Origin of the sequence: Kitasatospora sp. NPDC088548 (genome assembly GCF_044753005.1) — a bacterium.
Taxonomy (GTDB): Bacteria; Actinomycetota; Actinomycetes; order Streptomycetales; family Streptomycetaceae; genus Kitasatospora.
On sequence record NZ_JBIVMI010000006.1, the window covers coordinates 1 to 99,139 of the forward strand.

Consider the following 99,139-nt stretch of genomic DNA (forward strand, 5'->3'; position numbering starts at 1 on the left):
GTCGAGGGCGACGACGCGGGTCTCCCCCTCCCCGTAGACCTTGTTCAGACCGGTGGCGCGGGCGGCCGCCCGGCCGGTACGGACGGCGGTTGCGGGCATCGTCACGGGGGGACTCCTGGGGACGGGAACGGATGATCTTCTTCCGTTCAATCCTCCCAATCGGTTCGGGCGCGATGTGTCGGTCGCGGGGACGGTGACCCCCCGCCGTCCCGGCGGGTCGGCGGGGGTCCTTCTCATCCTCAGGTATGACATCCGCCCCTGAGAGGGGTCGCGGCGTCCGCCCCGGCCGCTACTCGACCGCGACGCCCCAGTGCACCGCCAGCCCGGCCAGGCCGCCGGTCACCGCGGTGCCGGACGGCGTGAACTGCCAGGACCCGCCGGTCCGCCGGAACGAGCCCAGCAGCATCGCGCTGTCCGGCATTCCGCCGGTGGCGGCCGTCCAGCTCTCCGGCCCGGCGGCGCCCGGCCCGTACGCCGCCGTCAGGGCGAGGCCGTGCACATAGCCGAGCGGCACCGCGGGCGGCTCCTCCTCCTCGGTGGAGGCGGCGAGCACCACCTCGTCCACCCCCGGCGCCAGCCGGCCCAGCTCCAGGGTGACGCGGGCGGCCCGGGCCGGCTCGCCGGGCACCGACCGGGTGGGGTGCAGCCGGACGGCACCGTCCGGATCCTGCGGGTTGTTGAAGAAGACGAAGTGCTCGTCGCTGACCACCCGTCCGGAGGTGCAGAGGAACGCCGAGACGTCCAGCTCCACCGCGTCCCCGCCGGCGGTGCGGCTGCGCCAGGTCAGCTCCACGCTGGTCCGGTGGTCCGCCGCCACGCCGTCGGCCGGCTCGGCGGGGGCCGCCGCCCCGGCCGCGGCCGGCCCGCCGCCGTTGGTGCGGTCCCCGCCCAGCCGGCCGCGCAGCCCCTGCTCGGCCAGCAGCTCGACCAGCTCCGGCCCGCTCACCAGCGTCAGCGGCTTGTTGCGGATGTAGTCGTACGAGCCCGGCCCGAATCCGGCCGTGGTCACCAGGATGCCCTTGATCGCACCGTGGTGGCGCACGGTGGAATCGAGGTCCCGGACGGCGGTGGGGGAGACCGTCGACCGGTAGCGCTTGGCCTGGATGACGATCCGTCCGCCGGTCACCGGGTCGAGGTCCTCGGCGACCACGTCCACCCCGGCGTCCCCGCTGCGGGCCGTGGTCATCACCCGGAAGCCGCGCAGCCGGAACAGTTCGGCGATCAGCTCCTCGAACTCGATCGGGTCCATCTCGAAGAGGTCCGGCTCGTCCTCGCCGCCCTGCCCGGCCAGACTGCCGCCGACCGTCTCCGGCAGGCGGTCCGGCCGCACCTCGTCCAGCCGCTCCGGGCGCGCCGACAGGGTGCCGCCGAGCCCCTGGAAGCACTCCACGGCCGCCACCCGGTCCAGCGCCAGCGCCGCGAACTCCGCCCGGGACACCGTCACCGTCGACAGGAACCGCTCCGCCTCCCGGCCGGTGGCCGGGTCGATGCCCCGGACGAAGCCGTTCAGCACCACCGAGTCCAGCAGCCCGTCCCGGTCCGCCCGGAACAGCTCCGCCACCACCCGCAGCGCGCTCTGTGCCAGCACCTCCCGGTACAGCGCCTTGCGCTCGGTGGCCGGCCGGGCCACCTCCGCCTCCCGGTCGTCCGTCTTGACGTAGCGCACCCGCGAACTCGCCGGGACGATGTCCGGGCCCGGCAGCTCCCAGTTCACCACCAGCTGGCGGGTCGACACCTCCCAGGCCGCCACGAGACGGTGCGGGAACCCCTCCGGCCAGGCCGCCGAGGCGTACAGCCCGGCGGTGAAGTACTCCTGCACGGCCTCCGCCTCGCCGGAGCGCAGCCGCCGCAGCAGCTCCTCCGTCCGGGCGGCGCGGTCCTCGTCCTGCCGGCGGTGCTGGGCGACCCAGTCCAGGTACTGCTGGTGGTAGTCGGCCAGCCTCCGCTGCCGGTCCGCCTCGGCCGCCTGCGCCGCGTACCAGTCCTGCTCGAACCGGGCCCGGGCCTGCGCCACGTACTGCTCGTACTGCCGCCAGACCCCGGGGTTGCGGGCCTGGACCTGGTCCGGCGGCGGCACCTGGTAGTGCGCCTGGTCCGGCATCGGCACCGGCTCGCCGAGCCGGCCCGGCTCGAACGGCGGCTGCGCCTGCGGCGCCAGCAGCGCCTGCGGGCTGAACGCGGGCTGCCGCAGACCGGCGGGCAGCAGCCCGCGCAACTCCTCGACCCGGGCGTCCAGTTCGGCCGTCCGCCGGGCCACCTCCGCCTCCCGCGTCTGCTGGTACGCCCGCAGCGCCTCACGCTCGCCCCGGGTCGCCGCCCGCTGGGCCTCGCGCGACTCGCGCTCGCGCCGCCGCTGCTCGGCCGTCTGGGCGCGCCACTGGGCCTCCTCCCGGCGCTGCTGCTGCCGCTGCGCCTCCGCCCAGACCGCCAGCACCCCGTTGTTCCGCCGCCCCGCCACCGTCCACCCCTTCGTTCCGCACCCGGCCCCGGCGCGCCGCCTCCCGGCCGCGCCACCACCGCGCCCGCCACAATAGAACGTGGACGGGCGAACCGCCCAAGCGCCCACGGCCTGCGGCGGCCTCCGCGGGCGGGGGCGCCGTCACCGACCTCCGTGGTCAGTGCACCTACCGCCCCGCGGACGGTACTTCCGCGTACCAGCGCCAGTCGGTGCGACGCGGGCGCCCGGGCGTCCCGGCCCGGCCGGTGGCCCAGAGCAGCGTCTGCCAGGGGTCGGCGCCCTGGCCGAGGGGGACGTCCGGGAAGAGCCGGGCCAGGGTGCGCCGGCAGGGGCCGGCCGGGGGCTGCCAGGGCAGACCGAGGCCCTGGGTGACGTCGTGCACGTGGACCAGCGTCTCCACCAGGCTCATCGCCGTGAACCCGGCCGGGTCCGAGACGCCCCACGGGTGGTACGCGCGGGTCCCGGGCGCGGCGGTGCGGGCCATCGCGACCATCAGCGCACCGCTCGCCTCCAGCACCTGGAGCAGTCCGGCCGGGCCCGCGTCGCGCTCGGCGTGGACGAAGCCGTTCGGCGCGCCGGGGGCGTGGCGCACCGTCAGGAACGGCACGTAGCGGTCGAGCGGCGGGGCCCCCGGCCCGAGCTGGGCCGCGTAGGAGAGCAGATCGTCGGCCAGGTGCTCGACGGTGGCCCAGCAGTCCCACGCCAGCGCTCCGGCGGGCCGGGACCAGTCGGCGTCCTCGGGAGCGCCGCGCAGCGCGGCCGTGGCGAGGCGCAGGGTGAGCGCCAGGTCGTCGGCGGTGACGGGCCCGGGGGCCTCCGGGGCGGTTTCTTCGATCATGGCGGGACGGTACCAACGGCCGGCCGGGCCGCCGAGCGGATTTCCGGGGTGCGTGAACGGCCTGCTCACCGGCCCCGACGGCGGGGCGTCGCCCCGGTGGCGCCCGCTGTCCCGACGGCCGCCCGGCGGGACTGTCCGGGGCAGCGGGTAACCTCGCTGTTTCGTACGGGAGGACGAGCGTGAACCCACAGCAGCGGCCGGAGCGGCCCACCGGCTGGATCTCCACCGGCCTGCACTGGAAGGACGGCCGGCCGGTGCTCAGCGCCGTCAACGGCGGCCGGGTGCACGAACGCGCCGCCGCGCCCGGCACCGAGGTCGGCTGGCTGCTCACCGGGCCGCGCCGCTGCACCGGCGCGTGGATCGCCGGCATGCCCGAGCGCACCCCCTGCCCCCACCGGGCCACCATCGACCCGGACGGCGGCGCCGTCCAGTGCGCCGCCTGCCAGAGCGTCGACCGCGGCCTCGCCCTCGCCCGGGACCAGATCCTCGACGACGGCCGCACCTACCTGCTCTACCTCGCCTGGTTCGGCGACGGCCTGCTGAAGGTCGGTCTCACGGCCGAGCAGCGCGGCACCAGCCGGCTGCTCGAACAGGGCGCCCTGGCCTACATCTTCGCCGCCCGGGGCGGCCTGCCCGCCGTCCGGCGTGCCGAACTGACCGTGGCCGCCGCGGGCCTGGCCCGGGAGCGCTTCACCAGCCGGGTCAAGCTCGACCACTGGTGGCGGCACGGCGACGCGGACGGGCGCCGGGCGATCCTGGCCGACGCCCGGGGCCAGGCCCACCGGCTGCTCCACGGCCACGCGGTGGAGCTCCTGCCCGCCCGCCCGGTCACCGACCACATCGACCTGTTCGGCCTGGCCGAAGGCGCCCCCGCCGCCTACCGGCAGGTCACCGGGCTCGCCTCCGGCGCCGTCGTCGCGGGCACGCTGCGGCCGCCCATCGGCCGTCACCTCTTCCTCGACCCGCCGGAGGCCCAGGAGATCCAGGGGACCCAGGGGCGCCCGGAGACCCCGGGGGGAGCGGTGGACGCCGCCGACAGTACGCCGTTGCTGCTGGACACCCGGCTGCTCACCGGGTGGACCCTCACCCCGGTGACCGGGCGCCGGCCCGAGGGCCTGGCCCTGCGTACCCGGGTGCGGCCGAGGGAGGAGGACGCCCAGGAGGCGCTCTTCTGACCCGCCCCGGCCCCCGCGCGGAGAGCCCCCACGCCGAGGGCGAGGGCCCCGCTCAGAGCAGCTTGCTGCGTACCCCGCCCGGGCCGGACCGCGCCCGGCGGGAAAGCGGCGGCCGCGAGGGCCGGACATCCGGCCGGGCGGGCTCGGCGCTCTCCGGGGGGCACACCGCGCGGGTGGCGACCGAGGCCCGCGCGGCGGCGAGCGCCAGCCGCGCCAGCAGCCGGTCCTCGCCGACCCCCGCCGCCCGCTTCGCCTCCTGGCAGCGCGAGCACCAGAGCGGGGACGCGGGCCCGTCCGGATACGTCATGCTCTCGGGCGGCAGGTAATGGCCGCCGCACTCGACGCACTCGAAGACCAGCCTCATCCGACGATCACCGTTCCGGATCCGTGGCACCGGCCGCACGGCGACCAGAAGGTGTGGATCTCCGGCACCATGTTCCTCTCCTCGTCCAGCCCGACCGTGGCCTCGGTCTTCTCGGTCCCTCCGGACCCGCCACACCCGGAACAGGACTGAACCTCGGGCATATGCAACCCTCCGTAGCGCGGGAACCACCGTAGCGCGAATTCCGGGTGTGCAGCACCGGCGCTGACGAAGCACCACTCCTGCGGGGCGCGTGCGACCGTCCGGCGTGCGCCCCCATATCTACTGCGCACTCCGTGCACGTCCCGCGCGCGCCCCGGTGCCCCGCGCGCCTCAGCGGGTCGGGACGCCGTCGGCCACCGTCCGGAAGCCGCAGTTGCCGCTGGTGGAGTCCGGGGTGTTGCCGGTCCGCGCGGCCACCCGGTAGCGGTTGCAGTACGAGTCGTGGCACAGGTAGGAGCCGCCGCGCAGCACCCGCCGCCCCCGCCCGTCCCGGTCCTCCCGCGGTCCGCGCGGGTCGTACCGGGGCGAACGGGTGTACCAGTCGGGGTCGAAGCGGTCGGCGCACCACTCCCAGACGTTCCCGGCCACGTCGTACAGACCGAAGTCGTTGGGCGGGTAGTCGCCCACCGGCGAGGTGGCGTACCAGCCGTCCTCGCCGCTGGGGAGATCCGGGAACCGGCCCTGCCAGATCCGGCAGCGGTGCGCGCCGTCCGGGCGCAGTTCGTCGCCCCACGGGTAGCGCAGCCCGGGGTGCGGGCCGCGGGCGGCGTACTCCCACTCGGCCTCGGTGGGCAGCCGGCGCCCGGCCCAGCGGCAGTACGCCAGCGCGTCGTGGTGGCTGATGTGCACCACCGGGTGGTCGGCCAGGTCGGCGGTGTCGCTGAGCGGGCCGTACGGGTGCCGCCAGTCGGCGCCGCGCACCTCGGTCCACCAGGGCGCGGCGGGGGAGCGGCCGAGGACGTCGGCCGGTTCGGCGACGACGAACAGGTGGAAGACGGCCGAGGAGCCGGCCCGTTCGGCGTCGGTGCGGTGGCCGGTGGCCTCGGCGAAGGCGGCGAACATCGCCGTGGTGACGGGCGTCGCGTCGATCGCGAACGGCGGCAGCTCCACGGTGTGCACCGGCGTCTCGCCGTCCGCCGGGTAGCCCTCGCCGAACGCGTCGCCCATCGCGAAGGCGCCGCCGGGCAGTTCGATCTGCCGGTGCCCGGGCCGCAGTGCGGCGGGTGACGGCGGGGGCTCCGGCGGCCGGACGGGGCCGGCCGGCCGGTCCGGCAGACAGCACGCCTTCCTCGGCGGGGGTTGACTCATGGCCTCAAGCTATAGCATTTTTCACCTAGGTGACTATTCATCTAGGTGGGCGGAGCCGTCCGTCCGCCGGACGACGGAAGAGAGCGACCCGCCCGTGAAGTTCGACCATGTCCTGCTGGGCCTGCTGGCCCTCCATCCGCGCAGCGGCTGGGACCTGCGCCACTGGCTGGCGAGCGAGGGCCGCTTCGTCCGCTCCAACGTCCACCAGAGCCAGATCTACCGGCTGCTCAACCGGATGAACGAGAAGGGCTGGGTCGAGTTCGAGGTCGACCCGCGCGACGGCCGCCCGGACGCCAAGGTCTACCGCCTCACCGAGGCCGGCCGGGCCGAGCTGCTGGCCGAGGCCCGCTCGCCCTACCGGCCGACCAGCCGGTTCCAGGACCCGGACTTCATGACCCGGTTCTTCTTCGCCGGGATGCTCGCCCCCGACGTCCTGCCCGGCCTGATCGACACCGAACTCGCCTACCGCCGCCACCAGGTCGCCACCTCGCGCGGCCGCGACCGCGGCATCGCCTTCCCCGAGGGCACCCCGGAGGCCGACGCCTACCGGATCCGCCTGATCCGCGAGCTCTCCCACCAGTACGGCACCTCCGCCGTCGACGCCTGGATCGACTGGCTGGAGCGCACCCGAAGGCTGCTCCAGGACGCCCAGAACGCCCAGGGCGCCGCCGGCACCCCGCTGAACCCCGTCCGCACGTCCGCGGCCCCGCCGCCCACCGAAGGAGACGACACCCGGTGAAAGCCGTCATGGTCATGTTCGACAGCCTCAACCGGCGGTTCCTGCCGCCCTACGGCTGCGACTGGACCCTCGCCCCGAACTTCAGCCGGCTCGCCGAGCGCGCCGCCACCTTCGACAACTGCTACGGCGGCAGCATGCCCTGCATGCCCGCCCGCCGCGAGATGCACACCGGGCGCTACAACTTCCTGCACCGCTCCTGGGGCCCGCTGGAGCCCTTCGACGACTCCGTCCCCGACCTGCTCGGCCGCTCCGGCGTCTACACCCACCTGGTCACCGACCACCAGCACTACTGGGAGGACGGCGGCGCCACCTACCACAACCGCTACGACAGCTACGAGTTCTTCCGCGGCCAGGAGGGCGACAAGTGGAAGGGCCACGTCGCCGACCCGGACATCCCCGAGACGCTGTCCTGGCGCGACGGCCCGATGTGGCGCCAGGACTGGGTCAACCGCCAGTACCTGGCCGACCTCGCCGACCACCCCCAGACCCGCACCTTCGACGCCGGGCTGGAGTTCATCGCCACCAACCGCGACGCCGACCGCTGGTTCCTGCAGATCGAGTGCTTCGACCCGCACGAGCCGTTCTACTCCTACGAGCAGCACAAGAAGCACTACCCGCACGACTGGGACGGCCCGCACTTCGACTGGCCGGACTACAAGCGCGTCACCGAGACCCCCGAGGCGGTCGAGCACGCCCGCAACGAGTACGCCGCGCTGCTCACCATGTGCGACGACTCCCTCGGCCGGGTCCTCGACGCCTTCGACGAGCACGGTCTCTGGGACGACACCCTGCTGATCGTCTGCACCGACCACGGGCTGCTGCTCGGCGAGCGCGGCTGGTGGGGCAAGAACATCCAGCCCTGGTACGACGAGAACATCCACACCCCGCTGTTCATCTGGGACCCGCGCACCCGCGCCACCGGCCGCCGGGCCGCCCTCGTCCAGACCATCGACCTCGGCCCCACCCTGCTGGAGTTCTTCGGCGTCCACCGCACCCCCGACATGCAGGGCCGGCCGCTCGCCGACACCGTCGCCCACGACACCCCCGTCCGGCCGCACGGCCTGTTCGGCGTCTTCGGGGGCCACGTCAGCGTCACCGACGGCCGCTACGTCTACATGCGGGCCTGCAAGGACCCGTCGAACCGGCCGCTCCACGAGCACACCCTGATGCCCACCCACATGCGCGGCCACTTCAGCCCGCAGGAGCTGGCCGCCGCCACCCTCGAACCGCCGCTGCCCTTCACCAAGGGCGTCCCCGTGCTCCGGCTGCCCGCCCAGTCCTTCGGCAACCCGTACGCCTTCGGCACCCTGCTGTTCGACCTCGACACCGACCCCGGGCAGGAGAACCCGCTGGTCGACGACGAACTCGAACTCCGGCTGGCAGCCCTGCTCACCCAGGCCCTGCGGGACAGCGACGCCCCGGCGGACCAGTTCGAACGCCTCGGGCTGCCCGCCGAGGGGCCGGTCACCGCAGAGCACCTGCTCGCCCGCGCCCAGCAGCCGCAGGCCCGCGCCGCCGCCGAACCCCTGCCCGACCCGGCCGAGTTCCCCGAGACCCCGCTCTCCGTCCACACCCCGCTGCGCGTCCTGCTCCAGGACGACCGGGCGCGCGCCGCCGTCCTCGACCAGCTGCCGATGCTCGCCGCCCCCGGCCTCCGGGCGATGCTCGGCGCGCTGAGCCCGCTGCGCCTGGCGGCCATGGGCCCCTCCGTCCGCCCCGCCCAGCTGCGCCTCCTCGCGGACGCCCTCGCCGTCCTGCCCGCCGTCCCGCCCGCCGACGGGAGCGCTGACGGGGCCGCTGACGGGACCGCCGACGGGGCCGCCCGGGGCTGAGCACGCCGAGGGCCCCCGCCACCCGGTGGCGAGGGCCCTCGGCCGGCCGGTCAGCCCGTCGCGCTGCGGAGGAACTCGCGGTTCATCGCCGCGATGCTGGGCAGCGGGATGCCCTTCGGGCAGGCGGTGGCGCACTCGCCGGTGTTGGTGCAGCCGCCGAAGCCCTCGGCGTCCATCGCGGCGACCATGGACCGCACCCGGGACTTCCGCTCGGGCGCGCCCTGCGGCAGGACGTTGAGGTGGACGACCTTGGCGGAGGTGAAGAGCATCGCCGAGCCGTTGGGGCAGGCGGCGACACAGGCGCCGCAGCCGATGCACTCGGCGTGTTCGAAGGCCGTGTCGGCGGCCGCCTTGGGCACGGGGGTGGCGTGGGCGTCGGGGGCGCTGCCGGTGGGGGCGGTGATGTAGCCGCCGGAGCCGATGATGCGGTCGAACGCCGAGCGGTCCACCACGAGGTCCCTGACCACCGGGAAGGCGGAGGCCCGCCACGGCTCGATGTCGATGGTGTCGCCGTCGGTGAAGTGCCGCATGTGGAGCTGGCAGGTGGTGGTCCGCTCGGGGCCGTGGGCCTGGCCGTTGATGACCATGCCGCAGGCGCCGCAGATGCCCTCGCGGCAGTCGTGGTCGAAGGCCACCGGGGTGTCGCCCCGGGTGATCAGCTCCTCGTTGAGGGTGTCGAGCATCTCCAGGAAGGACATGTCGGGACTGATCCCGCTGACCTGGTAGGTGGTCATCGAGCCCGGTGCCTCCGGGCCCGCCTGGCGCCAGATGCGCAGGGTGAGGTTCACGCGTAGCTCCGCTGGGTGGGGTGGACGTGCTCGAAGTCGAGGTGTTCGCGGTGCAGGACGGGGGCCGTGCCGGTGCCGGTGAACTCCCAGGCGGCGGCGTAGGAGAACTCCTCGTCGCGGCGGGCCGCCTCGCCGTCCTCGGTCTGGCTCTCGACCCGGAAGTGACCGCCGCAGGACTCCGCGCGGTGCAGGGCGTCCAGGCACATCAGCTCGGCCAGCTCGAAGTAGTCGACCAGGCGGTTGGCCTTCTCCAGCGACTGGTTGAGCTCCTGCCCGGTGCCGGGGACCTTGATCCGACGCCAGAACTCCTCGCGCAGCAGCGGGATCCGGGCGAGGGCGCGGCGCAGGCCGGCCTCGTCGCGGGCCATCCCGCACTCGTCCCAGAGGAGTTCGCCCAGTTCGCGGTGGAAGGAGTCGGGCGTCCGGTCGCCGTCCACCGCCAGGATCAGGTTCAGGCGGTCCGTCACATCGGCCTCGGCCGCGGCGATTTCCGGGTGGTCGTCCGGAACGGCCGGCAGCGGGTTGCGGGCGAGGTAGTCGTTGACGGTCGGCGGGAGGACGAAGTAGCCGTCCGCGAGCCCCTGCATCAGCGCGCTGGCGCCGAGCCGGTTGGCGCCGTGGTCGGAGAAGTTGGCCTCGCCGACCGCGAACAGGCCGGGGACGGTGGTCTGCAGGTCGTAGTCGACCCAGAGCCCGCCCATGGTGTAGTGGATCGCGGGGTAGATCCGCATCGGCACCCGGTACGGGTCCTCGGCGGTGATCCGCTCGTACATCTCGAACAGGTTGCCGTACTTGGCGGCCACGGCGTCCCGGCCCAGCCGGCGGATGGCGTCACCGAAGTCCAGGTAGACGCCCTGCCCGCCGGGGCCGACACCGCGGCCCTCGTCGCAGACGTTCTTGGCGGCCCGGGAGGCGATGTCGCGCGGGACGAGGTTGCCGAACGACGGGTAGATCCGCTCCAGGTAGTAGTCGCGCTCGGCCTCGGGGATCTCGGCCGGCGGCCGGGTGTCGCCCTTGGCCGAGGGCACCCAGATCCGGCCGTCGTTGCGCAGCGACTCGCTCATCAGGGTCAGCTTCGACTGGTGCTCGCCGGAGCGCGGGATGCAGGTGGGGTGGATTTGGGTGAAGCACGGGTTGGCGAAGTAGGCGCCGCGCCGGTGGGCCCGCCAGACGGCCGTGGCGTTGGAGTTCTTGGCGTTGGTGGAGAGGTAGAAGACGTTGCCGTAGCCGCCGCTGGCCAGCACCACCGCGTCGGCGGTGTAGGTCGAGACCGCGCCGGTCACCAGGTCCCGGGCGACGATGCCGCGCGCCCGTCCGTCGATCACCAGCAGGTCGAGCATCTCGGTGCGCGGGTGCATCTCGACGTTCCCGGCCGCGATCTGGCGCGACAGCGCCTGGTAGGCGCCGAGCAGCAGCTGCTGGCCGGTCTGGCCGCGGGCGTAGAAGGTGCGGGACACCTGGACGCCGCCGAAGGAGCGGGTGTCCAGCAGGCCGCCGTACTCGCGGGCGAACGGGACGCCCTGGGCCACGCACTGGTCGATGATCTCCACCGACACCTGGGCGAGCCGGTGCACGTTGGACTCGCGGGCGCGGAAGTCGCCGCCCTTGACGGTGTCGTAGAAGAGCCGGCGGATCGAGTCGCCGTCGTTGCGGTAGTTCTTGGCGGCGTTGATGCCGCCCTGGGCGGCGATCGAGTGGGCCCGTCGGGGGGAGTCCTGGAAGCAGAACTGCACCACGTGGTAGCCCTGTTCGGCGAGGGTGGCACCGGCCGCGCCGCCGGCCAGGCCGGTGCCGACCACGATCACGGTGTGCTTGCGCCGGTTGGCCGGGTTGACCAGCTTGGCGTCGAACCGCCGCTGGTCCCAGCGCTGTTCGATCGGCCCGGCGGGGGCCCTGGTGTCGGCGATCGGCTCGCCGACGCGGTAGTCGCTGTAGGCGCTCAACTCACCACTCCGGTCATCACGGCCACGGGGACGGACAGGAAGCCGACGGTCAGCACCAGGGCCAGGCCGTTGGCGGTCAGCTTCAACGCCCGGTCCCGGCGGGCGTTGTTGGCACCGAGGCTCTGCGCGGCGCTCCAGAAGCCGTGCCGGATGTGCAGACCGACGGCCAGCATCGCGACGACGTAGATCACGCAGCTGTACCAGTTCGAGAAGGAGGCCACGATGTTCTGGTACGGGTGGCCGTGCTCGGCGGCCGGGTTCACGGTGAGCGTGGTGAGGTCCAGGATGTGCCAGACGATGAACAGCGCCAGGATCACCCCGCCCCAGCGCATCGTGCGGGTCGCGTAACTGGCCCGCCGCCGCTGGTGCACGTACTTGCTCGGCCGGGCCGCGAGGTCGCGCCGGCTGAGCTGGTACGCGGCCACGCCGTGCAGCAGGACGGCGGCGAGCAGGCCGGCCCGGGCGATCCAGAGGAACCACTCGTGGCCGAGGAAGGGCTGGCCGAGGGTGCGCAGCCACGCCGCGTAGCCGTTGATGTCGTCCGGGCCGAAGAAGACCTTGAGGTTGCCCAGCATGTGTGCGACCAGGTACAGCAGCATGACCAGTCCGCTGACGGCCATGACCGCCTTCTTGCCGACGGTCGACCGCCAGAGGGTCGCCAGGGTGGACGGATGCCGGCCCGTCCGAGTCGCGGTTGTCATGGCGACAACGGTAGGGACGGCCGGGTGGGTGCGTCCAAGACATGATGCGGCTCGCGACGATAGCCGGTGCCTATCGAGTGTGCCTATCCTGGCCGGGTGCAGCTCCAGCAACTCCGCTACTTCCTCGCCGTCGCCGAGACCCGCCACTTCACCCGGGCGGCCGAGGCGGCCCATGTCGCCCAGCCCTCGCTCTCGCAGCAGATCCGCGCACTGGAGCGGGAGCTGGGTGCCGAACTGTTCCATCGCACCCGCGGCAACATCGCCCTCACCGACGCCGGCGACGCGCTGCTGCCACTCGCCCGGCGCATCCTCGCGGACACCGAGAGCGCCCGGCTGGCCGTCCAGGAGACGGTGCAGCTGCGCCGCGGCCGGGTCCGGCTGGGGGCGCCGCCGAGCCTCTGCACCAGCCTGGTGCCGGATGTCCTGCGGCTCTTCCGGGACCGCTACCCGGGGGTGGCACTGGTGGTCCGGGAGGGCGGCTCGCGGGACCTGGTCCGGACCCTGGCGGCGGGGGAACTGGACGTCGCGTTGATCATCACACCGCCGAGCGGTGAGGCGGCGCCCGCGCTGGCGGTCACCGAGCTGCTGCACGAGGAGCTGGTGCTGGTCTCCGCCGAAGCCGAAGCCGAAGCCGAAGCCGAAGCCGGGCCGCGCCGCCGGGCGCGGGTGGCGGAGCTGCGCGGGCGGCCGCTGGTGATGTTCCGCGAGGGCTACGACCTCCGGGAGGCGACGCTGGCGGCCTGCCGGGAGGCCGGGTTCGAGCCGGAGTTCGCGGTGGAGGGCGGCGAGATGGACGCGGTGCTCGGCTTCGTCCGGGCGGGGCTGGGGCCCGCCGTGCTGCCGGGCATGGTCGCGGCCCGCTCGGGGCTCGTCGTCACCCCGTTCGCCGGCCCGGGCCTCGGGCGGACCATCGCCGTCGCGCACGGCCACGAGGTCCCGCTGACCAGGGCGGCGGCCGCCCTGCGCGAGACACTGCTCTCCCATCTGCGCGGCGCGGCCCGCGACGGTGAGCTGCCGCCGGGGACTCGGCTGCTGCTGGGGCCGTGACAGGCGAGGGGCCCGGGACCACCGCGTGGTCCCGGGCCCCTCGCCCCGCCGTCGGACGGGCCGTTCGACGGGCCGTCAGGCCGGCAGCACGGCCTCGATCGCGGCGGTCACCTCGTCCGACTCCGGCTCGGTGCGCGGCCGGATCCGGGCGGCGACGGTGCCGTCCGGCGCGATGACGAACTTCTCGAAGTTCCAGGTGATGTCCCCGGCCTGGCCCTCGGCGTCGGCGCTCCGGGTCAGCTCGGCGTAGAGCGGGTGGCGGTCCTCACCGTTGACGTCGGTCTTCTCGAACAGCGGGAAGGTGACGCCGTAGGTGGTGGAGCAGAAGGTCCGGATCTCCCCGGCGCTGCCCGGCTCCTGACCGGCGAACTGGTTGGACGGGAAGCCCAGCACGGTGAAACCGCGCCCGGCGTACCGCTCCTGGAGCCGCTCCAGGCCCGCGTACTGCGGCGTCAGACCGCACTTGGAGGCGACGTTGACGATCAGCAGGGCCTTGCCCCGGTAGTCGCCCAGCGAGGCGGCCTCGCCGGACAGCGTGCGCAGCGGGATGTCGTACAGGCTCACGTAGGTCCCCTTCGGGATGGTCGGGTGTCGGGACGGGACTCGTCTCGGTACGGTAGCCGCCCCCGAGGCCGTCGCCCACGACCGGGTGGGCCCGGTCCGGGCGGTGTCCTGCCCGGTGGCCCGGTGACCACGGGCCACCGGGCAGGGCGCCCGGCGGTCCCGGCGCCGCCGTCAGCGGTGCCGCAGGTAGGCGGTGGCCGTCGCGCGCAGCCGCTCGTGCAGGCCGTCGTACGCGTGGGCGCGGCCCAGCAGGGACTTGGGCAGCTTGGCGGCCATCGTGTAGTTGGTGTCGCAGACGTTGGCCGCCGGGGCCAGCCCGGCCTGGCTGACCAGCTGGTAGGCGTCCAGCTCGTCCAGGCCCAGCAGGGCGCGCGTCCAGCCGACCAGGTCGTGCTGGCTGATCCGGAAGGCGTCCTCCAGCGGCCGCGCCGAGCCGGTGGAGATCAGGTACCGGTCGTTCTCCAGCCGGGGCCAGGCCGGTCCGCCGCCCTTGACCAGGTCGATCACCACCGTGGTGCGCATCGCCGTCTCCACCGCCGTCCCGCACACCTCGCCCTCGCCCTGGCGGGCGTGGCCGTCGCCGAGGGCCAGCAGTCCGCCGGGCACGTTGACGCCGAAGTAGGCGGTGGTGCCGGCCCGCATCTCCGGGGTGTCGAGGTTGCCGCCGTGCGCGCCCGGGGTGATCGACATCAGGGTCTCGCCGGCCGCCGGGGCGACGCCCACCGTGCCGTGCATCGGGTCCAGCGGCAGCTCGGCGGTGAAGTCGCTGTTCCGGGCCCGGAACCGGCAGACCCCGGCCGCCGTGTCCAGCTCGTAGATCCAGACCCGTTCCTCCAGCGGCGGGTGCAGCAGCGCGGTGGTGTGGGTGCCGGTCAGCGCGCCGAAGTGCGGGAAGGTGCTGGAGACGCCCCAGTCCCGGGCGGGGGTGATCTCCACGAAGTGCACCGCGAGGGTGTCGCCCGGTTCGGCGCCGGCCACCGCGATCGGGCCGGTCACGGGGTTCAGGTAGGGGAAGTCGCAGACCTGGCTGGGCAGGTCGCCGAAGCCGCGTACCCGCCCGCCGAAGCAGTCCTCGGTGGTGAGTTCGACGACGGTGCCGGGCTGGACGGTCACCAGCGGCGCACGGCCGCCGAAGGTGTACGCGTACTCCTCCGGGCCGGGCGTGAGGGAGACGATGTCGGGCAGGTTCACTGGTTCTCCTTCGGGAGGGGGCCGGCGGCGGTCCTGGGAGTGGTATCGGCATCGGCGCCGGTGCCCGGGTCGGCGACCGCCAGACGCGGGCGGCGTCCGGTGGCGACCAGCCCGGTCAGCACCAGCAGGCCGAGCGCCAGCCAGACGAAGCCCAGCCGCTGGGCGGCGATGTCGGCGTTGACGACCACGTACGCCAGGATCACGAAGCCGATGGCCGGGGCGACGAGGTGGCGCCAGTAGTCGCGGCTGCGCGAGCGGATCAGGTAGTGCACCACCACCGACACGTGCAGCACCAGGAAGGTGGTCAGCGCCCCGAAGTTCACCAGGGTGCTGAGCAGTGTGATGCCGTCCTCGCGGGAGGCCGTGTAGAGGCCGAGCAGCAGCGAGACCCCGGCGGTCAGCAGGGTGGCGTTGACCGGGACGCGGTGGCGCGGGTGGACCTTGGCGAGGAAGGCGGGCAACTGCCGGTCGCGGGCCATCGCGTACAGCAGCCGCGAGGTGGCCGCCTGGGCCACCAGGGAGTTGGCGAAGCCCCAGGCGACGGCGGTGGCGGCGGCCGTCAGGGTGGCGAGCCAGCCGCCGGCGGCGGTGCGGGCCGCGTCGTAGAAGGCGGTGCCGTTCGGGTCGCCCTGGCCGATCAGTGCCTCCGGGTCTGGCACCAGGAGGGAGGCGATCCAGGTCTGGGCGATGAACAGCGACCCGGCCAGCAGCAGTGCGGCGATCATCGAGCGGCCGATCGCGCGGGCGGAGTCCCGGTTCTCCTCCGAGAGGGTGGAGATCCCGTCGAAGCCGAGGAAGCTCAGCACCGCGATCGACACCGCCCCGAACACCAGGCTCCAGGAGAAGGTGTGCGGGTTGTACAGCGGGGTGAGGTCGAAGCCCCGGCCCTTGCCGGAGGCGAGGGCGGCCAGGCCGACGGCGATGAAGACGGCCAGCACCACCAGTTCGCCGATCAGCATCGCCTTGTTGACCCGGGCGGTCATCTCGACGCCCAGGTAGTTGACGGCGGTGTTGAGCAGCACGAAGCCGACCAGCCAGAGCCAGACCGGCACCGCGGGCACCAGCGAGTTCATCGCCACGCCGGCGATCAGGTAGAGCAGGCCGGGCACCAGCACGTAGTCCAGCAGGATCATCCACCCGGACAGGAACCCGATCGGCGCCGCGATGCCCCGGCCCGCGTAGGTGTACACCGAGCCTGCCATCGGGAAGGCCCGCGACATCTGCGCGTACGAGAGGGCGGTGAACATCATCGCCACCATCCCGAGCACGTAGGCCAGGGCGACCATGCCGCCCGAGCCCTGGAAGACGCTGCCGAAGATGCCGAACGGGGCGATCGGCACCATGAACACCAGACCGTAGACCAGCAGGTCGGTGAAGCGGAGTGAGCGGCGCAGCTCCTGTCGGTAGCCGTAGTTCTCGATGTTCTGGGGCGCGGGTGCTTCGGACATGGGGGCTCTCTCCCGTGACGACCCTGGGGTGGTGGGGGAGAGAGTAGAGGCAGTTATTTCCAAATGGAAGAGTTTCGGCCCGGGTGAGGTGCCGGGCGTGGCGCCGGGCGGGCGGGCGCCCCCCGGGCCGCCGGACCCGCCGGGGCCTCCGCGGACGCCCGTCAGGACAGCACGGTGAAGCCCAGCCCCTCCGCCCGCGCCAGGTGCACCCGCTCCCGCGTCGGGCCCAGCGGTGCCCGTGCCCAGGCCCGCCGGGTCGCCGCGTCCTCCCCGTGCAGCAGCCGCAGCGCCGCCCCCGCGAGCCCGTCCGGCACCAGCTCGCCGCGCGCCGCGAGCGCCGCCAGCAGGTGCAGTCCGTCGTAGAGGCCCACCGCGTACGCGTCCAGCACCGGCGCGTACGGTCCGAACACCGCCCGGTGCTGCTCCGCCAGCCGCAGCCGCCGCTCCTCCGTGAGGTTCGCGAACGACGGCATCGACGCGTACAGCGTCCCGGTGTCGTCGCCGCCGTACGCCAGCAGGCTGTTCTCCTCCAGCGCGCCGGAGAGCCGCACCAGCCGGCGGTCCAGGCCGCTGCGGCGCAGCGCCCGGTTGAACCGCACCAGGTCCCGGCCGATCAGGCTCAGCAGCAGCGCGTCGGCCCGGGTGGCGCGGACCGCGTCGAGCAGTGGCTCCAGCGCCCGTTCCGTCGCCCCGAACGGCAGGTGACGCGCCAGCACCACCCGGGCCGGGGTGCGGGCGATCGCCGCCCCGGCCGCCCGGTGCACCGCGCGCGGCCAGATGTAGTCGTTGCCGACCAGCGCCCAGCGGCGAATCTGGTGACTGGTAGTCAACTGCTCGATGGTGGCGTGCAGTTGATGGTCCGGGGTGGCGCCGGTGCAGACCACCCCGGCCAGCCGGGTGCCGCCCTCGTGCGGCGGGGTGAACACGTACGCGGTCCGCCCGGCCGTCACCGTCTCCACAGCCCGGTGCACGTCGCTGGAGTGGCAGCCGGCCACCGCGTCCACCGCGCCCGCGGCCAGCAGCAGCGCCACTTCGCCCGCCACCGCGGCCGGCTCCGCCCCGCCGTCCACCAGCACCAGCTCCAGTGGCACCCCGCGTACCCCGCCGCCCGCGTTCACCTCGTGCGCGGCCAGCAGGGCACCGTCCAGCGCGGACGGGCCGGTCAGCCCGAGCGGCCCGGACTGCGGCACGACCAGGCCCACCCGAAGCGCCGGTGCCTCCCGGGGGGAGTGCAGCGCGTCGAGCGATTCGAACAACTTCACGTCGGCGCTCATCGCTTGCGAGTATGGTCATGGCAGCGATTCCGGCAAGCGGTGGGGAAAGAGGCAAGGCGATGACGACAGACACCTCCGCCGCCGCCGAGACCCTTTCCGCCGCTCCGGCCGGTCCTGCCGCCGGTGAGCCGCTGCTGATCGAACTCCTCACCGTCGCCCAGCGCCGTCTCGCCCGCGGCCTCGCCGCCCAGCTGGAGGCGGAGGGCTGCACCCTCGACCAGTGGCGGGTCATGCGCGCCCTCGCCGACGGCGACGGCCACTCCATGGGCGACCTCGCCCACGCCCTGCTCATCCCGCAGGCCAGCCTCAGCCGCGTGGTCGACGCCCTCGCCGACGCCGGCTGGGTCTACCGCCGCCAGGACGACCGCGACCGCCGCCGCATCACCGCCCACCTCTCCCGCCGCGGCCACACCCGGCTCACCCGCCTCGACGCGCTCGCCGCCGCCCACGACGCCGCCGTCCGCACCGCCTGCGGCTCCGCCGACCCGGGGCCCCTGCTGCGCCACCTCACCGGCGCCTGAGCGGTCACGGCCGCCCCGGGACCGACCCGGGCGCCCTCTCCGGGAGTCCTCGTGCGGACAAGCCCTACCGGTGTTCCACCGGTGGCGTGCCACTCCCGTCCAGGCGCGCGGCGACGGCGGCGAAGTCGGCGCTGTACCAGTGCTCGGGGCGCATCCGGATGGCTATGTCGGCGGTCAGCTGCTCGGTGGTGGCGGCCAGGTAGGCGCGGGCGGTGGCGGGCGGCATGTAGCGGTGGGCCAGGGCGGCGCGCTCGGCGGGATCGAGCCGGTCCTCGATCTCCACCACCGGGCCCTCCACGCTGACGTAGCGGCACGGCGGCTCCTCCTGCTGGGCACAGAGCGCGAACCGGCCGGCGGCCCTGATCCGGCGGGCCTTGGCGGAGTGGCGGCCGGTGAGGATGGTGAGTACGCCACCGGGTCGGTAGGAGTACCAGATCGGGACGGCGAGGACGCCCCGGTCCGGTTCGATGCCCTCGTCGGCGATGGCGAGGACGCCCACGTGGACGGCGGCCAGAAAGCTCTCGCGCTCGGTGGCGCTCATGCTGAAGGACATGGCGTGGGCCTCCCGGGGTGCGGAAGCCCCGCGCGCAGCGGGCGCGCGCGGGCGGCTCCTGCTACGTACCCGCACAGTCGCCGCCCCGAACGCGTACCCCGAACTCCGGCCTGACCCGGAAGCCGATGCCGAAGTTCCGCCGCGCCCGGTGGGTCGGGCCCAGGCGCGGTGTGTCGACCGGCACGTGCACAGGCGGGATCCGGTGCCGCGCGCCGGCGATCCGGGTGGGGCCGGTGCGGGGCGGCTCGGTGCGGGCTCTGTTCGTGCACCTGTCCGGCCGCCGAACTGGCGTGCCCAGCCGGAGGTCCGATCCGGGCCGGAAAGCGCGTCCGGTGTGTGGCGGGCGTGAAGGGACGGTGTGCGAGGTTGGCCCGCTCCGGCTTCCTGGGTACCGTCGGTGGCACGCCGGGCCTGTCATGGTTGCCATGTTCAACTTGGGCTTCTCCCAAGGGTGTTGCCGCATGCGAGGCAGGAGCCTCACACGCGGCGGGACCGGGGGAACCGCCCCGGGGTTGCGGCAGGGGGGATGGGGGTCGGCCCGGGGGCGGGGGAAGCCCCGGCCGTCGTGTCCCGTTCAGGACCAGCGCGCCCGGTACGCCCTTACCCGATCGAGGGACGCCCTCCCCTGACCGCAGCCGACCCGACTCGACCCGACACGACGCCCACCGCCGCCACCCGGCCCGCCCGGTCGGCCGCCGCACCGATGTCGTCTCCGCCGTCCGGTCCACCACCGCGCCCCCTGGTCCGCCACGCCGCGACCAGCAGCAGCGCGCCCGCAGCGGCGGGCGCGCGGAAGGAACGTACCCATGACCCGCCACGCCTGCTGTCTCCCTGCCCGCCCCACCCCCGGCCTCGCCCGCACCGCCCGCCTTCGGGCGGTGGCCCGGTGAGCGCGCTGCCCCGCCGGCCCAAGAGCCCGCCGGGCCGCCCCCGCAAGAACGCCCCGCCGGGCAGCGCCCGCCCCCGCCGCTCGCTGCGCCACCGCACCCCCGTCCGCGCGCTGCGGGCCGTCCCCTGGCGGTACGACCTGCCTGCCTCGCTGGTGGTCTTCCTGGTCGCCCTGCCGCTCTGCGTCGGCGTCGCGGTGGCCTCCGGCGTCCCGGCCGAACTCGGGCTGGTCACCGGGATCGTCGGCGGCCTGGTGGTCGGCGCGCTGCCCGGCAGCAGCCTCCAGGTCAGCGGACCGGCCGCCGGGCTGACCGTCCTGGTCTACGAGGCGGTCAGGGAGTACGGCGCCGGTGCGCTCGGTGTGCTGGTGCTCGCCACCGGGCTGCTCCAACTGGCCATGGGCGCCTTACGCCTGGGCCGCTGGTTCCGCGCCATGTCCGCCTCCGTGGTGCACGGCATGCTGGCCGGCATCGGCCTGACCCTGCTCTTCGGCCAGCTGTACGCGCTCGCCGACCGCAGGGCGCCCGCGACCGGGCCCGAGAAGATCGCCGGCCTGCCCGCGCTGCTGCGCGACGCCGTCACCGGCGCGGCCACCCCGAGCGCGGTCGCCCTCGGCGTGGCGACCCTGCTGGTCCTGTCCTTCTGGAAGTACCTGCCGGCCCGGGTGGCCCAGGCCGTGCCGGCGCCGCTGGCCGCCGTCGGCCTCGCCGCCGCCGTCACGGCCGCCGCCGACCTGCCGGTGGCCCGGGTCCGGGTCTCCGGCCTGCTCGACGTGGTCCATCTGCCGGAGCGCGGGGCGCTCGGCGCACTGGCCGGCACGGCGGGCCTCGGCACCGTCCTCGCCTTCACCCTGATCGCCTCCGCCGAGACCCTGTTCAGCGCGGCCGCCGTCGACCGGATGCACCACGGCCCGCGCACCGACTACGACCGGGAGCTGACCGCCCAGGGCGTCGGCAACACGCTCTGCGGGCTGCTCGGCGCGCTCCCGATGACGGCGGTGATCGTGCGCAGCGCGGCCAACGTCCAGGCGGGCGCCCGGACCAAGGTCTCGCGCACCCTGCACGGGCTCTGGCTGCTGCTGTTCACCGCGTTCCTGCCCGGCGTGCTCGGCCTCGTCCCGCTGACGGCGCTGGCCGCCGTGCTGGTACACGCGGGTGCCAAGCTCGTCCCGGTCCGCCGGATCGTCGGGCTCTGCCGGGAGCACCGGGGGGAGGCGGTGGTCCTGGGGGTGACGGCGGTGGCGATCATCACCACGGATCTGTTCGAGGGGGTGCTGATCGGGATCGGCCTGGCGGTGGTCAAGTCGGCCTGGCAGACCTCCCACCTGCAGATCGGCGTCGAGGACCTGCCCGGGGGGCCCGGGGAGGAACCGGGGGAGCGCCCGTTGCGGGTGCGGCTGAGCGGCAATGCCACCTTCCTGCGGCTGCCCCGGCTGCTGGACACGCTGGAGAAGCTGCCGGCGGACCGCCCGGTCGAACTCGACTGGTCGGGGCTGCGCCATCTCGACCACGCCTGTGCGGTGGCGCTCGCCGCCTGGGCCGCGCAGCACCGGGCGCGCAGCTCCGCGCCGCTGGCGGTGGAGCCGCCGTTGCCCACCGTGGTCTGACGGGCGGCGACGGAGCCGAGCCGGCCGCCCTTCGGAAGATCCGTCGGGCGGCCGGGGCGGTTGGGCGTTCGTCGGTCCGGTTCGGTTCCGCCCGGTTCGGTTTCGACCGGGCGGGTTTCAGCCTGGCCGGCCGGTCAGCCGGTCAGCCGGTCAGCCGGTCGGCGTCGGCTGCGAGCCGTGCCGGGTGCGATCGGTCCCTTCCCCGGCTCGGGCTCCCCGGCCGCCGACCCGTCGGGGCAGCAGGCGGTCCAGCGCGAACGGACCCGGGCCGAGCACGGCGATCGCGAGGAACGCCCAGCAGAACATCACCGAGGCCTCGCCGCCGTTCTGGATCGGGAGCAGGGCGTGCTCCTGGTGGACGGTGAAGTAGGCGTAGGCCATGGAGCCGGAGCAGAGCAGCGCGGCGGCCCTGGTGCCGAGACCGGCCAGGACCAGTCCGCCACCGACGAGTTGGATCAGCGCGGCCCACCAGCCGGGCCACTGGCCGGCCGGGACGGAGCCGCCGCCCTTGACACCGCCGAGCACGCCGAACAGCGAGGCGGCTCCGTGGCAGGCGAAGAGCAGTCCGACGACGATCCGGAAGGCCGTCAGAACGAGGGGTCGGGCGGTGTCCACCGCGTGTCGGGGGTGTACTGACATGGGGAAGCGCCTCCTGTGGGGGGAGGAGGAATGGTGGAGCAAAGCTAGCGGTGGTCTAGTCCATTTGACAATGTGTCGTCAATTAACTGTTGCTTATGCCGGGTTGTCGCGAGCCCGGGGCGGATCGGGGTCCGAAGCGGTGCGCCGGGGCGCGCCGGTGGGTGCCGGGGAGCGTCGGATCGCGCGGGGCGCGAAGAGCGGTGAGTGGCTGCGGCCTTTCTTGACCGATCGATCTAGATAGGGATAGCGTTCAGGCATGGCGCGTACCAAGGAATTCGACCCCGACGCGGTGCTCCAGTCGGCTCTTGAGCTGTTCTGGCGGCGCGGCTACGAGGCCACCTCGATGGCCGACCTGGTCGAGGAGCTCGGGATCGCCCGTGCCAGCATCTACGCCACCTTCGGCAGCAAGTGCGAGCTCTATCTGCGCGCGCTGGAGCGCTACGGCGAGCAGAACGAGCCGGTGCTGCTGGCCGAGCTGTCCCAGCCCGGGCCGGTGCTGCCGGCCGTCCGCGCGCTGGTCCGCCGCTATGCGCGGGAGGCCGCCGAGGACGATCTCAGGCGCGGCTGTTTCGTCACCAACACGGCGGTCGAACTCGCCCCGCACGAACCGGCCGCGGCTCGCCGGGTGGAGGCGAGCCTCGGCCACCTGGAGACGGTGCTCGCCGCCGCCCTGGTTCGCGCGCAGGCGCAGGGGGAGCTGCCCGGCGGCCGTGATCCGCGGGCGCTGGCGCGGATGCTGCTGGTGCTGATGCAGGGCATGCGCGTGATCGGCAAGGTCGGCGACGGCGCGGCCCGGCTGCACGACGCGGCCGAGCTGGCGCTGGCGCTGCTGGACTGAGGGTTTCGCGGTGCCGGCCGGGGTGTGCCCGGTCGGCGTCCCGTCGCCGGTCCTCTTCGTGGACCGGCCATTTTTCTGGCTCAATACTGGACCGAACGATCAATATATCTGGGGTCTGTGCGACCTCCTGGGCGGGCGTCGCCGCCGTTCCCGGATCCGCATCCGCCCCTTCCCCAGGGTTGCCAAGGAGCACTTCTCATGACCACGCGATTCGCCGACCAGTCCGTCCTCGTCACCGGTGGCGGCAGCGGCATCGGCCGCGCCATCGCCCTCGCCTTCGCCCGGGAGGGCGCCCGGGTCGCCGTCGCGGGCCGCACCGGGAGCTCGCTCGTTGAGACGGTCGGCCTGGTCGAGCGGGAGGGCGGCAAGGCCGTCGCCCTGGTCGCCGATGTGACGAACAGTCAGGACGCCGCCCGTCTGGTCCGGGAGACCGTCGAGCACTTCGGCGGTCTGGACGTCGCCGTCAACAACGCCGGGATCCTCGGTACCCCCGCACCCGTCGCGGACCTGGAGGAGGACGAATGGCGGCGCGTCCTGGACACCAACCTGACCGGCACCTGGCTCGCCATGAAGTACGAGATAGCCCACATGCGGGCCAACGGTGGCGGCGCCATCGTCAACATCGCCTCCAACCTCGGAGTTCACCTGCGGCTGCCCGGCCTCGGTGCCTACGCCGTCTCCAAGGCGGCCATCAGCACCCTCACCCGCAGTGCGGCCCGTGACCACATCGGCGACGGCGTGCGGATCAACTCGGTCAGCCCCGGCCCGGTCGAGACCGCCATGTCCACCCGCCCCGGCGAGGGCGCCGCCGAGAAGGCCGACCGGATGAAGGTCCAGGTCCCCGTCGGCCGCTCCGGCGCCGTCGAGGAGATCGCCGCCGCCGTCCTCCATCTCGCCTCCCCCGAGGCGGGCTTCACCGTCGGCGCCGACCTCGTCCTGGACGGCGGCATCACGGCCTGAGCCCTGAGCCCTGAGCCCTGAGCCCTGAGCCCTGAGCCCTGAGCCCCGGCCCCGAACGGCCCCGGACGGTCGAGTGGCGGCATCCGCCGCCGTCCGGCCGTCCGGCCGTGCTCTACGCGGACAGCGCCTGCGCGTCGTCGGTGAGGGCACAGGCGGCGGCGAGTTCGTCGAGGGAGAGGTCGAGGGCGAAGGCCAGGGCGGCGATGGTGAAGAAGGCGGGAGTGGGCGCGCGGCCCGTCTCGATCTTGCGCAGGGTCTCCGCGGAGACGCCGGCGGCCGCCGCGACCTCGACCATGCTGCGCTCGCCGCGCGCCTCGCGCAGCAGCGCGCCGAAGCGCTCGCCGCGCTCGCGCTCCCAGGGTGTCAGTGGAGTCCTCACCATGGCTTCGATAGTAGGGGGTGCGGCGGGGGAGGCGGAGCGAGGTGCTGGCGGGCCGGAGTGGGGAGGGCCGGGGAGCGTGATACAAATACCGGTATAAGAATTGGGTTGATGAGGGGAGTCGAAACCATGGTGGAGCTCAAGTCGGATCCGGCGCTCGCCGCGATGCGCGAGGCCGGGCGGGTGGTGGCCGACGCCCTGGCCGCCGTGGAGGGCGCGGCGGCGGTGGGCGTCAGCCTGCTGGAGCTGGACGAGGTGGCGCGCGGGGTGCTGCGCGACGCCGGGGCGACCTCGCCCTTCCTCGGGTACCGGCCGTCGTTCGCGCCGGTGCCGTTCCCCGCGGTGATCTGCGCCTCCGTCAACGACGCCGTGGTGCACGGAATCCCGGACGGCTACCGGTTGCGCGACGGCGACCTGGTCAGCATCGACTGCGGCGCGGTGCTGGACGGCTGGGCGGGCGACTCCGCCGTCAGCTTCAGCGTCGGCCTCCCGAGGCCGGGCGACCGGGAGCTGATCGACGCCACCCGGCGGGCACTGGAGGCCGGGATCGCCGCGGCCGTCGTCGGCAACCGGACCGGCGACATCGCGCACGCGATCGCCGGCGTCGCGCGCGGCGCCCGTTACGGCCTGCCGGAGGGCTTCGGCGGCCACGGGATCGGGCGGCGGATGCACGAGGACCCGCACGTGCCCAACGAGGGCCGCCCGGGCCGGGGTTACCCGCTCAGGCCCGGGCTGGTGCTCGCCATCGAGCCGATGCTCACGGCCGGCGGCCGGGACGACTACTGCACCGACCCGGACGGCTGGACGCTGCGCACCACCGACGGCAGCCGGGCCGCGCACATCGAGCACACCGTGGCGATCACCGAGGACGGCCCGCGCGTCCTGACCCTGCCGTAGGGCCGCCCCGGCGCCGGGAGCCCCGGTGCCGAGCGGCCGCAGCCGACGCCGTCACACCAGCAGCCGCAGCCGGGACGCGGCGACGCCCACCCGGATGCTCTGGCCCCAGGTCAGCTCCAGCGCGTCCGCCTCGATGCCGTCCCCGAAGGCGACCAGCCGCTCGGACTCGACCGTCAGCACCAGCTCCCGGCCGCCGTCGAGCACCCCGTGCACCCGGCTGGTGCCGGTCGCGGGGGAGGGCCACGCCTCGCGGACGAACCAGGCGAGCGCCGGCGCGACCGCCTCCGGCAGCTGGACCGGGCCGCCGCGCTCCAGCCAGGCCGAGCGGCACCAGCCGGTGGCGCCGGTCCCGGTGCCGACCAACACGCCCGACGAGGCCTGCGGCTCCGCCTCGCCGCCGCTCACCGCCAGGCGGTAGCGCGCCGTCTGGTGGCCCGGCTGCCCGAGGTACACCTCGTTCAGGGCCAGCAGCCGCTGGGTGTCGTCCGCGACCGCCTCGACCATGGTGCGCTCCTCCAGGTGCCGGGCGCCGGTGCGGCTGACGGCGGCCGGGAGCAGGGCGGAGAGCGCGGAGGCGCGGTGCCGGACCAGCACGCCGGGGTTGCGGCCGGGGTCGCCGTCCACCCCGATCACCGGCTGCCCGTCCAGGTACTTGGCGACGTTGGCGACCAGTCCGTCCTGGCCGACCACGACCACCACGTCCTCCGGCTCGAACAGGAAGCGCGGCAGGTCGGTCCGCTCCACCCGGGTGCGCCGCCAGTCCAGCGGCACGGCGGCCGCGGCCCTGCCCAGCGCCTCGGTCTGCCGGCGGTGGCGCTGTTCCACCTCCTCGACGGACCGGCCCCGGGAGGAGAGGAAGAACGCGGCCTGGCCGGGCGTGCCGTGGTGGGCGAGCAGTTCGTCGTACTCGGTGCGGCGGTGCACCAGGACCGCCCTCGGTGCGAGGCTCACCGTCCGGCCCCGCCGCCGTTGCCCCCGCTGGGACCGCCGCCCTGGGCGCCCGCCGGTGCGCCGAGCCTGGCCAGCAGCCCGGTGAGCACGTCCGGGGTGAGGGTGACGCTGTCGATCCGGGGCAGGTGCTCCGCCAGCCGCATCAGGGCGAGCGCCCGCAGGACGCCCGGGTCGGCCTGCTGGTGGGCGGTCAGCCAGGCCGCCTCGGCGGCGGCGCGGGCGTCGCCGAGGGCGCGGGCGGCGTCGGCCTCGGCGGTGGCGAGCCGGGTGCGGCGCTCGGCCTCGGCCTCGGTGCGGACCTTGTCGGCGACCGCCTCCTCCTCCGCCTGGAGCCGGCTGTTGGCGCCCTGCTGGGCGAGCAACTGTTCCTCCCGGCGGGCCAGTTCGATCCGGTTGGCGAGTTCGTTCTCGGCGATGCCGCGCTCGTGCTCCACGGCGACGGCCCGCCGCTCGAAGGTGGCCCGGTCGGCCTCCTGCTGGACCAGTTCGCGGGCGGGGGTGCGCAGCGCGCGCTCCACCTCCGGCTCGGGGCGCAGCGCGACCACCCGGACGGCGATCACGGCGAGCCCGGTCTCGGTGATCCGGGGCTCGGCGGCGAGTCCGGCGGCCATCCGCTCGCGGACCGCGCTGACACCGTCGACCAGCGCGGTGGCGAGCGGGGTGCGGGCGAGCAGGCCGAGGGCGTGCTGCTGGGCGGTCTCGGTGAGCAGGGTGGCGAGCTGGTCGAGCGGGGCGGCGCGCCAGGCGCCGGTGTCCGGGTCGATGCCGAAGTCCACGCGGGTGGCCGCGGTGGCCGGTTCGGTGATCCGGTAGGTGAGCGTGGCCTGGACGGTGACGTCCTGGAAGTCGGAGGTGCGGGCGTGGAAGAGCATGGCGAGTTCGCGGTCGTCCACCGGCACCTCGGAGAGGGCGGCGGTGAGCGGGCGGAACCAGAAGGCCAGCCCGGTGCCCTCGTGGGCGATCTCCCCTCGGTTCAGGTGGCGGATGTGGGCGGTGGGGACGGCGCGCAGATGGCGCAGTCCGAAGCGCTTGCTGATGTCGGCCATGAGTTACTCCCTCTTTTCGTCACTAGGACGATATTGCGGAGTCCGCAATCTCGTCAAGGTGACGAAAAGGGGTGGGCGGAGCCCGAGCCCCCCGGCGCGGGCCCTCGTGGGAGGATCGCCGGGTGCTGAGGATGCGAACGGACACGGCGCGGGAGCGGTACCGGGGGGCGGTGCGCGCCTCGGCGGTGCTGCTCGCGGCCGCCTGCGCGGTCGGGGCGGGTGGCGGGCCCGCCCGCGCGGCCGACGGCGCCGGCGAGCTGTTCACCCTCACCGACCCGCGCATCACCGAGTCCAGCGGCCTCGCCGCCAGCCAGGCCCACCCGGGCGTCTACTGGACGCACAACGACAGCGACGACGGCCCCTACGTCTACGCCGTCGACAGCGAGGGCCGCACCGTCGCCACCGTCACCCTGCGCGGCGTCAAGCCGCGCGACGTCGAGGCGATCTCGCTCGGCCCCGACGGGCGGCTCTACCTCGGCGACATCGGGGACAACCTCGGCGGCACCTGGCCCGAGGTCTGGATCTACGCCTTCGCCGAACCCGCCGAGCTGCGCGACCAGACCGTGGACGCCGTCCGCTACCGGGTGCGCTACGAGGACGGGCCGCGCGACGCCGAGGCACTGATGGTCCACCCGGTGACCGGCCGGGCCTACATCGCCAGCAAGAAGCAGGGCGGCGGCGGCCTCTACCAGGGCCCCGAGAAGCTGTCGGCCACCGGCGTCAACACCTTCCGCCGGATCGGCGACGCCCCCTGGACCACGGACGGCGCCTTCTCGCCGGACGGCACCCGGCTCGTCCTGCGCGGCTACTTCTCCGCCACCCTCTACCGCTGGCAGGACGGTGCACCCGGTCAGCCCACGCCGCTCAGCGCGCCGTTGCAGCGCCAGGGCGAGTCGGTCACCTTCACCGCGGACGGCCGGGCGCTGCTCTACGGCAGCGAGGGAAAGGGCAGCCCGGTCTGGCGCTCACCGCTCGACGACGGCCAACTCCCGGACACCGTCCAGCCGGTACCGTCCACCTCGCCGTCCTCGCCCCCTGCGGCCGCACCCGCCCCGCCGCCCTCCGGGGCGCCCGCCGCCTCCGCCGGCGACTCGTCCGGCGGGCCGTCGAGCGGTGCTCTCGGCCTGCTGGTGGTGATCGCCGCCGTGGCCGCCGCGGCCGGCCTGCGCAGGAAACGCCGCTCCGGCTGAGGCGGTGTCGGGGCAGGGAACTCCCCGCCCCGCACAGGCCGGTTGACCGGATGGGGCGGGTGGCCCGCCGGCATCATGCCCTGTGCCTTCCGGCCGTACGCGTCCGCCGAGCCGCCGGTGCGGGGCACCGACAGAGGCCTGTCCGCCATCCTGCTCGCCCGGAACCTGCGGGATCCGGCCACGCCCTACCAGGGCGCCCTCCGCCTCCGCGAGGCGCTCGGCACACGGGCCCGGATGGTGGTCGTCGGCTCGGGCGGCCACGATGCCCACGTCGCCAACGGGAGCGCCTGCGGGGCCGCGGTGGTGACGGACTTCCTGGTCACCGGCCACCGCACCGCCGGGGACACCCGCCGCCCGGCCGGCCGGCCGGGGCCCCGGACCGGCCCGCCGTCCGTGCCCCGGGTTGCCGTCCGCCCCGCGTCACCGCGGCCGGCGCGGGGCCGGGCAGGGCGGTCGCCGCCGGAGCCGAACCGCCCGCGGTGGGACGGGCCGTGGGCGAACGGCCCGCTCGGCGCGGGGCCTCCCCGGCGGGCCTGCGCCGAGCGATCCGAACGTGGCGAATCTGTCGCAGATTTGTAACCTGGCTTGGCGAACACCCGCCCCACACAAGGTTTTCGTGGACGTAGTGTTCCAGCTATGCCACCGAAGAGCCGCATACCTTCCCCGGACCCGGGCGACACGTGGGTGCCGCGACCCCGGCGCCGCGCCACCCCGCTCGCCCTGGCCGGCCACGCGGCGAAGTTCCTCGGCTACAGCACGCTGGGCGGCGTCCTGCTGGCGGGTCTGGTGCTGCCCGCGGCGGGGGCGCTCGGCCTCGGTGCGAAGAGCGGTGTCGAGAGCTTCGAGAGCATTCCGGACGACTTCAAGGCCCCGCCGCTCACCCAGGCCACCCAGATCTTCGACGCCAAGGGCGGCCTGATCGCCAAGGTCTTCGAGCGCGACCGCACGGTGATCACCGCCGACCGGATGTCCCCCCTGATACGCCAGGCCCAGGTGGACATCGAGGACGCCCGCTTCTACGAGCACGGCGCGGTCGACCTCAAGGGTGTCCTCCGGGCCATCACCAAGAACGCGGAGAGCGGCGCCACCGTGCAGGGCGCCTCGACCCTGACCCAGCAGTACGTGAAGAACGTCAACGTCGAGAAGGCCGGCGACGACCAGGCCGCCGTCCTGGAGGCGCAGCGCAAGACGCTGGGCCGCAAGATCCAGGAGCTCAAGTACGCCATCAAGCTGGAAGAGGACCTGACGAAGGATCAGATCCTCACCAACTACCTGAACATCACCTTCTACGGGCACCAGGCGTACGGCATCCAGGCGGCCTCCCAGCGCTACTTCAGCAAGGACGCCATCGACCTGACGCTCCCCGAGGCGGCCACGCTCGCGGGCCTGGTGCAGAACCCCTCCCAGTACGACCCGAAGCTGCACCCGGTGGCCGCGCAGAAGCGCCGGGACACCGTCATCGACAAGATGGTGGAGAGCAAGCACATCACCGCCGAGCAGGCGCGGGAGGCCAAGGCCGCCCCGCTCGGCCTCCACTACAAGGACCCGCAGAGCGGCTGCATCATGGCCAACGCGGGCACGGGCTTCTTCTGCGACTACGTCCGGCACGTGGTCAGGCAGGACCCGGTGTTCGGCAAGACCGCCGCCGAGCGCAAGAAGCTGTGGGACCAGGGCGGGCTGAACATCTACACCACCCTGGACCCGGACAAGCAGGCCGCCGCCCAGAACGCGGTGACCAAGCGGGTCTACGTCACCGACCCGGTCTCGGCGGCCGTGACCATGGTCGAGCCGGGCAGCGGCAAGATCCTGGCGATGGCCCAGACCCGCCCCTACGGGCTGGACCCGAACAAGAACGAGACCGTCGTCAACTACAACGTGGACGCGGCGATGGGCGGCGGCAACGGCTTCCAGCCCGGCTCCAACTTCAAGCCGATCGTGGCCGCCGCCGCCCTGGAGGCCGGGCTGCCGGCCACCCAGTCGTACCCGTCGCCGAACCGGATGGACTGGCCGACGATCAAGACCTGCGACGGCACCTGGAAGAACCTGGAGAAGGGCAAGAAGGGCGGCTCGATCCCCAACGAGTCCTCCAGTGAGGAGGGTCCGTACGACCTGAAGCAGGCGATGGCCCTCTCGGTGAACACCTACTTCGTGCAGATGGAGCAGGAGATCGGCCTCTGCGCGGTCAAGCAGATGGCCAACAAGCTGGGTGTCGCGGGCAAGGCGAGCGGTGATCCGCTCCAGGAGCTGCCCGCGCTGGGCCTCGGCACCCAGGAGGTGAGCCCGCTGGTGATGGCGAACGTCTACGCCACCTTCGCCGCCGGGGGCACCCACTGCGCGCCGCTGGCGATCAGCGGGATCACCACGATGGACGGCAAGGACGTGCCGGTGAGCCCCGCCAAGTGCGAGCGGGTGATGTCCGAGAACACCGCGGACGTCATCAACACCGTCCTGCTCGGGGTGACCGAGAAGGGCGGCACCGCGCGCGACCTCGGCCTGGACGACGGCCGGCAGATCGCGGGCAAGACCGGCACCACCGACGAGAAGAAGTCGGCCTGGTTCAGCGGCTACACCGCCAACCTGGCCGCCTCGGTCTGGCTCGGCGGCCCGTCCAAGGGCGTGCCGATGAAGAACATCCGGATCGGCGGCAGGTACTACCCGGAGATCTTCGGCGCCACCGGCCCGGGCCCGATCTGGCAGCTGGCCATGAACCAGGCGCTGAGGAACATGCCGGAGGAGACCTTCGACACCGTCTACATCCCGGACCCGCCGCCCAAGCGCGACCCGTCCACGAGCCCGACCGGCTCCGGCACCAACGCGCCCGGCAGCGGCCAGCCGTCGTCCGGGGGCGGTAGCGCGGGATCAGGCCGGCCGCACACCACGCGCCCGAGCCAGCCGCCCGCCGACGACCAGTGACACCGCCGTGCCCCGGACCGCGTCGAACGGTCCGGGGCGCGGGCGTGTCACCGTGCGGGCGGGGTCAGTTGACGCCCTTGGCGGCCCAGAAGTCCTGCCGGGCCAGCACGGTGGTGTCGGTCTGGTCGGTGAAGAAGCCGTCCACGCCCAGCTCGTACAGGTACCGGGCCCAGCCGATCGCGTCCCCGTACGCGTTGGGGTCGGTGCCGCGCCGGTAGTCCACTGGCAGGAAGCTGTTCTCGTTGCGCACCGTGTACGGGTGCAGCAGCAGGTCGGCCGCGTGCGCGTCGCGGACCAGGGTGGTCGGCGGCAGCAGCTTCCCGGCCGCGTCCACCGGGGCGATCAGCTGGGTGGTCGGGCCGATGCCGTGCGCGAAGGAGGCGATCCAGCGCAGGCCCGCCGGGGTGACCAGATCGGCCACCGTGCGCTTGTCGCCGGAGAGCACGAAGTCGTACGGCTGGCTGGTCAGGCCGCTCAGCAGCTGGATCCGCGGGTTGTCGACCAGCTTGGCCAGCCGCTGCAGGCTGCTCGGTTCGAAGGACTGCAGGATCGCCCGCCCGCGCTTGCCGGCCAGGCCCGCCCGGCGCAGCTCGTCCGCCAGCCGCTCCTCCAGCGGCAGGCCGATCGAGCGGAAGTAGCTCGGGTGCTTGGTCTCCGGGTAGAGCCAGACCTCGCGGCCGAGCTCGCGCGAGCGCTTGCGGGCGAAGTCGGCCAGCTCGCGGAAGGTGAGGATCTGCCACCGGCCGTCGTACAGGGTGTTGCGCTGGCGCTGCTGCGGCAGGCGCTCCTTGGCACGCAGGGTGCGCAGCTCGGCGAGCGTGAAGTCCTCGGTGAACCAGCCGGTGAGCGGCTGGCCGTCGATGTTCTTGGTCGCCTTGCGGCTCGCGAACTCGGGGTGGTCGGCGACGTCGGTGGTCTCCGCGATGTTGTTCTCGTGCCGGACGACCAGGTGGCCGTCCCTGGTCGGGACGAGGTCCGGCTCGATGACGTCCGCGCCGAGCTCCAGGGCCAGCTCGTACGAGCCCAGGGTCTCCTCGGGCCGGTAGCCGGGGGCGCCCCGGTGGCCGATGATCAGCGGGTGCGGCAGCCGGTCCAGGCCGGTGCCGGTGCGCACCGGCGTGCGGGTGCCGGTGGGGCGGGCGGCGGCGGCACCGCGCTCGTCGGAGGCGTCGGGCTGGTCGTCGGCCGGGGCCGCGAGCGCCTCACCGGCGCCGGCGGCGGCGAAGGCGGTGCCGAGACCGACCACGCCGGTCGCGCGCAGGAACCGGCGCCGTGAGGAGGCGGCCCCCGCCTCGCCGCCCGCGTCCTGGGCGTCGTGAGCCGGGCTGCTGCCGTCGAGCGGACGGTACGTCATGGATGCTCCTTGCTCGCACTGTTGTCATGGCGGTGCTGGTCGTCGCCCGCAGACTAGGAGCAGCGGCGCCCCGCCGGGTGGCCGTCGGGCGAACTGCGGGCGAATCTCCGCCCGCGCGCCGGGCGGTGTGGGTACCCGTACTCAGGCGCCCGGCCGCCGTCGGGCGGACGACGGCCCGGGTGCACGGCTTCGACGGCCCGGGTGCGCCGGGCGGCTACCGCGCCTCCACCGGCTCGCCGGTGTCCGGGTCCACGTTGAAGACGCGACGGTGCGTGTCGGTGACCACGGTGACCTGGTCGGGGCCGGTCCAGGTGGCCGCCAGGAAGGCGCCCTCGCCGGGGAACCTCCCGTCGACGGTGCCGAGCGACCAGCGCCGTCCGGACCAGCCGGAGCCGGTCTCCAACAGGATCTGCCAGCTGTTGGCCTCGGTCTCCGAGCCGTACGAGCGGTGCACCACGACCAGCGTCCGCTCCGGCCGGGTCGGGGCGTCCTGACGGCTGCGCGTCTCGTCCGCCGCGGACACGTGGACGGCGAGCACCCCGATCAGGAAGAGCACGCCGGCGGTCACCGCGACGGCCCGGACCGCGGTCCGGGTGGCCGTGCGGCGCCCGCCGAGCCAGGCGGCGGTGATCAGCGCGGCGAGCGCCGAGCCGAGCAGCGGCTCGGGCCGGTTCAGCAGGTCCGCCACCAGCATCCGGCCGCCGGAACGGCTCTCCCACTGGCCCTCGGTGTAGAGGACCACGGACAGCAGCCCGGCGACGGTCAGCAGCCGCCGCACCGCCCCGCGATGCGCTGTCGGCATTGTCGTACCCCCCTGCCTCCTGGCGTGGATGTCTCAGAGCTCCAGGAGCAGCTTCCGCCCCGCCGGCCAGTCGCCCAGGCCGGATTCGGCGTTGAGGTGACCGTACGCGCCGGGCTCGACGTACCGGGCGCCCCACGCCCGGGCGAACGCCTGGGCGCGGTCCGGGGCGACCCAGGGGTCGTCGGTGCTGGACACCACCACCGACGGGAACGGGAACGGCCGCAGGGCCACCGGGCGGAAACCCGTCAGCTCCTGGACGTCCGCGTGGTCGACGTCGGCGGGCGCGACCAGCAGCGCGCCCCGGACGGCGGCGGTCCGGCCGGCCGGAGCGGCGGCGACCCAGCGGGCCACCGTCACACAGCCCAGACTGTGGGCCACCAGGACCACCGGACCGTCGGCGGCCGCGTCCACGACCGCCGCGTCCAGCCGGGCCACCCAGGACTCCGGATCCGGGTGGTCCCAGCCCTCCTGCCGGACCCGCCGGAACGCCGCCGGCTCCGCGGCCTCCCAGCGGCTCTGCCAGTGCTCGGGCCCCGAGTTCTGGTAGCCGGGCAGGACGAGGTAGGTGGTGCGGTCCGACATCGGAACGGAGTCCCTCCGGGAGAGCGGGCGCGGGCAGCAGGAGTCTAGGGGGCGCCCAGCCCCGGAGCCCCGCCCGGTCCGAGGGGGGCGCGCGCGACCGCTCACGCGCTGTTCTGCACCCGGTGCGCCCTGTTGCGCCGGAGACGCCCGGTGCGGGAGGTTGTTCCAGGCCCTGCCGGACACCACCGGCCCGGGCCCGCACCATGTCTGACGGTCGATCATATGGAGGGATGTCCGCGATGGCATCGAAGATCCTGCTCGTCACCGGTGATGCCGCGGAGTCGCTGGAGGTGTTCTACCCCTACCAGCGGCTGCGCGAGGAGGGCTACCAGGTCGACATCGCGGCGCCGACCAGGAAGCGGCTCCAGTTCGTCGTCCACGACTTCGTCGACGGTTTCGACACCTACACCGAGAAGCCCGGCTACACCTGGCCGGCCGATCTCGCCCTCGCCGACGTGGACCCGGCCGACTACGTCGCGCTGGTCGTCCCCGGCGGCCGCGCCCCCGAGTACCTGCGCAACAACGCCGACGTGAAGCGGATCGTCCGGCACTTCTTCGAGGCCGACAAGCCCGTCGCGCAGATCTGCCACGGCCCGCTGATCACCGCCGCCGCCGGGGTGCTCACCGGCCGCCGCAGCGCCGCCTACCCGGCGCTGGAGCCCGATGTGGCCGCCGCCGGCGCCGAGTACGTGGACGGCGAGGCGGTCGTGGACGGAGTGGTCGTCTCGGCCCGCGCCTGGCCCGACCACCCGGCGTGGATCCGGGCGTTCGTCGAGGTGCTGCGGGTCAAGGCGCCGCTCGCCTGACCTCGGCCGCCGGACGTGCCCCCGAGGGGGTGTCAGGGTCGGTGCCCGACCTGAGGCGTAGCGACTCGGCCGGAGAAGATGGGACCTGGGTCGGATGCGCACCAGGCCCTGGGGCTGACGACCGGGGTGCGGGCCGACTGTCAGAGTGTCAGCTGTCGTGACCGGGGCGGGTGTTGTGCGGATCCGCCCGTTCGAACGCGGGAGGCTGGCATGGCAGGGGCACTGAACAGCGGGGCGAACGACCGGGCGGACCGGGCGGACGGCGTGGACGTCGCCGGGCGGGGGCGGCAGCGACGACGGAGCGCGCTGGCCGCCCGGGCGGCGGTCGTCGTGATCGCGGGCGCGGGTCTGCTGGGCACCCTCGCCCCGGCCGCCGGCGCGCAGGGCACCTCGCCCTACCGGCCGACGGCCCCCGGTACCGGTCCGGCCGCCGCCGGGCCCGCGCTGCGCGTGGACCGGTCGGCGCTCGACGACGCCGTGCGCGGCATGGTGAAGGCGGGCGGCGCCTCGGCCACACTCGCGGCGGTGCGCGAGGACTACCGCATCACGTGGCAGCGCGCGGCCGGCACCGCCGACCTCGCCACCGGCGCGCCCGCCACCGCCGACGGCCGGTTCCGGATCGGCAGCGTGACCAAGACCTTCGTCTCGACGGTGATCCTCCAACTCGCCGCCGAGCACCGGATCCGGCTGGACGACTCCGTCGAGACGATCCTGCCCGGCGCGGTGCCGAACGGCTCGGGGATCACCGTCCGCCAGCTGCTCAACCACACCAGCGGCCTCTTCAACTACACCGAGGACGCCTCCTTCGACCTCTCGGACCCCGCCAGGCTCCAGGCGTGGCTCAGCGGCGGCCGCTACACGTCGTACCAGCCGCAGCAGCTCGTCGACCTCGCCAACACCCACCCGCCGTACTTCGCCCCCGGCCAGGGCTGGCACTACTCCAACACCAACTACATCCTGGCCGGGATGATGATCGAGCGGGTCACCGGCCGGAGCTGGGCCGACGAGGTCGAGCGCCGGATCATCCAGCCCCTCGGCCTGACCGGCACCTCGATGCCGATCAACTCGCCCGTCATTCCCGGCCCGCACGCCAACGGCTACTACCAGGTCGCCGGCGGCCCGGAGGACGTCACCTCGCTCGACCCGTCCATGGCCGGCTCGGCCGGGGCCGGTATCTCCACCACCGCCGACCTCACCACGTTCATCTCCGCCCTGCTCGGCGGGCGGCTGCTCGGCCCGGCCGAACTCCGCGAGATGAAGCGGACCAGCGCCTACGGCGAGGGCACCACCTACGGCCTGGGCCTCCAGCGGAAGGACGGCCCCTGTGGCGAGTACTGGGGCCACGGCGGAGGCATCCCCGGCTACAGCACCATGATGCTCGGCGAGGTCCACGGACAGCGCCAGTTCGCCGCCTCCATCAACCCCTATGACGTCTCCAACGGACCCGCCGCCAACGCCGCCTTCGACAACCTGGTCGCCACCGGGATGTGCGGCGGCCGCCCGCCGGCCGCGGCGGCAGCCGCCCCGTCGGCGGCCGGGCTCCCGGAGAGCGCCGGGCGGATCGGCTGACCGGCCCGGCCCGCCGGGTAGCGGTCCGGGCGTCCGGAGCCGCTCAGCCGGGCAGCCCCGCCCCGGTGCACGGCTCGCCGTCCGGCACCGGGGCACGCCCGCCCGGCACCGGGGAAGCCGCGGGAAGCTCCGTCGCCCCCGGCACCGGCCGGTGCCGGGGGCGACGGTCGGCGGCCCAGGCGATCACCGCGATCACCGCTCCCGAGGCGGCCAGCCCGGCGCCGACCAGCGTGGGCGAGGTCCAGCCGAGCCCGGCGTCCAGGGCAAGGCCGCCGAAGTACGCCCCCTGGGCGTTGGCCAGGTTGAACGCGCCCTGCACGGTCGCCGAGGCCAGGGTCGGCGCGCTGCGCGCCTTCTGCATCACCAGGGTCTGCACGGCGGGCACGATCGCGAAGCCGAACATCCCCACCAGCACCACCGTGACGGCGGCCGACCACTCGGTGCGGGCGGTCACCGCGAACAGGGCGAGGGTCGCGGCGAGCAGCAGGAAGGCGACGCAGACGGTCGGGCGCAGCGCCCGGTCGGCCGCGAAGCCGCCCAGCACGTTGCCGATCGTCATCCCGACGCCGAACAGCGCCAGCACCAGGGTCACCGACCCGGTGGCGTATCCGGAGACCTCGGTGAGCAGCGGCGCGATGTAGCTGTAGCAGGCGAAGAAGCCGCCGCAGCCGAACACCACGGTGGCCAGCGCCAGCCATAGCTGCCCGTCGCGGAACGTGCGCAGCTCGTGCCGCAGCCCGGACTGCGCGGGGGAGGGCAGTTGGGGTACCAGACGGGCGATGGCGAGCGTTCCGGCGGCCCCGATCACGACCACCACCAGCATGGTCGCCCGCCAGCCGAGGTGCTGGCCGAGCAGGGTGGCGACCGGCACGCCGACGATGTTGGCGACGGTCAGACCGGAGAACATCACGGCGACCGCCCTGGCCCGTCGCTGCGGGGCGACCAGCTCGGCGGCGGCCACCGCCCCGGCGCCGAAGAACGCGCCGTGCGGCAGCCCGGTGACCAGCCGCGCCGCGGCCAGCGACCAGAAGTCGGGGGCGAGCGCGCAGAGCAGGTTGCCGGTCGCGAACAGGCCGGCCAGGGCGACCAGGACCGCCTTGCGCGGCCGCCCGGCCGCGAGGGCGGTGAGCAGCGGGGCGCCGATCACCACTCCGATGGCGTACGCGGAGATCAGCCAGCCGGCCTGCGGGATGGAGACGTCGAGGCTGTCGGCCACCTGGGGGAGCAGCCCCATGGCGGCGAATTCGGTGGTGCCGATGGCGAACGCGGTGACGGCCAGGGCAACCAGCGCGAGTGGCAAGGGGGTACTCCGGAGTGACGCCCGCACGCGGGGGCGGCGGGAGGAAGGGGCCGCGCGAGGACAGCACGGGACAGGGCGGGGGTGACGGGTTCGTGCGGAATCCTAGCCGGGCCGGATGGCGCCCCCGTGTGGAGCTCATGGCAAGACGGTGACGCACGGGGGTCGCCAGGCGGGCGCCCAGGCGCGAGACTGGGGTCATGTGCCGCAATATCAAGACACTGCGACCGCCCGTGACGCCCGACGCCGGAACGGAGGACTTCCACGCGGCCGCCCTGCAGTACGTGCGGAAGGTGTCCGGTTTCCGAGCCCCGGCGGCCCACAACCAGGAGGCCTTCGACCGGGCCGTCGAGGCGGTCGCCGAGGCCACCGCCCGGCTGCTCGCCGAGCTCGAGGTACGCGGCGCCCCCGCCCGTGCCGACCACGCCACCGCCGACGCGACCGTCTAGACCGGCGGCGGAACAGGGACCAGGAGGCCGGTGATGAACCCCGCCCATCGTTATGTGCTCACGTTCCCGGGCACCCCCGGCACCCAGGCCCCGCAGGATGTCGTGGTGGTCAGCCGCACGGCGACGGTCGGTCCCGGCGGGCACCCCGTGTACGAGGACGACAGCGGCATCGTCCGGGCCGAGATCAGTGAGGCGGGGGAGGTCCGGATCCTCGCCAGCGGGGGCCACCAGTCCGTGCATCTCCCCGTCCACGCCGAGCCGCTGCCGTAGTCGGCGACCGCCTGCCGCGGGCCGGCCGACCCGGCGGTTGTCGGCCCGCGGAGCCGGGCAGAATCGACACATGACCACAGCGCGCTGGCAGGGCCAGGTCATCGCCGAGAGCGATGACACCACCGTCGTCGAGGGCAACCACTACTTCCCGGCCGATTCGGTCCGCGCGGAGTACCTGAGCCCGTCCGACACCACCACCGTCTGTAGCTGGAAGGGCACCGCGGAGTACTACACGCTGACCGTGGACGGCCGGACCAACCCGGACGCGGCCTGGTACTACGCCGACCCGAAGCCCGAGGCGGAGCACGTCCGGGGCCGGGTGGCCTTCTGGCGCGGGGTGGAGATCACCGAGTAGCGCGTACCGCCGCGCCGCACCGGGTACCGGCAGAGCATGGCACTCTTCAGGAAACCGGGGCTCAGGAAACCGGGGCGCCGCGGGCCTGCCGAGCCCACCCCGGAACACGTCGCCGACGAGCTGGCCGGACTGGTCGAGGAACTGGAGCGGCCCACCCCCGGGGCGCCCGCGGGCGCCCCGGCCCGGCGGGTCACCGGGGACCGGGCCGAGCGCGCCCGGCGCCGGGGCGCGGCTCTGGTCGCCTCCGTCGCCCGGCTGCTCGGCAGCGGCGGCCGGGTCGCCGCCAAGGGCGCCGCGTACGGCGGCCGGGCCCTCGCCGACCAACTGGTGCAGGCCGCACCGCGAATCCCGGTGCGTGATCTGGCCACCCTGCGGGCCCAGCATCCCGGTGCCGCCGACCCGGACCGGCTGGCCGACCTGCTGATCACCGGCGCCTGCCGCGCCTCGGGCGCGCTCGGCGCCGGGGTCGGCGCGGCGGCGATGCTGCCCGTACCGCCCGCGATGCCGGTGGAGATCGCCGCCGAGACGCTCGCCGTGGCGGCCGTGGAGATCAAGCTGATCGCGGAGCTGCACGAGGTGTACGGCGTCCCGGCCCAGGGGACGGCCACCCAGCGGGCCTTCGCCTACCTCGGGGCCTGGGCCAACCGCCGGGGCGTCGACGGGGCGGCCCTGGTCAGACCGGCCGGGTTCGCCGCGATGGCCCTCGGCTCCGAGGTGCGCCAGCAGGTCCGCAAACGGCTCACCCGCAGCTCGCTGCGCCGCCTGCCCTCGCTGACCCCGCTGCTGGTCGGCGCCGGCATCGGCGCGAACGTGAACCGGCGCGACACCCGCAGGCTCGCGCGTGAGGTGCGCGCGGACCTGCGCTCCCGCGGCCCGGCCGTCCCCGCCTACTGGTCCGCCGCGGCCCCGGCGGTCCCGGGCGAGGCCGAGCCGCAGGACTGACGGAGGCCCGGGCCCGGGACCGGGCGGCCGCAGGGCCTCCACCGCGGCCGTCCGGTGATGCCGGACGGAGCCCCTACGTGCCCGGTGCCTCCGGGGCGCTCGCGCCCCGTCCGGCCTTGACGCCGTTGACCATCGCCTGGTGGACCGCCCGGGCGACGGCCTCGTCCGGGGCCGGCACGGGACTGCCCGCCACCGTGTACCAGTCCAACGCGCCCGTGTACTGCACGGTCAGCCGGGCCTCGCCGTCCGCCCAGGTGGTGTGCAGGGTCAGGTCGCCGGATATCGGGCCCACTTCGGCGGTGGTGACCCCGCCGGGCCCGCTGATGATCGACTGGGTGGTCCAGGTCGCCCAGGATGCCTGCGGATCCCCGGGCGGGTCCGCCTGCTGCCCGCGCTGCGCCTCCGTGCCGTGCTGCTGTTCGCTCATGCGTCGATCCTTCCTCGCCGGTCTGCCGCCGCTGCGGCAGCGACATCGCGGTCGCTGAGGCCGCCCGTACGCCGGGCGGCCTCGTGGCAACTCGTTCGTCGTGGACGGTCAGCTACCCGCCACGGGCTCTTCCATGGGGGCGCCTTCCGCCTGCGAGGTGTCCTGCGCGTGCTGGTTCTGCATCGAGGTGATGCCCTCCTCGGGGTCGGCCGCGCGGATGTCCTCCTCGCGGTCGGCGCTCACCTCGGACCGTGCGCTCATGTCGGTCATCGTGGGCTCCGTCTCCTCGGCCGACCGGGGCGTGCCGCAGGTCGCAGGTCGCGGGACGCCGGGCGCCCCGCGGCGCCGGGCGGCCGCCGGGCCGGGTTTCTCTGCCCCTCAAGCCTGCCTCCGCAGCCGCCGTACGGCCAACCGGGGCCCGCGCCGGGGCCGACCGGGCCGCCCGGCCGCCCGCGCGGTGTCACCAGGTGACCGGTACCGACTCCACTCCGAAGACGACCGCGTCCGTGCGGAAGGACAGTTCGCTCTCGGGTACCGCGAGCCGCAGCCCGGGCAGCCGGCGGAACAGCGTGGCCAGGGCGATCTGCAGCTCGGCCCGGGCCAGCGGCTGGCCCAGGCACTGGTGCACGCCGAAGCCGAAGGCGACGTGGCGGCGGGCGTCCCGGTCCAGGTCCAGCTCGTCCGCGGGCAGGTGGCCGGGGGTGGCGAACACCGCGTCGTCCCGGTTGGCGGTGGAGAGCATCGCGATCACCCCGTCGCCGGCCCGGACCAGGGTGCCGCCCAGCTCGACGTCCTCCAGGGCCAGCCGGGGCAGGCCGGTGTGGACGATGCTGAGGTGGCGCAGCAGCTCCTCCACCGCGCCGGGTACCGCCGAGGGGTCGGCCAGCCGGGCGGCCTGTTCGGGGCGGCGGAGCAGGAGAACGGTGGAGAGGGCCGTCATGTTGGCGGTGGTCTCGTGCCCGGCGACCAGCAGCAACAGGCCGGTCGAGGCGATCTCCCGGAGGGAGAGGTCGTCGCGGGCGGCGAGCCGGCTGAGGATGTCCTGGCCGGGGCTGCGGCGCTTCCGGGCGGCCAGGCCGCCGAGGTAGTCCAGCAGCTCGGCCTGGGCCCGGGCGACCTCCGCCTCCTCGGCGGTGGTGCTGATGATCACGCGGCTGAGGGCCTGGAACAGCTCGCGGTCCTCGTACGGGACGCCGAGCAGCAGGCAGATCACCAGCGAGGGCACCGGCAGCGCGAAGCCGGTGACCAGGTCGGCGGGGGAGCCGCTCGCGATCATCCGGTCGATCGCCTCGTCGACGATCTGCTGGATCTCCGGGCGCAGCGCCTCGACCCGCTTGACCAGGAAGTCCCCGGTGACCATGCGGCGCAGCCGGGAGTGCTCGGGGTCGTCGAGGCGGATGAAGCTGGGATCGGCGGCGGCGATCTCGCGCCGGCCGGGGGTGACGAAGGGGAACTCGGGCCGACGGGCGTCCGCGCTGAACCGGCGGTCGGAGAGCACGGTACGGACTTCGCGGTAGCCGGTCACCAGCCAGCAGGAGGAGCCGTCCAGCAGCTCGGCGCGGGTGACGGAGCCCTCGTGCGCGGCCTCGGTGTAGGCGGGCGGCGGGCTGAACGGGCACCCGCCGACGCGCGGGGCGGGCAACAGGCGGGCGGGGGCGGTGGGCGTGCTCGTCAAGGTGGATTCTCCTCGCGTGGCAAGTGACGGAAAGCGGGTGGCGAGTGGACGGTGGCGGCCGGTCGGCGGTGGGCCGCCCGGGTACCCGCGGCGCGCACCCGGTATGGGGCACCGGGCAGGGGCGCCGGGCCTCGACGGGGCGTGGGGGACAGGGGGCCCCGCGCCCCACCCGTCGGTCACGACGCCCGGTCGTCCCCGGCGTCGCCCGCCTCTCCCGCGTCCTCGGTGACGGTGATCGCACCGCCCGGGCAGAGCTCCGAGGCGAGTCTCACATCGTCGAACCGCGTTGGTGTCACAAGAGTCTGACGAAGACTCACAATCCCGTCCGGGTCGCCCTGTTCGAAGATCTCCGGCGCGGTCAGAACGCACTGGCCGGAGCTGCAGCAGCGGTCCTGGTCGATGCTCACCTGCATGTACGGACACCTCTCGGTGGTGTGGCACCGGATCATCCGGGCCGGCTGCCCCCGCTATCGGTGTCAACCTAACCGTCGCTCTGTCGCACACGAAGAGTGCGGAGGCGGTATCGCACAGAATGGCCGAATCTGTTCTCGCATCGAACAGCCATGAAACGGAAGGGATTTGAGTGAACGTCATACCTGGGGCGGGTGTCAGAGCCCCTCGGCCGCGGCGATCCGGCGGACGGTGGCGACGGTGTCCGCCTCGTCGGCGCTCTTGTCCGTCCGGTAGCGCAGTACCCGGGCGAACCGGAGGGCCAGCCCGGCGGGGTAGCGTGGGCTGCGCTGGACGCCGTCGAAGGCGATCTCCACGACGAGTTCCGGCCGTACCCTCACGATGTACGCATCTCGTTCGACCTCGCGGGCGAGCAGTTCGCCGGTCTGCCAGGCGAGGATTTCGTCGGTCAGGCCCTTGAAGGTCTTGCCGAGCATCACCCACGGCCCGAGGCCGGGCTCGCCCGCGGCCCGGGCCCCCAGGTGCAGATTGCTGAGGAAGCCGCGCCGCCGGCCGCTGCCCCATTCGGCGGCCAGCACCACGAGGTCCAGGGTGTGCCGGGGCTTCACCTTGATCCAGCCCGCGCCGCGCCGCCCGGCCGCGTAGCCGGCCGCCGGGTCCTTGACCAGGACGCCCTCGTGGCCGAGCGCCAGGGTCTCGCGGAAGAACGCCAGTGCCCGCGCGCGGTCCCCGGTCTCGACGCGCGCCACCCGCAGCCCGGCCGGCGCGGACTCGGCCAGGGCGGACCAGCGTTCCCGCCCCGGACGGTCCACCAGGTCGTCGCCGTCCCGGTGCAGCAGGTCGAAGAAGTAGGCGCTGAGCGGGACTTCGGTGCGCAGCCGGCCCGGGTCCCGGCGGGAGGAGGTCCGCGCGGCGGTCTCCTGGAACGGGCGCGGACGGCCGTCGGGGGCGAGCGCGATCGCCTCGCCGTCCAGCACCGCCGAACGGACGGGCAGGCTGAGCGCGGCCTCCGCCACCTCGGGCACCCGGGCGGTGATGTCCTCCAGACCGCGGGTGAACACCGCGACGTCCTGGCCGTCCCGGTGCACCTGCACCCGGATGCCGTCCAGTTTCCACTCCAGCGCGGCCGGTCCGGTCCGGTCGAGCGCCGAGGCCACGTCCGGTGCGGAGGCGGCCAGCATCGGCCGTACCGGGCGGCCCACCTCCAGCCGGAAGGCGTCCAGGGCCGGCACCCCGCCGGTGAGCGCCGCCTCGGCGACCGCGCGGGCCGAGCCCCGGAACATCAGCGCCCGGCGCACCGCTGCCGCCGGTACTCCGGTGGCCTGCGCCACCGCGTCCGCGACGACGGCGTCCAGCGCGCCCTGGCGCAGTTCGCCGATCAGGACCGCGCGCAGGAACCCCTGCTCGGCCTCGGTGGCCCGCTCGAACAGCCCGGTCAGCAGCCGGCGCCGCTCGGCCTGCGCGCCCGCGCCGTGCACCTCGGCGATCCGCTCCAGGGCCCGTTCGGTCTCCCGGACGCCGAGCGAAGGCCCGGCGGCGGCCGGCGGGAGATCCCGGAGGCTCGCGGGCCCGATGCCGGTGCGCAGCCGGTGCGACTCGCCGGAGAGCAGCGAGACCGCCGCCGGGGCCTCGGCCGGGCCGAGCTCGCGCAGGAGGTCCGCCAGCAGGGCGGTCTTGGCCCGGCGACCGGGCTCGTCCGCCACGGCACGGGAGACCAGGGCCAGGTGTCGGAGCAGCATACGGGGCTCCTCGGGTGCGGGTGCGGGTGTCGGCCGGGAGGTCCAGGATCGGCGACCGGGCCCGGCCCGGGCCGCAGGACACGCTTCGGCGGTCTCGCCGGCGGCGCGATGGACGGTGGGGTGGACGGCGGGTGGACGCACTGCCCGCCCGGGGGCCGCTCGCCGCCGGGCGCGGCCGGAACGCGATCGGGGGTTGGTACTGGTGTGCTCTCGTAATCAACTGTCGCCAGTTCCTTGTGGAACCCAGCCTGCTGGTGACCGTGTGTGGTCTCCAGTGGCGTATCGGCTCCAGGTCCCGCCGGTCTCCTTGAGCAGGCGGGTGGTGGTCTTGTCGTGGTAGCCGAGAGCGTCCGCGACGACGGGGGCGGGCATCTCCAGGAGTTGCTGTCGGATGGCGGCTCAGCCGGGGAGTTCTTCGCTGTCCGGCAGAAGTCGTCGGAGTCCATCGACGGTCTGACGTCGGTGGAACGGGTTCTCTGGAACTGAGGGGAGCACGCTGATCGGCATCTTGAGCGTCGCCAGCTCGGTGTCGGTGACGGCTCGCGGGGTTTGCCCGTCCGGCAAGTCACGAATGATCTGGTCGGAGGCGCCGAGGTTGGTCAGGCCGATGCGGGTGCGGGAGTCCGCTGCGGGGTCTCCGGCGGTTGCGGGCCATGCCAGCGCCAGTCTTGCGATCCAGAGGCCGCCATGGATCAGGAGGACTGCGGAGTTGTCCGTGTCCATCAGCGCCAATGGAGATCTCCGATCATCGCAACTTCCGCGCCTCCGTCGGCGAATACGACCTGACCGGTAACGAAACGGTTGTCCGCGCCGGCAAGCCAGCAGATGAGCTCGCCAACCCACTCCGGCCGCCCAGGAAAGCCGCCGAACGGTTGCGGTGAGGCGGTCTCGACGGCGGTGCGGATGTCTTCGCTCGCGAAGATCCAGGAGGCGGCAGGTGTGTCGACGACGCCGGGTGCGACGGCGTTGAGGGCGATGCCGGCTCCCGCCCATTCTGGTGTTGAGGCAACCCTGCGCACCCAACGATTCAGCGCACGCTTGGCGGCGCCGTAGGCGCCCGCGGCACCAACGAGAGATGGCTCAGCGTTGGCAAGAGCCACGGCAGCGGCTTCGTCGCCGTCGAGGCATGCCTGCAAGACGCGCTCGTCCGCGGGCGCCAGCGAAGAGGTCGACGACACGGCCACAGCTCGAGGCGCATCGCTCTGCGCCAGCAGCGGCCGCAAGCCTTCGAGCGTCGCGACGGCACCGAAGTAGTTCGTCTCGAGGAGCCCGGTCCTGCCACCACCCGCGACGGCGAGCACTGCGTCGATGGGCCCACGCTCTGCCACCTGGTCGACCAGTGCCTGTCGGCCCCGGGGCGTGGACAAGTCTGCCTGGATGTCGGCGTCGTTGAGGTCACACCCGATGACCTGGGCGCCGCGCTCGCGAAGCAGCGTCGCGGTGGCAGCGCCGATGCCGGACGCCGAGCCGGTCACGACGTACGTCCGCCCGACGATTCCTGTATATGGCATTGCTTCCTTTCGTGTTCCCGTTCTGGACGCCGGTGGCGTTTCAGGACCGCAGAATCTGCGTTCCCTCACACTGCTTCCTGCGATTTCAGGCACTCGACGCCCGCCTCAAGGGGAGGCCGGGACCCCGCGCCGTCGGTAGTGACAAAGGGCTGCCTGCGACCGAGGTCCGGCTTGGCGCGGCTGGTTCACCGGGGACCTGCGGACCATCTATGGCTGCTCACGCGTGCCGCGGTCGAAGAGTTCGATGAGCTCGTTTGCGCACAGGTCGGGGTCGAGGCCGGCGGACAGGAGCGGGGCCGCGTTGTCGATCGAGGCTCGCAGCGCCGCCGCCATGACCTGCGGATCGAAGGAGCGGAAGGCTCCGGTGCGCTGCCCGGTGGCGAACAGGCTGGCCAGCCGGTTCTGCGATTCGATGTGGTGTCGTTCCCAGCCGCCCAGACCGCCGTTGAGAAGGATCTGTTGGAGCGCCCGCATGTGCGCCGAGTGGCCGGCGATGAACCCCACGTTCGCCCGGATGGCGGCGGCGAGCAGTTCGCGAGTGCCCGTGGCGGCCTCAAGGGCGGGCCGCATGTACGTTTCAACGTCGGCGACGATCTGGTCGGCGACGGCTGCAAACAGTTCGTCTTTGCTGGAGAAGTGGTAGGTGATCAGCCGCTTGCTGCTGAGCCCGGCCTCCTTGCAGATGGCCTCGAAGGTGGTGGCCTGGTAGCCGCGCTCGCCCAGCAAGGCGATTGCGGCACGAGTGATCTGTTCCTTGCGGGCCGCAGTCGCTGCATGACGGGTAGTCATGATGGTGCGCTTACTTGTCTGATTGGGGGTAGGTCCACGGGGACGGCCTTGCGGCCCGCCACGACCGCCACCACGGCCAGAGATTTATCCATACGGATAAAGTTATCCGCACGGATAACGTATGGCAAGTCGTATTGGATCGCCACTGGAAGATCTCGGGCCTGACGGCTTCCCAGCGCGATGGTGAGCTGTCATCAGTGTTCCCGTCTTGCGGTGCGTTGGCTGATGTCAGCGGCGTAGGTGGTCCAGTCGCCGGCTGCGGCTCGCTGCCATTGGACGGCGACGCTGATGTGGATGCCGAGCATGCGTGCCAGTGGTGCGGCTGGGAGTTCCTCGGCGAGTTGGAACAGGGCCGCAGTGCGGGATCGGCCGGGGAGGACGCCGATGGCGCGGAGTCGCTCGGAGAGCCGGAACGAACTGATCGGGTGTCCTGGTCGTCCGCCAGGGAACAGCCACGGCGACGTGTCGGGGGGCTCCGAGTGACGCGTGCCCCTGGCGATCCGCGACCACGTGGTGCAGGCCAACCTCCAGGAGGGCCGCCACGCGCTCGCCCGGAAGATCTTCCACAGTCGGGCCGGACAGCTCTACCAGCGCTACCAGGACGGCATGGAGGATCAGACCGGCGCTCTCGGACTGGTCCTCAACGCCCTGGTGTTCTTCGACACCAGGCACATGGACGCCGCCGTCACGCAGCTGCGCGAGGACGGCTTCGACGTCCGCGACGAGGACGTGGCCCGCCGCTCCCCCCGGCGGCGGTCGTCAGCGGCGCAGGACGCCGACGACCCGCTCCCCGCCGAGGATGGGAGCGTCCTCGCACGCGGCGGGCGTGACCAGGCAGGGGCCCACCCACTTGAGGGCGGCACCAACGTTATGAAGTGGTGGCGGCGCAAGCCCGCACGGCCCGGGGACACCGGCCCCGACCTCGCTCACACTCGGCAAGGGCTGAGCGTCACGCCGGCGGCCGGGTGAGTTTGGCGGCCACGGCGTCGAGGACCCAGTCCAGGCCGGTCGTGAAGGATGCCTCGGCGTTCACGTCCGTGCCGTCGTACACGGCCTTGGTCAGCGCCGGGAAGCGGCCCGTGGCCAGCATTCTCATCACATGCGGGCCGGAGGCGCGCTGCCAGTCGTGCTTGGACAGCCCCGTGGCGCGTTCGGCCCGAAGGTTCGCGATCTCGCGTCTGATCGCGCCGGTGAAGTAGGCGCTGACAGTCTCCACGGCGCGCATGACGGTGTCGATGTCGGCGAGGCCGTCGAGGGCGGCCAGCGTGGCCTCGGTCACGGCGAGGCCGTTCGGGCCCAGGGTCGGGCGGCCGCCGAGCAGGTCGGCCAGCCATTCGTGACGGAGAGCGGCCTGCCTGGTGCGGTGGGCGAGGATGCGCAGGGCCTCCCGCCAGTCACCGGACTGCTCCTCGGGGAGAATCTCGGCGTGGACCTCGTCCACCATGAGGTCGAACAGCTCCTCCTTGGTGGAGATGTATCCGTACAGCCGCATCGGGCCGGCGTCCAGCCGGGCGGCGACCTTGCGCAACGACACCGCCCCCAGCCCGCCCTCGTCGGCCAGCGCGATGGCGGCGGCGACGATCCGCTCCCGGTCGAGCGGCACGGGGCGAGTCGGCGGCTCCGGCCGGTCCCACACAGTCATGGTCACGCCGTTCTGTTGCGATGCGTCGTCATGGGGAAATACAGTGTATCGACATGAGACATCGTATCGCTGTGGTCGGGAGCGGCCCTGCCGGCCTTGCCTTCGCCCGTGTCCTGCACCGCCATGACTACCCCGTCGCCGTCCTCGAACGCGATCCCGCCCCCGACGCCCGCCCCCCGGGCGGCACACTGGACCTGCACGAAGGGCTGGGCCAGCTCGCGCTGGACAAGGCGGGGCTGCTGGCGGAATTCCGGGCGCTGTCTCGTCCCGAGGGGCAGGCCATGCGCATCCTGGACCCGGACGGGACCGTCCTGCGCGACTGGCGACCCCGTTCAGATGACCGGGCCAATCCCGAGATCGACCGCGGGCAACTCCGTGACCTGCTGCTCGGCCCTCTCGACGTCCGGTGGGGGCGGGGCGTGACGCAGGTGGTGCCGGGGACCCGGGATGGCGTACTGGTCCATTTCGCGGACGGGCGCCAGGAGACGTTCGACCTCGTGGTCGGCGCGGACGGCGCCTGGTCCCGGATCCGCCCGGCAGTCTCGTCGGTGACGCCGCACTACACCGGCGTCACCTCGGTCGAGACCTCCCTCGACGACGTCGACACCCGCCACCCCGACCTCGCCCGGTTGATCGGCGACGGCTCCGTGGCTGTGTACGGCGTGAACCGAGCTATCGTCGCCCAGCGCAACAGCGGCGGCCACGTCAAGGTGTACGCCCAGTTCCGCGCGCCGCTGGACTGGCACACGAACCTGGACCTGGCCGACGTCGAGGCCGTGCGATCGAGTCTGCTGGCTCTGTTCGACGGCTGGGCCGCTCCCGTCCTCGACCTCCTCCGCCACGGCACCGCTTTCGTCCACCGCCCCCTCTACGTCCTGCCCGTGTCCCACACCTGGACCCACGTCTCCGGGGTGACGCTACTGGGCGACGCCGCCCATCTGATGCCCCCGTTGGGGGCGGGCGCGAACCTCGCGATGCTGGAAGGCGCCGAACTCGCCGAGTCCATCGCCACCGGCCCTGGAGATCTGGACGAGGCCGTCCGTGCCTTCGAGGAACAGATGTGGGCACGGGCCGGCAGGTGGGCGAAGATCACGATGGCCGGGCTGGAACGCCTCGTGAGCCCGGACCCCGCCGAAGCCCTCGCCCTCTTCGACCAAGTCCAGCCATCCTGACCGCCAAGCGCGAGAGCACCAGCACTGACAGCTCGCCACGGCTTCACGGACCACCGGCGTGCACCCGATGCGGCCCCAGGTCCTGGCGCGCGGCGGTCTCATGGTCTGCCCGGCTTCGTCCTCGAAGACGAGCCAGGCTCCCCGAGCCGCCGCGGCGCTTTTACCCGGGGCCACACCTCCTTCTTCCACAACTCGACCGCCTGGTCGTCCCGTTCGATGGCCCGGCGGGTCGGCTGCTGCCAGGACCAGCCGTGGCGCTTGAGCAGTGCCCAGGTCCCCTCGACGGTATAGCCGACGTGGAACAGCCGGCCGATCAGCGTCTTCACCCGCGCGAGCGTCCACCGCTGGTCCTCCCAGCCATGGGCGAGCGGACCTCGCTCCAACTCGTGCTCCAGTCTGGCGATTTGCTTCTCGCCGAGCCTCGGGCGACCGGGTGAGCCCTTCGAGAGGACCCCGGCCTCGCCGCGCTCACGCCACTGCCGGCGCCATCTCTCCACCGACCGCTCGCTCACCCGCAGCGCGGTGGCGATCTCCCGGTTCTTCTCCCCGCCCTCGAAGCGTTCCATGGCCTGCAGCCGGATCCGCTCCCGCGCGGCCCTCTCGGTGTCGGTCAACCCGCCGCCCTGCGCGTATCTCACAGGCTCAGGGCTACCGGACCCACCCGACAGCTGTCAGGCGAACCGCCCCGACATCACGCTTTCAGGTTCAGTAGCGGTCCGACGAGGTCAGACCATGCGCCAGTCGAAGTACTGCGAGGGGCTGCCGTTGCAGTCCCAGAGCTGCAGCTTCGTCCCTGACGCGATGATCCCATTGGTGACGTCCAGGCACATGTTCGTCCCCAGGTTGCGCAGCCTGTTGCCGGTGCCCTCGTGGACCCAGCGCTGCGCGACCGTGCCGTTGCAGCCGTAGGTCTGGATCTTGGTGCCCTTGGCCGCGATGCCGCCCGCCACGTCGAGGCACTGGCCCAGGGCACGGAGCTCGAACCCGTCCAGGGCGTCGTCGATGGGCACGCGCCGCCATGCCTGCGAGTTGGACCAGTTGCACCCGTACAACTGGACGGGGGTGCGGTCCTCGGTACGTCCGCCCTCGACGTCGAGGCACAGGTTGGTGCTCCCGACGTTCCAGCCGACCGCCCGGTTGGTGTCGTTGACGAACCGCTCGGCATCGCGGTTGCTGTAGCCGATCCAGTCCGTCGAGATCATGTTCGGCATCCGGCCGAGCGTCTTCGGCTCGCACGCCTTCACCGAGCGGTAGAAGTCGTCGTACGAACGCGCGGAGAAGTTGTTGTTGAAGAACAGCTTCTGGAACGCGCGGGCGTTGGTGTTGGCATGGCTGTTGGGGCCGTCACCATTGGCCCAGGTCGCCTTTCCCAGCTGGGTGGAGATCCCGTCGCCCTTGCGGTCGTTGCAGGCGCCGACGCCGTCGTCGTAGTGGTTCTGTACGGTCCACTCCTTCATGGGGAAGACGTTCAGATCCTGCTTGTCGTACCTCCCCGACAGCATCAGCAGGCGCTTGTTCGTGTTCACCATGTCCTCGACCCTGGGCCAGCCCTTGTTCCAGACGTCCCACGCGTTGGGGTTGAACGCCAGGTCCTGCAGGCCCGGCACCAGATCGAACTCCCGCTGGAGCTGAGCGGTGTCGGTGTAGTCCTCGAAGGTGAGGACGAAGATCTCGTGGGGATTGTTGCGGAGGAAGTCCACGATGGTCTGCATGTGCAGGAACAGCCGCTTGCCCCCGGTCAAGTCGGGGGCTCCGTGCTCGACCCACACCCCGTTGCCGGTACCCCAGATGTCGAGCTCCGTCGCCCGTACGTTCAGGCTGTTCAGCTGGTCGCGCAGGGAGTAGCTCTGGTTCTGCGCGAAGTTGACGCCGTCGGCGCTGTTGGAGAATCCGTTGTGGCTGCCCAGCAGAGTGATCTCGTCGAGATGGCGGTTGTTCCAGCCGTCCGGCGGAGCGGCCTGGGCGGGCGTGGGAGCCAGTACGGCCCCGAAGGCGAGCAGGAACGCCACCATCGCCCAGGCCACGGCCGGCAGCCCCTGCCGTCGGCCTCTTGCAATCGTCTGCATGTGATGCGACTCCTTGTCCCCCTCGTCCGCCCCGTTTCGCCGCGGGTGCGGCGTGGGCGGCAAGGACTCGAAGAGCATGCAAAGCGGAGATCAACGTTCATTAAACGGACGCATGCCGAGCCGCGCCGGACCCGGAGCTCCGGCCGTCAGCAGGGGCTGGAAGAAGCCGGATGCCTCCGGAGCGTGCCAGGTGGGCGCCTCGAAACCGGTCTCCGTGACGAACTCCGAGAGGCAGGACTGGGAGAGGTGGAGCGGGTCGGGCCCGTGGGTCAGGGTCTCTTCGGGGCATGACCCAGATACGCCGGAAACCCGCCACGGGATGATCTTGCAGACCGGAGGACTCGCTACAGGGTGTTGCTCGCGAGGGCGGCGACGCGGTTCTCGTACTCGCGGCGCGCCTTGCGCTGAGCTGGGATCGCTGGGGCGCCCGGGGTGCCGTCGAGGGACTGGCAGCGGATGAGGAGCTGGGGTCCACGGCGGAGAACGCGCCGTCGTGGATGCGCAGCGCGACTTGGTCGCGGTGGAGGACGTCGAGCACGTCGAGGATGTGCCCGGTGCCGCGTACGAGGCGGAACATCTCGGAGATGTGCACGGTGTCGCCCGGCCGGGCGTAGGCGAGCAGTTCGCCGAACTTCGGCCGCTCAAGGGGGTGGAGGCGGCTGGAGGTGCCGGCCTGTTCCTCGAGGACGACCGGGTCTTCGATCCCGGCCTCGGTTAGGACGAGGTTTTGCCGGTCGGTCGACTGCTGGTCCGTCGACACCCGTTTGTAGACCAGGTTGGCCATGCCGCTCCCCGCTCTCGGTGGTCGCATTCGACCCCAGCTGTCAGCAAACCCTGTCATCATCCGCCATCGGATCTGATTGGATCGGCGCCGCCGTCGGGCCCCGGAAAGCCTGGGTTCATTGGACGCCCGGCGCGCCAGTCGTCATTCGTTCGTTTGCCGACACCGGCCTTCAGGGGATGGAACACGCGTCGGGGCCTGCGTCGCCGTTGGGGCACGCGATCTTCTTCGTACGACTGCGGCGGGTTCTGCGGTGCTGTTAGCCTGCGGTCCATGATCAAGGGCGGTTTGGCAGGTCGAATAGGCCGGATGGCGGGGGGCAGTGGGCCGGAGCGCGTGCTGGTCGCCGCCAGTTTCGTCAACCGGGTCGGCAATGGTCTGTTCAACGCGGCGTCGGCGCTCTATTTCACCTTGGTCGTGGGCCTGCCTGCGGTGCAGGTCGGCGCCGCGCTCACCATCGCCGGAGTGATCGGCTTGTGCGCGGGGATACCTGGGGGTCATCTCGCCGACCGGCGCGGTGCACGCGTGATCATGATGCTGGCCCTCGCGGTCCAGGCGGTATCGATGGCGGCCCTCGTCCTCGTCGAGAGCTGGGCCGCGCTCACGATCATCGCGACGGTCGACCAGATCGCCGCGGCGGCCGGAGGGGCGGCGTGGGGGGCTCTGGTGGCCCGGGTCGGGGGTGAGCGACCGGCCATGTTCCGGGCGAAGCTGCGCACCTTCGTCAACCTGGGCGTCGTCCTGGGAACGGCGGGTGCCGGGCTGGCGCTGGCCGCGGACACCCGCGGCGCCTATGTCACGCTGATTCTCGGCAACGCGGCGAGCTTCGCCCTGTGTGCGGTGCTTCTGCTTCTGCTGCCCCGCTATCCGGTGCTGGCAGCGCCGCCGCGGCAGCGGCGCTGGCTCGTCTTCGCGGACCGTCCGTTCCTGACGTTCACCGCCCTCTACGGGGCCATGGGACTGCAGTACCCGGTGGTCTCCCTGCTCCTGCCGATCTGGATCTCCGAGCACACCGAAACGCCGCGTTGGACGGTGGCCGCGCTGTTCGCAGTCAATTCCGCCTTCTGCGTACTGATGCAGACCAAGATCGGCTCCCGTATCGAGACCCCGTACGACGGCGGCAGGGCGTTTCGCACTGCGGGGCTGCTCTTCCTCGTCAGCTGTCCGATGATGGCGCTGGCGGCGTACGCCCCTGTCTGGGCGGCAGCAGGACTGGTCCTGGCGGCGATCTTCGTCCATAGCCTGGGAGAGGTCTGGGAGTCCTCGGCGTGCTTCGCCCTGGGTTTCGGTCTTGCCCCCGACCATGCCCAGGGCCAGTACCAAGGTGTCCTCGGCCTCGGCTTCAACGCGGGCCAGGCTCTTGCCCCTGCGATCCTCACCACGGTGGTGCTAGGCCTCGGCACGGCGGGCTGGCTGCTGCTGGCGTTGTTCTTCGCAATGCTGGGTGCTGCTGGCCCATCTCTTGCCCGCTGGGGTATGCGGACCCGGCCGCAGCCGGGCGTTGCTGCGGAAGCGACGAGATGACCAGGGAGTAGGTGCCAGGAGCCTTCCGCGTGGCATGGAACAGTGCGTGTGCATCGCGTGGCCGCTGGAGTAGCGACATGACATGGGTGATCAGGCCGCCTGACCGTAGCCGTCCGGCGCGGGCGGGGCGTCACCGCGCAGCGGGCTGAAGTCGACGTCCAGATGCGGGTCGTACGCCTCGGGCACGAGGCCGAGCTCATGGGTGGAGTACTCGCCGAAGCGGCGGACGTGCTCGTTCGCGGCCAGCGACAGCTCGTGCCCGCGCACGCCGGGGGTGTGCCGGGCAGCCTCGTAGGGGCCCATGTCGGTGCCCTTCACGAAGGTGGTGATCACGTACCGGCCGAAGGGGTCTTTCAGCTTCGGCTCGTTGCCCGAGGCGGGGCCGAAGCGACGCCACCACTCCACCCAGTACGCCGTGCGGGAGATGATCCCGAGCAGGGAGCGCTCCGGCATCCGGGCCTTGATCTCCTGCTCCAGGGCCTTCGCTGACTGCTTCAGCCTGTTGTACTTCGTGGTGCCGGAAGTGTCCTTCTCCGACAGCAGCGCCAGCAGTTGTTCCCGGTGGGCCTCGCTGAGCTGGTCGTAGACGCCCATGCAGATCGCGGCGTTCACCTCGGTGCGGACCTTCGCCGCGAGCGCGTCCAGCGTGGTGAAGCCCGGCAGCTCCAGCCCGGCCTCCACGACCTTCTCCAGCGCGATGTTGATCAGGTCCGCCGGGCGGTTCTTCGACACGGCCTCGCTCCGCATTACCGCCTCGGCGATCTTCCGGGCCTTCGCCTTGTCGTACGACAAGCCCGTCCGCTGACGTACGGCGGTTCGCTGCCGCTCCGCCGTACGGTTCGCGGCCTTCGGCACCGTGCCCTCTGGCAGGTCCACCGCGCGGCGGACGAAGTCGACCACCGTCTCCGGGATCTCATCCAGCTTCGGGAAGCACCCCATGCGCTGGTACGACTTCAGCGCGAGCAACTGGGCCAGGAGGTGCTCGTCGCAGTCGGTCCGGCCGGCAACCCACTCGACCTCGTCACGGCTCGGCGCGAAGAACAGATGCAGCTCATGCGCGGTGATCAGCCGCTTGAACCGCGGATACGCGGTCCTCTCGATCGAGGTCACAGCCCACCCCGCCCCTGAGGGAATCCAACATCACCGCCAACGACACTGGGCTGTACGGGTGACGGGGCAAGGCCCTCAACAACGCAAGATCATCCCGTGGCGGGTTTCTGGCGTATCTGGGTCATGCCCCCTCCTCGCCTTCGGCCCGACTGCGGAACGGTCGGACGAGATGAGAACGCTTCAGGAATCCCGAAGTTACGTCACAGGCCGGCAGAGCACCCGAAGGAGGAAGGACGCCCTGGCTAGGGGGTCAGCGACTCAGCGGGGGCTCAGGGGAACTCACGGGATGTCGCACAATCGGACCTGCCAGGGACGTTGCGTTGGCAGTACTTGGGATCACGGTGGCGACTGCGCCGGCCTGGCGCGGCTCCTTCACTCGTCGGGCGACTGAGCTGGGAAACGCCGCCGTCTCGCATCTGATGCGAAAAACTCGCGTCCAATGCGATCGACGGAGAGTGATGGCGATGGGTGAGGACGGCCTCGCACCGGGGTCTGCTCGCCTCCACCTGGTCGATGGCCTGCCGATGCTGCGGCCGGGCGAGCAGGTCTTCGAAGCGATGCTCCAGGGCTGGCGCAACCCGTGGGAAGGCCCACTACCCTGGGGCGATGCTGCTTCCCACCGTCCCGCGCATCCGCCTGCGGGCCGCCGTTCAGTCGGCTATCGACACGCCATTCGGCCCGCTGACCTTCACCACGGCCATTGGGAACACGGGCCTTCCGCTGCTGCCCGATGAGCTGTTCGAGCTGCCGGGCGGCCGCACGGTCGCCCGCTGGGTCCGTCCCGCGGCCCGCGTAGAGCTGCTGCTGACCCCGTACGATCCCGAGCTCGACCCCGAGACCTGGGGGCCGCTGACCGACTGCCGTGCGGCGGTCTGGCGGATCGACGCCTTTGCTCCGCTCGGCTGTGTGCAGTTCTCGGCGGGGCTGTCGGCGCGGCTTCCGGAGGGTGCCGACGCGGGGTACGACGGGGGGCAGGCACTGGCCGCGATCACGGTGGAGGACGAGAAGACCCGGCTCACCGTCGGGGGTGACGACGCGGAGGCGATCTGCTGGGCGGCCGACGCGGGCGAGGTGCCCCGACGATGGGCGGCGCTGATCGACGAGGTGTACAACCACTCGTTCAGCACGTGGGGCGTGGACTTCGGCCACAACGGCATGTCCTGGACGCTGCCCCCGCTGGAGGCCGGTGACCACTGTGAACTGCCGGTGATCGCTGCCTGGGCTCCGGTCACGGACGAGAGCGCGAACACTTGGTACGCCGTCATGGCATCGCCAACGGTGCTGCTGCGTCAGGTTGCTGCCGAGTCGACACAGCGGGCCGACGCTCCAGAAGCCGGCTGATCACGATCTGAGCCGAAGACGGATCGACGCGACGGTGACCGCGCCGTGGAAGACGTAGGCGCGCTTGTCATAGCGCGTGGCCAGGCTCGGACGCCTGGCACGCGCACGCAGACCAGTACGCCACCCGGCGCCCGGCCCAGCCCTTCCTGCGCTGGTGCATGGACAACGACACCATGCCCCGACTCACCCTGTCGCCTCATGTGATCAAGCAGGACCAGTCTGCTCGACCAGCTCCGAGCCATCGGCGTTCCCGCCCAGCGCGGCCGAGCCTCAGCGATCCGCCACCCGCTCCCGTCGTCGCCCGGGCCCTCGGCTACTACGACAAAACCACCACCCACCTGGTGATTGAAGCCCGTGGAACCTGGAGCCGATACGCCCCGGGCGATCATCGGAAGTGAGCCCCAGCCGCGAACTCATGCGACCCCGGCCGTCCTGGCGGCCCCACCCGCTACCTTCCTCACATGGAACGGGCCACCATCCTGAGCAGCCTCGCCGCAAGCGGAACTGACACCGCCCCGCAGCGACTCACCGAACTTGCCGCCGAACTCGACATACCGGCCGCCGATCTTCTCGTTGTCGCAGGCCAGCCGGTACCGGCGAAACTCCTTCCCCCGGAGCGCGACGCCTGGGTCATGAGGCAGTTCGCCTACCGCGTCAGTTACTGCGACCACTCGCAGCTCGCCGCGCTGGAGGCATTCGTCCGCTCACTGCCCCGCGTCGCCGCTCCAGAACCATTCATGCAGCCGGCGTGGCCGGGACGCCGTCCCGCCGAGACCAGGTTCGCCGCCGTGCTCGGCGCGCTGATCCGCAATCGCGGCTTCGGCATCCGCGAACTGCCGTTCATGGGACTGTCCCTCAGCACACTGCACGGGATGGTGTGGCGCTGGGACCCGAGTCCGCACCGCCGGCAGCAGCTGTGTGCCGTAGCCGGTCCGCTGGGCTGGACTCTGTCCGATCTCTTCGCGGTGGCTGATGAGCCGTACTCGGAGGAACTCCGCCCGATGCTGCACTGCCACCACCTCGGGCGGGTCTTCACGGCGGCCGTCCCCTTGACCACCGCTCAGCTGATCGAGACCGCGGAGGAAGCGGATCGACTGAGCGTGCGTGAGGACCACGGCGTGTGGCAGCCCGTTTCGCAGGGCTTTGCCGAGGAGTGCCCGGACTTCCCCTGACAGCGAGGGCTTCCTTGGTGCCTTCTGACATGGTTGGGCGCCTTCGCACGTTGTCCGCGCCAGACAGCGATAGCCATGGCGATCGACGTCCGCCGAGCTCGCGTTGATCACTCAGCGCGAGCTCCATTCGGACTCGGCTGCGAACAGACGACGCCTGAACAAGCGAGCTCACCAGTCTCAACCCCCGGTTCCGTGGACCACCGCGGACGACGGCCACCGGGCCCGGAGCACGGGCACCCGGGTCACCCCGCCCGGCCCACGCCCGTCACCCGCGCGATGGCCCCGGACGCCGCTGTGCCGCGCGCGGGCGGCCGGGCCCGTGCGGTGGGGATCGGAAATTCGTTCGGACTTTCTGTTATCGGCGCGCCGCCGGGAGGTCTCCCAGGTGTCGGCACCCGTACCCGCCGACCCGAACAGGAAGCGTGCTCAGGTGAACAGCGAAGACAGGACGACGATTCTCCCGGCGGCCGGGCGCCCCGGTGGCCGGGCCGAGCGGCGCGCCGCCGCCGTGCGGCGGGGGCGTGGGCGGCGGGCCCGTCGGCGGAGCGGGGTCGGTCCGGTGGTGGCCGTGATCGCCGCCGTGGCCGGTACCGGGGTGATCGCCGCGCTCGCCGGCGCCGGGTACGCGGCGTACGACGGGGCGGACGGCGACCGGGACGGCCGGCGGGCGGTGGCGCTCGACCCGCAGATCGCGGCGGAGGCGGGGAACCACGACGGCGTCCAGGTGCCCGGCGCGGGCGGCGTCGACTCCGCTCTCCTCGCCGGCCCGGCCGGCTCCCCGTCCGCCGCCGACCCGGCGCAGGCCGCGTCCGCGTCCCCTGCGACCACCGGCCCCGCGACCACCGGCCCCGCGGCCCCTACCGGCGTGACTCCGCCGTCCACCCCTGCCGCGCCGGCCGTGCCGACCCCGTCCGCGCCCGTCAAGTCCGGCCCGGGCGCCACCGCCAGGCCGACCGCGGACACCGCGGCCACCGGGGCCGCCTCCGCCGCGGCGACGTCCGCGGCCCCGAAGAACGCCGGGGCGCCCGCGAGCGGTACCTCGGCGCAGTTCGCCCAGCAGGTGGTGGACCTGGTCAACGCCCAGCGCGCCCAGCAGGGTTGCGGTCCGCTCACCGCCGAACCCCGGCTGGCCGCGGCCGCGCAGGGGCACAGCGAGGACATGGCGGCGCGTAACTTCTTCGACCACGCCAGCCCCGAGGGCTACCACGCGGACCACCGGATAGACGCGACCGGTTACCGCTGGAGCACCTGGGGCGAGAACATAGCGCGCGGTCAGAAGGACCCGGCCGCCGTGATGGAGTCCTGGATGAACAGCCCGGGCCACCGCGCCAACATCCTCAACTGCGCGTTCAAGCAGATCGGCGTCGGCGTGCGGACCGGCTCCGGCGGCCCCTGGTGGACGCAGGTCTTCGCGGCTCCGTCCTGACCGGCCGGCCTTACGCGCGCGCCCGCTCCAGTGCACCGTGGAGGGTCCCCGTTTTCCGAATCCGCGCAAATTGTTGTTATCTGATCACTCCCCAGAGGTCTCCGAGGAGGCAGCGGCGGACGGAAGAACGGCAAGACGGAGTGCGGACCCATGAACGTTGACGTGCAGAACAGGACCGGGACGACCCTGGTGCTCGCGGCCCAGGCGGGCGACCCGCAGGCCCGGGAGGCGCTGGTCGCCACCTGGCTGCCGTTGGTCTACAACGTCGCCGGGCGCGCGCTGAACGGCCACGCCGACGTCGACGACATCGCGCAGGAGACCATGATCCGCGCGCTGGACGGCCTGGACGGGCTGCGCGACCCGGAGTCCTTCCGTTCCTGGCTGGTCGCGATCACCATGAACCAGGTCCGCCGCCGGTCCGCGAGCCAGCAGCAGACGGCCGTCGGCGGCCTTGACGAGACCTGGGAACTGCCCGACCCCGAAGGCGACTTCACCGACCTCACCATCCTGCGCCTGGGCCTGTCCGGCCAGCGCAGGGAGGTCGCCGAAGCCACCCGATGGCTGGACCCGGACGACCGCGAACTGCTCGCCCTGTGGTGGCTGGAGGCCTGCGGCGAACTCACCCGCGCCGAACTCACCGAGGCGCTCGACCTGACGCCGCAGCACACGGCCGTCCGGATCCAGCGGATGAAGAAGCAGCTGGAGGCGGGGCGCCTGGTGGTCCGGGCGCTCACCGCCTACCCGCGCTGCCCGGAGCTGGCCGACCTCACCGCGGGCTGGGACGGCGTCCCGGGTTCGGTGTGGCGCAAGCGCATCGTCCGGCACATCCGGGCCTGCCCCGCCTGCGACCGGCTGGGGCGCGACCTCTTCCCGGCCGAGGGGCTGCTGGCCGGCCTGGTCCTGGTGCCCCTCCCGTCGGGTTCGCCGACCGCCCTTCCGGTGCAGCCCACCGCGGCCGCGGGCCTGGCCGACCCGAGCGGGGGGCCCGGTGGCCGGGGCGGTCCCACCCGGCGGAGGGCGGCTGTCGCGGGCGGCGCGGCCGCGGTGCTGGCGGTGGCGACCCTCGCGCTGGTCTGGCCGCACCACGCCGCCCCCGAGTCGCCCGCGACCGAACCGACCACCCCGGCGGGCGCACCGGACACACCGGTGGCGGCGATACCGACCCCGCCCACGACGACGCCCCCGACCCCGCCGACGACGGCCGAGCCGGTGACGGCCCCGGCCGCTCCGCTGCCCACCCGGGCGCCCGAGCCCGCGCCGACGACGCCAACGCCCGTCAGTGCCAGGCCGACCGCCCCGCCGAGCCCGGAGCGCCAGCTCGTCGACCTGGTCAACGCCGAGCGCGCCAGGGCCGGTTGCGGCCCGCTGCGGATCGACCCCAAGCTGCACGCGGCCGCCCAGAAGCACGCCGAGGACATGGTGACCCGCGCCTTCTTCGACCACGTCAACCCGGACGGCGCGCGGGCGGACGCGCGGCTCGCCGCCGCCGGTTACCGCTGGTCCCAGTGGGGCGAGAACCTCGACCGGGGACCGGGATCGGCCGCCGCCGTCTTCTCCCGCTGGATGGACGGCGGAATTCACCAGTCCAACATGCTGGACTGCGGCTTCAAGGACGTCGGCGTCGGCGTCGCGACCGGCCCCGGTGGCCCCTACTGGACCCAGGACCTCGGTACCGCGCTCGGCTGAGGGTGCGGCCGGACCTGCCGCGCGGGGGCCGGCGTCAGGCGGGAATCAGCCGGATCAGACCGGGTGCCTGCCCGGTCACATAGCCCGTCCCCTCGCCGACCACACCGCCGGCGTCCCCGACCGGGCCCTGGAGGCCGTCCGGTACCGCGTCGAGCGCTCCGCCGTGCTGGAGCGGGCCGGTCAGATTCCCCTGGCCGCCGATCGCGCTGGCGTGTGCGCTGGGAGCGGTCAGGGAGGCCACGACGCCCACGGCGAGCGAGGCGACGGCGAGCATGCTGCGCTTCTTCATGCCCCGCCCAACGATGCTCCGCCACCCGGGTTACGGGTGCCGGCGGGAGTCCACTCGTTCTTGTCCGGCCACCCCGGCGCGAGCGGCCCGCGGGCACCTTTCCGGTGGCGCGGAGCACAGGACGGCGGTGGGATGGGGAAGGGTCGGAGATTAAACCCGACAAAACAGCACATTGACTGACCAAGTCGAGGCAACCGCGACAAGAAGGGCACCTGATGTACGCAGCCGAGCTCACGCCAGCCGTCCTCGCCGAGCTGCGCCGCCCCCGGCGCTACCCGGCCGTCTCCGTTCTGCTGCCCACCCACCGCAGCGAGCCGGACAACGCCCAGGACCCGGTGCGCCTGCGCAATCTGATCGCCGAGGCGAAGAACCGGCTGCACGCCGACGAGGCGGTCTCCCGGGCCGACCGGATCGACGTGGTCGAGCAGTTGGACCGGGCCCTGACCGAGGTCGACCTGGTGCACGCCGAGGACGGCCTGGTGATCTTCGCAGCGCCCGGTGAGCACCAGGTGTGGTCGCTGCCGCGCACCGTGCCCGCCCGCGTGGTGCTCTCCGAGACCTTCCTGACCCGCAACCTGGTCTCCGCCTACACGGCCGGCGCCCCGTACTGGGTGCTGACCGTCGCCGCCGACCGGGTCGCCCTGTTCAGCGGGGCCGGGCCGCGGCTGGTCGAGCACGCCGCGGACGGCTTCCCGCTGGACCAGGTCCCGCCGGACTGGGACGTGGAGCGGAAGGAGCGGATCGGCGACGTGCCCAGCACCTTCCGCGACGAGGAGACCCGCCGGTTCCTGCGTGAGGCCGACACGGCGCTCGCCACCCTGCTGGAGGCCGACCCGCGCCCGCTGTACGTGCTCGGCGAGGCCGCCGCGCTCGCCCTGCTGGACGAGGTGGGCGCCGCCGCCAAGCGCGCCGCCGCCCAGGTGCCCAGGGGCGGCCTCGGCCACGCCCAGCCCGCCGCCGTCGCCGAGGCCGTCCGGGCCACCGTCGCCCAGCAGGAGCAGAAGGCCGTCGCCGAACTGCACAAGCGCCTCGACCAGGCCCAGAGCGACAAGGGACTCGCCGCCGGGATCGACGAGGTCTGGCAGAGCGTCGCCGAGGGCCGGGCCGCCGTGGTGGCGGTCGAGGAGGACTACTGGGAGCCGGTCAGGGTGACCGACAACCACCTGGTGCCCGCCCCCGCCGGCGAGCCCGACGTCCGCGAGGACATGGTCGACGAGATCGTCGAACGGGCGCTGGACACGGGGGCCAAGGTCCTCTTCGTCCCCGCCGACGAACTCGCCGGCCGAGGCCGGATCGCCGCCGCCCTGCGGTACTGACCGACGCCCCGCCCGCCCCGCCCTTCGGCCCCGGCCTTGCCAGACCGGGGCCGACGGCATGTCCGCCGTCGTGGGGCCGGGGTCGGTGTGGCCGGCGCCGGTGCCGCTGACCGTCGGTGATTGCGGTGGACCGGCTGCCGGGCGTGCGCGGCGACGCTAGGGTGCTGCACGGATCGGGGCGCGGAGAGGGTGGGGGCGGCATGCGATTCCTGTTCGTGCACGGCACCGGGGTACGGCGCGAGGGGTACGACCCGCTGTTCGAGCTGGTCGCCCGCGAGCTGGGTGCCCGGTTCCCGGACGCCGGGGTGGAGCCCTGCTACTGGGGGGACGAGTACGGCGCGACGCTGAGCGCGGGCGGCGCCTCGATCCCGGGCTTCGCCGGCCTGTCCGGCGGCGGCCGGCCGGAGCCCGTCGAGCCCGCGGGGCTGGTCGGCCGGGCGGACGGCGGCTGGACGCTGCTGTTCGTCGATCCGCTCTGCGAGCTGCGTGTCCTGGCCGAACCGCCCGGCGAGGACGACGGGTTCGGCGCGCCCGGCACTCGGACGCCCGGGCAGGCCGTCGGCGAGCACCTGGCCGCGCTCGCCGCCGACACCGTCGATGCCGACGCCGTTTCCGCCGCCGCCGACCAGCTGACCGCCGTCCTGGCCGCCACCGGTCTGGCCCGGCACCTCCCCGGCGCCCTCCAACGGCTCGCCGCCGCCGAGGAGTTCACCGGGGCCTGCGAACAGGCCGCCGACCCGGCGGCGGCCGCCGAACTCACCGCCGTCACCGCCCGCGCGCTCACGGCCGAACTGCTCACCGCCGCCGGCTCCGAGGCGCTCTGCACCGCCGAGGAGCGCGACCGGCTGGTCGAACTCCTCGCCGACCGCCTCGGCGGCGCCGCCCGCGGACCGCTCGGCCGGACGGCGGGCGTCCTCGGCAAGCTCGGGATGCGCCTCGGCGGCCAGCGGCTGCTGGACCGTCATCGCGGCGCCCTGACCGTCGGCGCCACCCCCGCGCTCGGCGACATCCTGCGCTACCAGGCGCGCGGCGGCCCGCTGCGCGCCTACCTGGCGGAGCGGATCGCCGCCGCCCCGGGCCCGACCGTTGTCATCGGGCACAGCCTCGGCGGCATCGCCCTGGTGGACTCGCTGGCCCTCGCGGCCGCCCGCCGGGAGGCACCGGAGGGGCTGCGCCTGCTGGTCACCGTCGGCTCGCAGGCCCCCTTCCTGCACGAACTCGGCGCGCTCAACGGCCTTGAGCCCGGCGCCGCCCTGCCGCCCGGCTTCCCCGCCTGGCTGAACGTCTACGACCCCGCGGACCTCCTCGGCTACCGGGCCGCCCCGGTCTTCCCCGGCGATGCCAGGGTCACCGACCACGAGGTGACCAGTCGGCAGCCGTTCCCGTACTGCCACAGCGCCTACTTCAAGCTCCCCGCCCTGTACGACCGGATCGCCGCCGCCGTGGCCGGCGCCGCTTCCTGAGCCGGGGTCGCTCCGTCGGCCGGCACGTCGCCTGACACGTCGTCCGCCGGAGTCGCCGGGTGACCCTCGCCGCCGACGTCCCCCGTCCGCTGCCCGACCGGGTGTTCGCCGTCGGCACCGAGGCGTGCCGGGCGGGCTCCGAGCCCCCTTACCGCCCCGCTCACGAGCGGCAGCACCGGCCCCGGCGAGGGCATGACGGGGTGGGGCATGGCGGTACCGCCTCGGTGAAGAGCGTGGCGGGGGAGCGGGTCAGCCGCGGCGGCTGCCCGGGGCGGCGGGGGCGTTCCCGGTGACGCGGACCGAGCTGAGGATCTGCTGCACCGACTGCAGGGTCCGCTCGGACGGCTTGTTCAGACAGGCCTTCAGTTCGACCACCGTCACCTGGTCGGCCTCGGTGACCGTCCGGTGGCCGAGGAGGGCGAGGGTGCCGCCGAGGCCGAAGCAGTCCTTGTCGAGCCCGGCTTCGGCCGCCGGCTCGCTGGTTCCGGACAGCTTGGCGGCGAGGGTCTGGTCGTCGATCAGTCCGATGGCGATCAGCGCGCCGTCTTCGCCCAGTTCGTCGGCCGGTGCCGTGGCGCACGCGCTCTGCTTCGCCGTGCAGGACGGCCTCACCGTGAGCGGCTGGGAGGCCAGGTAGCCGGTGCTCCGGCGCGGGTCGGCGGACGGGATGAGCAGGGTGGACCAGCCGATCGGCATGTAGACGACCAGTCCGCCGAGCTCCGGGAAGCCGACGGGCCGCACGGGGTATCCGAAGGCGCCGCCGGGCCCGGCGGAGGTCGGGGCCGGCGAAGCGGTGACGGTCGGGGAAGCGGCGGCGGTCGGCGCCGGCGGCGTGGCCGCCGGACGGATGACCCCGGCCGGCGGCGCGGGCGCGATGGCCGGGGCGGCGGCCAGTGCGGCGGCGACCAGACCGGTGGTCAGCCCGGCCGCGAGCCCGGCGGTCCGCCTGCGGCGACGGGTCCGGGCGGCGCGTTCGAGGACCCGGTCCAGCAGGTCGGCCGGAGGCGGGAGGTGGGGAGCGGCCTGCCGCAGCAGGTACCGCAGCTCCTGCTCCTCCTCCGTGTCGGCGGCCGAAGACCCGCCGGAGCGGCCGGAGCCGGGCCGCTCGAAGCCCGAGCGGTCGAACTCCGAGCGGTCGAACTCCAGGGGGCCGGACTCCGGATGGGTGCCATCAGATCCCGTCACGGCGTCCCCCGTCCAGCATCAGTTCCCGGGAGGGCAGCTTGCCGCGCAGCGCCTGCAAGGCGCGATGGGTCTGGCTCTTGACCGTCCCCGGATTGCAGCCCAGCGCCTCGGCCGTGTCCTCGACGCTGAGGTCCTCGAAGTACCGCAGCACCACCACGGCCCGCTGGCGCGGTGGCAGCGCCCGCACGGCCGCGGCCACCACCTGGCCGACCACCACGTCCTCGAACGGGTCCGTGTGCACCGGGGACTCCGGCAGTTCGCCGTGCGGCAGCTCCCCGTGCCAGCGCCGCCGCCACCAGGAGACGTGCGAGTTCACCAGCACCCGGCGCACGTACGCCTCCGGCCGGTCGATGGAGATCTTCTCCCAGCGGGGCCAGACCTTGGCCAGCGCCGTCTGCAGCAGATCCTCGGCCAGATGCGGATCGCCGGTCAGCAGCCAGGCCATGCGCAGCAGGCGTGGGCTGCGGGCGGCGACGAACTCCTCGAAGTCCGGTGTCGCGTCCCTCATCGTGCCGCCCCCGCCATGGTGTTCCCGTCGTTCCTGTCAGCAGTGCCGGCCGTGCCGGCGGTCGTGGTGTTCGTCTCACGGCTGCATGAACGCGATGGGAGTCCGTACGGGTTGCCTGCCGAAGGCGGCCATTTTTCCGGACGTGTTGGACGGCCCGCGAGCCGGCCGGAACTCGGCCGGGCGGCGGGCGGGCCGTGGGCACCACGATGCGCCCGCCGGTCCCCACCGCACAGGGGCGCGTGGACGGCGCCCTGGCGCACCGCCCCGGCGCGCCGGGGCAGCACGGCGTACCCGCCCACGACGGACGGGCCCGGCCGGGTCAGAGCGTCCCGGTGCCGCGCGGCGTGCCCGCCGGCCCGCGGACGGCGGGTCCGGCCGGATCGACCGGTGTCACCGTCCAGTCCGGGTGGCCCGGCATCGGCGGGGTGCGCCGCCCGTAGAGCCAGTCGGTGAGGAAGCCCGTCAGGTCCTCGCCGGAGACCTCGGAGGCCGTCCGCAGGTAGTCGGCGGTGGTGGCGGTGGCGTACCGGTGCCGTTGGAGGAAGGCCCGCTCGATCCGGTCGAAGGCGGTCGCCCCGACCCGCTCGCGCAGCGCGAACAGCACCAGCGCGCCGCCGGTGTAGCGCTGGCTGTCGAAGAGGTTCACGGCGTTCGGCGCGGCGACCGGCCCGGAGTCGTGGCGCCACTGGTCGCCCCTGGCGTAGAGGTCGCGCATCCGGTCCGTCAGAGCGGTGAAACCGCCCGGGTCCGGCCAGCCGCGCTCGTAGCGGTACATCAGGCCGTAGAAGTCGGCGTGGCCCTCGTTCAGCCAGAGGTCCGCCCAGCTGCGCGGCGAGACGCTGTCACCGAACCACGAGTGGATCAGCTCGTGCATCATGTGCGAGCCGATCGCGGGCTCGGGCCGGCGCAGGAAGTCCGGTTTGTAGAGGGTGAGGGTCTGCGTCTCCAGACCGGTGAAGCCGAAGGCGGCCGGGTCGTCGCTGTTGACGGGCAGCAGCCCGTACGTCTCGAACGGGAAGCGTCCGAGACGCTGTTCGGCCCACTCCAGCTGGGCGGGGGTGAGCGCGAGGGCCGGCTCCAGACCGGCGGCGCGGGCGGTCGGGACGACGTCCCGCAGCGGGAGCCCGTGCGGGCCGGAACGCTCGCGCACGGTGTAGTCGCCGACCGCCACCTGCAGCAGCTCCGTCGCCATCGGCTCACGCGACACGTACCGCCGGGTGGTCCGCCCGTCGCCGGCCGGTTCGGTGGCGGCGAGCCGCCCGTTGGCGACGCCGAGCACGTCGTCCGGCGCGGTGACACTGATCGTGAAGCGGGCCTTGTCGCTCGGGTGGTCGTTGCAGGGGAAGACGGTGTGGGCGCTGTCGGGCTGTCCGGCGACGGCGAAGCCGTCGGGCGTGGGCACCCAGCCGGTGTGCGGCAGCCGGGCCCCCGGGTCGGCCGTGTAGTCGACGGACACCCGCAGCAGGGCGCCCCGCGGCACCGCCCTGGCCGGAACGACGGTCAGCTTCTCGTCGTGCGTGCGGAACGCCGCGGGGCGGCCGTCGACCCGGACGCTTCGGACGTCCAGCCCGAGCGCGTCCAGTTCCAGGTCCGGCAGCGCGGTGAGCGCGCGGGCGGTGAGCACGGTGCGGCCGTCCACGGTGCGGGTGTCGGGCCGGTAGTCGAACGAGAGGTCGTAGGCGAGCGCGTCGTAGCCCGGGTTGCCGAGCGCGGGGAAGACCGGGTCGCCGAGGCCGTCCGCCGCCGCGGCGGACGGCACGGTGGCGCAGAGCACCGCCGAGGCGAGCGCGAGGGCGACGGCGAGGCTGGAACGGGTCCTGGGGATGGTGACCACCGCTTTCGTGTCCTGCTGTTCGGGCCATGGGCCGGGTCCTGGGTGACCGGCGCCGTTGAGTGACATTACGGACACGGATCGTAGTGGAGGGGCCGGGCGGTCCGGGACGCCTCCGAGGCCTGCGGCGTCCCCCGAACGGGTCAGTCCGGTAGCCGGTCGGCAGCGGACTGTCATAACGTTCGAAGTGCTCCGCCCCCTGACGGACGGGGCCACGGCCGTCGGAGAACCTGGCCAGGTCCGGCGGCCGTCCTTCATGTCCGGGCCCGCCTGCCCGTAGGCTGGGCGGCTGCAACCCACGCTGACGTTCCGGACCGGCAGGAGCAGCCTTGACCAGCCCCGCCCCGAGCTTCCTGGTGATCGGTGAGTGCGTCGCCGACATCGTCCGTACGGACGGCGCGCCCGACCGGGTCCACCCCGGCGGCAGCCCCGCCAACGTCGCGTACGGGCTGGCGCGGCTCGGGCTGCCGACCGCGCTGCTCACCCAGCTCGGCGCCGACCCCAACGGCCGGCTGATCCGGGCACACCTGGAGTCCGCGGGTGTCACCGTCCTCGCGGACGCCGAGGAGGGTGCCCGGACGCCGTCCGCGGTGGTCGAGCTGGACGAGCAGGGCCGGGCGCGCTACACCTTCGACATCGGCTGGACGCTGACGCCGCGCGATCTCCCGTACACGCCGGGCCACTTGCACATCGGGTCCATCGCGGCCGTCGGAGAACCCGGGGCGTCGGCCGTGCTCGCCCTGGTGGAACGCCTCCGCTCCCGGGCCACCGTCAGCTACGACCCGAATGTGCGGCCCGCGCTGATGGGCGAACGGGAGCAGGCCGTCCGGCGGGTCGAACGCTGCGTGGCGCTCAGTGACCTGGTCAAGGCCAGCGACGAGGACCTGGCCTGGCTCTACCCGGGGCAGGACCCGGAGCAGGTGGCCCGGCGCTGGCTCGGCCTCGGCCCGGCCGTGGTCGCCGTCACCCGGGGCGGTGACGGCGCCTTCGCCCTCACCGCGGACGGGCGGCGGGTGGAGGCGGCCGCGGTACCCGTGACGGTCGCCGACACGGTGGGCGCCGGTGACGCCTTCATGGCCGCCCTGTTGCGCGCCCGCCACTCCGGTGCCGCCCTCGCCGAGGCGCTCGTCGAGGCGGTCACGGCCGCCGCCCTCACCGTCGCCCGGGCCGGCGCCAACCCGCCCGACGCCGGCGAACTGCGCGCCGCTCTGCGCGCCTGTGCGCCGGGCGTCGGCTGAGCCGGGCGTCGGCTGAGCCGGGCGCCTACTGGTCCGCCGGTGCCGCCGGTGCCGTTCGCGGCTCCGGTGCGCCCAGCCAACGGGACTGCTGCGCCTCGGAGTCGAAACTGCGGGCGGCGGTGAGGACGCCGGTGAGGTCGGGGTGGCGGCCGAGGAGGGCGTGGGCCCGGGTCAGGGCGTCCGGCGTGAGCCGGCGGGTGAGACCGAGGTGCGGGGACCAGCGGCCGGGGACGTAGTGCGGGTCGGGTTCCTCGGCGTCGGCGAGGATCTGCCAGACCCGGTGGTGGAGCAGGATCAGGTCCACGGTGGGCACGACCGACCAGGAGAGCACCCGGCGCCTGCTGCGTGCGGCGAAGGAGAGCAGGCCGGTCAGCCGGACGGTCAACGGCAGTGCGTCGGCGAGGAGTTCGTCGAGCCGCGCCGGGGCGTCGGCCGGCATCCGGGCGCAGGAGGCCAGGGTGAGGTGCGGGCGGTGGTCGGGGTGGGTGTTGTGGGCGAGGCTGTCCACGCCGCCGTCGGCGAGCGTCTGCCAGACCGCGCGTACGGCGCGGTCGAAGGAGGCGTCGCAGACCAGCTCAACGGTCTGCATGGGCGGGCGCCGTGATGTCCTTGCCGTACCAGACCTGGGCGTACGGCCCGCTGCTGTACGCCGGGATCTCGCGGTATCCGTGTCGCGAGTAGAGCGCGCGGGCCTCGACCAGGTCGAGCCGGGTGTCCAGCACGATCCGCTCGGCGCCGAGCGCGCGGGCGGCCTCGTCCACGGCGGCCAGCAGCCGGGCGCCGCCGCCGGTGCCGCGCAGACCGGGCCGGACGAAGACCCTGGTCAGCTCGACCGTGCGGGCGTCCCGCACCCGCAGACCGGCACAGGACTGGGCCTCGCCGCGGTAGCGGCCGAGCAGGAAGAGCCCGGTGGGCCCGGCGAGGTCGTCACTCGGCGAGCCGGCCAGGCCGGCCTCGATCTCCTCGGGCGTGCCCTCGCGGCCGAGGTGCAACCGGTAGTACCGGTTGGCGACATCGGTGTAGTACTCGCGCAGCAGCGCCAGCGCCTCCTCGGAGCCGACATCGGCCCGGGCGACGGCCCAGGGATCGGTGGTACGCGGCGCACTGTTCGTCATGCGCGCATTATCGGTGGCGGCCCACCCCGCCCGCGAACCGTTTTCCCAGGCCGACGAGGGTGCGCCCCAGGCTGCCGAGCGTGAACCCGAGCCCGGATCCCGGGCGCACCACGCGGGGCCCGCGCTGCTGCACCGGGTGCACCCCGGACGGGGGCTGGTGGACGCGGACTTCGCCGTGCTGGCCGCGTGGGCGGAGGGTCTGCGGGGCGGCTCCCGTGCTTAGCCCGCGGGGGTGACGAGGGGGTTGGCCGAGGGGTGGCACGGGGGAGCAGTGCTGCATGGACAAAATGGCAGATAATCAGATTAATGGGGGATCGAAGGGCCGTCACCGAGCAGGCCGCCGGGCCGGGGCCGGTCTGGTGGCGGCCGTCTGCCTGACGGCCGTGATGGCGGGCTGCGCCGCACCGTCCGGGCAGGGCGGGCGGCCCTCCCGTACCGCCGCGAGCACCGCCGCCGCAGCGGACGAGAGCGAGGCGGCCGACCGTGGCGGGCCCCGGCCCCCGGCCGCGCCGCTGGGGATGCCGGGCCTGGCCCGGCAGGAGGAGGAGCGCGGCGGTGAGGCGCTCGCCCGCCGGGAGGCCGCCGTCCGGGCCAGGCTGGAGGCCGTCCACCGCTGGGGTCTGGAGCGGGTGCCGCTGCCCGCGCCGCAGCGTCCGGCGAGCAGGCCGGAACTGCGGCCGGCCCAGGGCGTGAAGCTCAGCGACGGGCGGCCACCGGTGGTCTACCGCGTCCCGACCGACGAGAAGATCGTCTTCCTGACCGTCGACGACGGCGCCGAGAAGGATCCCGCCTTCTCCCGGATGGCGAAGGAACTGGGGATCCCGCTCAGCACCTTCGTCGCCGACTACCTGGCCCGCTCCGACTACGGCTACTTCCGCAACCTCGCCGCCCAGGGCGCCGCCGTCAACAACCACACCATCAACCACCGCAACCTCAAGGTGCTCGGCTACGACGTGCAGCACGACGAGATCTGCCGCCAGCAGGACCAGCTGGAGCAGCAGATCGGCGCCCGCCCCCGGCTGTTCCGGCCGCCGTACGGCGAGTACAACGACGACACGCTGCGCGCCGCCGCCTCCTGCGGCATCGAGGCGGTGCCGCTCTGGAACGAGGAGGCCTTCCCCGACCGCATGGAGTACCGCTACGCCGACCAGCGCCTGCACCCGGGCGACATCATCCTCACCCATTTCCGGGGCACCGACCTCTGGCGCGGCACCATGCCCGACCTGCTCCGCAAGGTCGTGAACGACGTCACCGCGCAGGGTTTCGCGCTCGCCCGCCTGGACGACTACCTGTAGGCCCGTCGGCGGGGCGTCACTGGAGCGAGAGGGCGTCGAGGTAGACCCAGGCGCCCTCGTGGCGGACGAAGCGGCTGTGCTCGGTGAGGACGCCCTCCTCGCGGCCCTCGGTGTAGTGGGCGCGGAAGGCGACCGTGCCCTCGCTGTGGAAGGGGCCGCCGTCGGTGCTGGAGAGCACCTCCAGCCGGACCCAGCGCAGCGCGGGGTCGAAGTCGACGGTGGCGGGCCGGGTGTCGGGGTGCCAGCTGCGCAGCAGGTACGCCTCGTCCTGGGCGGCGAAGGCGCTGAACCGGGAGCGCATCAGGGCCTCGGCGGTGGCGGCCGCGGCCTGGCCCCGGTGCAGCCGGCCGCAGCACTCGGCGTAGGCGGCGGGCAGCCCGCACGGGCAGGGCGAGGAGGGCAGCAGCCGGGGGGCGGTGGCTCGGGGCGTGGCGCGGGCGGCGGAGCGGCGTCGGGACATGGCGTCCATTCTCGCCCCTCGCCGGAGTGCCCCGCGCCCTGGCCCGCTCACGCCCCGCTCCCCGCCCCGTTCCGGCGGTCAGCGGGCCCGGTCGAGGAAGCGCCGCAGGCGGTCCGCGAGGCCGCCGGACGGGACGGTCGCCGCGAACCAGGCGGCCTCGACGGCCAGGCCCTCGTCGATCGGCAGGCTGATGCCGCGGGTGACGGCGGCCGTGGACCGGCTGACGGTGGGCTGGGAGGAGCACTCCCGCAGGCTCGCGGCCGGCCCGGCCTGAGGCCTGTCCGAAGGAGGCCGACCCGCCGGTCCCGCGCGCCGACACCTGAACCCGGACAGCCCGGGCAGGCCCGCGCGAGGACATGGCAGAGGGAAAAGAGCAGGTCAAGGCGGAGACGCCAAAGACGCCGCGCGACCGAGAGCTGACGCCTCGTCCGTTGCTGCGACGACCGTAGCGTCAGAAGACCAGGATGTCACGGGCACTGACAATCTGTACGAAATCGTCAACGAACCGTCACACCTCGGCACCGTTGAGTGGTGAAGAGAAAGTGATCTTTCCGGCATATCGAACGAGTGACGGAAATGTGCTGGTCATCCGGAGATCTTTACCCCACCATCTCCGAGGGCACACCGCCCATTTCTCGCCGACCACAAGTCGGCGCAGGGCCATCCCTCAGGAGAGTTGATGAGTTCGACGGGACTTCCTCCACTGGACCCGGCAGCCTCGCTGGCCGATCTGGTCGACGCGCAGGTCAGACGGACCCCCGATGCCATCGCCGTGATCGACGGCGAGCGGCGTCTGACCTACCGCGAACTGGCCGCGGCCGTGGACACGGTGGCGGGCCGGCTGGCCGGCGCCGGGGTGGGCGCCGAGACCCTGGTGGGGGTCTGCCTACCGCGAACGGCGGACCTGGTGGTCACGCTGTTGGCGGTGCTGCGCGCGGGCGGCGCCTACGTACCGCTGGACCCGGCGTACCCGCGCGACCGGCTGGAACTGGTGATCGGCGACGCCCAGGCACCCGTCGTGGTCACCGACCGGACGCACGAACACCTGCTGTCCGCCGCCGGTGCCGCGCTGCTCCACGTCGACGGGGACGGCCCCGCCGCGCCCCTCGCGCCGACGGGCGGCGCCGACGCGCTGGCGTACGTCCTGTACACCTCCGGCTCCACCGGCCGGCCGAAGGGCGTCTCGGTCACCCAGCGCGGCGTCAACGCCATGCTGCGCTGGGCCGCGCGCACCTACACGCCGTCCGACCTGGCCGGGGTGCTGTTCGGCACCTCGGTCTGCTTCGACATCTCGGTGTACGAGTTGTTCCTCCCGCTCGCGGTCGGCGGCACCGTCGTGGTGGCCGAGAACGTCCTTGCGCTGCCGGAGCTGCCCGCCCGCGACGAGGTCACCCTGGTCAACACCGTGCCCAGCGCCATGGCGGCGCTGCTGCGCGGCGGCGGCCTTCCCGGCGGCGGGGGTCTGCCGGGCGGCGTACGGGTCGTCAACCTGGCGGGCGAGGCGCTACCACGCCATCTGGCCGACCAGGTCTACGCCCAGCCCCAGGTCGAACGCCTGTACAACCTCTACGGGCCGACCGAGGACACCGTCTACTCCACCTGGTCGCTGGTCGGCCGGGACGAGCCCGGCGAGCCCCTGATCGGCCGCCCGCTCGACGGCACCACCGGCCATGTGCTCGACGAGCGGCGGACCGCCGTCCCGGACGGCGGGATCGGCGAGCTCTACCTCTCCGGCGAGGGCCTGGCCCGCGGCTACCACGGCCGCCCGGACCTCACCGAGGAGCGCTTCGTCACCGTCGGCGGCGAACGCTGCTACCGCACCGGTGACCTGGTGCGCCGCCTGCCGAACGGCGAGCTGGAGTACCACGGCCGGGTCGACCACCAGGTCAAGGTGCGCGGCTTCCGGGTCGAACTCGGCGAGATCGAGGCCGTGCTCGCCGCCCACCCCGCGGTCGAGGCCGCCGCCGCCGTCGTCCAGCAGGACGAGGCCGGCGACTACCTGGCCGCCTTCGTCCAGCCCGCCCCGGGCACGGCCGAGCCGACCCCCGCCGAGCTGCGGGCCCACTGCGCCGCCGCGCTGCCCGGCTACATGGTGCCGCTGGCCGTCGGCGTGCTGGCGCGGCTGCCGCTCACCCCCAACGGCAAGACCGACCGCAAGGCGCTGCCGCCCGCCACCCGCAGCCGCGCCGGGCAGGAGCTGTTCGTCGCCCCCCGCACGCCCGTCGAGGAGCGCATCGCCGAACTCTGGCGCGGCGTCCTCGGCGTCCCCCAGGTCGGTGTGCACGACGTCTTCCTCGACCTCGGCGGCCACTCGCTGCTCGCCGCCGGGGTGCTCGCCCGGATCGAGCGCGAGTACGGCACCCGGGTGCCGCTCGGCGAGTTCTTCGCCGCGCCGACCGTCGCCGCGCTCGCCGTCCGGGTCGCGAACGGCGGCGGCGGACGTCCGTCCGTCGCACCCCCCAAGCGTGAGGCCGAACTGCCCGCCCGCGCCACCGGTTTTCAGCGCGAGCTCTGGCTGCACGAGTCCGTCCAGCCCGGCAGCTCGCTCTACAACGTCCCGCTGCGGATCCACGCCGCCGGCGCCCTCGACCGGACCGCCCTCGGCCGCGCGCTGACCGAGGTGGTCCGCCGGCACGAGGTGCTGCGCACCGCGCTGACCGGCCGCGACGGCGACCCGGTCGCCGAGATCCGCCCGCCGTACGCCGTCGAGGTGCCGCTGCTCGACCTCACCGGCGCCGACGAGGAGAAGCTCGACGCCGCGCTGCGCGCCGAGGCCGCCCGGCCGCTGGACCTCACCGGGGGCCGGCTGCTGCGCGCCCTCGCCCTGCGCACCGGCGCGGACGCGCACGAACTGCTGATCACCGTCCACCACGCGGCGATGGACGGCTGGGCCGCCGGCCTGCTGCTCGCCGAGCTCGGCCGCGCCTACCAGGACGGCGAACTCGCCGAGCCCGACCTGCAGTTCTCCGACGTCGCCCGCTGGGAGGAACGCGCCGACGAGGCCGCCCGCGAGGACGCGCTGCGCTGGGGCGAGCACCTGCTCGGAGTCGAGGTCGAACAGCACCTGCCCGGCGACCGGCCGCACCCCAACCCGCACGACACCGCAGGGCGCCGGATCGCCCGCCGGCTCGACACCGGCCTGGTCCGCTCGGCCGAGCGCTGGGCCGCCCAGGAGGGCGCCAGCCTCTACATGGCGGTGCTGGCCGCCCTCGGCGGGGTGCTGCACCGCTACACCGGCCGCACCGATGTCGCCGTGCTCAGCCCGTTCGCGGTCCGCCCGGTCCCCGAGCTGGAGCAGGTGCTCGGGTCGCTGATCAACACGGTGGCGCTCCGCTTCGGCGTGGCCGGCACCGACACCTTCCGCGACCTGGTCGCCCGGGTCCGCCCGGTGGTGCTGGACGCCGCCGAGCACAGCGGATTCCCGTTCCTGGAGCACGCCCGCCGGGTGGGCACCCCGGCCGGGCTGACCGCCTCGCCGATCGCCCAGGTCATGCTCGCGGTCCAGAACCACCCCGTGGCCGGGGTCGAACTGCCGGGGCTCAGCCTGCGGTTCGTCGCCGAGGTGTGCAACGGCACGGCCAAGACCGACCTCTCGCTGTTCCTGGAGTTCCCGGCCGAGGGCCCGCTGCTCTCGGCCGAGTACCGCACCTCGCGCTACGACGAGCGGTCCGTCCTGGCCGCGCTCGACCACCTGACCGCGCTGCTCGGCGCGGCCGTCGCCGAACCCGACCGCCCGCTCGGCGAGCTGGCGATGCTCACGCCCGCCGAACTGGCCGCCGCCACCGAGCAGGTCAACCGCACCGAGGCGGCGGTGCCCGACGCCGGGCTGCACGAGCTGGTCGCCGCCCAGGCCGCCCGCACCCCGCAGGCCGTCGCCGTCTCGGCCGCCGACGGTACCCTCGACTACGCCGGACTCGACGCCGCCGCGGGCCGGCTGGCCCATCTGCTCGGCGAGCACGGCGCCGGCCCCGGGGCCCTGGTCGCGGTCGCCGTCCGGCGTGGCCGGCTGCTCCCCGCAGCCCTCCTCGGCGTCCTGCGCAGCGGTGCCGCGTACCTGCCGCTCGACATCGACCAGCCGCTCGCCCGCAACCGGGCGGTGCTCGACGACGCCGGGATCACCCTGCTGGTCGCCGAACAGGCCACCGCAGGCGACGAGCTGTTCGCCGGACGCACCGTCGTCCTGGCCGACGGCCCGGAGGCCGCCGCGGCCCCCGAGGCGCGGGCGGCCGCGGTCGGCCCGGAGGACCCGGCCTACCTGCTCTACACCTCCGGCTCCACCGGCCGCCCCAAGGGCGTCTCCGTGCCGCACCGCGCCATCGTCAACTTCCTCGCCTCGATGGGCCGCGAACCCGGCCTCACCGAGCGGGACGTGATGGCCGCCGTCACCACCGTCACCTTCGACATCGCCGGCCTGGAACTCTGGCTGCCCCTGGTCACCGGCGCCCGGGTCGAGATCGCCGACCGCGCCACCGCCACCGACGGGCACGCGCTCGCCGACTGGCTGGACCGGTGCGGCATCACCCACCTCCAGGCCACCCCCGCCACCTGGCGGATGCTGCTGGAGGCCGGCTGGGCCGGCCGCCCCGCCCTGACCGCCCTGTGCGGCGGCGAGGCGCTCACCGCCGACCTCGCCGAGGCCCTGCTCGGCCGCACCGAAACGCTGTGGAACCTGTACGGGCCGACCGAGACCACCGTCTGGTCCACCGCTCAGCGGGTCACCGCCGAACTCGCCTCCCACGGCGGCGTGGTGGCGCTCGGTAAGCCCATCGCCAACACCCGGCTGCACCTCCTGGACGTCAACGGGCAGCCCGTCCCGGCCAACGGCATCGGCGAACTCTGCATCGCCGGCGCCGGCGTCGCCCTCGGCTACCACGGCCGGCCCGACCTCACCGCCGAACGCTTCGTCCCGGAGCCCGGCGGCCCCGAGGACGCGCTGATGTACCGCACCGGCGACCTCGCCTGCCGCCGCCACGACGGACGGCTGGAGTACCACGGCCGCACCGACGCCCAGGTCAAGCTGCGCGGCTTCCGGATCGAACTCGGCGAGATCGAGGCCGCGCTCACCGCCGTCCCCGGCGTCACCGCGGGTGCGGCCCGGCTGGTCGAGACCCCCGCCGGACCGGCCCTCGCCGGCTACGCCGTCACCGACGGCACCCTCACCGAGGACACGCTGCGCACCGTCCTCACCGACCGGCTGCCCGACTACATGGTGCCCGCCGCGCTCGTCCTGCTCGACGCGCTGCCGGTGACCCCCAGCGGCAAGGTGGACCGGGCGGCCCTGCCCGTCCCGCGGCTCGGCGGCGCCGGCGCACCGCCCGAGGGCGACTGCGAGGAACTGCTCGCCGACATCTGGCAGGAGGTCCTCGGCATCGAACGGGTCTCCCGGCACGACGACTTCTTCTCGGTCGGCGGCCACTCGCTGCTCGCCACCCGGCTGGCCGCCCGGGTCCGTGACACCTTCGACCTCGACCTGCCGCTGCGCACCGTCTTCGAGGCCCGCACCCTGGCCGCGATGGCCCGCCGAATAGAGGACCTCCTGCTCGACCAGATCGACGGCCTGGACGACTTCGACGACGTCGACGATCTCGACGGACTCGACGCACTCGCCAGAGCCCACGGCACCGACGCACCTGAAGACCCGGGCACCGAGCCGAACCCGGCCGTCGGCGCCCTGACGGGGGAGAACGCATGACCGACCAGACCACCAGCGGCGCCCGTCCGGACCCGGACGCCAGACGCCAGGAACTCCTGCGCCGCCGCCTCGCCCAGGCCAAGGCCGCCAAGGCCGCCGCCAGACCCGCCCAGCAGGGCATCGCGCCCCGCCCCGACGGCACCCCGGCACCGCTCTCGTCCGCCCAGCGCCGGATGTGGTTCCTCGCGCAGTACGAACCGGACAGCGCCGCCTACCACATCCCCCTCGCCCTGCACCTCGACGGCGAGCCCGACCCCGCCGCCCTCGGCGCCGCCCTCACGGACGTGCTCGCCCGGCACGAGGTGCTGCGCACCGTCTACCCGACGGTCGACGGCGACGTCCGGCCCGAACTGCTGGACGCCACCCGCTTCACCCTCGCCACCGCCGACGTCCCCGCCGACCAGGTGGCGGCGCGGCTGGACGAGGAGGCCCGGCGCCCGTTCGACCTCGCCGCCGACCTGCCGCTGCGCGCCGCCCTGCTGCGCACCGGCGACGGCGCCGTGCTCAGCCTGGTGCTGCACCACATCGCCGCCGACGGCTGGTCCATCGGCGTGCTCTTCGACGACCTCGGCACCGCCTACACGGCCCGCCGCGAGGGCCGGGCGCCCGCCTTCGAACCGCTGCCCGTCCAGTACGCCGACGTCGCGCACTGGCAGCAGACCGAACTGGCCGGCGAACTGGCCCGCCAGGAGGCCTGGTGGCAGGAGCGCCTGCGCGGCGCCACCGCCACCGTCACCGTGCCCACCGACCGCCCCCGGCCCGCCGTGGCCGGCACCCGCGGCGAGCGGATCACCGTCGAACTCGGCGCCGACCGCACCCGCCGCATCCGGGCGCTCGCCGAAGGGACCGGCGGCACCGCCTACATGGTGCTGCTCGCCGCGCTGCAGACCGTCCTCGCCCGCTACACCGGCGCGGAGGACGTGGTCGTCGGCACGCCCGTCGCCGGACGCACCCGCAGCGAGACCGAGCCGCTGGTCGGCTGCTTCGTCAACACCCTGGCGATGCGCACCGACCTCTCCGGCGACCCGACCGTCCGGCAGCTGCTGGAGCGCGTCCGGGAGGGCACCCTCGGCGCCTTCGGCCACCAGGACCTGCCGTTCGAGCGCCTGATCGACGCGCTCGGCCTGGACCGCGAACTCGCCCACACCCCGCTGTTCCAGGTCATGCTCAACGTCCACAACCAGGCCGAGGCCAAGCCCACGCTGCCCGGCCTGGAGGTGGACTGGCAGCCCGTCGGCACCGACACCGCCAAGTTCGACCTCTCCGTCGCGGTCGTCGACAACGGCGGCGAACTGGTCGCCGACCTGGTCTGGCGGACCGAGCTGTACGACGAGCCGACCATCCGGCGGGTCTTCGGCCACCTCACCACCGTGCTCGACGCGATGGCCGCCGGCCCGGACCGCCCGGTCGCCGAACTGCCCCTGCTCACCCCCGCCGAAGAGCGCCGGCTCGCCGAGTGGGACGACACCCGGCGCGACTGGGACCTCGGCGGCACCCTGCACGGCCTGGTCGAGGAACAGGTGCGCCGCACCCCCGACGCGCCCGCCGTCCGCGGCGCCGACGGCGTGCTCGGCTATGCCGAACTCGACCACCGGGCCAACGCCCTGGCCCACCGGCTGCGCGAACTCGGGGTCGGCCCGGACCGCCCGGTCGGCCTGCTGGTGGAGCGCTCGGCCGCGCTGGTCGTCGGCATGCTCGGCATCCTCAAGGCCGGCGGCGCCTACCTGCCGCTCGACCCGGTCTACCCGGACGAGCGGATCCGCGCGCTGCTCACCGCCGCGGGGGCCGCCGCCGTCGTCACCACCGACGACCTGCTCGCCCGGCTCGACGGCACGCCCGTACCGGCCGCCGTGCTGGACCCGCTCTCCACCCCCGCCGCCCCCTGCGCGGCACCCGAGGTGGACGTCCGCCCGGACCACCTCTGCTACGTCGTCTTCACCTCCGGCTCCACCGGCGCACCCAAGGGCGTCGCCGTCGAGCACCGCAACTACCGCAACTACCTGCACGGTCTGCGCGAACGCGTCGGCGCCGGCACCGAGGGCTGGAACTGGGCGCTGGTCTCCACCTTCGCCGCCGACCTCGGCACCACCAACGTGTTCGGCGCGCTCACCGGCGGCGGCTGCCTCCACCTGCTCACCCGTGACCAGGCCACCGACCCGGACGCCTTCGCCGCCTACACGGCCGCCCACCGGATCGACGCCATGAAGCTGGTCCCGAGCCACCTGGAGGGCCTGGCCGCGCACGGCGGAGCCCTCGGCGGCATCCTGCCCGCCCGGCTGCTGATCTGCGCGGGCGAGGCGCTGCGGCCCGACCTGGTCGCCCGGATCCGCGCGGCCCGGCCCGACCTGCTGCTGCACAACCACTACGGCCCGACCGAGACCACGGTGTCGATGCTCGGCACCCCCGTCCCGGCGGACCTCGGGGACGCCGTCACCGCACCGCTCGGACTGCCCTTCGGCAATGTCGGCGCCCATCTGCTCGACGCCCGGCAGCGGCCGGTGCCGGTCGGCGTCCCCGGTGAGCTGTACGTCTCCGGCGGCGGCGTCGCCCGCGGCTACCTCGGCCGGGACGACCTCACCGCCGAGCGCTTCGCCGTCGTCGGAGGCCGGCGCACCTACCGCACCGGCGACCTGGTCCGGCGGCGCGCCGACGGCGCCATCGAGTTCCTCGGCCGGGTCGACCACCAGGTCAAGATCCGCGGCTACCGGGTCGAGATCGGCGAGGTCGAGGCCGAACTGACGCTCCGTCCCGAGGTCCGCGAGACCGTGGTGGTCGCCCGCGGCGAGGGCGCCGCCCGGAACCTCGTCGGGTACGTCGTGCCCGCGGACCCGGCCGCCGCCCCCGACCCCGGCGAGCTGCGCGCCGCGCTGCGCACCCGGCTGCCCGACTACATGGTGCCCGCCGCCCTGGTCGTGCTGGACGCCCTGCCGCTGAACGCCAACGGCAAGGTGGACCGGGCCGCCCTGCCGGAGCCGGTCGCGGTCCAGCCGGTCTCCGGTGGAGGCGAGTTGGTGACGGAGAGCGAGCACGAGGTGGCCGCCGCCTACCGTCAGGTGCTGGCCGTCGAGGAGATCGGCGCGGCGGACGACTTCTTCGCGCTCGGCGGTGACTCCTTCTCCGCCGTGCACACCGTCCGCCTGATCGGCCGCGGCCTCTCCGTCATCGACCTGTTCCAGCAGCCCACCGTGCGTGAACTCGCTGCCCTGCTCGACGCCCGGGCCGGCGGCGCGGTGGACCAGGGCCCGCGCAGCCTGCTGCACAAGCTCACCCGGGGCAACGCGCCGGCCGAGGTCAGCGTGGTCTGCGTCCCCTACGGCGGCGGCAGCCCGATCACCTTCCAGCCGCTCGCCGACGCCCTGCCGGCCGGCCACCGGCTGTACGCCGTCGAGCTGCCCGGCCACGATCCGAGCCGTCCCGACGACGAGCTCACCGAACTCGAACTCCTCGCCGACCGGCTGACCGAGCAGATCACCGAGCGGATCGACGGCCCGGTGGTGCTGTACGGCCACTGCCTCGGCGGTGCGCTCGCCACCGCCCTGGGCTCCCGGCTGGAGGCGGCCGGGATGGACCTGCGCGGGGTCGCCCTCGGCGGGACGTTCCCGGCGGCCCGGCTGCCCGGCCGGTTCGCCGAGTGGATGGCCAAGCGGCTGCCGGGCGACCGGATGCTCTCCAACCGTTCCTACCTCGACTACCTGCGCGCCATGGGCGGCTTCACCGACGTCTACGACCAGGCCGAACAGGACTTCCTGGTCCGGGCGTTGCGCCACGACGTCCGGCAGGCCGAGGACTTCTACACCCGGGCGTACGGGGACGGGCGGCCGCCGAAGGTCACGGCGCCGATCCTGTGCGTGGTCGGCGAGAAGGACCGCGCCACCCAGCTGTACCAGGAGCGGTACGCCGAGTGGGAGCACTTCGGCGACACCGTCGACCTGGCCGTCATCCCGCGCGCCGGGCACTACTTCCTCAAGCACCAGGCCGACGACCTCGCCCGGGTGATCTCCGAGTTCACCGCCACCGGCGGGGTGGCCGCGGAGGTCGACGCCAAGCGGCCGCCGGCCAAGGTCGAGCTGGGCACCTTCGCCAAGGTCGCGATCGGGCAGTTCGTCTCGATGGTCGGCACCAGTCTCTCGACCTTCGCCCTCGGTGTCTGGGTCTACCAGCAGACCGGTTCCGCCTTCGACTTCGCGATGATCTCGGTGGTCGCGGTGCTGCCCGCGGTGCTGCTGCTGCCGATCGCGGGCGCGCTCGCCGACCGGGTGGACCGCCGGAAGATCATGATCGTCACGGACACCGTGGCGGCGGCCGGCATGCTCTCCCTCGGGGGGCTGCTCTGGGCCGATCTGCTGGAGGTCTGGCACATCTATCTGGTGGCCTGCACCGGGGCGGTCTGCTCGGCCTTCCAGCGCCCGGCCTATCTGGCCGCGATCACCCAACTGGTGCCCAAGCGCTACCTCGGGCAGGCCAACGGCCTCGCCCAGCTCGGCACCGGTGCGGGCGACATGATGGCCGTTCTGGCCGGTGGTGTGCTGGTCTCGCTGATCGGCCTGCACGGCGTGGTGCTGTTCGACATGGTGACCTTCCTGACCGGTGTCACCTGCCTGCTCATGGTCCGCTTCCCGGACGCGATGTTCGACAAGCAGGAGGAGCCGCTGCTGCGCGAGGTGGTCACCGGCTGGCGCTACATCGTGCGGCGGCACAGCCTGGTCGCCCTGGTGGTCTTCTTCGTGGTGTTCAACTACCTGTTCGCCGTCGCCACCGTGCTGATCACCCCGATGGTCCTGGCCAGCGGCACGGCCGTCCAGCTCGGCGTCATCACGGCCATCGGCGGTGTGGGCGCGCTGACCGGCGGGCTGGTGATGGCCCTGTGGGGCGGTACCCGGCGCCGGGCGATCGGCATGATCGGTTTCACCTCGGTGGTCGGCCTGGCGGCGATCGTGGCCGGCAGCCGCCCGCAGGCCGCGCTGACCGCGTGCGGACTCTTCGTCCTCTGGGCGTCGATGATGATCCTCAACTCGCACTGGATGGCGCTGATCCAGACCAAGGTCGGCATGGAGCTCCAGGGCCGGGTCCTGGCCACCAACCAGATGCTGGCGATGTCGATGATGCCGCTCGGCTTCCTCACCGCCGGGCCGCTCTCCGACCACGTCTTCGAGCCGCTGATGCGGCCCGGCGGCGCGCTCGCCGACTCGGTCGGCATGGTGCTCGGCACCGGTCCCGGCCGCGGCGCCGGACTGCTGCTCGTCCTGGTCGGCGCGGCCCTCGGGCTCTGGGGCCTGGTGGGCCTCGCCTACCGCCCGCTGCGGCTGATCGAGGACCTGTTGCCCGACGCCCTGCCGGACGCCGAGATCGGCGACAAGGACGCCATCCAGGCCGAGGCCGACCGCCAGCTCGCGCTGGCGAAGGCAGGCCGCGCCGGCCGGGCCGGTCGCGCGGGCCGGGCGACGCCGCCCCGCCCGGCCGGTGGTGCCCCCGAGCCGGTGGAGGACGAGTCGGGCGAGGACGAGCCCGGGGACCGCGTCCCCGCCGGAGCCGGCCGCCCCGGCCCCCGGTAGTCCGCGTCCGAAAGCGGAGCCCTGAACGCGGCGCCCCCGCACCCGGCCCGGGTGCGGGGGCGCCGCGTCCCGCGTTCGTCCTGCGCGTTCGTCGTCATCGCGGCACGCCCGGGACGGCGCGTGCCGCGATGACGACGGATCAGCGCGGGCGCCCCGCCCGGGAGGCGGTCACGCGCCCGGGTTGATGCTGAAGACGGCGCCGAGGACGACCAGCAGCGCCGCCGCCGGCGCCAGCGAGACCAGCGCGCGCCCCTGGCGCAGCAGATAGGAGGCCGGCCACTGGAGCAGGATCAGCACCGGGGCGGCGAGCAGGGCGTAGTCGGCCACGGCCAGATGGGTCATCGTCGACGGGCAGGCGCCGGGCCCGTAGCACGGGTCCGTGGACATCTCCGCGAGACCTCGCAGAGCGGTGACGAGCGGCAGGCAGAGCCCGGTCGCCAGAGTGGAGATCAGCGGGCCCTTCCACCAGTTGCCCCGGGCGGGCGCGCTGGAAGGGGCCGACCGGATCGCGGATTCGTTCATGGCCCGATCCTCCCCGCCCCGGCCACCTCGCGGACAGTGGACGGATACTCAACCGTGAGTGTCCGGCGTACTCAGCCCCGGCCGGTGACGTGCGCCGACCGCCGGGAAGCCGTCAGAGCCGGGCAGTCACCGTCTTGGGGCGCTGGTACTCCTGGAGGGCGAGGGCACTGAGGTCGGTGCCGTGGCCGGAGGCGCCGCGACCGCCGTGCGGGAGTTCGGCGGTCTGGGCGAGATGGCAGTTGATCCAGGTCTCACCGGCGTCGAGGCGGGCGGTGAGGTCGAGGGCGGTGCCGAGGTCCCGGGTCCAGACGCTGGCGCCGAGGGCCTGCGGGACGCCGTTGGCGAGGGCGAGCGCCTCGTCGGGGGTGGCGGCGCGCTGGACGGTCAGGAGCGGTCCGAAGACCTCCGCCAGTACGGCGGGGTCGTCCTGCGGCAGGTCGGCGAGCAGGCGGGCGGGGCGCCAGAGGCCGTCGGTGCGGCCGGGGGCGGCGATCGAGCGCCCGGCGGCGGTGGCGGCCAGCAGCCGGTCGTAACGGGCGGCCTGGTCGGGGTTGTTGAGCGGGCCGAAGTCGCGGCCGGACCGGCGCCCGGCCAGGGCGGTGGTGAGCGCGGCGATCACCTGCTCGTGGTTCTCGTCCAGGGTGATCACCCGGGCCGGGGCGGCGCAGCTCTGGCCGGCGTTGTAGGTGCAGGCCTCGGCGAGGGCGGACCAGGTGTGCGCGGGGGCGTCGGGCAGGACGAGGACGGGGCTGTTGCCGCCGAGCTCCAGGCTGATCCGGCGGTGGCCGGCCCGGGCGGCGATGTCGGCGCCGGCGGCCGCGCTGCCGGTGAAGGCGATCATGTCGATGTCGCTGGTGACCAGCAGCCGCCCGGTCTCCCGGTCGCCCGCGAGCGCGGTCAGGACGCCGTCGCCGAGGGCCTGCGCGGCGTGCTCGGCGAGCAGGGCGACGGAGTCGGGGGTGGTCTCGGCGGGCTTGACGACCACGGTGTTCCCGGCGGCCAGGGCCGGGGCGCAGCGCCAGGCGGCCATCAGCAGCGGGTAGTTCCAGGGGACGATCGCGCCCACCACGCCGATCGGCTCCCACCGCACCCAGCTCTCGTGACCGGGCAGGTAGCGGCCGGCGGCGGGTGCGCTGCCCGTCCTGGCGGCGCCGGCGGAGAACCGCAGAAGGTCCGCGACCTGCCGGATCTCCCCGCTGGCCTCGGCGGCCGGCTTGCCGGTGCCGGCCTGTTCCAGCGCGGTGTACTCGGCGAGGTGGTGTTCGACGAGGTCGGCGAGCGCGTCGAGCCGGCGCTCGCGCTCGCGCGGGGTGAGCGCGCGCCAGCGCGTCGCGGCGGCCCGCGCGGTGGCGGCGGCCCCGGCGACGCGTTCGGCGCGGGCGGGGCTCAGCGTGCCGCGGGTGCGGCCGGTCCGGGGGTCGATCAGATCGAGGCCGGCCGGGGCCGGGTCGAGCGGGTCCATGGGGGGCCTTTCACGAGGGGCTCAGAGGTCGTAGGAGCGCAGCCAGAGTTCGAGGGTGAGGACGAGCCAGAGCTTGCCGCCCTGGCGCGGCAGCAGGGTGCCCTCGCGGCGCATCCAGGTACGGACGGTGTCGGGTCGGACGAGGCCGCGCTCGCGGGCCTGGCGGCCGAGCAGCAGCTCGCCGGAGAGGTCGCGCAGCGGGCCGCGCAGCCACTGCTGGACGGGCACCCGCATCCCGCTCTTGGGGCGGTCGGTGACGGTGTCCGGCAGCAGGTCGCGGACGGCCTCCTTGAGTACCCACTTCTCCACCGTGCCGTGCAGTTTGAGCGTCGGCGGGGTGGCGAAGGCATGGTCGATCACCTGCCGGTCGAAGAGCGGGGAGCGGCCCTGGACGCCCTGGGAGGCGGTGAGCCGTTCGACCTTGGTGAGGATGTGGTGGGCGCCCTTGGTCCGCAGGTTGCAGTGGAGCAGCTGGTTGAGCAGCGCGTGCATCGGACCGGGCGTCAGATAGGGCGCGACGAAGCGGCGGGGCGCGGGCTCGGCCTCCAGTGCCCGCAGCGCGGCCGGGGTGAGCAGCCGGGGCAGGTCCTCGTAGCACTTGCGGTAGGAGCGCAGGTACGCCTCGGCCCGTGCCTCGGGCGCGGGGTCGTCGCGGTGCATCTCGTGGACCAGCATCGGCAGGTTCTTCGGCCCGCCGAAGACGGGGTCGCCGCCCTCGCCGTTGAGCGAGACCCGGATGCCGTCGCCGGCGACCGCCTCGGCGAGCATCAGGTTGGGGACGGTCAGCGGGTCCCCGACCGGGCTGTCCAGCAGGGCGACGGTGTCGGCGAGCCGGGCGGCGACCTCGGCGCCGGAGACGGTGAGCACCCGGTGGTCCGTCCCGCAGTGCCGGGCGACCAGGCCGGAGTAGCCCAGCTCGTCGGGGAGTTCGTCGCCGAAGCTGATCGAGTAGGTGCGTACGGGGTGGCTGTGCAGCCGGGCGGCCAGGGCGGTGACGAGCGAGCTGTCGACGCCGCCGGAGAGCAGCACCGCCACGTCCTCGCCGCCCGGCAGCCGGCGCGCGGTGGCCTGTTCCAGGAGAAGGCGCAGCTGCCGGGCGAACTCGGCGGGCGGCGGGGTGTCGCCCGGCGCGGGGAGGAGTTCGGCGGGTTCCCAGTACTGCTCCTGGTGGACCGAGCCGTCCGCGGTCAGCCGCAGGATCCGCCCGGGCAGCGCCTCGTGGACGCCGCGCAGCAGGGTCTCCTCGCCGGGCAGGTAGGCGAAGGTGAGGAAGGAGCGGACGGCGGCCAGGTTGACGCCGGTCCCGAGCGCCGGCCAGTGCCGCAGCGAGCGCAGCGAGGTGGACGCGGCCCAGCAGCCGTCGGCGCGGGCGTAGAAGACCGTCCGGGCGCCGACGTGGTCGCGGATCAGCACCAGGTCGGCGCCGTCCACCACGGCCAGGACGAACAGGCCGTCGGCCTGCCGGACACCGTCCGCGCCGAGCCGCCGCCAGAGCCGGAGCAGCAGTTCGCCGTCCGGGCAGCCGTCGGGTGCGGGGGCGCCGGCGTCGGCGAGGGCGGTGAGCAGCCCGGTCCGGTTGTGCAGGGTGACCTCGCCGACGGCGGTGACGCCGTCGAGGGTGAACGGGCCGGTGGCGAAGCCGGGTTCGCCCGGGATCAGGGCGGTCAGGGCCGACGGGTCCGGTGCGGCCCCGGCGAGTGCGGTGCCGGCGAGTGCGGCGAGCTGGGCGCGGGCCCGGTCGGCGTCCGGTCCGGCGCAGGCGCAGCAGCGAGCCATGGTGGGGTGCCTTTCGATGGAGGGGTTCGGCGGGGCGCGGCCGGTTCAGCCGAAGCCGGTTCAGCCGAAGTCGTCGCCGTCCCAGGCGTCGTCGCCGGAGCCGTCCCAGTCGCCCCCGAAATCACCGTCGGGGCCGTCGCCGTTCCCACCGTCCCCGCCGTCGCCGGAGCCGTCGGCACCGTGGTCCGAACCGTACGACGCGCTGCCGCCGCTGCCTCCACCGGAGTCGGCGGACTGGGCGCGGGCCTGCTGCCGCAACTGCTCCTCCTCGTCCTCGCCCAGCTCCAGCGGCGGGAACTGCGAGACGGCGACGGCGGCGGCACCGGCCACACCGAGCGCGCCGAGCACCACGCCGAGCCGGCCGCGGAACGCGGTGCGGTTGACGGTGACCAGTTCGCCGCGGGCCCAGACGGTGCGGCCGTAGCCGATGTCCCGGCCGTAGGAGACGGTGTCGTCGACGTGGGTGCGCTTGACCAGGTCCGTGCCGAGGCGTTCGTCGGTGCCGGCGTCGCCCCGGTTGTCGTGCCAGTGCACGAGGCCGCCGGCGCCGCGCCGACGCCACTCGTTGCGGCCGTCCTCGTAGCGGCGGTGCACCGTGCCGTCGGCCAGCAGTTCGTCGCGGTAGCCGATGTGGCGTGGCTGCGTCATCGTCGGGAGTCCTCAAGCATCGGGGGCCTTCGGGCGGAGGGTCAGGCGGTCGGCCAGGTCAGGAAGCCGGTGTCGCGCACGGTGCGCACGCGCCGGTGGAGCGGGGCCCGGTGGGGGCGGCCGTGGTTGCCCCGGACCTGGCGGATCACGGTGTGCAGCAGCCGGGCGGGGCCGACGGCGGCCAGCTCGACGGTCCGGCCGCTGCCGAGCCAGGCGCGTTCCTCCGGCCGCAGCCCGGCGGGCAGCGGGCCCCGGTACGGGTGCGGGCCGCGTCCGGAGGTGAGGTGGAGGGTGGTGGCGTGCCGGGGGACCAGACCCATCGACCGCACCCGCGGACCGGAGCGGGTGCCGCCGTAGGCCTGGCTGATCCGCTCGAAGCAGGCGAGCCCGGCCGGGCTGGCGTCGTGCAGGACGTGCAGCACGGCGCCGCCGGCCCGTTCCAGGCCGGCCACCAGCCGTGGGTCGAGCGGGAGTTCGGCGGCGGCGACGATCGGGCAGGCGGCCTCCAGATGCAGGTCGTTGGCGATCAGCATCGCGGTGATCTCCCGGCTCTGGCAGACCAGCAGCCGTGGCAGCCCGTAGTCGTAGAGGTCGCTCTCCGCGGCCGGGCGCGCGCCCGGGGCCGCCGGGGCCGCCGGTGGCAGGGGCGGCAGCAGGCCAGGGAGTTCGTCGCGCCGCCCCGCCAGCGCCTCGGCGAAGCGCGCGTAGCGGACCGGGGGCGCGAGGGTGTACGGGATCCGGCGCGGCCCGGCGTGCAGCGGCTGGAGCACCCGGCACACCTCGTAGTACAGCTGACGCTCGGTGTACCGCAGCCCGCCGGGCGCCTCGGCCCGGGCGGCGGCGACGGTGAGCGCGCCGTCGAGCAGCGGCCGTCGGCGCGGTGACCGGGGCGGCCCGGACGGTGCCGGAACGGACGGTGCCGGGACGGACGACGGCGGGACGGACGACGGCGGGGTGGACGACGGCGGGGTGGTCACGCGGTGGTCTCCTGGTGGGGTTCGGGCCAGGTGAGGAAGCCGACGGCGAGGGCACGGCGCCGGGTCTCGGCCGGCTCCTCCGGGCGCTCCGGCACCGCCGGCCGCTTCACCAGCGCGACGGGGACGGGCGGTTCGAGCACCCGCTCGGCGGCCCGGACGGCGAGGGACATCAGCCGCTTGGGCGGGACGGCCACCAGCGGGCTCCACCAGCCCTCGGCGAACCAGGCCAGCTCCGCCGGGGTCAGACCGGGCACCTGCGCGGCCGGCCCGGCCTGGAGTTCGGCGGACCGGTCCGGGTCGCGCAGGTGCAGGAACCGGCTCTCGGCGGCCAGGACCGCCCGGACCGGGATGCCCGCGTCCAGGACCCGGCGGCCGGGCCGGGCGGCGCGGACACCGGCGACCAGCAGGCAGCCCTGGGGCGAGGCGTCGTGCAGGACGACGACGGGCAGGCCGTCGGGTATCGCGCGCGGGTCGGCGACCAGCAGCGCGCGGTGGCGGCGCGGGTAGTCGTTGGCGTGCAGGAAGGTGGTGACGGTGCGGTCCGGGCAGAGCAGGGCGAACGCCGGGTCGGCCACCTGTGGGCCGGGCCGGACGGCGTTGTCCTCGACCAGCCCGGCGGGCAGCACCCCGTAGACCGTCTTCCACCGCAGGACCACGGTGGCGGCGAAGCCCCCGGGGCGCCAGCGCGGGGTGATCGAGCGCGGCGGTGCGGGGACGTCGGAGAGCACCACCTGGCGCAGCGCGAGCCCCAGCAGGCCGACCCCCACCAGGGCGGCCGGCGCGATCAGCGCGCCGTTCAGCGCGAGGGCGGCGACCAGCGCCCCGACCCCGAGCACGCCGAGGCAGCCCGCGCCGCCCTTCGAGCCCCGGTGCTCCTGCTCCGGTCGGCCGCGGCGTTCGATCGCGTATCCCAGCTGCTCGACGGTGCAGAACAGCCTGCCCCCGTCGGTCAGTCTGTCGGCCACGCGGCGGATCCGGACGTCGTGCAGGCCCGGGCCCTCCTCCTTGGGGTCCAGCGCGAAGTCCTTGTTGCAGTACGAGCAGCGGTGCCGGGAGCGTTGCCGCTGCAGCAGGTGCCGGTCGCAGTGCGGGCAGATCATCTCGGGGTCTCCAGCGTGGCGGCGAAACGGCGCAGCCGGGCGGCCAGCCGCTCTCTCGCGCTGACCGTACCCACGCTCTGGTTCCGCTCCACTTCCCTGAGCGCGCCGGCCAGTTGGGCGTCCTCGCGGCGTTCGGCCTCGGCCGCGGTGATCGCGTAGTCCTCGTGGTCGATGCCGAACCCGGTGTTGGCGGCCAGGATGTTGAGCGGCCCGGCGCCCCGGTTGGCGAAGGAGTGCGGCATCAGTTCGGGGATCCGGATGAGCAGCCCGGGCGTCAGCGGGACGTCCACCACCCGGCGGCGCTCGGCGTCGTACAGCCCGCAGGAGGCGTGGCCGAGGCTGAGCACCAGGTGCTCGCCGCCGTGGGCGTGCGGGGTGAACGCGCTGTGCGGGGCGACGATACCGAGCTTGTAGGTGGCGTTGGACGGCCGCTCGGGCGAGGTCTTGGCGTCACCGACCAGGTAGTGGGCGAACTGGCCGTCGTTGATGAACCGCAACAGCTCCTCGCCCGCCGGGCCGTGCCGTCCGTCCGGGCCCAGCTCCCGGGCGCCGTCCCGGTCGGCGATCAGCACCCGGCCGTCCGGCCGCAGCTGGTAGAGGTCCACTCCGGCCGGCAGCGGCCGGGCGAGCCGTTCCAGCCCGCGCAGCCCGGATCGTATGGACATCGGCCACCCCGTCCCGCCTCGTGTTCACGTGGCATCATCCCCGGTGACGCCCACCGCCAGGTACGCGGTTCCCTTGCCCGCAGGCGGTGTTGTGGATCTTAGGCGGGTGAGATGAACGGCAGGGGGCGGGCGGGTTCGGCCCAGGTGGCCGGCTCGGCGGGCCCCTCTTCCGACCGCATGCGGACGGCCCCGTTCACCACGGGCGGCGTCAGGCACTTGGCCGCGGCCGAGTGCGGGGGGCGGCGGCCCGTTCTAGGTTGACGGCCATGGGCAGAAGCAGGAGGTCGTGGCCGCTGGTCCTGGGGGTGTGCGCGGCGCTCCTGCCGCCCGCCTCCGGGCCGGCCTCCACCGGTGCGGGAGGGCCGCCGAACCGTGAGGGCGCTTCGCGGGTGGCGGGGCCACCGGCCGCGGAGCCGGCTCCCACCGGAGCGGAGGGGCCGCCGGAGCACGAGACCGTGCCGCCGGTGCCGCCCGCGCCGGAGATGGAGCCGGACTGCGCACGGCTGGCCTGTGTGGCGCTGACCTTCGACGACGGCCCGTCACCGGCCAGCGAGGCCCTGCTCGACGACCTCGACGCCGCCCAGGTGAAAGCGACCTTCTTCGTGGTGGGTGAGCAGGTGGGCTCGTGGCCCGGGTCGTTGCGGCGCGCGGCGGCCGAAGGCCATGCCATCGGCAACCACAGCTTCACCCATCCCGCCCTCGGCACGGCGACGCCCGCGCAGGTGCGGGACGAGCTCACCGGCGGTGAGGACGCGATCGAGGAGGTCACCGGCGTACGTCCGGCCCTGGTGCGGCCTCCGTTCGGCTCCTACAACGCCGCGGTCCGGTCCTTCGGCCGGGCGCTCGTGCTCTGGGACGTCGACACGGGGGACTGGGACCATCACGACCCCGCGCAGGTCCTCGACCGTGTCGAGGACGGCGTGCGGCCGGGATCGATCGTCCTGATGCACGACGCCGAGGAGCAGCGGCAGACGCTCGCGGTGGTTCCACAGCTCATCCGGAACCTGCGCGACGCCGGCTACACCCTCGTCACCGTCCCCGAACTCCTCGCCCCGGCCGTGCCCACCCCCGGCACCGCCTACCGCAACCGGGACTCCGCCATCCGCCCCGTCGACCACCCCCGGCCCTGGGACACCGAGCCGCCGAGCGCCGACGAGGACACCGACACCGCCGTTGCCGGCACCGTCCTGTGGCGCTACCCCACGGGCACTCCCACCGGGCCGGCCGAGGCCGAGAACGTGGAGGAGGGACTGCGTCCCGGCGAGTGCCGCAACACCTTGCCGCCACTCGCCGAGGACACACCCGCCTTCGCCCTGCGCAACGTCACCGGCCACGCCGTCGAGATCCACGACCGGCCCGACTGCGGTCACCTGACAGTCGTCCTCACCCCGGGCGGCGAAGGCCACGACGTGCTGCGCAGCTTCAGGGTCCGCTGAGAACCGTGCGGGCGACGGCCCGGGAGTCCCGCGGGCCCCGGTCAGTGCTCGCCGGGAGTCCGCTCCAGGACGAAGAGCGGGATCACCCGGTCGGTCTTCTCCTGGTAGGCGGCGTAGTCGGGAAACGCCTGTACGGCACGGTCCCACCAGAGCGACTTCTCGTCTCCGGTGACCTCCCGTGCCGTCATGTCGAGCCGCACCCGCCCGTCCTGGAGTTCCACCCGGGGGTCGGCCACGACGTTGTGGTACCAGAGCGGGTGCCTGGGCGCACCGCCCAGCGAGGCGACCACCGCGTAGGCGCCCTGGTGCTCGACCCTCATGAGCGGGGTCTTGCGGAGCTTTCCGGACTTCGCACCCCGGGTCGTGAGGATGATGACGGGCATGCCCCGCATCGTCGCTCCGTCCACACCCCCGGAGGACTCGTACTGCTCGACCTGCTCACGTACCCACGATTCGGGGCTCGGCTCGTACTCACCCTGAAGAGGCATGTCATTCCATCCCGTCGTCAACTCGCGGCGTGCTGAACGCAGCCGGCACCGTCAGTCACCATGATTGACCACCGACAGCCCGGTCGACGGTATCTACGGGAATCCCGGCGGAGTCGGCCGCCTCGGGGGACGGCCGACGGCCGCCGTTCGCCGGGGATCAGAACGCCGAGGTGTACACCGTGAGGAACGGAGCCGCGACGGGGGCGCCGCCGGGGTCGAAGCAGATGGGGTTGAGCCGTACGGTGCTGCCGCTGCGCGCCCAGGGCAGGGCCAGTCCGCACCAGCCGGGGCCGGGTCCGTAGGCCGTGGTCTGCGCGGTGTCCGGGGGAACGGCCACCGACGGCATGGTGACGGTGAACGGGACCGAGCCGGTGAGCGTGTTGGTGGCGCCGCTGGAGTTGAAGTCGGTCAGCGGCGGCACCGACCCGTTGAACCAGAGGTGGCCGAACGACTTCGGCGGGAACACCGGCCCGTGCAGCGCCCGCTGGACGGAGTAGCTCAGCGTCCACTGGGTGTCGTAGGGGGCGTTGGCCGCGTCGAAGCAGGTGACCACGAAGGTCTGGCCCGTCGCGGCCGGTGCCCAGTCGGCCACCTTGCAGCGCGCCCCCTGGACCGCGTCCACCACCGTGACCTGGACGTTCCCGGCGTTGGTGGACAGCCCCAGACCGGGCAGCCAGGCCTTCCACACACCGGTCGAGCCGTGGCCCACCGCGTTCGCGGCCCCGGTGGAGTTGTACTGGCTGATCAGGGCGCCGCTGACGGCCGAGTAGAGGTAGCCGTAGCCGCCACCGGACGGCGAGGGTGTCCCGCTGCTGGTGGTGTAGAGCACCGTGAACGGGGAGTTGTCCGGTGTGCCGGTGGGTTTGTAGCAGGCCACCGAGACGTCCTGCCGGCTGCCCACGGTGGCCCAGCCGGTGATCTGGCACCAGGTGCCCGTCCGGTTGACGGCGGTGGCGTGGGCGATCCCGCCGGGCCCGCCGATCAGCGGGAAGTGCACGGTGTACGCGCCGAGACCGACCTGGTCGACCTTGACCGGGTTGGTGGACGGCGAGGTCCAGCTGCCCCACTGGCGGGTGGGATCGGGGACGTACCCGGGCGGCGGGGTCGGGTTGTCGAGGAACGCGAAGCCCCAGCGGTCGGGCACGGCGGCCTGGGCCGGTGCCGCCGTCGGCACGGCGGCGGCCAGCAGAGCCGCCAGCATGGCCAGGACGGCGAGGACGGTACGGACGGGTCTGATCCGCGGTGCGGCGGTGCGAGCGTGCATGGGCGTACCCCCTGGTGGTGAGGACGGGTGCCTGCGCGGTTCGGAGTGCGCTGCGAGGCCCGTTCCGAGGCCTCGGGGCGGACCGGTGGCCGGTCGGACGGTCGGGTGCGGTGAGGCCCCGGTGGTGTCCGACGGCGGTCGGCCGCTGCGGCGGGGGTCAGGCCCGACGGTGCCTCACATGGTAGGAGGGCGCCGCCCGGCGGCACAGACCTCCGGCATGAACCGGCGGGTGCGTTGTCGGCCGATCGTGGCACCGCCCCACCGGTCTCCGGAGGCACGGCACCACGCCCGTCCCCGTCCGCGGTCGAGCCGGATCCGCTCCCGCGCCGACGGACGGTGCCCCGCCGCCACACCTCTCCTCCGCCGTCCCAGCCGTGCCCGGGCGACGGTCGGCGGCCGATGGCCGGAAGAGCCCTTGCCGCCGCGACAGCCCCGACGCCCGCCACGTCCACCCGGCTCAGCCCGGCCCGGCGGAGGTCGCGGTCGAGGACCGGTGCGTGCGGTCCGGGCCGGTGGATCGTTGGTCAGGGCATGGTGAGCGGAGCGGGCGGTGGCGCGGAACGGGCGCCGATGGTGTGGGCGTTGGCGGTGCACCCGGCGGAGGTGGGGCCGCCGTTCGCGGAGGCGATCGTGGAGGTCGGTCCGCAGCTGTACGGAGACCTGGTGGAGGACGTGGTGAACAGCGGGTTCGTGCTCGCGGCGGGGGATCCACCGGCGACCACCGGGACGGTGGAGGTCGGCGGCGACCGCCTGGTGCGGCTGGTGCTGGTGGGAGGCCGTCAGGTGTGGGAGCCGGCCTCGCCGGTCCTGGTCTCGTCCGGCTGGCTGTCGGCCGCGCGGGGCCGGGCCGGGGTGGTCGTGATCGTGGTGCCGCCCGGCACCTGGCCGGCCGGCCTGATGGATCTGCCCCTACAGGACCGGATCGACGCCTTCACCCGGAGCCTGGAGGAGGCCCGCGCGGCGGGCCGGTTGCTGCACGGACTGGTCGGCCTCGAAGTCTGACCAGCTGCGGAGCGTTCCGGGCGGCCCGCGCGGACGCCGGGTCAGCAGCCGGAGCCGGCCGCCCTACGGCTCCGCCCGTGGGGCGGCCACCGCCGCGTGCCCGGGCCATGCACGGAAACCGGCTTGCAGACAAGGCCCACGACACGATTTGCTGTACCTCTGACCTGACCTGGTCCTCTTGCCGCTCCGGTCCGACCCGGACGCGCTGTTCTCGGGAGAGTCGCATCAACACCGTCATACGCCGTCGTACCCGCCGCGCCGTACTCGCTGCCTCGGTCACCGCCACGGTCCTGGCCGGGGGCCTCACCGCCTGTGGCACCGTCAAGGAGCTCAACGCCGCGGACAAGGTCTCCAAGGCGTTCCAGAAGATCGGGGACCGCAAGGCCTTCAAGGCCGAGCTGTCCGTCCAGGCCAGCGCCGATCAGCTGATCGCCTTCGGCAAGGCGGTCGAGGACCCGATCGAGCCGGACACCGCCCGCGCGGTGTCCGACCTGACTCTCTCCGTGTCGATGAGCGCCGACAAGCCGCTCAAGGATGTCGGAGCGCTCAAGAAGGGTTCCGCGGAGACCAACTCGACGGCCGACTTCCAGGGCCTCGACCTCGCCTACGTGCTGGCTTCGAAGAAGGGCCAGACGTACGCCGACGTCCGCGTCGTCGACTCCAAGTTCTACCTCAAGGTCGACATCAAGGGCATCGCGGAGCTGGCCGGTGAGGACGCGACGGCGGTCACCCGGTTCGCCGCCGAACTGCCGCCCGAGGCCAAGGTCATCAAGGACGTGGTCGACGGCAAGTGGGTGTCCCTCGACACCAAGCAGCTGGAGCAGTTCGGCAAGGACGCCCAGAAGGGCGCCGGTTCGGCGGCCCGGCCCTCGGCCGCGCCGACGCTGGACGAGCAGACCTCCCGCAACCTGATCAACTCCGTGAAGGACGTGCTGACCAAGAACGTCTCCTTCGAGGACAAGGGCAAGCAGGACGGCGCCGACCTGATCCGCGTCTCCGCCCCGACCCGCGGCCTGCTCGACGGCCTGCTCCAGGCCGTGCGACCGCTCGCCAAGGACCTGCCGCAGCTCTCGCCGCTGCCCTCCACGCTCCCCTCCGACGTGCCCGACCGGCAGATCGGCGTCGATCTCGCGATCAAGAACGGCGCGATCTCCTCGGCCACCTTCGACCTGGCCCAGCTGACGGAGAAGGCCGGCCCCGACGTCCACCTCCCGGTGCGGCTCTCGCTGAGTGACGACGTCGAAGCTCTCAAGGCGCCTTCCGGGGCCACCGAGATCACCGACGCGGACTTCAAGTCCTTCGGTGAGCTGCTGACCGCCCAGGTCCTCGGAGCGGGTGCCGGGGCGGGTGCCGGAACTGGCGCCGGTGCCGGTGCCGGGGCCGGGGCCGGCTCCACGCCGGCCGCCCCGCTCACCGACGCTCAGCTGGGCGAGCTCGCCGCGGCGGGCATGGACGCCGAGCAGGCCAAGGCGATGAACAAGCTCGGCTTCAGCTTCGAGGAGCTCAAGGAGCTGGCCGCCGTCTGACGGCCCACCACTCGACCGGCGCGGCCCCGTGCTTCTCCTTCCGGAGGGCGCGGGGCCGCGCCGCTTGGTGTGAGCACCCGGGAGGCGCGTTCCGGCTCGGGCCGGGGACCGCTCCCGGACGCCCGGTCACCTGGCTGCCACGGGCGGGTCGCCCCGTCCGCGCGGGCCTGCCTACCGTGGGCGGATGAGCGAGCGCCAGGCGGGCAGGCCGGTTCTCCGGCGGGCGGGCTGTCTCGGGGCCGCCGGCGCCTTCGCCGTCTGCATGGCCGGTACCACGCTGCCGACCCCTCTCTACGGCCTCTACCAGCAGCAGCTGGGCTTCTCCGAGCTGATCGTCACGGTCGTGTTCGCGATCTACGCCCTCGGTGTGATCGGTGTGCTGCTGTCGCTGGGCAGCGTCTCCGACAGCGTCGGGCGCCGGCCGGTGCTGCTGTGCGGCCTCGGCCTGGCGGCGCTCAGCGCGCTCTGCTTCCTGTTCGAGGGCGGGCTGCCGCTGCTCTGTCTGGGCCGGCTGCTGTCCGGCCTGTCGGCCGGGCTGTTCACCGGCACCGCCACCGCGTACGTGCTGGAACTCGCCCCGCCGGGCCACGAGGGCCGGGCCGCGTTCGCCTCGACCGCGGCGAACATGGGCGGGCTCGGCTGCGGCCCGCTGCTGGCGGGGCTGCTCGCCCAGTACGCGCCGGAGCCGCTGCGGCTTCCCTTCGTGGTGCACCTGGTGCTCGTCGCCGTGTCGTTCGCGGTGACCTGGTGCCTGCCGGAGACGGTGCGCCCGGCGCGGCCGCTCGCCGCCGCGCGGCCCCGGCTGCTCCGTCTGCCCCCGGAGACGCGCGGGGTGTTCGTCCCGGCCGGGATCGCCGGGTTCGTCGGCTTCTCCCTGCTGGGCGTCTTCACCTCCGTCACACCGGCCTTTCTGGCGGAGTACCTCGGTGTGCACAACCACGCGGTGGTCGGGCTGGTGGTCTTCCTGGCGTTCTTCGGTTCCACGATCGGTCAGTTGCTGGGCGCCCGGCTGGATCCGGTCCGGGCGCTCCCGCTGGGCTGTCTGGTCCTGGTCGTCGGGCTGGCGCTGATGGCCGGTTCGCTGGCCTGGACGTCGCTGCCGGCGCTGGTACTGAGCGCGCTGATCGGCGGCGCCGGTCAGGGTCTGGCACTGCGTGGCGCGGTGGCCGTGGTCGCCCGCGCGGCTCCTGTGGCGCACCGCGGTGCCGTGCTGTCCTCGCTCTTCGTGGTCGCCTATCTCGGCATCTCCATCCCGGTCATCGGCATCGGTGTGCTGACCGGCCCGCTCGGCCTGGCGGAGGCCGGGCTGGTCTTCATCGCCTGCGCGGTGCCGCTGGCCGGAGCCGCCGGCCTCCACCTGTCCCGCCACCCGGCCCGGTGACCGGGAGGCCGCGGCCCGGCCGCCCGCTGCGCCGCTCCGCCATGCCGTTGCCGCCGTACGATCCGTAGGCGTACGGTGGCCACACGGTGGCGTTCAGGCCGACGGCGCGCCCGCCAACGCGCGACATGACGGCGGTGCCACCGCCTCGCGTTGGCACGCACTGCCGGAGAGCGCGATGGCAGATCCGATGGCTTTTTTCACCACCCCCCGCCGGCCCCGTGAGCGGAGGGCTCCGCAGGAGCGGCTGGGAGACTGGCGCGAGGTCCACCAGGTGGGAGCGAAGCTCCCGGTGGTGGGCGAGCAGGCCGCCCGTTGCATGGACTGCGGCCTGCCCTTCTGCCACGCCGCCTGCCCGTTGGGCAACCTCATCCCGGACTGGAACACGCTGGTCTCCCACGACGACTGGCAGGCCGCCGCCGAGCGCCTGCTGGCGACCAACAACTTCCCCGAGTTCACCGGCCGGCTCTGCCCCGCCCCCTGCGAGAGCGCCTGCGTCCTGGCCATCGACACCGAGGCCGTGACGATCAAGAACGTGGAGCTGGAGATCGCCGACCGGGCCTGGGCGCTGGGGTACGACCAGCCGTGCCCGCCGGATCGGCCGACCGGCCGGCGGGTGGCCGTCATCGGCTCGGGCCCGGCCGGCCTGGCCGCCGCCCAGCAGCTGACCCGCGCGGGGCACGCCACCACGGTGTACGAACGCGCCGACCGGATCGGCGGGCTGTTGCGCTACGGCATCCCCCCGTTCCGGCTGGAGAAGCACCGGCTGGACCGGCGGATCGACCAGATGCGGGCGGAGGGCACCAGCTTCCGCGCCGGGGTCGAGGTGGGCCGCGACCTGGCCGCGGACGAACTGCGCGCCCAGTACGACGCGCTGGTGGTCGCGGTCGGTGCCACGGCCTTCCGGGATCTCCCGGTGCCCGGCTGCCGACTGGTCGGCGTGCACCAGGCGATGACCTATCTGACCCTCGCCAACCGGGTCGACGAGGGCGACTTCCCGGCGTCCCCGGTGTCCGCCGAGGGCCGCAGCGTGGTGATCGTCGGGGGCGGCGACACCGCCGCCGACTGCCTGGGGACGGCCCTGCGGCAGCGTGCGGCGGCCGTCACCCAATTCGACATCAACCCCCGGCCGCCCGAGCGACGGTCCGCCGACCAGCCCTGGCCGGTGCACCCCAAGGTGTACCGGGTGACCAGCTCGCACGAGGAGGCCGGCGGAGCGGCCACCGAACCCAGGGTGTTCGCGGCGACCGCGGTCGGGTTCGAGGCGGGCGCGGGCGGGAGCCTGGCGGCCGTCCGGTTCGCGGAGGCGCGGCCGGGTGACCGCAGCCCCCGGCCGGGGACCGAGCGGATCGTCCCGGCCGAGCTGGCACTGCTGGCCCTGGGTTTCTCGGGCCCGGAGCGGGACGCGGCGCTGACCGGACAGCTCGGCCTCGCGGTCGATCCACGGGGAAACCTCGCCCGGGACGACGGTTTCGCGACCGCGGTGGACGGGGTGTTCGTCGCGGGGGACGCGGGGCGCGGGCAGTCCCTGATCGTCTGGGCGATCGCCGAGGGCCGGGCCGTGGCCGCCGCGGTGGACCGCTACCTGCGCGGCGGCACCGAGCTGCCCGCACCGGTCGCGCCGTCCGACCGCAGCTGGTAGAGCTCGCGCCCCGGGCGAACACCGTGCCCGCTCGGCCGGAGACACCCCGCCGCTGGTCTGCCACGCCCTCACCGTCATCCCGCCCTCACCTCTCGGGCCGGCCGTCCCGGCCCGCCGCCGGCGTGCGCTGCGGGCCGACGGCGCTCTGCCCCTCCCGGTCGGCGAAGGCCGGGGCGAGCGTGCTCAGGTCGAGCAGCAGGCCGAGGACGTCGTGCGCGTTGGCGGCGAGCCGCCGGGACTGGTCGGCCGCTTCGCCGGTGGTCCTGCCGAGCACCCGGGCGCTGACGGCGTCGATCAGCTGGTGGGTGCTCTCCGCCACCCGGCGTACCAGCCGGTCGAACTCCTCGTGATCGGCCGGCCGCTCGACCGGCGGCCCGCACACCGACACCGCGGCCGCCGCCTCTGCGACCGCGGGCGGGCGTTGCTCGCCCGCCTCACTGAACCGACCGGTGTCGGACATGACTGACCTCCTGCTTCGCACCCGGACGAACCGGCCCGGCGATCGGGTGGAGCGCCGCCGCGGTTGCCGATGGTACACGGCCGTGCGCGGAGCGTGTCCAGCGGTTTTCGCCGAACCGCTCCGCCCCGAAGGGGTGGTCCCGCGGTGCCGCCCCCGGTCGGTCAGTCGCCGTCCGCCCGGTCCGCCCGCCCGGCGAGTCGGCCACCCTCCCCACTCGGTCGCTGGTAGTAGTTGCGTGGTTGCGGTGTGAACTCCCGTCGGGGTGTCCGGCGGGAGCGTCGGCCGCCCCGACTCGACAGATGCGCACCGCCGCGCAGTGCTCGCCGCGGTGCCCGGGTGTTGGACAAGGAGCGGTCATGGGTGGCAGACAGCGTCCGCCGAGAGCGCGGAGCCCTCGGCCGGGCAAGGAGGCCGGGGCCGGTGCCCGGGTCGACTCGCGGGTGGAGATCGCGCGACTCGAGGGCTATCTGGCCTGGGAGGCGGAGGTGGCGGCGGCCGAACGGGACGCGCAGGCCTTCGCGGCCCGGTTCCCCTGGCTGTCGCCCGGCGAACGGGAGAGCCTCGAACAGGCCTACGCGGCCGACCGGCTGCGCTATGCCGAGGAGGTGGTCGACCGGGCGGTCGAACGGTGCCGTCAGCTCGCGGCCCGTTACCGCAGTGAGTGCCGGCGGATCTGTTCGCGCTGGGCGGCCGTCTGCCTCTCGGTGGCGCTCGCGGCGGCCCTGCTCGCCGTCGTCCCCGCCGCCCTGCGCGGCTGATCCGCGCCGACGCGGCAGCGAAGGGGGCCCCCCCCCCCCCGGGGGGGGGGGGGGGGCCCGCGGGGGGGCGGGGGGGGCCCGGGGGGGCGGGGGGGGCCCGGCCGCCGCGGCCCGCCCGGGCGCGCCCCCCCCCCGCCCGGGC

86 protein-coding genes and 3 pseudogenes are annotated in these 99,139 nt (G+C 73.9%); 38 read left to right on the plus strand and 51 right to left on the minus strand.

Annotated elements, in window-relative coordinates:
- The 3 genes and pseudogenes from ACIP82_RS10330 to ACIP82_RS10340 form a co-directional block, all read right to left on the minus strand.
- Positions 1-99: pseudogene (locus ACIP82_RS10330) on the minus strand (ABC transporter ATP-binding protein); the annotation flags it as partial.
- Positions 100-289: 190 nt separating this feature from the next.
- Positions 290-2,458 carry a restriction endonuclease gene (locus tag ACIP82_RS10335; protein WP_400652760.1) on the minus strand — a complete coding sequence of 723 codons (2,169 nt, stop codon included), beginning with the start codon at positions 2,456-2,458 and terminating at the stop codon, positions 290-292.
- Positions 2,459-2,624: 166 nt separating this feature from the next.
- Positions 2,625-3,296 carry a hypothetical protein gene (locus tag ACIP82_RS10340; protein ID WP_400652762.1) on the minus strand — a complete coding sequence of 224 codons (672 nt, stop codon included), beginning with the start codon at positions 3,294-3,296 and terminating at the stop codon, positions 2,625-2,627.
- Between the two features lie 179 nt (positions 3,297-3,475).
- Between ACIP82_RS10340 and ACIP82_RS10345 the strand changes: the two genes are divergently transcribed.
- Positions 3,476-4,471 (plus strand): DUF2797 domain-containing protein, encoded by a 996-nt coding sequence (locus ACIP82_RS10345; RefSeq protein ID WP_400652764.1) that lies wholly within the window; start codon positions 3,476-3,478, stop codon positions 4,469-4,471.
- A 52-nt stretch (positions 4,472-4,523) separates the two neighbouring features.
- On the opposite strand, the gene ACIP82_RS10350 is transcribed toward ACIP82_RS10345, so the two are convergent.
- Positions 4,524-4,835: a hypothetical protein gene (locus ACIP82_RS10350; RefSeq protein WP_400652765.1), complete on the minus strand. Its 312-nt coding sequence runs from the start codon at positions 4,833-4,835 to the stop codon at positions 4,524-4,526.
- Positions 4,836-5,165: 330 nt separating this feature from the next.
- Entirely contained in the window at positions 5,166-6,143 is a 978-nt protein-coding gene (locus tag ACIP82_RS10355) for a formylglycine-generating enzyme family protein (RefSeq protein ID WP_400652766.1), read from the minus strand.
- Positions 6,144-6,237: 94 nt separating this feature from the next.
- Here ACIP82_RS10355 and ACIP82_RS10360 point away from each other — a divergent pair, with 94 nt between their 5' ends.
- Both ACIP82_RS10360 and ACIP82_RS10365 read left to right on the plus strand, forming a co-directional pair.
- Positions 6,238-6,882, plus strand: a complete 645-nt coding sequence (locus ACIP82_RS10360; RefSeq protein WP_400652767.1) for a PadR family transcriptional regulator — start codon at positions 6,238-6,240, stop codon at positions 6,880-6,882.
- Positions 6,879-8,714: a sulfatase gene (locus ACIP82_RS10365; RefSeq protein WP_400652768.1), complete on the plus strand. Its 1,836-nt coding sequence runs from the start codon at positions 6,879-6,881 to the stop codon at positions 8,712-8,714. The genes ACIP82_RS10360 and ACIP82_RS10365 overlap by 4 nt, the downstream gene beginning before the upstream one ends.
- Before the next feature lie 50 nt (positions 8,715-8,764).
- Here the strand turns inward: ACIP82_RS10365 and ACIP82_RS10370 are convergent, their stop codons facing one another.
- Genes ACIP82_RS10370 through ACIP82_RS10380 form a run of 3 tightly spaced genes read right to left on the minus strand, consistent with a single transcriptional unit; the run spans position 8,765 to position 12,146 of the window.
- The gene (locus tag ACIP82_RS10370; RefSeq protein WP_363612680.1) at positions 8,765-9,502 is read right to left on the minus strand and encodes a succinate dehydrogenase/fumarate reductase iron-sulfur subunit; all 738 of its coding nucleotides are present in this window, start codon (positions 9,500-9,502) and stop codon (positions 8,765-8,767) included.
- Positions 9,499-11,445, minus strand: coding sequence for a fumarate reductase/succinate dehydrogenase flavoprotein subunit (locus ACIP82_RS10375; protein WP_400652770.1), 1,947 nt, complete (start codon positions 11,443-11,445; stop codon positions 9,499-9,501). The genes ACIP82_RS10370 and ACIP82_RS10375 overlap by 4 nt, the downstream gene beginning before the upstream one ends.
- The gene (locus ACIP82_RS10380; protein ID WP_400652772.1) at positions 11,442-12,146 is read right to left on the minus strand and encodes a succinate dehydrogenase cytochrome b subunit; all 705 of its coding nucleotides are present in this window, start codon (positions 12,144-12,146) and stop codon (positions 11,442-11,444) included. The genes ACIP82_RS10375 and ACIP82_RS10380 overlap by 4 nt, the downstream gene beginning before the upstream one ends.
- Before the next feature lie 96 nt (positions 12,147-12,242).
- Here ACIP82_RS10380 and ACIP82_RS10385 point away from each other — a divergent pair, with 96 nt between their 5' ends.
- Positions 12,243-13,193, plus strand: a complete 951-nt coding sequence (locus ACIP82_RS10385; RefSeq protein WP_400652773.1) for a LysR family transcriptional regulator — start codon at positions 12,243-12,245, stop codon at positions 13,191-13,193.
- Between the two features lie 75 nt (positions 13,194-13,268).
- Here the strand turns inward: ACIP82_RS10385 and ACIP82_RS10390 are convergent, their stop codons facing one another.
- The 4 genes from ACIP82_RS10390 to ACIP82_RS10405 all read right to left on the minus strand — a co-directional run bounded on the left by ACIP82_RS10390 (position 13,269) and on the right by ACIP82_RS10405 (position 17,670).
- A complete protein-coding gene (locus ACIP82_RS10390) occupies positions 13,269-13,757 on the minus strand; it encodes a glutathione peroxidase (RefSeq protein ID WP_363612688.1) in 489 nt (162 codons plus the stop codon).
- A gap of 171 nt (positions 13,758-13,928) precedes the next feature.
- Entirely contained in the window at positions 13,929-14,948 is a 1,020-nt protein-coding gene (locus ACIP82_RS10395) for an acetamidase/formamidase family protein (RefSeq protein WP_400652775.1), read from the minus strand.
- Complete coding sequence (locus tag ACIP82_RS10400; protein ID WP_400652777.1) at positions 14,945-16,396, minus strand: APC family permease; 1,452 nt, start codon at positions 16,394-16,396, stop codon at positions 14,945-14,947. Before ACIP82_RS10400 ends, ACIP82_RS10395 begins: the two co-directional genes overlap by 4 nt.
- Positions 16,397-16,557: 161 nt before the next feature.
- Positions 16,558-17,670 (minus strand): ABC transporter substrate-binding protein, encoded by a 1,113-nt coding sequence (locus ACIP82_RS10405; protein ID WP_400652779.1) that lies wholly within the window; start codon positions 17,668-17,670, stop codon positions 16,558-16,560.
- Between the two features lie 59 nt (positions 17,671-17,729).
- Here ACIP82_RS10405 and ACIP82_RS10410 point away from each other — a divergent pair, with 59 nt between their 5' ends.
- Positions 17,730-18,191, plus strand: coding sequence for a MarR family transcriptional regulator (locus ACIP82_RS10410; RefSeq protein ID WP_363612696.1), 462 nt, complete (start codon positions 17,730-17,732; stop codon positions 18,189-18,191).
- Positions 18,192-18,255: 64 nt separating this feature from the next.
- On the opposite strand, the gene ACIP82_RS10415 is transcribed toward ACIP82_RS10410, so the two are convergent.
- On the minus strand, positions 18,256-18,744 hold the full coding sequence (locus ACIP82_RS10415) for a pyridoxamine 5'-phosphate oxidase family protein (RefSeq protein ID WP_363612698.1): 489 nt from the start codon (positions 18,742-18,744) through the stop codon (positions 18,256-18,258).
- Positions 18,745-19,717: 973 nt separating this feature from the next.
- Between ACIP82_RS10415 and ACIP82_RS10420 the strand changes: the two genes are divergently transcribed.
- The gene (locus ACIP82_RS10420) at positions 19,718-21,238 is read left to right on the plus strand and encodes a SulP family inorganic anion transporter (RefSeq protein WP_400653037.1); all 1,521 of its coding nucleotides are present in this window, start codon (positions 19,718-19,720) and stop codon (positions 21,236-21,238) included.
- Positions 21,239-21,388: 150 nt separating this feature from the next.
- Here ACIP82_RS10420 and ACIP82_RS10425 read toward each other — a convergent pair whose 3' ends face one another.
- Positions 21,389-21,877, minus strand: a complete 489-nt coding sequence (locus ACIP82_RS10425) for a DoxX family protein (protein WP_363612700.1) — start codon at positions 21,875-21,877, stop codon at positions 21,389-21,391.
- A gap of 256 nt (positions 21,878-22,133) precedes the next feature.
- On the opposite strand from ACIP82_RS10425, the gene ACIP82_RS10430 reads away from it, so the two are divergent.
- Positions 22,134-22,715, plus strand: a complete 582-nt coding sequence (locus tag ACIP82_RS10430) for a TetR family transcriptional regulator C-terminal domain-containing protein (protein WP_363612702.1) — start codon at positions 22,134-22,136, stop codon at positions 22,713-22,715.
- Positions 22,716-22,913: 198 nt separating this feature from the next.
- Complete coding sequence (locus ACIP82_RS10435; protein WP_400652783.1) at positions 22,914-23,675, plus strand: SDR family NAD(P)-dependent oxidoreductase; 762 nt, start codon at positions 22,914-22,916, stop codon at positions 23,673-23,675.
- A gap of 112 nt (positions 23,676-23,787) precedes the next feature.
- Here ACIP82_RS10435 and ACIP82_RS10440 read toward each other — a convergent pair whose 3' ends face one another.
- Positions 23,788-24,057, minus strand: a complete 270-nt coding sequence (locus ACIP82_RS10440) for a helix-turn-helix domain-containing protein (protein ID WP_400652784.1) — start codon at positions 24,055-24,057, stop codon at positions 23,788-23,790.
- Between the two features lie 126 nt (positions 24,058-24,183).
- On the opposite strand from ACIP82_RS10440, the gene map reads away from it, so the two are divergent.
- Positions 24,184-24,951: a type I methionyl aminopeptidase gene (gene map, locus ACIP82_RS10445; RefSeq protein WP_400653039.1), complete on the plus strand. Its 768-nt coding sequence runs from the start codon at positions 24,184-24,186 to the stop codon at positions 24,949-24,951.
- 51 nt (positions 24,952-25,002) lie between these two features.
- On the opposite strand, the gene ACIP82_RS10450 is transcribed toward map, so the two are convergent.
- Together ACIP82_RS10450 and ACIP82_RS10455 are read right to left on the minus strand one after the other, a co-directional pair.
- Positions 25,003-25,902 carry a hypothetical protein gene (locus ACIP82_RS10450; protein ID WP_400652786.1) on the minus strand — a complete coding sequence of 300 codons (900 nt, stop codon included), beginning with the start codon at positions 25,900-25,902 and terminating at the stop codon, positions 25,003-25,005.
- Positions 25,899-26,948, minus strand: a complete 1,050-nt coding sequence (locus ACIP82_RS10455; RefSeq protein WP_400652788.1) for an SPFH domain-containing protein — start codon at positions 26,946-26,948, stop codon at positions 25,899-25,901. Before ACIP82_RS10455 ends, ACIP82_RS10450 begins: the two co-directional genes overlap by 4 nt.
- Positions 26,949-27,079: 131 nt before the next feature.
- On the opposite strand from ACIP82_RS10455, the gene ACIP82_RS10460 reads away from it, so the two are divergent.
- From ACIP82_RS10460 to ACIP82_RS10470, 3 genes are all read left to right on the plus strand, one after another.
- The gene (locus ACIP82_RS10460) at positions 27,080-28,138 is read left to right on the plus strand and encodes a hypothetical protein (RefSeq protein ID WP_400652789.1); all 1,059 of its coding nucleotides are present in this window, start codon (positions 27,080-27,082) and stop codon (positions 28,136-28,138) included.
- Positions 28,139-28,213: 75 nt separating this feature from the next.
- Positions 28,214-28,717 (plus strand): alpha/beta hydrolase, encoded by a 504-nt coding sequence (locus ACIP82_RS10465; RefSeq protein WP_400652790.1) that lies wholly within the window; start codon positions 28,214-28,216, stop codon positions 28,715-28,717.
- Between the two features lie 57 nt (positions 28,718-28,774).
- Positions 28,775-31,051 carry a transglycosylase domain-containing protein gene (locus ACIP82_RS10470; RefSeq protein ID WP_400652791.1) on the plus strand — a complete coding sequence of 759 codons (2,277 nt, stop codon included), beginning with the start codon at positions 28,775-28,777 and terminating at the stop codon, positions 31,049-31,051.
- Positions 31,052-31,115: 64 nt separating this feature from the next.
- Here ACIP82_RS10470 and ACIP82_RS10475 read toward each other — a convergent pair whose 3' ends face one another.
- The 3 genes from ACIP82_RS10475 to ACIP82_RS10485 form a co-directional block, all read right to left on the minus strand.
- Positions 31,116-32,405, minus strand: a complete 1,290-nt coding sequence (locus tag ACIP82_RS10475) for a glycerophosphodiester phosphodiesterase (RefSeq protein ID WP_363612716.1) — start codon at positions 32,403-32,405, stop codon at positions 31,116-31,118.
- A 214-nt stretch (positions 32,406-32,619) separates the two neighbouring features.
- Entirely contained in the window at positions 32,620-33,207 is a 588-nt protein-coding gene (locus ACIP82_RS10480; protein WP_400652793.1) for a hypothetical protein, read from the minus strand.
- A gap of 33 nt (positions 33,208-33,240) precedes the next feature.
- On the minus strand, positions 33,241-33,789 hold the full coding sequence (locus ACIP82_RS10485; protein ID WP_400652795.1) for an RBBP9/YdeN family alpha/beta hydrolase: 549 nt from the start codon (positions 33,787-33,789) through the stop codon (positions 33,241-33,243).
- A gap of 239 nt (positions 33,790-34,028) precedes the next feature.
- Between ACIP82_RS10485 and ACIP82_RS10490 the strand changes: the two genes are divergently transcribed.
- Together ACIP82_RS10490 and ACIP82_RS10495 are read left to right on the plus strand one after the other, a co-directional pair.
- The gene (locus ACIP82_RS10490) at positions 34,029-34,595 is read left to right on the plus strand and encodes a DJ-1/PfpI family protein (protein WP_363612722.1); all 567 of its coding nucleotides are present in this window, start codon (positions 34,029-34,031) and stop codon (positions 34,593-34,595) included.
- Between the two features lie 210 nt (positions 34,596-34,805).
- The gene (locus ACIP82_RS10495) at positions 34,806-36,164 is read left to right on the plus strand and encodes a serine hydrolase domain-containing protein (protein ID WP_400652796.1); all 1,359 of its coding nucleotides are present in this window, start codon (positions 34,806-34,808) and stop codon (positions 36,162-36,164) included.
- A gap of 43 nt (positions 36,165-36,207) precedes the next feature.
- Here the strand turns inward: ACIP82_RS10495 and ACIP82_RS10500 are convergent, their stop codons facing one another.
- A complete protein-coding gene (locus ACIP82_RS10500) occupies positions 36,208-37,464 on the minus strand; it encodes an MFS transporter (protein WP_363612726.1) in 1,257 nt (418 codons plus the stop codon).
- 197 nt (positions 37,465-37,661) lie between these two features.
- On the opposite strand from ACIP82_RS10500, the gene ACIP82_RS10505 reads away from it, so the two are divergent.
- The 4 genes from ACIP82_RS10505 to ACIP82_RS10520 all read left to right on the plus strand — a co-directional run bounded on the left by ACIP82_RS10505 (position 37,662) and on the right by ACIP82_RS10520 (position 39,477).
- The gene (locus tag ACIP82_RS10505) at positions 37,662-37,910 is read left to right on the plus strand and encodes a DUF2277 domain-containing protein (RefSeq protein ID WP_363612728.1); all 249 of its coding nucleotides are present in this window, start codon (positions 37,662-37,664) and stop codon (positions 37,908-37,910) included.
- 33 nt (positions 37,911-37,943) lie between these two features.
- On the plus strand, positions 37,944-38,180 hold the full coding sequence (locus ACIP82_RS10510; protein ID WP_363612730.1) for a DUF6296 family protein: 237 nt from the start codon (positions 37,944-37,946) through the stop codon (positions 38,178-38,180).
- Positions 38,181-38,250: 70 nt separating this feature from the next.
- Entirely contained in the window at positions 38,251-38,535 is a 285-nt protein-coding gene (locus tag ACIP82_RS10515; RefSeq protein ID WP_363612732.1) for a DUF427 domain-containing protein, read from the plus strand.
- Between the two features lie 36 nt (positions 38,536-38,571).
- Positions 38,572-39,477, plus strand: coding sequence for a hypothetical protein (locus ACIP82_RS10520; protein ID WP_363612734.1), 906 nt, complete (start codon positions 38,572-38,574; stop codon positions 39,475-39,477).
- A gap of 73 nt (positions 39,478-39,550) precedes the next feature.
- Here the strand turns inward: ACIP82_RS10520 and ACIP82_RS10525 are convergent, their stop codons facing one another.
- The 8 genes from ACIP82_RS10525 to ACIP82_RS10560 form a co-directional block, all read right to left on the minus strand.
- Complete coding sequence (locus ACIP82_RS10525; protein WP_400652799.1) at positions 39,551-39,904, minus strand: hypothetical protein; 354 nt, start codon at positions 39,902-39,904, stop codon at positions 39,551-39,553.
- Between the two features lie 108 nt (positions 39,905-40,012).
- Positions 40,013-40,165, minus strand: coding sequence for a hypothetical protein (locus ACIP82_RS10530; RefSeq protein WP_363612738.1), 153 nt, complete (start codon positions 40,163-40,165; stop codon positions 40,013-40,015).
- A 199-nt stretch (positions 40,166-40,364) separates the two neighbouring features.
- Entirely contained in the window at positions 40,365-41,579 is a 1,215-nt protein-coding gene (locus ACIP82_RS10535) for a cytochrome P450 (RefSeq protein WP_400652801.1), read from the minus strand.
- A gap of 176 nt (positions 41,580-41,755) precedes the next feature.
- Positions 41,756-41,992 carry a ferredoxin gene (locus ACIP82_RS10540; protein WP_400652802.1) on the minus strand — a complete coding sequence of 79 codons (237 nt, stop codon included), beginning with the start codon at positions 41,990-41,992 and terminating at the stop codon, positions 41,756-41,758.
- A gap of 195 nt (positions 41,993-42,187) precedes the next feature.
- The gene (locus tag ACIP82_RS10545; RefSeq protein ID WP_400652803.1) at positions 42,188-43,729 is read right to left on the minus strand and encodes an ATP-dependent DNA ligase; all 1,542 of its coding nucleotides are present in this window, start codon (positions 43,727-43,729) and stop codon (positions 42,188-42,190) included.
- 399 nt (positions 43,730-44,128) lie between these two features.
- Positions 44,129-44,452 carry a hypothetical protein gene (locus tag ACIP82_RS10550; protein ID WP_400652805.1) on the minus strand — a complete coding sequence of 108 codons (324 nt, stop codon included), beginning with the start codon at positions 44,450-44,452 and terminating at the stop codon, positions 44,129-44,131.
- Positions 44,452-45,204: an SDR family oxidoreductase gene (locus ACIP82_RS10555; protein WP_400652807.1), complete on the minus strand. Its 753-nt coding sequence runs from the start codon at positions 45,202-45,204 to the stop codon at positions 44,452-44,454. Before ACIP82_RS10555 ends, ACIP82_RS10550 begins: the two co-directional genes overlap by 1 nt.
- Before the next feature lie 243 nt (positions 45,205-45,447).
- The gene (locus tag ACIP82_RS10560; RefSeq protein WP_400652808.1) at positions 45,448-46,029 is read right to left on the minus strand and encodes a TetR/AcrR family transcriptional regulator; all 582 of its coding nucleotides are present in this window, start codon (positions 46,027-46,029) and stop codon (positions 45,448-45,450) included.
- Positions 46,030-46,542: 513 nt separating this feature from the next.
- Here ACIP82_RS10560 and ACIP82_RS10565 point away from each other — a divergent pair.
- Positions 46,543-46,776 (plus strand): annotated as a pseudogene (locus ACIP82_RS10565) (Tn3 family transposase); the annotation flags it as partial.
- A gap of 202 nt (positions 46,777-46,978) precedes the next feature.
- On the opposite strand, the gene ACIP82_RS10570 reads toward ACIP82_RS10565, so the two are convergent.
- On the minus strand, positions 46,979-47,671 hold the full coding sequence (locus ACIP82_RS10570; protein WP_400653041.1) for a TetR/AcrR family transcriptional regulator: 693 nt from the start codon (positions 47,669-47,671) through the stop codon (positions 46,979-46,981).
- 53 nt (positions 47,672-47,724) lie between these two features.
- Here ACIP82_RS10570 and ACIP82_RS10575 point away from each other — a divergent pair, with 53 nt between their 5' ends.
- The gene (locus ACIP82_RS10575) at positions 47,725-48,843 is read left to right on the plus strand and encodes an FAD-dependent oxidoreductase (RefSeq protein ID WP_400652810.1); all 1,119 of its coding nucleotides are present in this window, start codon (positions 47,725-47,727) and stop codon (positions 48,841-48,843) included.
- Positions 48,844-48,941: 98 nt separating this feature from the next.
- Here ACIP82_RS10575 and ACIP82_RS10580 read toward each other — a convergent pair whose 3' ends face one another.
- The 3 genes and pseudogenes from ACIP82_RS10580 to ACIP82_RS10590 form a co-directional block, all read right to left on the minus strand.
- The gene (locus tag ACIP82_RS10580) at positions 48,942-49,481 is read right to left on the minus strand and encodes a winged helix-turn-helix domain-containing protein (RefSeq protein ID WP_400652812.1); all 540 of its coding nucleotides are present in this window, start codon (positions 49,479-49,481) and stop codon (positions 48,942-48,944) included.
- Between the two features lie 87 nt (positions 49,482-49,568).
- On the minus strand, positions 49,569-50,909 hold the full coding sequence (locus tag ACIP82_RS10585; protein WP_363612756.1) for an RICIN domain-containing protein: 1,341 nt from the start codon (positions 50,907-50,909) through the stop codon (positions 49,569-49,571).
- 469 nt (positions 50,910-51,378) lie between these two features.
- Positions 51,379-51,693, minus strand: a pseudogene (locus ACIP82_RS10590) (recombinase family protein); the annotation flags it as partial.
- Between the two features lie 270 nt (positions 51,694-51,963).
- Here ACIP82_RS10590 and ACIP82_RS10595 point away from each other — a divergent pair.
- On the plus strand, positions 51,964-53,214 hold the full coding sequence (locus tag ACIP82_RS10595; RefSeq protein WP_400652813.1) for an MFS transporter: 1,251 nt from the start codon (positions 51,964-51,966) through the stop codon (positions 53,212-53,214).
- Positions 53,215-53,304: 90 nt separating this feature from the next.
- Here ACIP82_RS10595 and ACIP82_RS10600 read toward each other — a convergent pair whose 3' ends face one another.
- Positions 53,305-54,324 (minus strand): DUF4158 domain-containing protein, encoded by a 1,020-nt coding sequence (locus ACIP82_RS10600; RefSeq protein ID WP_400652815.1) that lies wholly within the window; start codon positions 54,322-54,324, stop codon positions 53,305-53,307.
- Positions 54,325-54,930: 606 nt separating this feature from the next.
- Here ACIP82_RS10600 and ACIP82_RS10605 point away from each other — a divergent pair.
- From ACIP82_RS10605 to ACIP82_RS10620, 4 genes are all read left to right on the plus strand, one after another.
- Complete coding sequence (locus ACIP82_RS10605; protein WP_400652816.1) at positions 54,931-55,665, plus strand: hypothetical protein; 735 nt, start codon at positions 54,931-54,933, stop codon at positions 55,663-55,665.
- 461 nt (positions 55,666-56,126) lie between these two features.
- Positions 56,127-56,837 (plus strand): hypothetical protein, encoded by a 711-nt coding sequence (locus tag ACIP82_RS10610; protein WP_400652818.1) that lies wholly within the window; start codon positions 56,127-56,129, stop codon positions 56,835-56,837.
- A gap of 430 nt (positions 56,838-57,267) precedes the next feature.
- The gene (locus ACIP82_RS10615; RefSeq protein ID WP_400652820.1) at positions 57,268-58,263 is read left to right on the plus strand and encodes a CAP domain-containing protein; all 996 of its coding nucleotides are present in this window, start codon (positions 57,268-57,270) and stop codon (positions 58,261-58,263) included.
- Between the two features lie 150 nt (positions 58,264-58,413).
- Positions 58,414-59,949 (plus strand): sigma-70 family RNA polymerase sigma factor, encoded by a 1,536-nt coding sequence (locus ACIP82_RS10620; RefSeq protein ID WP_400652822.1) that lies wholly within the window; start codon positions 58,414-58,416, stop codon positions 59,947-59,949.
- Positions 59,950-59,983: 34 nt separating this feature from the next.
- Here the strand turns inward: ACIP82_RS10620 and ACIP82_RS10625 are convergent, their stop codons facing one another.
- Entirely contained in the window at positions 59,984-60,238 is a 255-nt protein-coding gene (locus ACIP82_RS10625) for a hypothetical protein (protein WP_363614401.1), read from the minus strand.
- A gap of 215 nt (positions 60,239-60,453) precedes the next feature.
- On the opposite strand from ACIP82_RS10625, the gene ACIP82_RS10630 reads away from it, so the two are divergent.
- Positions 60,454-61,554, plus strand: coding sequence for a chemotaxis protein (locus ACIP82_RS10630; protein ID WP_363614399.1), 1,101 nt, complete (start codon positions 60,454-60,456; stop codon positions 61,552-61,554).
- A 200-nt stretch (positions 61,555-61,754) separates the two neighbouring features.
- Positions 61,755-63,017: a hypothetical protein gene (locus tag ACIP82_RS10635; protein WP_400652825.1), complete on the plus strand. Its 1,263-nt coding sequence runs from the start codon at positions 61,755-61,757 to the stop codon at positions 63,015-63,017.
- 249 nt (positions 63,018-63,266) lie between these two features.
- Here ACIP82_RS10635 and ACIP82_RS10640 read toward each other — a convergent pair whose 3' ends face one another.
- From ACIP82_RS10640 to ACIP82_RS10650, 3 genes are all read right to left on the minus strand, one after another.
- Positions 63,267-64,202, minus strand: coding sequence for a hypothetical protein (locus ACIP82_RS10640; RefSeq protein WP_400652827.1), 936 nt, complete (start codon positions 64,200-64,202; stop codon positions 63,267-63,269).
- Positions 64,189-64,710 carry a SigE family RNA polymerase sigma factor gene (locus tag ACIP82_RS10645; RefSeq protein ID WP_363614394.1) on the minus strand — a complete coding sequence of 174 codons (522 nt, stop codon included), beginning with the start codon at positions 64,708-64,710 and terminating at the stop codon, positions 64,189-64,191. Before ACIP82_RS10645 ends, ACIP82_RS10640 begins: the two co-directional genes overlap by 14 nt.
- A gap of 319 nt (positions 64,711-65,029) precedes the next feature.
- Positions 65,030-66,610: a M1 family metallopeptidase gene (locus ACIP82_RS10650; RefSeq protein WP_400653043.1), complete on the minus strand. Its 1,581-nt coding sequence runs from the start codon at positions 66,608-66,610 to the stop codon at positions 65,030-65,032.
- A gap of 260 nt (positions 66,611-66,870) precedes the next feature.
- Between ACIP82_RS10650 and ACIP82_RS10655 the strand changes: the two genes are divergently transcribed.
- The gene (locus tag ACIP82_RS10655; RefSeq protein ID WP_400652829.1) at positions 66,871-67,779 is read left to right on the plus strand and encodes a carbohydrate kinase; all 909 of its coding nucleotides are present in this window, start codon (positions 66,871-66,873) and stop codon (positions 67,777-67,779) included.
- A gap of 25 nt (positions 67,780-67,804) precedes the next feature.
- On the opposite strand, the gene ACIP82_RS10660 is transcribed toward ACIP82_RS10655, so the two are convergent.
- Positions 67,805-68,368, minus strand: a complete 564-nt coding sequence (locus tag ACIP82_RS10660) for a 2'-5' RNA ligase family protein (protein WP_400652831.1) — start codon at positions 68,366-68,368, stop codon at positions 67,805-67,807.
- Positions 68,355-68,894 carry a GNAT family N-acetyltransferase gene (locus tag ACIP82_RS10665; protein WP_400652833.1) on the minus strand — a complete coding sequence of 180 codons (540 nt, stop codon included), beginning with the start codon at positions 68,892-68,894 and terminating at the stop codon, positions 68,355-68,357. The genes ACIP82_RS10660 and ACIP82_RS10665 overlap by 14 nt, the downstream gene beginning before the upstream one ends.
- Between ACIP82_RS10665 and ACIP82_RS10670 the strand changes: the two genes are divergently transcribed.
- Positions 68,893-69,117, plus strand: a complete 225-nt coding sequence (locus ACIP82_RS10670) for a hypothetical protein (protein WP_400652835.1) — start codon at positions 68,893-68,895, stop codon at positions 69,115-69,117. The two genes, ACIP82_RS10665 and ACIP82_RS10670, sit on opposite strands and share 2 nt — an antisense overlap.
- Before the next feature lie 136 nt (positions 69,118-69,253).
- A complete protein-coding gene (locus tag ACIP82_RS10675; protein WP_400652837.1) occupies positions 69,254-70,189 on the plus strand; it encodes a polysaccharide deacetylase family protein in 936 nt (311 codons plus the stop codon).
- Positions 70,190-70,205: 16 nt separating this feature from the next.
- Here ACIP82_RS10675 and ACIP82_RS10680 read toward each other — a convergent pair whose 3' ends face one another.
- Entirely contained in the window at positions 70,206-70,649 is a 444-nt protein-coding gene (locus ACIP82_RS10680; protein WP_363614384.1) for a YchJ family metal-binding protein, read from the minus strand.
- Between the two features lie 679 nt (positions 70,650-71,328).
- Here ACIP82_RS10680 and ACIP82_RS10685 point away from each other — a divergent pair.
- Together ACIP82_RS10685 and ACIP82_RS10690 are read left to right on the plus strand one after the other, a co-directional pair.
- Positions 71,329-76,341 carry an amino acid adenylation domain-containing protein gene (locus ACIP82_RS10685; RefSeq protein ID WP_400652840.1) on the plus strand — a complete coding sequence of 1,671 codons (5,013 nt, stop codon included), beginning with the start codon at positions 71,329-71,331 and terminating at the stop codon, positions 76,339-76,341.
- The gene (locus ACIP82_RS10690) at positions 76,338-81,893 is read left to right on the plus strand and encodes an amino acid adenylation domain-containing protein (protein ID WP_400652842.1); all 5,556 of its coding nucleotides are present in this window, start codon (positions 76,338-76,340) and stop codon (positions 81,891-81,893) included. Before ACIP82_RS10685 ends, ACIP82_RS10690 begins: the two co-directional genes overlap by 4 nt.
- A 168-nt stretch (positions 81,894-82,061) precedes the next feature.
- Here ACIP82_RS10690 and ACIP82_RS10695 read toward each other — a convergent pair whose 3' ends face one another.
- From ACIP82_RS10695 to ACIP82_RS10725, 7 genes are all read right to left on the minus strand, one after another.
- Positions 82,062-82,415, minus strand: coding sequence for a hypothetical protein (locus ACIP82_RS10695; protein WP_400652844.1), 354 nt, complete (start codon positions 82,413-82,415; stop codon positions 82,062-82,064).
- Between the two features lie 112 nt (positions 82,416-82,527).
- Entirely contained in the window at positions 82,528-83,877 is a 1,350-nt protein-coding gene (locus tag ACIP82_RS10700; RefSeq protein ID WP_400652845.1) for an aldehyde dehydrogenase family protein, read from the minus strand.
- Positions 83,878-83,898: 21 nt separating this feature from the next.
- Positions 83,899-85,653, minus strand: a complete 1,755-nt coding sequence (locus ACIP82_RS10705; protein ID WP_400652847.1) for an asparagine synthetase B family protein — start codon at positions 85,651-85,653, stop codon at positions 83,899-83,901.
- Between the two features lie 60 nt (positions 85,654-85,713).
- Positions 85,714-86,301 carry a hypothetical protein gene (locus ACIP82_RS10710; protein WP_363613637.1) on the minus strand — a complete coding sequence of 196 codons (588 nt, stop codon included), beginning with the start codon at positions 86,299-86,301 and terminating at the stop codon, positions 85,714-85,716.
- 41 nt (positions 86,302-86,342) lie between these two features.
- Positions 86,343-87,278: a hypothetical protein gene (locus ACIP82_RS10715; protein ID WP_400652848.1), complete on the minus strand. Its 936-nt coding sequence runs from the start codon at positions 87,276-87,278 to the stop codon at positions 86,343-86,345.
- Positions 87,275-88,378, minus strand: a complete 1,104-nt coding sequence (locus tag ACIP82_RS10720) for a hypothetical protein (protein WP_400652850.1) — start codon at positions 88,376-88,378, stop codon at positions 87,275-87,277. The genes ACIP82_RS10715 and ACIP82_RS10720 overlap by 4 nt, the downstream gene beginning before the upstream one ends.
- Positions 88,375-89,043: a cupin domain-containing protein gene (locus ACIP82_RS10725; protein ID WP_400652852.1), complete on the minus strand. Its 669-nt coding sequence runs from the start codon at positions 89,041-89,043 to the stop codon at positions 88,375-88,377. The genes ACIP82_RS10720 and ACIP82_RS10725 overlap by 4 nt, the downstream gene beginning before the upstream one ends.
- A gap of 464 nt (positions 89,044-89,507) precedes the next feature.
- On the opposite strand from ACIP82_RS10725, the gene ACIP82_RS10730 reads away from it, so the two are divergent.
- Positions 89,508-90,479 carry a polysaccharide deacetylase family protein gene (locus ACIP82_RS10730; protein WP_400652854.1) on the plus strand — a complete coding sequence of 324 codons (972 nt, stop codon included), beginning with the start codon at positions 89,508-89,510 and terminating at the stop codon, positions 90,477-90,479.
- Positions 90,480-90,520: 41 nt separating this feature from the next.
- Here the strand turns inward: ACIP82_RS10730 and ACIP82_RS10735 are convergent, their stop codons facing one another.
- A complete protein-coding gene (locus tag ACIP82_RS10735; RefSeq protein WP_363613647.1) occupies positions 90,521-90,967 on the minus strand; it encodes a nitroreductase family deazaflavin-dependent oxidoreductase in 447 nt (148 codons plus the stop codon).
- A 157-nt stretch (positions 90,968-91,124) separates the two neighbouring features.
- Positions 91,125-92,231, minus strand: coding sequence for a hypothetical protein (locus ACIP82_RS10740; RefSeq protein WP_400652857.1), 1,107 nt, complete (start codon positions 92,229-92,231; stop codon positions 91,125-91,127).
- A 531-nt stretch (positions 92,232-92,762) separates the two neighbouring features.
- On the opposite strand from ACIP82_RS10740, the gene ACIP82_RS10745 reads away from it, so the two are divergent.
- From ACIP82_RS10745 to ACIP82_RS10760, 4 genes are all read left to right on the plus strand, one after another.
- On the plus strand, positions 92,763-93,233 hold the full coding sequence (locus ACIP82_RS10745) for a hypothetical protein (RefSeq protein ID WP_400652859.1): 471 nt from the start codon (positions 92,763-92,765) through the stop codon (positions 93,231-93,233).
- A 107-nt stretch (positions 93,234-93,340) separates the two neighbouring features.
- On the plus strand, positions 93,341-94,759 hold the full coding sequence (locus tag ACIP82_RS10750; RefSeq protein WP_400652861.1) for a hypothetical protein: 1,419 nt from the start codon (positions 93,341-93,343) through the stop codon (positions 94,757-94,759).
- 184 nt (positions 94,760-94,943) lie between these two features.
- The gene (locus ACIP82_RS10755; protein ID WP_400652863.1) at positions 94,944-96,140 is read left to right on the plus strand and encodes an MFS transporter; all 1,197 of its coding nucleotides are present in this window, start codon (positions 94,944-94,946) and stop codon (positions 96,138-96,140) included.
- Between the two features lie 175 nt (positions 96,141-96,315).
- Positions 96,316-97,779 carry a glutamate synthase subunit beta gene (locus tag ACIP82_RS10760; RefSeq protein ID WP_400652865.1) on the plus strand — a complete coding sequence of 488 codons (1,464 nt, stop codon included), beginning with the start codon at positions 96,316-96,318 and terminating at the stop codon, positions 97,777-97,779.
- Between the two features lie 85 nt (positions 97,780-97,864).
- On the opposite strand, the gene ACIP82_RS10765 is transcribed toward ACIP82_RS10760, so the two are convergent.
- Complete coding sequence (locus ACIP82_RS10765; protein ID WP_363613657.1) at positions 97,865-98,239, minus strand: hypothetical protein; 375 nt, start codon at positions 98,237-98,239, stop codon at positions 97,865-97,867.
- 356 nt (positions 98,240-98,595) lie between these two features.
- On the opposite strand from ACIP82_RS10765, the gene ACIP82_RS10770 reads away from it, so the two are divergent.
- Entirely contained in the window at positions 98,596-98,997 is a 402-nt protein-coding gene (locus ACIP82_RS10770; protein WP_363613659.1) for a hypothetical protein, read from the plus strand.
- The last annotated feature ends 142 nt before the right edge of the window (positions 98,998-99,139 follow it).

Bases quoted from the DNA above. Each gene is read 5' to 3' on its own strand.
- ACIP82_RS10710 (WP_363613637.1), bottom strand. From the start codon at position 86,301: ATGACGCAGCCACGCCACATCGGCTACCGCGACGAACTGCTGGCCGAC.
- ACIP82_RS10480 (WP_400652793.1), bottom strand. From the start codon at position 33,207: ATGCCGACAGCGCATCGCGGGGCGGTGCGGCGGCTGCTGACCGTCGCC.
- ACIP82_RS10435 (WP_400652783.1), top strand. From the start codon at position 22,914: ATGACCACGCGATTCGCCGACCAGTCCGTCCTCGTCACCGGTGGCGGC.
- ACIP82_RS10645 (WP_363614394.1), bottom strand. From the start codon at position 64,710: ATGAGGGACGCGACACCGGACTTCGAGGAGTTCGTCGCCGCCCGCAGC.
- ACIP82_RS10340 (WP_400652762.1), bottom strand. From the start codon at position 3,296: ATGATCGAAGAAACCGCCCCGGAGGCCCCCGGGCCCGTCACCGCCGAC.
- ACIP82_RS10670 (WP_400652835.1), top strand. From the start codon at position 68,893: ATGCGCGCATTATCGGTGGCGGCCCACCCCGCCCGCGAACCGTTTTCC.
- ACIP82_RS10510 (WP_363612730.1), top strand. From the start codon at position 37,944: ATGAACCCCGCCCATCGTTATGTGCTCACGTTCCCGGGCACCCCCGGC.
- ACIP82_RS10440 (WP_400652784.1), bottom strand. From the start codon at position 24,057: ATGGTGAGGACTCCACTGACACCCTGGGAGCGCGAGCGCGGCGAGCGC.
- ACIP82_RS10540 (WP_400652802.1), bottom strand. From the start codon at position 41,992: ATGCAGGTGAGCATCGACCAGGACCGCTGCTGCAGCTCCGGCCAGTGC.
- ACIP82_RS10625 (WP_363614401.1), bottom strand. From the start codon at position 60,238: ATGAAGAAGCGCAGCATGCTCGCCGTCGCCTCGCTCGCCGTGGGCGTC.
- ACIP82_RS10620 (WP_400652822.1), top strand. From the start codon at position 58,414: ATGAACGTTGACGTGCAGAACAGGACCGGGACGACCCTGGTGCTCGCG.
- ACIP82_RS10570 (WP_400653041.1), bottom strand. From the start codon at position 47,671: ATGACTGTGTGGGACCGGCCGGAGCCGCCGACTCGCCCCGTGCCGCTC.
- ACIP82_RS10605 (WP_400652816.1), top strand. From the start codon at position 54,931: ATGCTGCTTCCCACCGTCCCGCGCATCCGCCTGCGGGCCGCCGTTCAG.
- ACIP82_RS10545 (WP_400652803.1), bottom strand. From the start codon at position 43,729: ATGCTGCTCCGACACCTGGCCCTGGTCTCCCGTGCCGTGGCGGACGAG.
- ACIP82_RS10725 (WP_400652852.1), bottom strand. From the start codon at position 89,043: ATGTCCATACGATCCGGGCTGCGCGGGCTGGAACGGCTCGCCCGGCCG.
- ACIP82_RS10700 (WP_400652845.1), bottom strand. From the start codon at position 83,877: ATGGACCCGCTCGACCCGGCCCCGGCCGGCCTCGATCTGATCGACCCC.
- ACIP82_RS10755 (WP_400652863.1), top strand. From the start codon at position 94,944: ATGAGCGAGCGCCAGGCGGGCAGGCCGGTTCTCCGGCGGGCGGGCTGT.
- ACIP82_RS10745 (WP_400652859.1), top strand. From the start codon at position 92,763: ATGGTGAGCGGAGCGGGCGGTGGCGCGGAACGGGCGCCGATGGTGTGG.
- ACIP82_RS10355 (WP_400652766.1), bottom strand. From the start codon at position 6,143: ATGAGTCAACCCCCGCCGAGGAAGGCGTGCTGTCTGCCGGACCGGCCG.
- ACIP82_RS10495 (WP_400652796.1), top strand. From the start codon at position 34,806: ATGGCAGGGGCACTGAACAGCGGGGCGAACGACCGGGCGGACCGGGCG.
- ACIP82_RS10750 (WP_400652861.1), top strand. From the start codon at position 93,341: ATGCACGGAAACCGGCTTGCAGACAAGGCCCACGACACGATTTGCTGT.
- ACIP82_RS10575 (WP_400652810.1), top strand. From the start codon at position 47,725: ATGAGACATCGTATCGCTGTGGTCGGGAGCGGCCCTGCCGGCCTTGCC.
- ACIP82_RS10760 (WP_400652865.1), top strand. From the start codon at position 96,316: ATGGCAGATCCGATGGCTTTTTTCACCACCCCCCGCCGGCCCCGTGAG.
- ACIP82_RS10380 (WP_400652772.1), bottom strand. From the start codon at position 12,146: ATGACAACCGCGACTCGGACGGGCCGGCATCCGTCCACCCTGGCGACC.
- ACIP82_RS10585 (WP_363612756.1), bottom strand. From the start codon at position 50,909: ATGCAGACGATTGCAAGAGGCCGACGGCAGGGGCTGCCGGCCGTGGCC.
- ACIP82_RS10430 (WP_363612702.1), top strand. From the start codon at position 22,134: ATGGCGCGTACCAAGGAATTCGACCCCGACGCGGTGCTCCAGTCGGCT.
- ACIP82_RS10515 (WP_363612732.1), top strand. From the start codon at position 38,251: ATGACCACAGCGCGCTGGCAGGGCCAGGTCATCGCCGAGAGCGATGAC.
- ACIP82_RS10690 (WP_400652842.1), top strand. From the start codon at position 76,338: ATGACCGACCAGACCACCAGCGGCGCCCGTCCGGACCCGGACGCCAGA.
- ACIP82_RS10740 (WP_400652857.1), bottom strand. From the start codon at position 92,231: ATGCACGCTCGCACCGCCGCACCGCGGATCAGACCCGTCCGTACCGTC.
- ACIP82_RS10735 (WP_363613647.1), bottom strand. From the start codon at position 90,967: ATGCCTCTTCAGGGTGAGTACGAGCCGAGCCCCGAATCGTGGGTACGT.
- ACIP82_RS10460 (WP_400652789.1), top strand. From the start codon at position 27,080: ATGCGAACGGACACGGCGCGGGAGCGGTACCGGGGGGCGGTGCGCGCC.
- ACIP82_RS10705 (WP_400652847.1), bottom strand. From the start codon at position 85,653: ATGGCTCGCTGCTGCGCCTGCGCCGGACCGGACGCCGACCGGGCCCGC.
- ACIP82_RS10455 (WP_400652788.1), bottom strand. From the start codon at position 26,948: ATGGCCGACATCAGCAAGCGCTTCGGACTGCGCCATCTGCGCGCCGTC.
- ACIP82_RS10525 (WP_400652799.1), bottom strand. From the start codon at position 39,904: ATGAGCGAACAGCAGCACGGCACGGAGGCGCAGCGCGGGCAGCAGGCG.
- ACIP82_RS10520 (WP_363612734.1), top strand. From the start codon at position 38,572: ATGGCACTCTTCAGGAAACCGGGGCTCAGGAAACCGGGGCGCCGCGGG.
- ACIP82_RS10630 (WP_363614399.1), top strand. From the start codon at position 60,454: ATGTACGCAGCCGAGCTCACGCCAGCCGTCCTCGCCGAGCTGCGCCGC.
- ACIP82_RS10400 (WP_400652777.1), bottom strand. From the start codon at position 16,396: ATGTCCGAAGCACCCGCGCCCCAGAACATCGAGAACTACGGCTACCGA.
- ACIP82_RS10770 (WP_363613659.1), top strand. From the start codon at position 98,596: ATGGGTGGCAGACAGCGTCCGCCGAGAGCGCGGAGCCCTCGGCCGGGC.
- ACIP82_RS10470 (WP_400652791.1), top strand. From the start codon at position 28,775: ATGCCACCGAAGAGCCGCATACCTTCCCCGGACCCGGGCGACACGTGG.
- ACIP82_RS10505 (WP_363612728.1), top strand. From the start codon at position 37,662: ATGTGCCGCAATATCAAGACACTGCGACCGCCCGTGACGCCCGACGCC.
- ACIP82_RS10465 (WP_400652790.1), top strand. From the start codon at position 28,214: ATGCCCTGTGCCTTCCGGCCGTACGCGTCCGCCGAGCCGCCGGTGCGG.
- ACIP82_RS10560 (WP_400652808.1), bottom strand. From the start codon at position 46,029: ATGACTACCCGTCATGCAGCGACTGCGGCCCGCAAGGAACAGATCACT.
- ACIP82_RS10610 (WP_400652818.1), top strand. From the start codon at position 56,127: ATGGAACGGGCCACCATCCTGAGCAGCCTCGCCGCAAGCGGAACTGAC.
- ACIP82_RS10680 (WP_363614384.1), bottom strand. From the start codon at position 70,649: ATGTCCCGACGCCGCTCCGCCGCCCGCGCCACGCCCCGAGCCACCGCC.
- ACIP82_RS10685 (WP_400652840.1), top strand. From the start codon at position 71,329: ATGAGTTCGACGGGACTTCCTCCACTGGACCCGGCAGCCTCGCTGGCC.
- ACIP82_RS10410 (WP_363612696.1), top strand. From the start codon at position 17,730: ATGACGACAGACACCTCCGCCGCCGCCGAGACCCTTTCCGCCGCTCCG.
- ACIP82_RS10530 (WP_363612738.1), bottom strand. From the start codon at position 40,165: ATGAGCGCACGGTCCGAGGTGAGCGCCGACCGCGAGGAGGACATCCGC.
- ACIP82_RS10405 (WP_400652779.1), bottom strand. From the start codon at position 17,670: ATGAGCGCCGACGTGAAGTTGTTCGAATCGCTCGACGCGCTGCACTCC.
- ACIP82_RS10490 (WP_363612722.1), top strand. From the start codon at position 34,029: ATGGCATCGAAGATCCTGCTCGTCACCGGTGATGCCGCGGAGTCGCTG.
- ACIP82_RS10635 (WP_400652825.1), top strand. From the start codon at position 61,755: ATGCGATTCCTGTTCGTGCACGGCACCGGGGTACGGCGCGAGGGGTAC.
- ACIP82_RS10765 (WP_363613657.1), bottom strand. From the start codon at position 98,239: ATGTCCGACACCGGTCGGTTCAGTGAGGCGGGCGAGCAACGCCCGCCC.
- ACIP82_RS10595 (WP_400652813.1), top strand. From the start codon at position 51,964: ATGATCAAGGGCGGTTTGGCAGGTCGAATAGGCCGGATGGCGGGGGGC.
- ACIP82_RS10660 (WP_400652831.1), bottom strand. From the start codon at position 68,368: ATGCAGACCGTTGAGCTGGTCTGCGACGCCTCCTTCGACCGCGCCGTA.
- map (WP_400653039.1), top strand. From the start codon at position 24,184: ATGGTGGAGCTCAAGTCGGATCCGGCGCTCGCCGCGATGCGCGAGGCC.
- ACIP82_RS10665 (WP_400652833.1), bottom strand. From the start codon at position 68,894: ATGACGAACAGTGCGCCGCGTACCACCGATCCCTGGGCCGTCGCCCGG.
- ACIP82_RS10650 (WP_400653043.1), bottom strand. From the start codon at position 66,610: ATGTCACTCAACGGCGCCGGTCACCCAGGACCCGGCCCATGGCCCGAA.
- ACIP82_RS10475 (WP_363612716.1), bottom strand. From the start codon at position 32,405: ATGACGTACCGTCCGCTCGACGGCAGCAGCCCGGCTCACGACGCCCAG.
- ACIP82_RS10695 (WP_400652844.1), bottom strand. From the start codon at position 82,415: ATGAACGAATCCGCGATCCGGTCGGCCCCTTCCAGCGCGCCCGCCCGG.
- ACIP82_RS10350 (WP_400652765.1), bottom strand. From the start codon at position 4,835: ATGAGGCTGGTCTTCGAGTGCGTCGAGTGCGGCGGCCATTACCTGCCG.
- ACIP82_RS10550 (WP_400652805.1), bottom strand. From the start codon at position 44,452: ATGGACACGGACAACTCCGCAGTCCTCCTGATCCATGGCGGCCTCTGG.
- ACIP82_RS10720 (WP_400652850.1), bottom strand. From the start codon at position 88,378: ATGATCTGCCCGCACTGCGACCGGCACCTGCTGCAGCGGCAACGCTCC.
- ACIP82_RS10425 (WP_363612700.1), bottom strand. From the start codon at position 21,877: ATGTCAGTACACCCCCGACACGCGGTGGACACCGCCCGACCCCTCGTT.
- ACIP82_RS10485 (WP_400652795.1), bottom strand. From the start codon at position 33,789: ATGTCGGACCGCACCACCTACCTCGTCCTGCCCGGCTACCAGAACTCG.
- ACIP82_RS10415 (WP_363612698.1), bottom strand. From the start codon at position 18,744: ATGTCCTTCAGCATGAGCGCCACCGAGCGCGAGAGCTTTCTGGCCGCC.